The sequence below is a fragment of the Algibacter mikhailovii genome (assembly GCF_014651495.1).
In the GTDB taxonomy this organism is placed as follows: Bacteria; Bacteroidota; Bacteroidia; order Flavobacteriales; family Flavobacteriaceae; genus Algibacter_E; species Algibacter_E mikhailovii.
On the sequence record NZ_BMWZ01000005.1, the window covers coordinates 173,015 to 288,357 of the forward strand.

Genomic DNA, 115,343 nt, shown 5'->3' on the forward strand with positions numbered 1-115,343 from the left:
AAGATGTTCGTTTTTATGAACATGATGGTATTGATAATGTAAGTTTGCTAAGGGTGTTTGTGAAGAGTATCTTATTACAAGACAGATCTTCTGGTGGCGGTAGTACCATTACATTGCAATTAGCGAAGAATTTATTTGGAAGGCAGGACTTTTTGTTATTTAGTACTGTAATAAATAAGTTTAAAGAGTCTATTGTGGCTACCCGAATTGAAGAGATCTATTCTAAAAATGAAATTTTGACCTTGTATTTAAATACAGTTCCTTTTTCAGATAATACCTATGGCATAGAAAGTGCTTCTAGAAAATTTTTTAATAAACCAGCATCTGAATTGTCTATAAGTGAGGCTGCAACCTTAGTTGGTACACTTAAGGCAAATAGTTTTTATAACCCACGAAGAAATCCAAAAAATTGTAAAAAAAGAAGAAACGTGGTGTTTCATCAAATGGTGAAGTATGATTATTTAGATGAGGAGGTACTTGATACCTTAGTGCATCAAGACTTGATTTTAAATTATAGGTCATTTAATCACGATGTAGGTATAGCGCCTTATTTTAGGGAAGCAGTTAAACAGGAATTAGCTGCAATTCTTGATACCATAAAATCTCCTGAAGGGCATTCTTATAATTTGTATAAAGACGGATTGATTGTACATACCACCTTAGATTATAAGATGCAAGAAAGCGCAGAAACCGCTGTCAAAGAACATTTATCCCAGTTGCAGTCAGATTTTGAATTGTCTTATGGCGAGTCTGCACCGTGGTTAAAAAACAAAAGCTTGGTAGAATCAGTTTATAAAAATTTGCCCCAATATAAATCGTTTAAGGCTCAAGGGTTATCTGATGGTCAAATTGAAGATTCGCTTGGTTTAAAACGTGATGTAAGTCTATTCAGTTGGCAAGGAGATACTATTAGAAACATAACTATTAAGGATAGTATTCGGCATTATTTGAAATTCTTGAACACAGGTATGTTGTCTATAGATCCAACCACAGGAGCGGTTCGTACCTATGTTGGAGGTATTGATTATAGATATTTTAAATATGACCACATATCGCAAAGCGAAAGGCAAGTAGGTTCAACGTTTAAACCATTTGTTTATACCGCAGCTATTGAAAATGGAATGAATCCTTGTACGTATTTTTCTTTATCGGAAGTCACGTATTCAAATTATGAAGATTGGACTCCCAGTAACTCAGGGGGTAAACAAGAGGATCAATATGTTAATTATACCTTAGAAAAAGCATTAAGTAATTCGGTAAATACAATCGCGGTTAAGGTTTTAAATGATGTTGGCATACCTAAAGTTCTAAATCAGGTCCAAAAACTAGGGGTTACTAAAGCACTGCCTGAAGAGCCAGCATTAGCCTTAGGGGTAGCTGAAATGAATCTTAAAGAATTAACTGGGGCCTACGCAAGTTATGTAAATCAAGGTAAACCGGTAAAACCTTATTATATCACAAAAATTGAAGATCGAGCTGGAAATCTTATTGTTGATTATAGTCCTGAACATTCACAGGAAAAAGCCTTTAGTTCTTATACCAATCAAGTCCTCCTTGAAATGATGAAATCTACTGTCAATACAGGAACGGCTCAGAGATTACGAACTACGTATAAACTTAAAAACGAGATTGCTGGTAAAACAGGAACCACACAAGATAATAAGGACGGATGGTTTGTTGGAATTACTCCTAAACTAGTTACTGTGACCTGGGTTGGCAATGATAATCATAGTATTGGTTTTAAAACTACAGGTTTAGGGCAAGGGGCTAATTCGGCATTACCTATTTTTGCTAAATTTTATCAAAAGTTGAATGCGGCTCCTGAGTTTGATACCATAACCCGAACGCAATTTGAAAATCCCTCAGAACAGGTTATTGAGGATTTAGATTGTGAGCCGGAAAAGCGTGATACATTTATTAAACGACTATTCAGTAAGAAGAAAAAAACTAAAAAATTTAAGGGAAATAAATAGAATAATGATTCTATTAAAAACAAAAAGTACTTCTTATAAAGAAGTACTTTTTGTTTTTTTAACCTATGATGTTTTGGTTTAGAATTTATAACTAAGACCAAAAGTAGTATAGACTTGTAATTTGTTATCCACGTTTTCAAAAGAAGGCATAGGATCTGTTCCATCAGGGTCCCAATTACCTAAGGCAAAATTAACAGCTTCTTGTTTACTGTCTCTAAAGCCAAAATCAAAACCTAAACCAATACCTTTCCATACATTATAACTAAAGGAGTTAATCCAAGTCCAGTTTGATAAGTTAGAATTTTCATAACTCACAAATGATGATAGGTTAGAGCTTAATTCAAAATTACCGAAAGTACGTGCATAGTTTGCAACGATCTTGGCACCGAAAGATGACTCAAAAATGGCATCGTTATCTGCAAATACAAAGTTGTAGTTTATTGGGTGAACAACTACAACAAGATTTTCAATAGGCGTCCAAGTGATACCGACACCTAGATCTAAATATCCTGGGTCGTTGAAGTTGTTAATTAATGTCGAGCGGTACTCTCCTAAGGTTGAAACCGCAAGTTTATCACTTAATTTATAACCATAAAGCGAGGTAAGGCTAAAAACGTCATTCGCTTCTTTAAAGCTATTATCGTCGGTCGGGTCATCTTTATCATCGAATTTTACCCAACTAAGGTTGATATTTGCTTTACTATACCAAAAATATTTTTCTCGGTCTAATTTAGCATACGGGTTTGCCGTAATATTAATATTTCCTGAAGAGTTGTTTGGGGTTCCTTGGGCATACCAATTGTTAAATTCAGATAAACTGGCTCCAATAGTACCAAAAGCGCCAAATTTCCAGCCTGGGAATTTGTCGATTTGAGATTGGAGATCTTCAGCTTCCTTTGTTAAAGCTTTCGCTTCTGCTTCTTTTTCAGCCTTTAGGGCTTTTAATTCTTCTTTTGTTTGAGCGTTCATTGAAATAATAGTTCCAATAAACAAAGTCATGATTAATAGCGTTTTTTTCATGTTTTTGATTTTAATAAAATGCGCTCAAAGATAAGTTAATTTTAAGTTGATAGAATAATCAGACTTAAAAAAAACGAATAGAATATGTTGAATAAATGTTTTATAATTCGCCTTAAATAGACTGAAAAATCACTTCTTCTTAAATAAAGGCACTGAAGAGCATGCTTCCCCATACATAATTGATTTCGCAATGGGCTTCAGCTTGTTGGCTAGAAAAATATAAGCGTTTTTTGGTATTGGCTTGTTGGCGCAGCCTTTAATGATAATTGGTTTTCCCTGATGTTCAGAAACATCAAGATTTTCAATGATATCTTGGTAAATTGAAGATTCTAATTGGTCTAGATCACCAACAATTACTTTTTTAGCATAGGGTTCTATGTTAATAGCTAACAACATAAATGCCCAACCCGGTACAATTGCATCTGTACTACATGTTAAGGCAACATAGCAGTTTTGGTATTGACTCCAATCGAACTGAGAAACATGTCCTCTAAATTCTTTTTCACGAAGTACAAAGCCTTCAAATAACCAATCTTTAATGTCAAAAAGAACGCGTTCTCCTTTAGGATAGTAATCTTCAAGGTCAATAGTAACTAATTTACTATTCGCTACGCGGTTTATTATTTCATCTGCCATTTTATTTCTTTTTTGCTATTATCAAAATAGAATCATCTTTATCAAATTCGTTATAATAGTCTAAATACAGTATATCAAATTTATCTTGGTAGAATTTTTCAAGGTTTATCTTTTCATGATAATTTACAAAAAGTCCTTTAAAAATTTCGGAATCTTCTCCTCGCCAAAATGAATGACAGATGATACCATTTGTATTTAAAACATCGAATTGCCTATTAATTGATTTATTAAGTTCAACATCGGTTAAGTGATGCATGACTTTGTTCGAATAAATTCCATCAAAAATTTCATCTGTCTTTAGAGTAACGGCGTCCAAATTAATAAATTGACCATTAGAGTTTTGTTCTCTTAAATGCTTTAAAAATTCTTCCGAATTATCTGAACCAACTACCTGATAAAATTTGTTTAGGATGTTCCAATCTGTTCCTGGACCCGATCCAATTTCTAACACACTAGAATTGGAAGGGAGATAATGTTTTAATTTATCAATAAGCAGGGCACCATCAACGTCTTTTGCTAATTCAATATATTCATTAACAGATGCTTCTGTTTTATAATATGCCGCACTCATATTTTAATAAAAAACGAAACTTAAAGCATTCCTAATTCTAGTTTAGCTTCTTCACTCATTAGTTCTTGTGTCCAAGGCGGATCAAAAGTGATTTCAACTTCCGCATCTTTCACCTCATCTAGCGATTTTACTTTTTCTTCAACTTCTAAAGGTAGCGTTTCGGCCACAGGACAATTGGGTGTTGTTAATGTCATTAAGATTTTTACGTCAGAATCTTCATTAACAAAAACGTCATAAATTAAACCTAATTCATAAATGTCGACAGGAATTTCTGGATCGTAAATCGTTTTAAGAACATTTACAATTTTTTCTCCCAAATCTGCAGTATTTATTTCTTCACTCATTTTAACTTAGCTGTGTTTGGTATGCAATGGCATACATTTTTAATTGTTTCACCATACTCACTAATCCATTAGCTCTAGTAGGTGACAAGTGCTCTTTTAAACCAATTTGATCAATAAAATCAGTTTCAGCATTGATGATGTCTTTAGGGTGTTGGTTGGAGAATGACCTTATTAAAATAGCAATGATTCCTTTTGTAATAATCGCGTCGCTGTCTGCAGTGAAAACTATTTTATCATTATCCATTTCTGCATGTACCCATACTTTACTTTGGCAACCTTTAATAATGTTGCTATCTGTTTTGTATTGGTCGTCAATTAGTGGTAAATCTTTACCTAAATCAATCATATATTGGTAACGCTCTTCCCAGTCCTCAAACATGGAAAACTCGTCTATTATTTCGTTTTGTATTTCTTCAATAGTCACAATCACTTATTTTAAACAAAAGTACAACAACAAAAGTTGCTATTCAATATTTTCAGAAATTGATAAGATTTCTTTAACTAAATCGGTAACTTCTTTTGGCGGGTTACCGTGATCAAAACCTTGAGTTTCGTAAATTTTATCTTTTGAAATAATACGTAATCGTGCTAATGAAGCGCCGTCAAATTGAAAATCTTTACTAGGTGGTTCAAACTTATGAAGTTGCTCCAACTCAATAAGTTCTAAAAGGTCCATCAGTTTAGCCCAATCTTCCAATGTACATGGTTGTTTGACAGGATTGCCACCTCTTTTTTTGCTTGTGAGAATCGCTTCCTTTGATATGGTTGTTTTTTGATAATTTCCCCTTAAAGCGGCTGTATATTCAAATGCCTTAATTTGTTCTTGAGCTAATTCATTTGTTACTCGGTTCTCATTAAGAACAGCATTAGAATTTGTTTTATTATAGCGGCCACAAGATGCAAGCAGTAAAATGTTCCAAAATAGTATACGAGCTAATTTCACGATGAATGATTTATTTTGGAACTGCCCAAAGAGATTTAAAAACTAAGATAGCATGATTTTTGCTTTTTTTACGCCAGCAACAAGAGTGTCAATCTCTGCTTTGGTATTATAAAAAGCAAAAGATGCTCTTACCGTTCCTGGAATTTTATAGTAGTCCATAATGGGTTGTGCACAATGGTGACCTGTTCTAACAGCAATGCCCAGTTTGTCTAAAATTGTACCTACATCATAGGGGTGAATGCCTTCTAAATTAAAAGAAATGACAGCAGTTTTATGTTTTGATGTGCCGTAAATTTTTAAACCTTCAATATCAAGAAGTTTATTCGTGGCGTATTCCAAAAGCTCATTTTCAAAATCGGCAATATTGTTAAACCCAATCCCGTTCATATAGTCTATTGCTGCTCCAAATGCAATACCACCAGCAATGTTTGGTGTTCCTGCTTCAAATTTATGAGGTAAATCAGCATAGGTTGTTTTTTCAAAGGTTACTTCAGCAATCATTTCACCACCACCTTGGTATGGTGGTAGTTTTTTTAACCATTCCTCTTTACCATATAACATACCAACGCCCGTTGGTCCGCACATCTTATGTGCCGAAGCTACATAAAAATCCACATCCAGTTTCTGAACATCAGGTTTAACATGAGGCGTTGATTGCGCACCATCAATTAAAACGGCTGCTCCAACGTTATGTGCTTGCGCGATAATATCCTCTATCGGGTTTATTGTTCCTAACGCATTTGAAATATGATTGACAAATACAAGTTTGGTGTTTTTAGAAAGCAAATTAGAATATTCAGCCATCACTAACTCGCCTTCCGCATTCATGGGAATAACTTTTAGATTGGCACCGGTGCGTTCGCATAGCATTTGCCAAGGCACTATATTTGAATGATGCTCTAAGGCTGAAACAATGATATCATCCCCTTTTTTTAAAAGTGATGAGAATCCGTTTGCAACTAAATTTATGCCGTGTGTAGTTCCTGAAGTGTATATGATTTCATGCGAGAATTTTGCATTAAAATGCGCTTGTATTTTATAACGAGCTTGTTCATATAAATCTGTAGCTTCTTGACTTAAGGTATGAACACCGCGATGAATATTAGCATTGTAATTTGAGTAATAGTCTACAATGGTGTCAATAACTTGTTTAGGTGTTTGTGCAGTAGCTGCATTATCAAAATACACTAAGGGCTTGCCATTTACTTCTCTAGAAAGAATGGGAAAGTCTTTTCGAATTTCATCAACATTTAGCATAAATTACTTTTTAGGTTGCAAAGATAAACCTTGCTGTTTTAAACCTTTTATAAAGGCTATATAATTTTCTTATTTTTACATAACTAAACCTTTTTTATATGAAGACTTTCAAATGGTTAGTACTGTTTTTAGTGGTATTAATTACAATAGCCTTATTTTATAACTATCCGAAGTTGAATATGTTGTCGGGCTATTCAGCAAAAAATACGGCATCCTCAGTTTTCGTGGCAAATCGTACTTCGGAATTTACAGACGAAACGGATAATAACTTTTTCCCAGTAAACTTAGCTTCTGATGTGGTAGATATAGAAAAGAGAACAGCCACGGCATCAGCTTTTGGTTTATTAACTCGAAAGGCCATTCATAGAAAAGGATTAGGTACTGTTTTAACGCTGACAGAAGCTGATGAAACGAGTCCTTATTTAAGACCAAAACGATTGAAGCCAGACAACTTAACGCCCTATCCGTATGGTAATGCAGCACATAAGGACACTGTTTTCCCGCATGTCAATTATGAGAAATTAAATAGTGCTGTGAAGACTATTTTTCAGAATTCTAAAACTCGAGCAGTTGTGATACTTCATAAGGATAGAATAATTGCCGAAAAATATGCTGAAGGATTTTCAAAAGATGCAAAAATTTTAGGATGGTCCATGACTAAAAGTATTTTGAGTACAGTTTTTGGCGTAATGCAACATCAAGGAAAATTGAATGTATATGATAAAGCTCCAATTGCTTCATGGCAAAATGACGAGCGGCAACAAATAACAATTCATAATTTACTACAAATGAATTCCGGTTTAGAGTGGGAGGAAGACTATGATAAAATTTCAGATGTAACAAAAATGTTGTTTTTGGAACGTGATATGACTAAACTTCAAGAACATAAGCCATTGGTAGGGAAACCCAATGAATCTTGGAATTATTCTTCAGGCACTACTAATTTATTGTCGGGGATTTTAAGGAAGCAGTTTTCTTCCCATCAGGCGTATTTGGATTTTTGGTATACTGATTTGATTGATAAAATTGGAATGAATTCTATGGTTTTAGAAGCCGATTTAAGTGGGAATTATATCGGCTCATCTTACGCGTGGGCAACAGCGCGAGATTGGGCAAAGTTTGGTCTGTTATATTTACACAATGGGGATTGGAATGGACAAACACTTTTTACCAAATCATGGGTTGATTATGTCTCCATGCCTACAGCGACTTCAAACGGCACTTATGGTGCTCAGTTTTGGTTGAATGCGAATAAAAAATTGAAAGACGTGCCGGCTAACATGTATTTTGCAGACGGTTTTCAAGGGCAACGCGTGTATGTGTTACCAGATCAGGATATGGTAGTTGTACGTTTCGGGTTATCTGCTTTTAATGGGAATAAATTTCTTAAAGATGTTATAGATGCTTTAGAAAAATAAAAGCCACTCAGAATGAATGGCTTTTTGTTTTCTTCTAAAGTATGATGCGTTTTACAAATCAAACCCAATATCTACACCTAGTTTGTTCGCAATAATTTTATTTATACGTTGCTTAATTTCTGGGATTTTTACGGAACTTAATACATTATTACTGAAAGCATACATCAATAGCGCTTTAGCTTCTTTCTTTGGTATACCTCGTGATTGCATATAAAACAATGCACTTTCATCAAGTTGACCTATGGTACAGCCATGCGAACATTTTACATCATCAGCAAAAATTTCTAATTGCGGTTTCGTATTTATTGAGGCCTTGTCACTCACCAATATGTTATTGTTAGACTGAAAAGCATTTGTTTTTTGAGCCTCTTTTTCAACAATAATTTTACCATTAAACACACCTGTTGATTGGTCTCCAAAAATACCTTTGTAGTCTTGATGACTCTCACAGTTCGGTTCAATATGATGCACCAATGTGTTGTGGTCTACATGTTGCTTATCTCCTAAAATAGTAACCCCCTTCAAAATAGAGTCAATGCGCTCACCTTCTTGATAGTAGTTTAAGTTGTTTCTAGTCAACTTGCCACCAAATGCAAAAGTATGCACAGATGCTATACTTTCTCTTTGTTGTTTAATAAAGGTGTTGTCTATTAAAGAGGCGTTTGCCGTGTCATTTTGAATTTTATAGTAATCTACAATGGCACGCTTTCTAGCAAATATTTCCGTAACACTATTGGTTAAAACGGCATTATTGGTTAAACTTTGATGACGTTCTATTATTTGAACATGACTATTCTCTTCTACTACAATTAAATTACGGGGTTGTAGCAATGAAGCAGATTCATTTCCTGTTGAAAAATGAATCACCTGAATAGGTTTGTCGGCTATTTTATTTTTTGGAATATGGATATAGGCCCCTTCACTAGCAAAAGCGGTATTCAATGAAGCTAGGCTTTCTTTTGAAGCTGCCTTATTGAAATAGTTTTCAATGACTAAACGGTATTTTGGTTTATTCAAAGCCGCAGACATAAGGCAAACATCTATACCATCATGCGTTGTTTCAGAGAGGTGGGATGAATATTTTCCGTCAATAAAAATGATTTTATAGGTGTCAATATCATGAATGAAATATTGCTTAACATCTTTATAGTCAAGTGCATTTTCTTGTTTTGGAAAAACGCTATAATCTACTTTTAAGATTTTATTTAAAGAGGTGTATTTCCAGGCTTCTTCTTTCTTAGAAGGGAATCCTTTTTCTTCAAACACTTTTATGGCTTCAGATCTAACATCGTGCACATAGCTATCGATATCAACACTATTTTCAAAGGCTAAAAATGATGATACTAATTTTTCTTTTAAATCCATTGTTTTCATTTGTTAGTCGCTAGCTGGTTGTCTTTTGTTGCCTATGGCAGTTTATGACTAAGCATTGCAAACTAATTTAGGCGTTCACTTCTTCTTTAATCCAATCGTAACCTTTTTCCTCAAGTTCATGAGCTAATTCTTTTCCTCCTGATTTTACAATGCGCCCGTTGTATAATACATGCACAAAATCCGGAACGATATAATCTAGTAAACGCTGGTAGTGCGTAATTACAACAACAGCATTATCATTACTTTTTAATTTGTTCACGCCATTTGCAACAATACGAAGGGCATCAATATCAAGACCTGAATCTGTTTCATCTAAAATAGCCAACTTAGGTTCAAGCATGGCCATTTGGAAGATCTCGTTTCTTTTCTTTTCTCCTCCAGAAAATCCTTCATTCAATGAACGCGATAAAAATTTTCGGTCTATTTCTAGTAACTCTGATTTTTCACGAATTAACTTAAGCATGTCTTTAGCAGGCATATCTTCTAAGCCTTTGGCTTTTCTAGATTCGTTTATAGCGGTTTTCATGAAATTGGTAACAGAAACTCCCGGAATTTCAACAGGATACTGAAACGATAAAAACACCCCTTTGTGAGCGCGCTCTTCCGCAGCCAATTCTTCTATATCTTCACCTTCAAACTCAATATTTCCTTTAGTTACTTCGTACTCTTCTTTTCCGGCAATCACAGAAGCTAATGTACTTTTACCAGAACCATTAGGTCCCATAATAGCATGAACTTCGCCCGGTTTTACTTCAAGGTTAATACCTTTTAAAATACTTTTATCTTCAACACTTGCGTGTAAGTTGTCTATTTTTAACATACTATTCTTTTCCTAATTTTACAACGTTGTTTTCTTCTTTTGGAATTGCTCTAACATTTATTATTTCAACAATGTTAACTTTATTCTTCCAAAGTATTTTATCGTCTTTTTGGTTTGTAATTGTTCCTTTTACTTCAACTTGAACCATATCTGTTGGTTCGGTTTTAAACATTTCAGCTTGTTTGTTTAATTCCTCCATTTTTTCAGTTACTAAAACACCATATATTTCATTTGATGTTTGTAGTACAGCTGCCCCATCATAATAAACAAAACTACCCTTTAATACGGTAAGGTTTTCTGATTGTTCCTTAGCTATAACGGCTTCAATAATTTTAGCGTCTTTTGACTTGCTTTCATTTTTACATGCAAAAACAACAATTAATAACAACGCAATAGATAATACTCTTTTCATTTCTTAGATTTTAACCTACGCTACCTTCTAAACTAATTTCTAATAATTTTTGAGCTTCAACGGCAAATTCCATAGGGAGCTTGTTAAGCACCTCTTTACTAAAACCATTTACAATTAATGCAATAGCTTTTTCAGTGTCTATTCCGCGTTGATTACAATAGAAAATCTGGTCTTCACCAATTTTACTTGTTGTGGCTTCATGCTCAATTTTGGCCGATTTGTTTTTTGCTTCTATATAAGGGAATGTATGCGCTCCACATTCATTACCCATGAGTAAACTATCGCATTGCGAAAAGTTACGAGCATTCTCCGCCCTTGAACTTACTTGCACTAGACCACGGTAGCTGTTTTGAGATTTTCCAGCAGAAATTCCTTTTGAAATAATGGTAGACTTTGTGTTCTTTCCTAAGTGTATCATTTTTGTTCCAGTATCTGCTTGCTGATAATTGTTTGTAACCGCAATAGAATAGAACTCACCTACTGAATTGTCTCCTTTTAACACGCAAGAAGGATACTTCCATGTCACTGCAGATCCAGTCTCCACTTGTGTCCAAGATATTTTAGCGTTTTTCTCGCATATACCACGTTTAGTCACAAAGTTGAAAACCCCTCCTTTACCTTCGGCATTTCCTGGATACCAGTTTTGAACTGTTGAATATTTAATTTCAGCATCATCTAAAGCAATAAGTTCTACAACAGCGGCATGCAATTGGTTTTCATCTCTACTTGGTGCTGTACATCCTTCGAGGTAACTTACGTAACTGCCTTCATCAGCAATGACTAAAGTTCTTTCAAATTGACCTGTTCCTGCTTGGTTAATTCTGAAATAAGTAGATAATTCCATTGGGCACTTTACGCCCTTTGGAATGTAGCAAAAAGAACCATCACTAAAAACTGCCGAATTTAACGCAGCATAAAAATTGTCTTTTTGAGGAACAACAGTACCTAAATATTTTTTCACAAGTTCAGGATGCTCTTTAATAGCTTCTGAGATACTCATGAATATAATACCTTTTTCCCCTAATGTTTTCTTGAATGTTGTTGCTACAGAAACCGAGTCTACAACAACATCCATAGCCACACCGGCTAATTTTTTTTGCTCATCAAGGGAAATTCCTAGTTTTTCAAAAGTGGCCAATAATTCTGGATCTACTTCGTCAATACTATCATATTTTGGTTTGCTATTTGGCGCAGAATAATATGAGATACCTTGAAAATCTGGTTTCTCATAATGCACATTGGCCCATTCAGGTTCAACCATATCTTTCCATACTCGAAACGCTTCAAGTCTCCAGTCGGTCATCCATTGTGGCTCTTCTTTCTTTTGAGAAATAGCACGTACAATATCTTCATTTAACCCATTAGGGAATGTATCTGATTCTATATCTGTATAAAATCCGTATTCGTATTCTTTGGTCTTTAGCTCTTCGCGTAAATCATCCTCGGTATACTTCGACATAATTCGTTATAATTTTTAAAGTGAAAATGATTCGCCACAACCGCAAGTTCGGTTGGCATTAGGATTGTTGAAAACGAATCCCGTTCCGTTTAATCCTCCAGAATATTCTAAAGTAGTTCCAATTAGGTATAGGAAACTCTTTTTATCTACAATGATTTTGACACCATTATCTTCAAATATTTTGTCTTCTTCTTGATGTTCTTTATCAAATTTTAAATCATAAGATAATCCGGAGCATCCGCCACTTTTAACACCCACACGAACATAGTCCGTTGAAGCGTTATAGCCATCATCGGCCATAAGTTCAACTACTTTCTTCTTAGCTGTTTCAGAGACTTTTATCATATTATTTATTTTTTTAAATTTAGTTGTGTATTAATCTTTTTTTTATTAAGACAGTTTCTAAATAGAGCACAAATATACAATATAAGTCCTCGAATTCCATAAAACCTGACATTGTATTACTATATGGTTTTATAGTTTTTTATTATTGATTGTGAAATGCAGAATTATTGATGAATTCAAAATCAGTAAGCGTTAGTAAAAAGGCCTTCAAATCGGCTTTATCCTGAGGTGTTAAGCCAATGCCACCAGAATCCACTTTTTTCATAAGTGGGTCAATAGTTTCTGAGTTTTTTAAACCTTCACTATAATGGTCTATTACAGCTTCAATTGTGGTGAATCTTCCATCATGCATAAAAGGTGCAGTAAAGGCTAAATTGCGCAGGGAAGGGGTCTTAAATTTTCCATTATCAGAGGGGTCACCAGTTATGTTACCTAAGCCTAAATCTATAAATGTTTCGTCTAGGCCATTATTATGAAAAATATTGTCCGTCCAAAGCGGATTTTTATCACTGCCGTGACAATGAAAACAGTCGCCCCGGGCTTCATCCATAAAAATATTAAAGCCGTTTAATTCTTGAGCGGTAAGTTCAATTTTATTTAAAAGGTATTGATCAAATTTTGAGTTTGACGAAATTAGAGTGCGCTCAAACTGGGCAATAGCTTTTGTAACGGCAATAGAGTCTATTTTTGAAGAACCAAAGGCTTGCGTAAAAAGCGTAGGGTATTCTTTATGATTCTGTAATTTTTGTTCCACCACTGTCCAAGTATTTTTCATTTCGGTAGGATCTGATACCGGTATAAAAGCTTGGTGTTCAAGGCTAAATGAACTGCCGTCCCAGAAGAATTTTTCGTCATAATTCCAAGCTAAATTAAAAAGTGGCATGGAATTTCTTTTGCCTAAAGTACCATCAATGCCTTCGCTAAATCTGCGGACGTCTGTAAATGCTTGTTCTGGCGCATGGCAATCTGCACAAGCCTGGCTTTCGTCTCCTGATAAAATAGGGTCGAAAAATAGTTTTTTACCAAGTGCTATACCTTCTGCGGTTTGCGGGTTATTAATAGGGATTACTGGAGCAAGAATGTTTTCTTCAAATAGAATTGGAATATTAAGGGGTTGTGGTGTTTGAACATATATTTCCTGATTATCATTTGAGCATGATAAAATTAAAAATAATAAAACATATAGGTTCCAGTGTTTCAACGCAAATTATGGTTTTATGGATTTTAGACTAAAAACATTTTGACCATTTTCAAACATGTCTATTTGTGCATCAAAATTAGGCATGAGCATATTATTCAGGTCATTTAAATTCCAAATGTTGGGGGTGTCAAACCATTTAGAAATATTCATATTTATATGGAAAGTGGTATCATTTAAAATAGTGACTTCGCCTAAATCAACTTCAAAAAAAGTGTCTTTAAAAACTTGTGGTGTAACCCTGTTATTTACAGCTCTTATGGTGTGGTAGGCATAGCTCGTTTCAGTAGAGCTGTTATCAATAAATTTGCCTTCAAGTTGCATGTAATGATAGCCACCGCCTAACATTTCGGGAACATTCCAAGAGACCGAGTTTAAATCAGGATAGTTTAAATCATAATTATCTTCATTGTTAAAACCGAAAATAAAAGAGACTTTACTATAGGTGCCTTCAGGAATTTTAGGAATTGGTGTGAAGCTAGTATTTGAATTATTAGTAACATCTACTAGGTTATAGCCATCTAATGTTAATGTTTCACCATTAGGTTTTTCAAAGGTTATTCTTGAGATAAGGTATCTCAGTTTCGTAATGCTTAATGATTCGCCATGAGCATTGGTAAATTGAATAGTATTAAAATCAGTATTGGTTACAGTCTTTTCGTCCCAAGAGTGACTAAAATTAAAAGTGAGGTTGAATTGAGAAGATTCATATTCATTGTTTTCATTGCAAGATGTTATGAGTGTAAAACTGCTTAGAATTAATAAAAAAAGTATGGTGTTTTTCATTTTAAGCTAAATATTAGTAAATCTGAAAAACCTTTGTTTGTTTCAATATCGCCGTCAATACTGCTGGATTCTCCTATTGAAATAATGCTTTTGTTCTTAAGTTCTATTGCATCATAAGCGAAATCAATATTAGAACCGCCTATAGTTTTCTGCCAGAGTAAACGCCCTTCAGAATCAATTTTTAAAAGCCATGCATCATTTTGTCCTTTGTTTTCTTCAAGATCACCATCTAAACTTCTTGAGCTTCCTGAGATAATAAATCCGTTATCTTCCGTTCTTGAAATGGACCGGCCAACATCGAAACTAGAGCCTCCATAATTTTGTTCCCATATCAAGTCACCATCGGGAGATATTTTAATCAACCATAGGTCTGCTGACCCGTTATTATTTGTTACGTCAAAATCATTACTTCGTGTATCTCCCACAATAAAATAATTCCCATCATTAGTCTTGCAGATGGCATGGGCTTCATCAATTTGAGAACCACCAAATGATTTTTCCCAGAGTAAGGTGCCAAAAGATGATATTTTGACAACCCAGAAATCATATGATCCTTTATTGTTGTTTACATCCACATCGTCACTATCTGAAGCGCCTATCAATAGGTAGCCATTGTCATTGGTTTGAATGATGTCATTTGGTGTATCTGTAAATGTGCCGCCATAAAATTTGCTCCACTGTTTATTCCCTGTAGCATCAAGTTTTATGGCCCAATAATCACCACCGGCATGTCGCTTTGCACTGGAGACCTTGCTATTGCCTTGTCCATTAGACGCTGAAACATCTAAAACACCAGTAATTAAAAACCCGTTGTCTTCTGTTTGAATGATGGCATTACCAATATCGGCGCCTAAATAACCAAATGATTTTTCCCATAAAATATGACCAGCTTCATCTAGTTTACAAACCCAGAAATCATTGGCGCCATTATTTTCGGTAACGTCTCTGTTATTACTCTTACTATAGCCTATAACAGCATAGCCATTATCATTGGTTTGAATGATATCTATGCCGCGGTCATCTTCACTGCCGCCATAAGAGAATTGCCACTGCAGTGTATGGGTCTCATTATATTTTAGTATCCAATAATCAAATGAGGTGTCAGGCTTATTGCTAACATCCCCGTTTGAGCTTTGTACATGCCCTAAAATAGCATAGCCTCCATCGTTTGTTTTTATTATAGATTTTGCCAATTCGTTTAAAGAACCGCCTAAAGTTTTTACGAAATTAATGTTAGGATTTGAATCGATTGAAGTTTCAATAGGTTCCGTTTTGGAGCAAGCAAAAAATAGCATGCCTAGAGATAAAAAGATCAAGCGAAAGTTCTTCAACATAAAATGAGTGTTCTTAGTTGGAATTTTTCTTCACAATAAATAAGCCTCTATTGATATCGCTAATGATGATATTTCCACTAGGGAAATAAGGATAAACACTCCAAGCGCCATTAAAGTTAGTGCTGTTATTTTCGGGATGTGTATCAAAATATCCAATTTCAGTAATTGCTTTGTTTTCAATATTAGTAATGTCAAGTTCTCTCATGCCAGCCGTATAACTCGCTTGGAAATATGAGTTTTCTTTAACATAGCCATTATGATCTATGGCATTAGTTGGGCCAAAGTATTCCATTTGAATTTTAGGGTTGTCTAAATCTGTTAAATCTAAAATTATGGTACGCGTTCTTGTACCTGTTTGTTGTTCATCTAATTCATCACCTAAAACAAAATAGGTCATATCTTCTGTAAACCAACCTTGGTGTGTGTAGCCAACATTTGCGTAACTTAATGATGATAGCCTAATTGGATTTGATTTGTCTGTAACATCAAGGATAATAACTTCTATTTCATTGCTCCCTATTAAAATTTCTTTTCCATTGTGTTCAGTGTCAGGACCGTTATAGGTTACTACTTGTGCATCATGAGAATAGCCAGGGTATCCACCTGAATCTATTGGTGTTAATGGCTTCTGTAGGTCAATAAATAAGGGGCCTCCGGCAAAAGGTTCTGCTCTGCTCGTACCTACTGCATATGCAAAGCCGGAGTCTTCGTTAATTACGATGTTATGAGCACTTGTGAAACCATTATAAATGGCGTCTGGAGAAAAAGTTTCAGGAGGATTGGAAACATCTCTTAAGCGGGTTAAATCAAAAATTTGCATGCCATGTGATTGGGACCTGTCGGCAACAACAAAAGCAAAATTCTGATACACCTTAATATCTCTCCATGGACTACTTATAGTTGCTGTAGGTAATATTCCAATAACTATTGGGTTTTCTGGGGCTGAAATATCAACAAAGGCCACGCCTGTGGTGGCGCAGAATAAAGCGTATTCTTTTTGGGTAGACGTATCTGTCCAACCCCAACAATCACTACCGCTAGACCCAGCCCCTCCTAATTGGTCAATTGGCACAAACCCCATTAAATCATAATTATTGCATGGATAAATACCAGCAAAACCATTCTTACATGCAGCCTCAGCATTTGGATTAGCGGGTGTTTCATCATTACAACAACTATCCAAAATAAGCATAAAACAGCATAGCGTTGCCGTCTTGAGAATTTTTAACAAGTTCATAGCGGTTTTTATTAAGAACTAAAATGGGTGATGTTTTAGTATAAAGATAGTAAAAACAAAATTAGCTTCTTATTTTTGCAGCATGATAGAAGATAAAAATCAGCAGAGAACGCAATTAAGTGATTTGGGAGAATTTGGATTAATTGACCATCTTACTAAAAACTTTAAAATAAAGCAGTCGTCAACTGTAAAAGGTATAGGTGATGATGCTGCCGTTCTAAATTTTGAGGATCAAAAAGTTGTAGTAACCACAGACCTGTTAGTAGAAGGTGTGCATTTTGATTTAAGTTATGTGCCCCTAAAGCATTTGGGGTATAAAGCGGTTGTTGTGAATCTGTCTGATGTCTATGCTATGAATGCAAAAGCCACTCAGGTAACCGTTTCAATTGCTGTGTCCAATCGTTTTCCGCTTGAGGCTTTAGAGGATTTGTATGCAGGTATTGAAACCGCAGCAAAGATTTATGATATTGATGTTGTTGGTGGAGATACCACCTCCTCAAATACTGGATTATTAATATCCGTAACAGCCTTAGGGGCATTAAGTGAAGACGATGTGGTTTACAGAAATGGTGCAAAACCAAATGACTTATTGGTTGTTACTGGTGATGTTGGCGCGGCATACATGGGGTTACAAGTTTTAGAAAGAGAAAAAGAGGTATATAAAGTAAATCCTAACAATCAACCTGATTTAGAGCCTTATACCTATATTGTTGAAAGGCAATTAAAACCAGAGGCAAGAAAGGATATAAAAGAGTTATTAAAGGGCTTAGATGTTAAACCAACATCAATGATTGATGTGAGTGATGGCTTATCTTCTGAAATCATACATTTGTGTAAGCAGAGCGATGTAGGGTGTGATTTATATGAAAACAAATTACCCTTAGATCCTCAGGTAATCTCCGTTTGCGAGGAGTTTAATATTGATAGTACTACTGTGGCCTTGAATGGCGGGGAGGATTATGAACTTCTATTTACGATTTCTCAAGAGGATTTCATGAAAATAAAAGGTAATCCAAATTTTTCAATTATTGGTTTCATGAAAGAGTCCAAAGAAGGGATGCACTTGGTGACAAGAGCAGATACTCGAATACCTATTAAAGCGCAAGGTTGGAAGAATTTTAATGACTAATAGCTTGCGGGTATAAGTAAATTTAATCTTTAATGAGGTAATTAGTATGCCGGCGATGACATGATTTTTCGCTTCGTGCGTTCTGTCCTAGAAGCATAAATGCGCTCTAAAATAGCATTAATCTCTTTAAATTTTGGTGTTAATTCGATAAGATGACCATTACTATTGGTAGTTAATTGTTTTTTACAGTGGCAACATGTGTACTCCTTAACATGGTATGTTACTTTCTTAGTTACTTGATAATCATGACCAAAAAGATTGCAGTACATTTTTGGTATTAAAGCAGGTTTGTTAGTAGATTTTCTCATGGTTTTAATATTTAGAACGAGGTAAAGCTATAAAAATAAATGAATTAATCGTTAAAAAGCTATAAATTTTCGACGAAATGCACTATATTTTGTAGTAATTCACTTTCATTTTCTATAAAACTCATATGTCCATCGGGGAGTTCTACTAATTTTACCTCAGTATCTTTTGTTTGGGCAATAAGCTTCTTAAAATTTAAAACCGGGTCTTTTTTACTAATAACCATCATTTTTTTGAACGGTGAAAAATGCAGTAAGGCTTCCCTGTCTTGTCGAATTTTCATGCCTTCAAGGGCTGCAATAATACCTTGTAATGGTGTGAGTTGGGCTTGATTAATGAGTTGATTGATTTGTTTCTTAAAGAGAATTCTATTTTTTGGTCTAAATAAATTATTGATTGCAATTCTTATAAAGGTTTTGTGGTTTTGCTTAACGGCCAATATGGCTCTGTCTCTGTTTTGTTGTTTTTCAAAATCGTCAGCATTGGCTGTCGAATTCACTAAGCATAAACCTTTTAGAGCATCCGGGTTTAATTCTGCAAAGGCCAGTGCTACATAACCACCCATGGAATGTCCTATAAAGGTAGACCGTCGTATTCTTAATTTCTTTAGAATGGCTTCAACAACCTCGGCCATGAGTTCCATGGTGTGTATATAACCAAGGCATTCACTTTTACCATGACCCAGCAAGTCTATACAGATTATTCGGTTTTTTTTTGAAAGCGATTTAATAAAAGGAGTCCATATAGAGCTGTTTTCTAAAAAGCCGTGGAGTAAAACAACGGCATGTCCTTTGCCGGAATCGGTATAGAAAATATTAGCGCCTTTGTATTCTAAGTACATAGATGTGATTTATCTGAGGCAAAGATAAAATCATAGCATTAAGCTTGAAAGTAAAGATTGATTTTTATATTTTGACTTTTTTTATTGCGGCAAAAGCTTTGTCTACGTAGTCGTCTTCTACCAAAATGGTAAACTCATTGGTTGTTGAAATTACTTCATAGAGCACTACGCCTTCCCATGCTAAGCGTTTAAAAAAGTGATAATATAATCCTGCTATTTTCGAGTTGTCTTTTGGTAAATTAATGCTTATTGCGGTTAGGCCATCCTGAAAGGCAAGAATAGTTTCGTTTTCTAATTGCGCCTTAATAAAATCATTTAAACTGCTAGAAATAATAATGTTGCTCTCATGTATGCCTCTTGTAAAGGTGTAGAAAAGTTTTGATTCAAGATTAATGCGTTCCAGAATTTTTGCGTGATTATGGATAAGACTGTCTGAATTTCTAACTGTAAAATCGGTAAGGTTTGATCGTACTGTTATATCACCTAAATTCTGAATGGCTCGCTTCATTTTAACAGAATTAGATAAGGTTGTAGGTGGGTTATAACGTCTCAAAGCCATCATAATAGCTCCAGGTTTTACCTCTTTTTTGAGCATTTTACTTATGGGTTCAACAAGTTCAATAGCTAGTGCACTAAAATTTATGATGTTTCTAGACAGGGCTTCTTCAAGATAGGGCTGCGTTATTAATATATCTTCAACACAGTTTGATACGGTTTTCATGCGTCCAATGGATTTTAATGTTAATTATTTAACATCTTGTGTAAAAATAAACTTTTTTTTGAAAAAACATAGGCATTAGATATTTGAGTTATAGTTTTGCATTCAAATTTATAGAAAATGAAAGTATTAAAGTTTGGTGGTACGTCTGTAGGGTCTGTTGAAAATATGAGTCATGTTAAGAATATTATTAATGATGGCCAAAAGAAAATAGTCGTGCTTTCTGCTATGTCTGGTACAACGAATCAACTTGTTTCTATTGCGCAGGATATTGCCGATGAAAAATCAGACGAGGCTCTGAACAAAATTAGTAAGCTAAATGAGTCTTACATTCTAACTGTAGATAGTTTACTCCAAGATTCAACTTTAAACCACAGCGTTAAAGAATATGTATCTAGTGTATTCGACTTTTTAAAGGGGTGTGCTAAAAAGGATTTTTCGCAAGCTTTAGAAAATCAGATCGTTGCTCAAGGTGAATTGCTTTCAACATATATGTTTAATAGCTATTTGAATCAAGAGGGAATAGCTTCGGCATTATTGCCAGCTTTAGACTTTATGCGAATTGATGAAAATAAAGAACCAAACATAGAGTTCATTAAAGAAAATATTGGGGCTGTATTAAAAGAGAATGCGGGCGCAGAGATCTATATTACTCAAGGTTTTATTTGTTTAGATGATAACGATGAGGTTTCTAATCTTCAGCGTGGAGGCAGTGATTTTACTGCTACAATTATAGGGGCGGCGGTTTTGGCTGAAGAAGTGCAAATTTGGACGGATATAAGTGGTATGCATAACAACGATCCGCGCTATGTTGAAAACACAAATCCTATTTCTAATTTATCATTTGATGAAGCTGCTGAGTTGGCTTATTTTGGGGCTAAGATTCTTCATCCGCAAACGGTCACACCTGTAAGAGCTGATAATATTCCAGTAAGGCTTAAAAACACTATGAAGCCCAGTGCTCATGGTACTTTAATTTCTAGTAAGACTTCTGAAGGTGGTATTAAAGCTATTGCGGCGAAAGATGGAATTACGGCAATAAAAATCAAGTCAGCAAGAATGTTACAGGCGCATGGATTTTTAAAAAAGGTTTTTGAAATCTTTGAAACTTATGAGACCTCAATTGATATGATTACAACTTCTGAAGTTGCAGTGTCATTAACTATTGATGATGATAGCAAGCTTAAAAATATTCTTAAGGAGCTAGAGAAAATTGCATTAATTGAAGTAGATTCAAATCAAAGTATCGTTTGCTTGGTTGGTCATTCAGTTGTAAATCATGAAGATACATATAAGTTATTTCAAATTTTACAAGACGTGAAGATCAGAATGATTTCTTACGGCGGTAGTAAAAACAATATTTCTCTTTTAATTGATTCTAAAGATAAAATTAAAACGCTACAAAAACTAAACGATTATTTATTTGAATTAGTCACTCTTTAATAAAAATATATTTAGTGTTGTTAGCAAAAGGGGCGTTAAAAACGCCCCTTTATATTTTAAGCATTCATAATATCCTCAATTTCTTCAATTTCAATCGGGATATTTTTCATTAGGTTTATAGGGGCTCCAGATTCTTGAATGACCACATCGTCTTCTAATCTGATCCCAAAACCTTCGTTTGGAATGTATATGCCAGGCTCAACAGTAAAAACCATATTGGCTTGCATGGGTTCAGTTAAAATGCCATAATCATGCGTGTCTAAACCCATATGATGAGATGTGCCATGCATAAAATATTTTTTATAAGCAGGCCATTCAGGGTCTTCTTTTTGAACATCCGCTTTGTCAATCAAGTTTAAGCCTAATAATTCGCTAGTCATTAATTTACCAACTTCTATATGGTATTCTTCCCAAAGCGTTCCTGGGGTTAACATATTGGTAGCTTTATTTTTAACTCTTAAAACAGCGTTGTAAACCGCTTTCTGTCGTTCAGAATAGGTTCCTGAAACAGGAATGGTCCGGCTTAAATCACTAGAATAATTGGCGTATTCTGCTGCAGTGTCAAATAATATTAAATCACCCGCTTTACATTGTTGGTTATTTTCTATATAATGCAAAACGTTGGCATTGTTTCCTGAGGCTATTATAGGTGTGTAAGCAAATCCTTTTGATCGATTTCTTAAAAATTCATGCATAAACTCAGCTTCAATTTCATATTCCCAAACATTTGGTTTAACAAAATCAAGAACACGTCGGAATCCTTTTTCAGTAATGTTACAAGCTTTTTGGATTAAATCAATTTCAATGTCTTCTTTTATAGATCTCAGTCGTTGCAAGATGGGATTGCTCTTTGCCACCCGATGCGCTGGATAGCGCTCTTTAATCCATTTGGTAAACCGATCTTCTCTAGTTTCAGTCTCTACGTTAGACCTATAATGCTCATTGGTGTTTATATAAACCGTATCACATTGCGTCATGATTTCAAATAACACTTTGTCCATGTCTTGTAACCAGTACACTGTTTTTATACCACTTGTTTCAAAAGCCCTTTCTTTAGTTAGTTTTTCGCCTTCCCAGATCGCTATGTGTTCATTGGTTTCCTTTAAAAACAAAATTTCTCTGTGTTTTTCTTTTGGGCAATCTGGAAATAGAACAAGAACACTTTCTTCTTGATCAACACCGGATAAATAAAATATATCTCTATGTTGTTCAAAAGGCATAGTGCTATCCGCACTTATAGGGTAAATGTCATTTGAATTAAAAACAGCAAGGCTGTTGGGGGCCATTTTAGCGGTAAATTTTTTCCGATTTTTTATAAAGAGCTTATTGTCAATTGCTAAGTATTTCATGTGAATTTATGTATTATCTGCTATAAATGTAATGAATCTGAAGAAATCATTGCATATAAATCATTATATTTGGGGACCTTGCAAAATAATCACAGTGTGAAAAAACAGCTATCCATAAAATTATTGATTACGCTTTTGTGTGTGATTTCATGTACTTCTTTTGCATTTGCTCAAAAATTTGTTAAAAAAATCACCTTAAAACAAAAAATTGAGAAATCAAGTCTTGTTATAGAAGGAAGGGTTGTTGCTAAGCAATCATTTTGGGATGATCATAATAAATTAATTTATACAGCTAATACGGTAGAAGTTTATAGCGTTTTTAAAGGAGAGGTTGCTAAAACCGTTGAAGTAATTACCGTTGGAGGAACGGTAGGGCTTACTGCGCTTATGACTTCAAATGCTGTAAAGCTTAATAAGGGAGATGTTGGGGTGTTTACTTTAAAAAATAGCACGGTAAATTCTAAGGAGAAAGGAGTGTTGACTCATAGTAAATTTGATCTTTACAGTGGTCAACAAGGATTTTATAAATATGATTTGAATAAAGACTTGGTGGTTACTTCTTTTGGTAAAAAGAAAGGAATAAAATCAGATTTTTATGAGGAAATAAGGCAATATACTCAAGCTAAGGTGATTAAAGTGAAAGCCATTAGTTCAAGGAATGAAGTTTCAAAAGGTAATATAGCTAAATCAGCTTTAGTACTAGGTATAGAGAGTTTTTCACCTACTACAGCCATGGGAGGTGTTAAGATGGAGATTACTATTACAGGGACTGATTTTGGAGATGAGAAAGGAAAAGTTGGTTTTGCCAATGCAAATGATGGCGGTGCTACCTTTGTAGATGCTCTAGATACTCAGGTTGTTAGTTGGACTAATACCCAGGTAGTTGTAGAGGTGCCTTCAGGAGCTGGGACAGGCAAAATTAGAATTACAAATGCTGATGGTAGTGGCGTTGTTGAATCGGCAAATATATTGACTATTTCATATTCTGAAGTTAATGTGAATTATGCGCCTGAAACAACACCGGAAACCCCTGAAGTAGCATATCAAGTAAGGCATGCGGACATCGATGGTGATGGTGGCTATACCTGGGAAATGTTTACTGATTTTTTTAATGACAGTGATTTTCCTGGTGCCAAAGCAGCCTATGAACGTGCCTTTAATAATTGGGTTTGTGAAACTGGTGTGAATTGGTCAATAAGTGATTCACCAACAACTGTTGATGAGGTTGCTTTTGAGAGTAAGGATGGAGGAGACCCAGTTAATGTTATTCGCTTTGATAATGGGTCACTGAGTGATGAAACCTTGGGTACTTGTTTTTATTGGTTTAAAGGATGTAGTATAGCAAATACTATTTCATGGTATGTTGCTGAATTGGATATTGTTTTTAATAGTGAGGATATTCTTTGGAATTTAGGACCAGACCCTACATCAGGAGGTGCATTTGATTTTGAATCGGTAGCACTTCATGAATTGGGACACGGTCATATGTTAGCACATGTCATTGATCCGAATAATTCAATGCACTATGCAAATACCCCTAATGCGGATAAGCGCGTTATAGAATCTAACAATAGTAATGCGGCAAAGGGAGTACAAGATAGAAGCACTGGTTCGTCAGTTTGTGGTGTGCCCGCTATGTCTGATGCATCATGTCCCTTAAGTGTGCCTGAGGAAGAATTTGCAAACAATATTAGCATTTATCCAAATCCTACAAATGGCGTTTTTTATATAAAAAATAGGTCATTAATTAATATTGATAGAATTGCCATTTTTGATATTACTGGTAAGCTTGTATTAGATCAAGATTTCTCCACTAGCTCTGATATCACCATTAATTTAGAAGGTTATGCTAAAGGCATGTATTTTATTGATTTACTCTCTGATGAAAATGTTATTACCAGTAAACTCCTACTGGATTAAGACGATTCTCGCTTTTTACTTATAACCATTCTAAATAGTTAAAACATGGTAGTTGTTATTTGCCTATAATCTATTCCTAAGCTACCTTTGTGGGAATCTTAAAAATACTTCAAAATAATGAGCGGATTTTTTAAATCTTCGATAGGAAGAAAAGTAGCTATGGCGCTTTCTGCATTCTTCCTCATGTTTTTCCTAATAATACATTTGGCGGTAAACATTACCTCTCTTTTTAGTGCTGATTTGTTTAATGAATTATCCCATTTTATGGGAACAAATCCTTTAGTGCAATTTGGACTTCAACCTGTATTGATTTTTGGTGTGGTTTTTCATTTTGTGATGGGTTTCATTTTAGAATTGAAAAACAGAAAAGCAATTGGTGTAAAGTATGCACAGAATAATGGTGCTGCTAATTCTTCTTGGGTAAGTAGAAATATGATTTACAGTGGGCTGGTTATTTTAGCTTTTATTGTACTTCACTTTATTGATTTCTGGATTCCTGAACTAAACACTAAATATGTTTTAGGAGATATGTCTGGAATGCATGGTGCAGACTATAGATATTTTCATGAACTAGTAGAAAAATTTGAGAACCCATTACGAGTTGGAGCCTATGTGGTGTCTTTCGTTTTATTAGGACTTCATTTAGCACACGGGTTTACTTCAGCGTTTCAATCTATGGGTGTAACAGCAGGGCGTAAAAAAACATTACAACAAATAGGGAAAGCATATTCAATTATTATTCCTGCATTATTTATTGTAATAGCACTTTATCATCATTTAAATCCTCACCATTAATCTTAGATAATTATGGCTTTAGATTCAAGAGTACCAAAAGGTCCAATTAAAGATAAATGGACAGATTATAAAAATAAAATTAACTTAGTAAATCCTGCAAATAAGCGTCATATAGATGTTATAGTGGTAGGGACAGGTTTAGCAGGAGGTTCAGCCGCTGCTACTTTAGCTGAGTTAGGATATAATGTGAAAGCATTTGCTTATCAAGATTCTCCACGTCGCGCACACTCTATTGCAGCACAAGGAGGAATCAACGCAGCAAAAAACTACCAAGGTGATGGAGATTCAACGTACAGATTGTTTTATGATACGGTAAAAGGAGGTGATTATCGTTCACGCGAGGCTAATGTTTATCGTTTAGCTGAGGTTTCTGCAAATATCATTGACCAATGTGTTGCTCAAGGTGTTCCTTTTGCGCGTGATTATGGTGGACTTCTAGATAACCGTTCATTTGGTGGTGTATTAGTATCAAGAACTTTTTATGCTAAAGGACAAACAGGCCAACAATTATTGTTAGGAGCTTATTCTGCAATGAATCGTCAAATAGCTCGTGGAAAGATTGAAATGTTCAATCGTCACGAAATGCTTGATGTTGTAAAAGTAGACGGCAAAGCAAGAGGTATTATAGCGAGAAATTTAATTACTGGTGAAATTGAGCGTCATTCAGCACATGCTGTGGTTGTTGCTACTGGTGGATATGGTAATGTTTATTTCTTGTCCACAAATGCAATGGGTAGTAATGTGACTGCCGCTTGGAAAATACATAAAAAAGGAGCTTATTTTGCTAACCCTTGTTATACTCAAATTCACCCAACTTGTATTCCGCGTTCAGGTGATTACCAATCTAAATTAACATTGATGTCTGAGTCCCTACGTAATGATGGACGTATATGGGTGCCAAAGAATTTAGAGGATGTAAAAGCAATTCGTGAAGGAAGTAAAAAACCAACAGATTTATCTGAAGACGAAAGAGATTATTACTTAGAGCGTCGTTACCCGGCCTTCGGAAATTTAGTACCTCGTGATGTGGCATCTCGTGCTGCTAAAGAACGTTGTGATGCTGGTTACGGTGTTAATGCAACTGGAGAGGCTGTATATCTAGATTTTGCTGCGGCCATTGAACGTTACGGAAAAGAACAAGCCAAAATTCATAATATATCAAACGCTTCAGATGCTAAGATATATGAATTAGGTCAAGCCATTGTAGAAGCGAAATACGGAAACTTATTTCAAATGTATGAGAAGATTGTAGATCAAGATCCATACAAAACACCAATGATGATTTATCCAGCAGTACACTACACTATGGGAGGTGTTTGGGTTGATTACAATTTAATGACTACGGTTCCTGGATTGTATTGTATTGGGGAAGCAAATTTCTCTGATCACGGAGCGAATAGACTTGGAGCTTCAGCCTTAATGCAAGGTTTAGCTGATGGTTACTTTGTATTGCCATATACTATTGGTGATTACTTAGCTGATGATATTAGAACGGGTAAAATTCCAACAGATTCCAAGGAGTTTGATGAGGTTGAAAAAGAGGTAAAAGACAGAATAGATTTCTTTGTTAACAATAAGGGAAAGAAATCGGTTGATTATTTCCATAAAAAACTCGGAAAAGTGATGTGGGATAAATGTGGGATGTCAAGAAATGAAAAAGGCTTGAAAGAAGCAATGGTTGAGATTAAAGCCATTCGTGAAGAGTTTTGGAAAGACGTTTCGGTTCCAGGTGGTGCCAATGAAATGAACCCTGAACTTGAAAAGGCTGGACGTGTTGCTGATTTCTTAGAGTTAGGCGAGTTGTTTGCTAAAGATGCTTTAACTAGAGAAGAGTCTTGTGGAGGTCACTTTAGAGAAGAATCTGCAGAAGAAGATGGACCACAGAAAGGAGAAGCAAAACGTAATGATAAGGACTTTGCATTTGTTTCTGCTTGGGAATATAAAGGAGAACCTGCTGATGCAGTATTACATAAAGAAGAATTAGAATTTAAAGATATTGAACTAAAACAACGTTCATACAAATAAGATTGACATTATGAATTTAACACTTAAAATTTGGAGACAAAAAGACGCTTCTGCTAAGGGTCAAATGGTCGATTATAAAGTTAATGATATTTCAGAGCATATGTCTTTTCTTGAAATGATGGATGTTTTGAATGAGCAATTAGTTAATGCTGGAGAAGAGCCAGTAGCCTTTGATCATGATTGTAGAGAAGGTATCTGCGGGATGTGTTCATTGTATATTAACGGAGAAGCTCATGGGCCAGATAGAGGTATTACTACCTGTCAATTGCACATGAGAATGTTTAAGGATGGCGATACTATAACAATTGAGCCGTGGAGAGCAGCAGCGTTTCCTGTAATTAAAGATTTAGTTGTAGATAGAATGGCTTTTGAACGTATTCAACAGGCAGGAGGGTATATCTCAGTAAATACATCTGGAAATACACAAGATGCAAATTCGCTTCCAATTTCAAAACATGCTGCTGATGAAGCTATGGATGCAGCTACATGTATTGGTTGTGGGGCTTGCGTTGCTACTTGTAAAAATTCAAGTGCGATGTTATTTGTTGGTGCTAAGGTGTCTCAATATGCTTTGTTACCTCAAGGACAAGTTGAAGCTGCTGATCGTGTGAAAAATATGGTTGCTCAAATGGACTTAGAAGGTTTTGGGAACTGTACGAATACTGGAGCATGTGAAGTTGAATGCCCTAAAGGGATTTCTTTAGATAATATTGCTCGTATGAATAGAGAGCTAATGAAGGCAGCTATTAAATAGTAAACCTTATATTATAATTTTAAAAACCCATATCCTACGATATGGGTTTTTGTATTTATAATAGCTACCTTTTATTTAGTATATTTAACCATCAATGTTCAAAGTTTTTCTTTTTTTACTGTTAGCCATCCCTATAGGAGCCTTTACTCAAGATAAGGCTTGTGATACCGTCTTATTTTCTGAGACCAACCTGTTAAAACATATTAAATCTTTGTCTTCTGATACTTTTGAAGGACGCCGTACTGGCTCTCAGGGTGGCCTAAAAGCGCAAAAGTATATTATTAACCAATTATACTCTTTGGGAGTCGTTCCCTTGGTGACCGACTATAAACAACCATTTCGGTTTATAGAAAAGGGGAAGCATTATAAAGGGATGAATATTTTGGGTTTTATTAAGGGTACAGATTTTCCAGATGATTATATCGTCATTAGCGCACATTATGATCATGAAGGCGTAAAGCAAGGTGAAATTTTTAATGGAGCCGATGATAATGCCTCTGGTGTTAGTGCGTTATTCAGTTTTGCTGAATATTTTAGAAGTCATCCGCCAAAGCACTCTATAATCATTGCAGCTTTTGATGCAGAAGAGTTGGGTCTCCAAGGGTCAAAATATTTTCTTAAGAGCACCATTTTAAATGCTAAGGATGTGATTTTGAATATAAATATGGATATGATTAGTAGGAGTGATGACAATGAATTATATGTTGTTGGGGCTTCCGATAACAAGATGCTGAAAGCCACCATTCAAGGCGGTATGTATTCTTCAAAAATAAAGCTACTTATAGGACATGATGGTTATGACGGTTTAGAAAACTGGATATACTCATCTGATCATGCTGGTTTTTACAAAAAAGGGATTCCGTTTTTATATTTCGGTGTAGAAGATCATGAAGACTATCATGAACCGACTGATACTTTTGAAAATATACATCCCGAGTTTTATATTGAAGCTGTGAAAACAATTATATTAGTCTTTAATAGAATTGATAATCGGAAGATTTAGTGAATTAACATAAAGCCACCTTTCGTTAATATTTGCTTGCCTTCAAGTACATTGGCATTACTTATTTCAGCATAATGCTCTGTTTGGTTGCCAATATCTACACTTACCTTTTCAAATGCATACGTCTTATTTTTCTTTTCTTTTAAAGCCAATACTACAGATTTGTTACCATCTATTAATATAGCTTCCTTGGGTAAAACTTGAGACTCTGCACTATCTATAACAATTTGAGCCTGTATAAACATGCCAACTATAAAATGATTAGTTGATTCATCTGGAATATGTCCGTGAACTTCAACTATTCTGGAGGTTTTATCTATAGTTGTCCCCACTAGATAGACTTCTGCCTCATAATTTTCACCAGAGGATTCTGGTATATTAAAAATAATATTTTGACCTTTTTTTACGTTCATAATGTCTTTTTCAAAGACAGAAAGTTCTAAATGAATATGTGAGGTATCTACAATTTCTAAAATAACATCTGCAGGAGAAACATACATGCCGCCACTAACATTAACTTTACTAACATCACCTGTTATAGGCGAATAGAGCTGAATTGTAGAACTAATTTTGCCTTGTTTTACCAATTCAGGATTAATGTTAAGCATGCCTAGTTTTTTTTCTAATCCATGATAGTGGGCTAGATTACTTTTGTACATGCTTTCGGCTTTTAGATAGTTTTTCTTGGAGGTAATGTTTTCACTGAATAATTGTTTTTGTCTCAAATATTCTGCCTCCAGATAGTTTAATTGTTCAAACACCTCTAAATATTGTTTTTGTAGTTCTATGAAATCCGGGTTTTCAAGAGTCACTAGACTTTGACCTTTTTTTACTTGGTTGCCAACTAAAAGCGGGGATTTAGTAATATATCCTCCCATAAAGGAACTTATAATGGCTTTGTTTTTAGGAGGTACATCAATGGTTCCAGTAGCTGATATTGTAGAATTAAAAGTGTAAGTGTCTAATTCCCCTAATTGCATATTTTGACTTGTAAATTGCGAGGCACTTACAATAATTTCGGTGGTATTAGAATCTTGGATTGTGGTTGTATTAATAACCTTGTTCGATTTTTTGCAGGCTATAAAAGCACACAGATATAAGAGGATATACAAATATTTCATGTTTTAAAGGATTAGATAGTTAATGGCGATGATGGTTTGGTTATAGCTATTAAGATTTTCAAGGTATGTAAGTTCAATGCTTGTTGCCGTTTCAATACTTTGAATGTATTGAAAGAAATCAATATCTCCTTCTTTAAAAGTTCTCTCCGCTGTTTTTAAGATTTCTTTGGCCAGTTGCCGTCCTTGCTCTTCGTAGTAACTTAATGCTTCTTCATGTTGTTTTAGTGTGGAAAGTAAGACTTTGTATTTTGATTGTAGTCTTATTTTGTAATCTGCTTCTTCTGCTTCGGCCGATTCTAAAGCACGCTTTGAAGCTTTAATTTTTGATGTATTTCCAAAAAACAATATGGGGATTTTAAGTCCGAGCTGATATCCTTTTAAAGACGTATTTAAGGTGCTATTTGAACCTTGAAAATATTCTGCAGTAATATCAGGGAGTAAATTTTGCTTTTCTTTTTGATTCAAAGCTTTATAATATAGATTGGTGTTTTCATATAAGGATAATCCAATATGGTCTTCTAATGTAATGGTATTGAGTTCTAGTTTTTCTAAAGGATTGTCTGCTATAGTTATGGAGTCTTTTTGAACAAGTTTACTTAATTGTTCTTGGGCTAAAAGAACTTCCTGCAGGGCTTGCTTATAGGTGGTTTCTAAAAGCTTTTGTTTAGATTTTGCACTTATCATTTCCAAGTAGTTTGTTTCACCCAATTCAAACCTTCGTCGTGATGCTTTCGCAAACTGTTGATATAAACTATCTAAATATTGGTAAGCTTTGGCCTTGTTTTTTGCATAACTCAATTGTGAGCAGGCTAGAAATACATCATGTTTTAGAGCCTCAACCTTGATTTGATAATAGGATTGATTTACATTGTAATTTGCCGTTTTCACTTTCTTATCACTAAAGTATACTGTTGGAAATCTAAAATCTTGAGCAATTCCGAAAACCTTTAATGGCTCATTATTGATGGCTATATTGTTTTCATCAAAATGATAGTATACTGATGTTTTATCAAAATTAAATGCACTACCAACGCGTGTTTTAGATTCTTCAGTTTTTAAAGCCGTGGCTTTAAGTTGCGCATTATTTTCTAAAGCTATGCTGACAATTTCCTCAGCGCTAAGCGCAACGGTTTGACCCTGTGATGAAATGAACCACAATAAGATTATAAATGAAATGATGTTTTTCTTTTTCATTTTTAAAATAGATTTTTCTTCGTACCATGCATATAAAATTGGTAAAACTACTAAGGTTAATATAGTAGATGTAATTAATCCTCCTATAACAACTGTTGCTAGGGGACGTTGTACCTCGGCTCCTGCGCTTGTAGAAATAGCCATAGGGAGGAAGCCTAAGGCAGCAGCTAGTGCAGTTAAAACTACAGGTCTTAGGCGCTCTGATGCACCTTTTTTTATTAGGGATTCAATGTTTGATATATTAGTTTGTTTTAAATCTTTAAAATGTTCAATCAAAACAATGCCATTGAGAACAGCAATTCCAAAAAGAGCAATAAAGCCAACACCTGCCGAAATACTAAAGGGCATGTCTCTTAGCCATAGTAGAAAAATACCTCCAACAGCAGCAAAAGGTATGGCGGAGTAGACCATCAAAGCCTCTTTTAATGAGTCAAATGCGAAATATAGGAGTGTAAAAATGAGGATTAGAGCAATAGGAACGGCTATGAGAAGTCTCGATTTAGCACTTTGTAAGTTTTCAAATTGTCCGCCATAATTTATTGTATAGCCTATGGGTAATTTTACTTGATTTTTTATGATGGTTTGTACATCATTTACCACCGATTGTAAATCTCTATTTCTTACATTAATACCAACTACAACACGACGTTTGGTGTCATCTCTAGAAATTTTTGCAGGTCCAGTTGAATATTCAACTTGGGCTAATTCTTGTAAAGGTATTTTCATGCCATTGGGTGTGTCTATAAAAAGGCCTTTTAGATTTGCAATATTTTTTCGATGTTCGGCTTCTAACCGAACCACCAAATCAAAGCGTTTTTCACCTTCAAAAACTTGACCTACGGTTTTGCCAGCAAAGCCCATGGCAATGATGTCATTAATATCGGCAATATTCAAACCATAGCGTGCAATTTTGCTTCGGTCATAGGTAACATTCATTTGAGGTAAGCCTTCTATTTTATCAACAATAATATCTGAAGCGCCTTCAACATGCTGTATTAAGGTTTTAATTTCATCTGCTTTACTAGCTAAAACTTTTAAGTCTTCACCAAAAATTTTAATTGCAATATCTGCTCTTACTCCAGTAATAAGCTCATTAAAACGCATTTCTATGGGCTGGGTAAATTCTATTTCCATACCCGGAATTATGGAAAGTGCCTGCTTAAATTTATCCGCTAGCTCGTCTTTAGTTTCAGCTGATACCCATTCATTTTTGGGTTTTAGTTTGATAATAACATCACTTTCTTCCATACTCATTGGATCTGTGGGGACTTCGGCAGCACCAATCCTACTAACTACTTGGTCAACTTCAGGGAAGGATTCGAGGAGTATATTTTCAATTTTTGTGGTGATTTCAATTGTTCGTTCTAATGATGTTCCCGTTTTTAAAACAGGCTGAATCACAAAATCACCCTCGTCTAAGGTTGGTACAAATTCACCGCCCATCCTCATGAAAGTCCAAAAGCTTGTCACTAATAAAAAGGTAGCTATGGCAAGTACTATTTTTCTATTGGCCAATGCCCAATTAATAGTAGGTTTGTATACATAGTTTAAGAGATGCATTATTCTTACCGAGATATTTTTATCACTGTAGACTTTAGGTTTTAGGAATAATGAGGACATCACAGGGACATAGGTTAGGCAAAAAATCATAGCGCCTATTAAAGCAAAACTAAAAGTTAATGCCATTGGTTGAAACATTTTTCCTTCTACGCCGCTTAAGGATAAAATGGGTATGAATACAATAAGGATAATGAGTTGTCCAAAAATGGCTGAGTTCATCATTTTTGAAGCACTTTTTAAAGTTATTTCATCAATTTTTAATTTTTGATTGGTTTTAGAAAGTGCGCCTATTTTTGTTGTTTCCTTGTTAATGGTAATGGCAATAAATTCAACAATAATAACTGCTCCATCAATAATAATTCCAAAATCAATAGCCCCAAGGCTCATTAAATTGGCGTCTATTCCAAAAATATTCATAAGTGATATAGCAAACAATAAACACATTGGAATAACAGAAGCAACTACCAAGCCAGATCGCCAATTACCTAAAAGTAGAACCACCACAAATATGACAATGAGTCCTCCTAAAATTAAATTTTCAGCTACGGTAAATGTGGTTTTGTCAATAAGCTCACTGCGTTCAAGAAAACCATTAATATAGACCCCTTCAGGTAAAACATCTTGAATAGCGGCAACGCGATCTTTTACGGCATTTATGACTTCTTTAGAGTTGCCATCTTTTAACATCATTATTTGGCCGAGTACCTTTTCACCTTCCCCATTTCCGGTAATGGCTCCAAAACGGGTAGCACGTCCTAGGTTAACTTTTGCAACATCTTTAATATATATAGGGATTCCCGCGTTTTTAACGACAATTTGATTAATGTCATTTATTGAATGTACTAAACCTTCACCTCTTATAAAAAACGCTTTATTGGTCTTTTCAATGTATCCACCCCCAGCGACACTATTGTTTTTTTCTAAAGCTTTAAAAATATCTATATACGATATGTTCATGGCTTTTAGTTTTGAGGGATTTATTGCCACTTCATACTGTTTTAAATAGCCACCCCAAGTGTTGACCTCTACCACACCAGGAATGCCAGAGAGTTGCCTTTTTACTATCCAATCTTGAATGGTACGGAGCTCTGTTGCAGAATATTTAGTTTTATAACCAGGTTTTACATCTAATATATATTGGTAAATTTCACCTAATCCCGTAGTAATTGGTCCCATTTCAGGAACACCAAAATTTTCAGGAATTTTCTCAGACGCCGATTTGATTTTTTCAGCAATTAACTGCCTTGGTAGGTAGGTACCCATGTTGTCTTTAAATACTATGGTAACCACCGATAAGCCGAATTTTGAAATAGACCGTATTTCTTCAACCCCCGGAAGATTTGCCATCTCAAGTTCTATAGGGTAGGTAATAAATTGCTCAATATCTTGGGTGGATAAATTTCTTGAAGTGGTAATGACCTGAACTTGATTATTGGTAATATCGGGAACAGCACCAATAGAGATTTGCGTTAGGGAGAAAATTCCGTAACCAACAATAAAAAGCGAAAAGAGTATTATAACAAGCTTATTCTTTAAGCTGAATTTTATGATGTGACTAAGCATAATTCAGTAATGAAAGATTAATAGTTCTATTCAAGGGATTTGAATAGATTAAAAATATGTTCAGGAGAATTATACGGTCTTTGGTGGTTGAAAAACAGAAGGTTTCTCAAAAATGGATGAGGATTCTTTATAGTGAAAATTTAACGGCACCTCTTGGAATCCAAAAGCATGACATTGATAAAGGGGATAAGCATTAAGAATAAAGGCTACGTTGATGCTACACTGCATGTGCTGATGATTTTTAAATGGTAAATCATCATGTTCTTCATGTTCGTTATAATCTGTAGTTACCTGCTCGCTATAATGTTCAATAAGAAACTCTAAAAACGAGTCACCATAAACTTCCTTATGAAATTTGGCATGTTCAATTAACACATCAAGTTTTGAAAAATCTTCTGTGTTAATATTGAAACTTTGTACAAGAATCAATACCGAATATAATATGGCTAAGGCTTTACTCATACCCTAACAAAGCTACGAAAAAATAGGTTAAATAATTAGAAATAAGCTTTTAGCTGTACAGAGCCCGAGTGAATGGTTTTACTTGTTTCCGTTTTTCTTCCAAAGTAACTTAAGTTTAAATCTAAAAATTTGGTAAGTTTTCTTTGCGCTAAAACACTCCAAGTAAAGTTTTTTCCGGGCTGCAGTCCTTCTAATATCTGATAGGCGACAGGCGTATTTGGATTGCCTTCAAACGCATTAGAGTAATAATTAAAAACACCGTTTATAGCACTTTTAGCACCACTTCCCAAAGTGAAAGATGCGCCGTAATTTTGTTGTTTTAATGACTCTTCTTCTCCAATGGTGTTCTGTTTTGAGGTTAACTGATAAAAAACATCAAAACTGGAATTGTCATTAAACAAATACGATAGCTTTGGATTTAAACGGGTTTCGTTTAAGTTGAAATTTTTACTAGTAAAATTCTCACTAACACTTTCATTGGTGTTTAAAGAACCTAGAACATTGATAAGCCAATTGTGTGTGACCTTATGATTGAAATTAAGTTGATGACTACTTAAACCATTTTCTATAAAACCTATTGACAAGACATTTCTTGTTGTGTTTTTTAAGTAGGTGTACGATGTGGTATAACGCTGTTTTCCACGATTGAAAAACAATACATTTCTAAAATTTAATTGTAAACCAAGCAAATCATCTTCATCGCCATTAAATGGATTTAAATTAAACCCATTTCCATCACGTTTTAACTTTCTGTCTACCAAATAACTGGTTTGATTGTAAAAATGTGACCAAAAGCGTTGTTGTTTATTGCTGGAAACAGACCATTGTGCCGGATTAATGGTTATAGTTTGACTCAACCTGTTTTGATGCGTTTTCACGAAAATTCTATTAGGTAAAAGTACCCTAATGAAAGTCCCTTGGTCTTGAAACTGAGCCAATTCAAATTCTTCAAGTTCTTGAATACCATTCCCATTATAGTCAATCCAAGTATAAGCACCTTGCCCTGGTTCTACTTCAACATACGTGAAATCTTGAAGGGGAAGCGTGCCCGAATTGGTTTCAAATACAGTGTTCCATAATACTATTTGTTTAAATAACTTTTGGTTGAATTGAAATCTAGAGTTTAGTGAGTTTTCATCTTGCACATCGGGTTCCTCATTTTTCAAGGTACGGTAATTGGCAAATAGCATTAAATTAGTGTTCTTGTTTCTAATGAGCTGTGATTTTAAATAGATTTGGTTTGAGGAATTTACTTTTTGTAATACATTGTTTCTTAGACTATCATTTATACGGTTTTTATAGCCTACTTCGGCAAATATTTTAGTGCTATCACCAACCCCAACGAAAGCTTCATAGGCAATGAATTTTTGACTTAAATGCGTAAGTGTTTGCGTGGCTAACTCACGTTCTTCATTGTTCTCAAAGGAAATCTTTCCACCTAGCCAGCTTTTATTCATGCCGTAAGTCAGTCGGTTATGCGACCTTGAAAACGCAGAAGTTTTAGTGTTAGATTCAGTGTCTAAAAAACTGGATTTTGAAGAAATAATAAATCGGTTTAGTTTCAATTCACCATTTACTAAATGTCTTTGACCATTAAAGCCCTCGGAGAACTTTAGAAATTGGTACTGATAGTTTATAATGCCTTTGTTTTTATGAGCTAAAGTTAAACCCGAATTCACTAAGATTTGGTCGCCTAATTCACTAGATATTTGGCGACCAGGTGGTTGGTCTAAATTCCAATCTCTACTGAATTCTACATTGTAAAGACCTTCTATATTTCTGTAGTCTGCGCTAACAACATCACCATCTGCAAAGGCGTCTAAATTCCAAGAGTTTTCTTTTTTAATGATATTTTGATTAATAGTTACTTTCCCCGCAAATCCATCATTGTTATCATTATCTATTGATGAGAATTGATTTTGATCATATTTACTGCCAGAAGCTTCAAAAAAGATATTGGTTTTTTCAGTAGGCTTGTATCTTCCATTTACTATGGCTACCTGTAATTTTTTTGGAGCCACTAATTGGATTACAGGAGCAAAGTTTCCTTGATTAGCGCCAACATATTCGTAAATATTATTAATGGCATTAATGCTGCTTAACCTGTAATCGCCCTGATTTTCGCCTAGCAAAGAAAACGTAACGCTGTATAGTTCATCCTCTGGATTATTTGAGAATACAAATACTTCTTCGCCATTTACAAACTCTTTTTTATAGAGTATCCTATTTTGATTGTATTCTTCTCTAATTTCTGAGGGGGCTAACATTTTGCTCGTATCATCGCCTGCATTGGTTAAAATTTCTACCTGTTCATCAGATAAATTTTGTTGTAAAGGTTGGTTTTTAGCATCATTTTCAGAATAAATGGAAACTCCAATATCCAATTTTTTACTTTCATATTGACCACCGCCAAAACCTACAAATCGCGTATAATTTCGTTCTGTAAATTGGTAATCGACAGAAATTCTCATCTCAGATGTAATGGGAAACGTCGCATTAAAAATAATCTCTCCCGCATTATAGTCAATAATGTAATCTTGATCTTCACCACGCCTTGCAACCACGCCGTTCACATAGACAACCTCACTTCCAGAGACGATAAGCACAAATAATTCTCCGTTAGGTCCCTTAAGCTTGTAGGGTCCTTGATTGCCCTCTTGTGCAGTGAATTGATCGGTAGTAAATTGGCCTCGTACAATGGCACCAGCGGCAAACAAACTAGTTTGGGCCTCAGGTTCTCCTAGTTTAATATTGAAATTCAATCCTTGTACACGTTTGGAAAAATTGGAAAAATAAGAATTTGTATTTACCAAATCTATATCTCCGGCTCTTACATTCCAACGGTCACTGAAAAGCTCTATAAATACCTGGTCAAATTCGTCCAAACGTTGCGAATAACCACTTTCTTGTAAAGGAATGTTTGCATCTTGAATAGAGGCGCGTAAAGAAACTTTATTGTCTAGTTTACCTGTAATCTGTAAATCTAATTCACTATTTAAAACTGAGTTTTGATTATTGCCAACCGTAACGCCTCTGGAAATACTCCCAGAAGTGGTTAAGCCATCAAAAGGAATGAATTTTTTTTCTGAGTTTGGCTGTTTTAACTTGTATAAGGTTTGCATATTATCATTGCTCTCAACAATAATATCTTCATCAAGTTGTTGATAAGTTTTAGTTAAAAAATACGGATATTTTAAGTAATAAATTATTAATGAATCGGTTTGAACCGGTTTTTTTAAGGTAAGTATGGCTTTTGAAAAATCTACATGATAATAAGTAGAATCAATAATGGAATTGTCTTTACGCCTTAAAACAAATGCACTCGAATTTATACTAACATTATCAATTTGTATGCTGTCCTTTACCGCAACTTTTTTAGTTCTGTAATTAGATGTCTGACGCTGTGAAAAGCCATAATAGCTAATTAAGAACAAAAAGATATAGGTAAAACGCTTCATCAAGTACTTAAACTGAAAATAGTTTAAAATATTTTATTTAGAATAGGCGATAAATCGGCCTTAAATTAATAGCGTAAAAGTAACGTATTATTTATTTTAGCTAAAATTAGATATGCTATCCTTGCAAACAATCTACGTGATGCAAATAAAGCACCTATTAAATTTAATTGAATATGAAAATTATATCCTATAACGTCAATGGTATTCGTGCAGCTTTAAACAAAGGTTTTCTTGATTGGCTTGTAGCAGCAGATCCTGATGTTATTTGTCTTCAAGAAATAAAGGCTATGAAGGAGCAGTTGGATGTAAGTCTTTTTGAGGATGCTGGATACAAATATCATTATTGGTTTAGTGCTCAAAAAAAAGGCTATAGTGGTGTTGCTATTTTGAGCAAAACAGAACCTAAACATATAGCGTATGGCACGGGGATTGAATCCATGGATTTTGAAGGGCGTAACATTCGAGCAGATTTTGATGGTGTTTCAGTGATGAGCCTGTATTTACCCTCGGGAACTAATGGTGCTCGATTAAATCATAAACTGGAATACATGGATATGTTTCAGGAGTATATTAATGGGCTCAAAAAAGATATCCCAAACCTTGTTATTTGCGGCGATTATAATATCTGTCATGAAGAAATGGATATACATAACCCTAAAATGAAAGGGGTTTCAGGTTTTTTACCTGTTGAACGGACTTGGATAGGACGTTTTATTGAGAATGGTTTTATAGATTCTTTTAGGTATTTAAACCCAGAATTGCAGCAATATAGTTGGTGGAGTTATAGGGCTAACTCCAGGGCTAATAATAAAGGTTGGCGTTTGGATTATGCTATGGTTTCTAAACCTTTACAAGAAAATATTAAAAGAGCCGTTATATTAACTGAAGCTGTACATAGTGATCATTGTCCAATATTAGTAGAAATTGATTAACAACATCATATAAACCCAAATAACATGATTAAAAGAATAGTATTTTCAATAATAACATTGATGTTTTTAACATCTTGTGTTTCTCCTAAAATCTATAAAGATTTAGAAGCAAAATATGCCGATTTAAAAGAAGAAAACAGAAAGCTTGCTGCGGAAAACGAAAACCTTTTAAATACAAAAAATACTGCAGAGAATGAGTTAAAGCAACTTAATGCAGCATATGATGAGGCTGTTGCAGAACGTGATAAATTGCAAGCTGATTATAACGCTACTAAAGCTAATCTCGATAATTTAAAATCATCTTATAATGCCTTAGAAAAAAATAGTTCAGCTGCTATAGCTGCAAATTCACAGAAAAACAGGGAGTTGTTAGCACAACTTGAGGCAAAAGAACAGGCTTTGTCTGCTGAGATAACTAGGCTAGTACAACTTAAAAAAGAACTGGAGGATCGTTCAAATCGTGTAGCAGAATTAGAGGAAGTAATTAGAGCAAAGGATGCTGCTATGACTAAACTTAAAAATGCCATATCAAGCGCCTTAACTGATTTTGAAGGTAAGGGGTTAACCGTTGAACAGCGCAATGGAAAAGTATATGTATCTATGGAAAATAAACTTTTATTCAGCTCTGGGAGTTGGGCTGTGGGTACAGAGGGACGAAGAGCGGTGCAGCAATTGGGTACGGTTCTTGGTGAAAATCCAGACATAGCTGTTTTAATTGAAGGTCATACTGATAATGTACCCTATTCTGGCAATGGTACCTTAACCAGTAACTGGGATTTGTCAACTAAGCGCGCAACGTCAATAGTTAATATTTTAAGAGAAAATAATAATATTATTCCAGGAAATTTAACAGCTGCTGGTCGCGGGGAGTTCGCACCCATCGCCTCAAATGATAATAACCAAGGCAAGGCAAAAAACAGGCGTATAGAGGTGATATTAACACCGAAACTGGATGAGCTATCTAGGTTACTAAATGAAGAACAATAGTATTTAAGATGTTGCACAACTAGAGGTGTTTTGGCATTTTTATATTTGACACTCTGGAGCTTATAAATCTTAATATTTGAATGGATTTCCCTGTTTGTTAGCTTCATGAAATTATTACGATATTTTGTATTACGAGTAATATGATGCTGATGCCATCCAAGAGGTGTAAAAAAACCTTTCAAAGTTTAACAGCTATGAAAGGTTTTTTATCTTTAGCGACTTAGCTTTAGGCAGTCTAATGTTTACTTAAGACCGCGTCTGAATATGTAATAAATTGATAGTTCAATAAAAGAAATATGAAATATACAACCCTACCAAGTACAAATACAAGAGTTAGTAAAATATGCTTAGGTTCTATGACCTGGGGAAATCAAAATACAGAATTAGAGGGGCATGCCCAATTGGATTACGCATTTGATCAAGGTGTGAATTTTATTGATACTGCAGAATTGTACCCAGTGCCGGCAACGGCAGAAACAAGTGGGCGTACTAGTAAGATAATTGGGACTTGGATTAAGAAATCTGGAAAAAGAGATAAAGTCGTTATTGCTTCAAAAATTGCCGGTAGTGGTGACTATACGGCCCATATTAGAACTACAGGTTTCCGTGGGAATTCAATCAAAGGGGCAATAGATGTAGAACTTGAAAGATTACAAACGGACTATATTGATTTATATCAATTGCATTGGCCAGAGCGAGATACGAACCGTTTTGGAGTGCGAGATTATAAATTTGACTCCAAATGGGAAGATAATTTTAATGAAATTTTACATAGTTTGGATAGGGAGATTCAAGCAGGTAGAATTAGAAATGTTGGTATTTCAAATGAAAACTCCTGGGGAACTATGCGCTATTTGGAAGAATCTAAAAAAGATAATTTACCTAGGGTTTCAACCATTCAAAATGCTTATTCTATGTTAAGTAGAACTTTTGAGACTGATCTTGCTGAGGTGTCCTTAAGAGAAAATGTTGGTTTGCTTGCATATTCTCCAATGGCCTTTGGAGTTTTATCAGGAAAATATATTACAGGAAAGGCTGGTGAAAGTACGCGTCTTAAATTGTTTCCAAGATTTTCTCGATATAGCGGAGAACAGTCTACTGAAGCAGCAAAACGTTATTTAAAAATTGCAGAAGCTAATGATCTCAGTTTGGCACAAATGAGTTTAGCTTTTGTGAATCAACAACCATTTGTAACAAGCAATATTATTGGTGCAACTAATTTAGAACAGCTTAAAGAGAATATTGCAAGTATTGATTTGACTTTAAGTGATGACGTTTTAGCGCAGATCAATGAAGTTCATCAAGTTATTCCTAATCCAGCTATTTAATTAGAAAAGGATTGCAAAAACATAAGGGCTGTTTAAAATGACTAGATTTATTTAGGACACTTATTCTTTAATAAACTTTGCAGTATATTTTTCCTGTTTGTTTGATACTTTAATGAAATACGTGCCTGGGGCATAGTCTACAACATTAATTTTATTGTCGTTTTTTAAAGTTTTTTCGTTTATGAGCTGTCCCGTAGAGTTGTAAATTTTTAATAAGCCACTATCGAAGCCATTTATTGTAATTGTATCGTTAACAGGGTTTGGGATTAACCTTGTTGTTTGGTTGAAATTGTTTTTTTTATTATTTAAATCCTTGCTACCTGTTGGATAACCGTTGGTGTCAAATTGAAGGTCGTAATTTATATTTAAATCAAAACGATGTAAAAAATTAGAAGCCCCCTTAACGGTACCCCAATTGTATTTATGTGCTAAGCCCCAATTTATTCCAGTACCAGGATGATTCCCGTTTGGGCCATGAATAGCTGCAATGCCAAGTGCTTCACCAACATTGCTCGTTTTGCCTTTTATTTCAAAATTAACACCATCTTCAGCAAACTGGATGGTATTTTTTTCTGGTCCGTCTAAATGTTGAATAATAGCGATTCCATTTTTATATGGCCACACACTCACCTCGTGTCCTGTATTTGTGATTGGATTGTATTCCGATTTGATGTAAGGACCTTCTGGGTTGTCTGCAATGGCAACTCCCCATTTTATTTCTCTTTGACCACAAAATTTTTCTTCTCCCATGCGCTCGCCTTTGTAATATAAATAGAATTTACCTTTAAAAGGGATTAAACATGGATCGTGAACCTTATGACTATCAAAATCGCCTTTTACTAAAGCTGTATTGTCGGTTTTGTTGGGGTCCCAAACACCATTATTTGTTGGGCTTAAAATTGGAGAATCTAATTTAATAAAGGGCCCAGAAGGAGAATCTGCTATCGCCATGCCCACATTATTTTTAACTCTAAAGACATAAGGGTCTTGAACAACCTGATAGACTAAATAAAATTTGTTATTCCATTCAAATACTTCGGGAGTAAATACAGATCTATCGTCATAAGTACCAGAAGCTCCTCTTTTAACCGCATACCCTTGTTCAGTCCAATTATAACCATCTGTAGATGTTGCATAATACACATCGCAATAATCCCAGGTGAATGCCTTCGCAGATGTTGGGGTTATTCCAGGCTGGTATTTGCCCCAGTCCATATTAAACCAATGGGAAGGGGCTATGGCGCCTTTTGTATAGTATACATAATAGGTGTTCTCTACTTTTATCACTTTGCTAGGATCTCTTCTAATAGCATTGTTCGGATTTCCTAAAGGGCCTAGAATTGTAGACTCTTTGAAGTTTAAATTCCAGTGTTCATCATTTGGGATTTTAGGAGAATTATAGTGATTGCAATCTTCTGCCGTGCCATTATTGCCTATATAATTTTCCCATCGTAATGTTGCAGTACTCTTCACTTTTGGTCTTAATGAAATGGTCATTCCTGATTGTGGTTTGACTTCATGTGCTTCAAAAAACATATGGTTAATGCTATTGTTTAATTCAGCGGTTATTGTTTTGGAATGCGAATTTTGAACTGTAATTGAGAAATGCCCCGAACCATCAGTCGTGTCCAACAAATTATTTTCTAATACACGTACCACAACTCCAGATAAGGGGGTGTTAGTCTTTGCATCGTATACATTGCCACTATAAGTAATTTGTGCAAACAGGCAGAAACTAGGAAAGAATAGTCCTATGTATAATAATTTTAGTTTCATAATTCAATAGTTTGGCAGGTTTGTCGAAGTCAGTTTTTTGAAGACTAACTCCTGCACAAAGTTTGAAATAAATGTGTTTTTTATTGAGGTCAAATACTTGATAATAACTTGACAATTGAATGAAATGAAGGCTTAACTAGCTAAAAAAACTAGACTATTTATTGCTCAACTCAACTTGGTTGTAAAACCATCATTTTTGGTTTTCGTAGAAAATGAGCACCAGTTCATGATGTTTTTAATGCTTTAGTCTTAAGAAGTAGTTAATTTTATGAGATTATCTTACCCTTTTAGTTAGGCTTTTTTATCAAAGGTCGCAGGGGAGCTAGTTTTTCCTAATGAAAGAGGTGTTAATTATTGAGAGGATTATAGCCTAAATAAGGTGTTTTTTTTTCATGAAATATAATACCATGGTTTTGCAATTCTTTTAATATGGGATTATAAATCTCACTAGTAATTGGTATTTGCACACCCGGTGTGGTTATTTTTTTATTTAATATAGCAAGCGTTGCAATAGCTACGGGTAAACCAACGGTTTTCGCCATTGCAGTATAAGTTTGATCTTCACCAATAACAACCATGTTGGCGTCAATTTGATGTTTTTTACCGCCCAGTTCATAGCCGATTTTGTGATACATGACTATCATGTCTTTATCTTTTTCAGAAAGTGTCCAGCTATCCATTAGAATTTTTTGAAGAATTTGAGCTGGGGTGGCTTTTTTTAATTCCACGCGCTTATTGGCATTAAAAAGGTCTAGTTCTATGAGTTTGCTCCAAACAATATCATCTTGATCTATTTTAAGTTGGTGTCTCAATTTTAATTCTACCGAATCAGAATGGCTATAAGGTAAAAAGGCATTTACGAAGTCACGGTAGCTCATGTTTTCACTATCGTCAATAGTATAACTGTCATCCGTCATGCCTAACATGACAAAAATATTCCATGCTCTACTAAATCCTACACGGCGAATGGTGCCGCGGTATAAGGTTTTAACATCGTCTAGGCCATAAATGTTTTGATATTTCAAAGAATCTCTATTGGCATATACTTCAAACCTACCATAGGCGTCAATTTCCAAAAACTCGGTACGTCTAAAAAGTCTGTGGTAGGGGATGTATTTATAAGTGCCTTCCTGTAAAAACTTGGCAGTGCCACCTTGACCAGCTGTAACAACATTCCTTGGGTTCCAAGTGAATTTATAATTCCACAAATTATTATCACTTTCTGGAGCTACCAATCCACCAGTGAAGGACTCAAATAGAATGATTTTACCGCCCTGAGCTCTTATTGAATTAAGAACTTTCATAGCACTCATGTGATCTATGCCGGGATCAACACCTATTTCATTCATTAAGATTAATCCATTTGCCTTAGCTTCCTCATTTAAATCTTGCATTTCCTTACTGATGTAAGACGCTGTAACCATATGTTTTTTTAGTGATACACAAATTTTTGCAACGCCTATATGAAGTCTTGCTGGAAGCATGGAAACTACAATATCTGCATTGTTTATGGCTTCCGTTGTAGCTAATTCATCAAAAACATCTAGTTTTAAAACTTTTGCATTTTTGTGATTGTTAATCATACTTTGGGTATACTGGACGTTTAGATCTCCTACGGTGATGAATAAATTTTCAGAATCCGATTTATCTAATAAATATTTTAGAAGATATGAAGCAGATTTACCAAATCCAATGATTAAAATTTTTCGCATATTTCGTTTAGTTGAGTAGCTTTGTTAGTTCAAGTTCCAAATTGAAACTAATCGTGGTTCACTAAATTACTGAATATTTCAAATGGACCTAAAAAATAATTTAAGTAAATATGAATAGAACTATTTTAATAACGGCGTCCATATTGGGTTGTCTGAGTATTGGGTTTGGTGCTTTTGGAGCTCATGGTTTAAAAGAATTAATTAGTGGACAGGGGCTAAACACTTTTGAGACAGGGGTTAGGTATCAAATGTATCATGCCCTTTTATTACTTTTTGTAGGTAGTACAGATTTTATTAAGACAAGGACTAAAAGGAATATGTATTATTTAATAGTCCTTGGTGTTTTGTTTTTTTCGGGATCTATTTATGGGTTAGCTACAAATAAACTAACAAGTTTCGATTTTAAGACTTTAGGTTTTATTACTCCAATTGGGGGTGTTTTCCTGATTTCTGCATGGGTCCTTATGATTGTTGATTTCGTAAAAAACACCTTTAAAAATAGAGTATAATTACATATTATTTAAAATAAATATTATAATTTTGCATCATTAATAATTGTTATTCGAATTTATGGAAGGTTTTGATCAATTAACTAAAACGATTTCGTTGGAAAATTATGGTATTAAGAATGCTAAAATTAACTATCAATTATCGGCAGAAAAACTTCACGATATCTCTATTGCAAAAGGTCTAGGCAAGGAGGCCTCATCTGGTGCTTTAGCAGTTAATACCGGAGAGTTTACTGGTCGTTCTCCTAAAGACAGGTTTATTGTTAAGGACGAAATTACACAAGATCGTATTTGGTGGGGAGATATTAATATTCCATTTGAAGTACCTGCGTTTAATAAGTTATATGATAAAGTAGTTGATTATTTGTCGAACAAAGAAATATTTGTTAGAGATAGCTATGCTTGTGCCGATCCTAATTATAAGTTAAATATTCGTGTTATAAATGAGTATCCTTGGAGTAACCAGTTTGCTTATAATATGTTTTTAAGACCAACTAAAGATGAGCTTAAAAATTTTAGTCCTGAATGGACTGTGATTAATGCGCCTGGTTTTATGGCTAATCCAGAAGTAGACGGAACCCGTCAGCATAATTTTGCGGTTTTAAATTTCTCAAAAAAAATAGCCCTTATTGGTGGTACAGGGTATACAGGTGAAATTAAGAAAGGGATATTTTCAGCTTTAAATTTTATACTTCCGGTATATAGGAACACCTTGCCTATGCATTGCAGTGCCAACATTGGGAAGGATGGAGATACTGCAATATTTTTCGGGCTTTCGGGAACAGGAAAAACAACACTCTCTACAGATCCCAATAGAAGTTTAATAGGAGATGATGAACATGGTTGGACCAATGAAAATAACGTTTTTAATTTTGAAGGTGGTTGTTATGCAAAGGTCATTAACCTTTCAAGAGATAATGAACCTGAAATCTATGATGCGATAAAAAAAGGAGCCATCTTGGAAAATGTTATTTTGGATGAACATGGTCATGTAGATTTTTCAGATACGTCAATTACACAAAATACTAGGGTTAGTTACCCCTTGAATCATATTGAGAATATTCAAGTACCATCTATTGGAAAGAATCCAAAAAACATTTTTTTTCTAACAGCAGATGCCTTTGGCGTATTGCCTCCAATTTCTAAATTAACACCAAGCCAGGCAGCTTATCATTTTATATCTGGTTATACAGCAAAAGTTGCTGGTACTGAAGCTGGGGTGGTAGAGCCGGTGCCTAGTTTTTCGGCTTGTTTTGGAGCGCCATTTATGCCGTTACACCCTTCAAAGTATGCCGAAATGTTAAGTAAAAAAATGACTGATGCCGGAGTAAATGTATGGTTAATTAATACGGGCTGGACTGGAGGTGCCTATGGTGTAGGTACTCGAATGAAACTGAAATATACTCGCGCCATGATTAATGCGGTTTTAAATGGAGATTTGGGCTTGTATAATTATGATGATTACCACATACATTCTGTTTTTGGTGTAGCGCAACCAAGAACTTGTCCGGGTGTCCCAACCAGTGTATTGAGCCCACGAGCCACATGGAAGAATGATAAGGCTTACTATACTACGGCGTTCAAATTAACCAATGCGTTTAGAGAGAATTTTAAAAAATTTGAAGCCCATTGTACTGAAGAAATTAGACGAGGCGGGCCACAACGTTATGCGTTTTAAAAAAAAACAAAAGGGTGATTCTATAGAATCACCCTTTTGTTTTTTGATTATAATTTTATAATTATTTTCCTTTATTTACCTTTTCAATGTATTTTTCTAGAGCCATTGTCATAGAAGGTGTTTCTGGTGTAGGCGCAGAAATATCCACTCTTAATCCTTTATCTTGTACAGCCTTAATGGTTGTGTTTCCAAAAACAGCAATGCGGGTTTCTTTTTGTTCAAAATCAGGAAAGTTTTGAAATAAAGATTCTATTCCTGAAGGGCTAAAAAACACTAAAACATCGTAAGATACATCGGCTAAATCAGACAAGTCACTTACCACTGTTTTGTAAAAAGTGGCTTGTTTCCAATCAACACCTAATCCATTTAAAATCTCAGGAACTGCAGGTTTTACTTTATCTGTATTTGGAAGTAAGAATTTTTCGTCTTTATATTTTTTAATTAAAGGCGAAAGTTCAGCAAACGTTCGTTTCCCAACATAAATTTTACGTTTTCTATATACAACGTATTTTTGTAGGTAGTAAGCAACAGCTTCAGACTGACAAAAATACTTCATAGAGTCAGGAACTTTGAAACGCATTTCCTCTGCTATTCTAAAAAAATGATCAACTGCATTCCTACTGGTCAGTATAATGGCAGTGTAATTATTCAAATCAATTTTTTGATGCCTAATTTCTTTAGCCGCCACACCTTCAACATGAATAAAAGGTCTGAAGTCTATTTTTACGCGTTGTTTTTCTATTAAATCGAAATAAGGCGAGTTTTCTATTTTAGGTTCTGGTTGAGAGACTAAAATCGTTTTCACTTTCATAGGCGCTAGTAGTTTGTTGTTATTTGGTAACAAACACCTTATATAAAATGATATAGGGTGCAATTTCAAGAGCGCAAAGATACAAAATAAAATAAAATAAGTTGTTTTTTATTAAACTTTGATGTGTTTTTAGAGAGCTTATTAATCCTATCACATTTATCATTATCAAAATAGCGGTAATTGCATAAATAATATTAAGTGTAGGTTGAAAAGTGAAAATCAATAAAGCATTTATAGGTAGTAATAAGATACCAAGATAATTTTTATAAGTTGTTTTCTGAAATAAGTATAAATCTGTTAATGCATCAATTTCAAAAAGACTACCAATTAGTCTTTCTACCAATACTTTTATTAGAAAGAACACAGCAATACCTACTGCTAGCTTAAACATGTTATTTATGGGTAACTTATTTGTTTCTTCTGTGAAGCGATAGGTTATCATGCAGAAAACAGAAATAGACAGAATTAAATTACTGAATAATAAAGCGTCAAAATTGTCGAAAAACCTTTGCTCTCTCGAATAAATCTTGATATACTTATCATTACCTATTATAAGAATAAAGTCATTAAAGCGTTTTGGGGAGACTAATTTGGCAATGGCCACCACAATTAGACTAACAACCAATAAAACGGTAAATAACTCGTTTGAAACTATGTTACGAAGCATGGCCTAAAATTATTATAATTTTTAAGATTGTTGCTTATTATTAAGAAATATTTAAAAAAAATAATGGTGTAATACTGTACATTTGCTAAAAATAAAAAGGTTTCAATTAAAATTAAATATGACGGATACCGTTGTTATTATTCCTACATATAATGAGATAGAAAATATTGAAGCTATTATAAGAGCTGTGTTTTCTCAGTCTGATAATTTGCATATCCTTATTGTGGATGATAATTCACCAGATTTAACCTATTTAAAAGTAGAAGCGCTTCAGGGAGAATTTAAAGATAGGTTGTTTTTGGAAGTGCGCCATGAGAAATCAGGATTAGGAACAGCCTATATTCATGGGTTCAAATGGTGTTTGAATCATGGCTATGAGTATATTTTTGAAATGGATGCAGATTTTTCACACGACCCTAAAGACATTTTGAGATTGTACGATGCCTGTCATAAAGAAGGGGCGGATTTGGCTATTGGGTCTAGGTATGTAACTGGAGTTAATGTTGTAAATTGGCCAATGAATAGAGTTCTTATGTCATATTTAGCCTCAAAATATGTTCGGCTAATTACTGGCATGAAAATTCATGATACTACCGCGGGGTTTATTTGCTATAGGAGAAAAGTTTTGCTTGCTATAGATTTAGATAATATAAAGTTTATTGGGTATGCTTTCCAAATAGAAATGAAATTTAAAGCCTACTTGAAAGGGTTTAAAATAACTGAAGTCCCTGTTATTTTTACAGATAGAGTTAAAGGGGAATCTAAATTAAGCTCTGGAATTATTTCAGAGGCTATATTTGGAGTGTTATCCATGAAATTAAAAAGTTTGTTTAAGAGGACTTAAGAAAAACGATATGAAACAAAAAAATACGCTTATAAAAAATGCTAAAATAGTAAATGAAGGCGCTATTGTTAGTGGAGATATTTTGATAGAAGGTGAATATATTAAGCAAATAGGAGCGTCCATAAGTCCTAAGTCAAGCGATGTTCTAGTTATTGATGCTGAAGGCAAATATGTTTTACCTGGAGTGATTGATGATCAAGTGCATTTTAGAGAGCCCGGCTTAACACAGAAAGCAGATATAGGTACAGAGTCTAAAGCTGCAATTGCTGGTGGAATTACTTCTTTTATTGAGATGCCTAATACCAGCCCACAAACAACAACCATAGAGAAATTAGAAGAAAAATTTAGTATTGCTGCTAAAACATCATCTGCTAATTACTCTTTTATGTTTGGAGGAACCAATGATAATTTGGATGAAATACTGAAACTTGATGTTAATCAAGTTGCGGGATTAAAGTTGTTTTTAGGTTCTTCAACAGGGAATATGCTCGTTGACGACCCTAAAGTTTTAGAGAAGATTTTTAAAAGTACAGATATGGTGATTTCTGTACATTGTGAGGACGAAGGCACGATAAAAAGAAATTATAAGGAATATCATGATAGATTTGGCGATGATATTCCCATAAAGTACCATCCTATAATTAGAAGTGAGGAAGCGTGTTATTTGTCATCTTCCAAAGCCATAGAGTTAGCAAAGAAAACGGGAGCAAGATTGCATGTGTTTCATCTCTCTACAGGTAAAGAGACGGACTTATTTTCTAATAAAATACCTTTAAAGGATAAGAAAATCACAGCAGAAGTTTGTGTGCATCACCTATGGTTTTCTGACGAGGATTATGATAAAAAAGGGACGTTTATCAAATGGAATCCCGCAGTAAAAACAAAGGCTGATAGAGAAGAATTGTGGGAGGCATTACTCGATGATAGAATTGATGTTATTGCAACAGATCATGCACCGCATACTTTAGACGAGAAAAACAATCCGTATGCCAGTGCGCCCTCTGGAGGGCCTCTTGTGCAACATGCTCTGCCTGCAATATTAGAAATGTATCACAAAGAAAAAATTTCTTTGGAAAAAATAGTTGAAAAAATGTGTCATAACCCAGCTATTTTGTTTGACATAGAACGACGAGGCTATATTAAGGAAGGCTACTATGCCGATTTAGTATTGGTAGATTTGAATAACCCTTGGACCGTAAAAAAAGATAATATTTTATATAAATGTGGCTGGTCACCATTTGAGGGAGCTACTTTTAAGTCCAGAATAACGGATACCTTTTTAAATGGTACTTTAGTATATAAAAACGGTAAATTTAAGGATGTTAAGGCTGCAAAGCGATTAACTTTTAATAGATGATTTTAAGACAAACCATATTATTCTTTTTCATACTCATAACGATTTCGTCTTGCAATCGATTTAGAGGTCCAGATAAACCTGAAAATTTAATTTCTAAGGAAAAAATGGCTGCCATTTTAATAGATTCTAAATTTTTAACTTCTGGAAATAATACAACTAGAAAGGCTATAAGGGATAGTAATGTGAATGTGAAAACTTATGTGTATTTAAAACATAATATTGATAGTTTACAATTTGCTATGAGCAATAGTTATTATGCTTTTCATCTTGATGAGTATGAAGAAATATATAATTTGGCAATTGATAGTTTAGAACGGTTGAATATAAAATTGAAGGAGGTTCAAGCTGAGGAGTGGAAGGAGCAGACGAAAAGAGAAGAAGATTCATTGAAATTGGTGAATAAAAAGAAAGATTCTCTAAACCTTATAAGTTCTAAGGATTCTCTAGGACTAATTTCTAATGTGGATTCTATGGGCGTTAAGCAGCTCGATTTGAATTACGAAAAAAAGAATTCTTTAATTAATCCTATTTCTGATACGCTTGACCTACAGCAGTAATAGTTTCCTCTATGCTTTTAAATTTGTAAGCCAAAGCAGTTTTTATTTTGTTATTACTATAACAGCTTTCTGTGGATAACGATTTAGCGAGATGTTTTGTTAGTTGTCTCCTTTTTCCAGTAACTTTATGATTCACCCAATCTAGCCTCCATGCAATATTAAGCAATAATTGCGAGGCGGTTTTTGTTGGCACTTTTCTATTTATTGATTTGGCTACCGCTTGTAAAAATTTCTTGAATGACCAGTTTTCCGCAATTAAGATGTAACGTTCGTTAATTATTTTACTATCCATTAAAGCAATCATGATATTCACCACATCTTCCACAGCAATAAGACCAACAGTGCCTTTGGTATAAAACTTTAGTCCTTGGGCTGCTTTTTTAAAAATACTACCCGATCCATATTTCCATATTCCAGCACCCAGAATGACACCGGGATTAACAATTACAGCATTTAGTCCTTCTTGGGTTCCCCGCCAAACTTCAATTTCAGCACCGTATTTTGTTATGGCATATACGTTATTATCAGCTTCAGGTTCCCATATTGTGTCTTCAGTAATTAGGCTATTATCTAAAGTTGTTCCTAATGTTGCAATAGAGCTTACGTAACAAAGTTTGTCTATGTTATTTGAAATAGAAAGATTTACAATATTAGCGGTTCCTTCAATGTTTGTTTTTCTTAAAAGGGGGTATTTGTCAGGTTCAAAAGACACAAAAGCAGCGCAATGATATAACCTAGTAATGCCTTTAAAAGCATTTGACAGAGCTGGAATGTCTAAGAGATCGGCTTTTACCCATTCTATGGATTCGAAAGCAGTTTCATAGTCTTTTGTATAGTATGAAAAAACATTTTTAGTATTCTCAAGCTTTTTGTCATTCCTATAAATGGCTCTTATTTTTTCTTCTCCACTGGTAAGCTTATATAGCAAATGTGCTCCCACTAAACCCGTGCCTCCTGTTACTAAAATCATGCATCTAAATTAAAGAATTATTAAGAATCCATAAGGAATTATGCCTGTATTTTTATCTTTGCATAGTTTTGTAAAAAAAGAAGGAATAATGAATAAGAATTTTGTTGAAGAATTAACTTGGAGAGGTATGATACATACGGTTATGCCTGGTGCCGAAGAGCATTTGTTAGAAAGTATGCGCAGTGCTTATGTTGGGTTTGATCCTACTGCAGATTCCTTACATATTGGGAATCTAGTTCCTATTATGCTTTTAGCACATTATCAGCGTTGTGGGCATAAACCAGTTGCTTTAGTTGGTGGTGCTACAGGAATGATTGGCGATCCTTCGGGGAAATCTAATGAGCGTAACTTGTTAGATGAGATAACGTTACGTCATAATCAAGAAGCCATAAAGGCGCAGTTAGCACATTTTTTGGATTTTGAAAGTGATAAAACCAATGCGGCTGAATTAGTTAATAATTATGATTGGATGAAAGAGTTTTCTTTTCTTGAGTTTATTCGTGATGTTGGCAAGCATATTACCGTTAATTACATGATGGCCAAAGATTCTGTGAAAAATAGAATTTCATCGGATTCATCCGAAGGAATGAGTTTTACAGAATTCACTTATCAGTTGGTGCAAGGCTATGATTTTCTACATTTATATAAAGCCAATGATTGTTCAATACAAATGGGTGGTAGTGATCAATGGGGTAACATCACCACCGGTACAGAATTAATAAGAAGAATTTCCGGAGGAAAAGGATATGCCATTACTTGTCCTTTAATTACTAAATCAGACGGGTCTAAGTTTGGTAAGTCAGAAGGAGGAAATGTATGGTTAGATGCCAACAGGACATCACCTTATAAGTTTTATCAATATTGGCTAAATTCTAGCGATGAAGATGCCGAAAAGTATATTAAGATTTTTACCTTCTTAAATAAAGCGGAAATAGATGCTTTAATTGAAGAGCATAAGGAGGGGCCGCATATGCGTTTATTGCAAAAGCGACTAGCAGTTGAAATTACCACAATGGTACATTCTAAAGAAGATTTAGAAAATGCGATTACAGCCAGTAATATATTGTTTGGTAAGTCAACAAGTGAAGATTTAATGGCATTAGATGAAAACACCTTTTTAGATGTTTTTGATGGGGTTCCAAAAACACAAATAGCCAAGGCTGAAATAGATCAAGGTTTAGATATTATTGGGGCTTTAGCTGAAAAAGGCGGCTTTTTAAAATCTAATGGAGAAGCAAGACGTGCACTGAAAGAAAATTCAATTTCTGTTAATAAGGAAAAAGTAAAGGATGACTATCGAATTACGCTTAAAGATTTAATTAATGATAAATTTGTCTTGTTACAGCGCGGTAAGAAGAATTATTTTGTTCTACAAGTAGTCTAAAAAAAATAAAGCCTGATGATAAACATCAGGCTTTTAATTTAGCTAACCAACCAAATAAACTAAATTTTTCTTTTTCAAAGCTAAAGTTTTTGTCGGTGACCTTTTTGATAACTTACAGAAATACTTTTATTTTTTTAGTTTTATTTTTTCCCAATTAGCATTAGCCAATTCAATTAGGGTGGCTTCGTTATTTTTCTGCCAAAGTTTTAATGTATTCGTACCCCAAGAGTTGTAAAATAAATAGAGATTTCCGTCATCAATTAAAAACGTTTCTGGATCAATAGAAACCTTTTCGCTTTTTTTTGCGATTGCATAAGCGCAATACCCGCCATATTTTGGAACGTATTTGCTCGGGTTCTTATTGAATTTTTCTTGATTTTTTTCTGAAGAAAATTTATAGTTAGCACCATCAAAAGAGACTGTATATTTCCCAAGACCTTCTGCAGGCTTATTGTCAAAATAGGCTACAACGTCAAAGCCGTTAGCAATAAAACCTTTTTTAAGATTGTAATCTATATCTTGGGCGGTTGCGGATAAGCATGTTAGGGCAAATAGAAGGAAAATGTTTTTCATGACAAATGGTTTTTTTAATAAGTCTCCAATTAATCAAGAACTTACAACCATTAAAGCATCATAAGATTACATCCCCTAATATCAGAATTATCAAATCTCCCAATAACCTCAAAGGAATTATCCGGATTTACTTTACCTAAATCTTGAGTCGCAATAAAGGAACATGAATTTATGTTGGCTAAGTCAATAATATTAATACCCCCCGTTTTTCCTGTAGTTTGAATATGCAAGGCGTCTTCGGTGTCACGAGTTAAAATTTTCATCCATGGAGGGCAATTAAATGCACCATAACCCTTGGAGTACCCTTGGCTTAAAAGTTCAGTCATACCATATTCACTATGAATACAAGAAACTCCAAAGCCGGTTTTTAAAATGTCATGTAATTCATGTCTAATTAGTTCTTTTCTTCGTCCTTTCATGCCCCCTGTTTCCATTATTATGGTGTTTTTTAATTGAAATTGATAATGTTCAACTACATCTAATAATGCAAAAGAGACCCCTATTAATAATATTTTTTTTCCTTGCGCATCTAATTGCTCTAAAGTATCCCTTAATTCTGAAATATTATTCAAATAGAATCCGCTTTCAGGGTGTTTAGAAGTCTTTATCATGGCGTCAACCATGTAAATTAGTGAAGAACCCGTGCGTTCCAAATAAGAGGGTAGTAAGCCTAGAATCACATAATCATCAATATTGCCATAAAAGTATTCAAAACCTTTAGTGAAACTAGCTGTGTAAATGTCCAAATTAGTAACATGATGTTTACTAGTCACGGAGCCCGTGGTTCCTGAACTTGTGAATGTCATTTCTATGTCATCCGTGGAGCTTAAAATGGATTTCGTTTTAAAAAACTGAATTGGCAAAAAGGGAATAGCCTCAATACGATTTATTTCACTTGGATGAACGTATAATAAATCACAAAAAGACCGGTACACGCGATTGTTTTCAAATTGGAACTTGAAGACCTCTAGAGCACGTTCTTTAAATTCTGTTTGGGTTTTTATTTTAAATATATTTTCTACCTTCATCTTAGTAATCCTAATAGTTACAAAAGTATATAAAATAGAAAAGCATTGTCTTAGACAATGCTTTCATTTTTTTGTTTGTTAACACCGTTATCTTATCACGAGTTTTCTAGTCTCACTTTTTGTGTTTTCAGTAACTTTTATAATATAAACACCTTTTTTTAAATTGGAAATATCTAATTCCCGACCTGTAATTTTAGTGTTAAAAATCCTTTTTCCTAAAACATCATAAAACTCAATATGCTTCAAGGCATTGCGTTCTGATGTTATGTAAATTAATTTTCCCGAGCTATATGCAGGATTAGGATATATAGTTAAACCCTGGATATTTTGATCAAAACCTTCTTGTAGACCTCTATTCTGTGCACCATTAATTTGTACTGAAAAAAAGGCTATGACCGTAATTAAAAATAAAAAGAATTTTCTTAGCATACCATCTTTTTTGATTCATTAAGATAATATGCTAGTGCAAAAGTAGTGCCAAAATATTGTTAAAGATGTTTTTTGATGTCTTAAGTTTAAGCCCATGTAACAGGTTTGTTATTTTAATGTTATTAATTATATTATTTGGTTTAAATTATGGTTTTAGTCCTATCTTTACTACAGTAAAAGAAGATCAGTAAGAATGAAAAAGAAAAATATAAAGATATTACTTGTTGACGATGAGCCAGATATCTTAGAAATAGTTGGTTATAATTTGTCTAATGAGGGGTATCAAGTTATTACTGCTGAGAATGGACAGGAGGGTGTTAAAAAGGCAAAAAAAGAACTTCCACATTTGATTATTCTTGATGTTATGATGCCTGAAATGGATGGTATTGAAGCCTGTGAAATTATTAGGCAGAATAAAGACCTGAGCAATACCATAGTAACCTTTTTAACTGCTAGAGGGGAAGATTATTCTCAAGTTGCTGGATTTGATGCTGGAGCAGATGATTATATAACAAAGCCTATAAAACCAAAAGTTCTAGTGAGTAAGGTAAAAGCACTTTTGAGACGTTTTAAAGAAGATAATGCTCCAGATACTTTAAAGGTAGGGAGTTTGGTTATTAATAGAGATGAATACAAAATCACGTCTAAAGGAAAAGAAATCATTCTTCCTAAAAAAGAATTTGAATTATTATCTTTGTTAGCGTCCAAGCCAGGCAAAGTATTTAAAAGAGATGAAATACTAGATACGGTTTGGGGTAATGAAGTGGTAGTTGGAGGTAGAACTATAGATGTTCATATCAGAAAACTGCGTGAAAAACTTGGTGATGAAAGCTTTAAAACTATAAAAGGCGTAGGTTACAAGTTTGTAGATTAATCTGCTATGCAAACAAAATTCAAGAAATCATATCGTTTCGCGGTAAGAACATCGGTTTATATCACCCTATATACAACACTCTTAATGGGTGTTTTTTTTTATTATTTTACTGAATTGAAATGGTTTGCTTTGCTTTGGTATGCCATATGTGTTTTCTGTTTTACTTTTGTTATTATTCAATTTAGTGTAGAACGCTTTATATATAAGCGGGTAAAAAAGATTTATGATGACTTAACCCTTTTGGAATCTGCAAATATGAGTAATGGACCTATTACCACCAACATGCAGACCCTTACCGAGGAGATTGATAAGTTTGCAAGAGATAAAAAGTTAGAGATAGAGACCTTAAAGGTTAGAGAGGAGTATAGACGCGAGTTTTTAGGAAATGTATCTCATGAACTAAAAACACCATTATTTACGGTTCAAGGTTATGTGTTGACTTTGCTTGATGGAGGCATTAATGACGTAAATATAAGAGAAAAATATCTAGAAAGAGCCAGTAAGGGCATTGAAAGGCTGGGTTATATAATTAATGATTTAGACATGATAACCAAACTAGAAGTTGGTGATTTGAGTTTAAATATTGAAGTTTTCGACATCGTGGAATTGGCTAAACATACGTTTGAAATGTTTGAAATGAAGGCGAATAAGAAGAAAATCACATTCACCTTTGACAGGGATTATTCAGAACCCATCATGGTAAGAGCTGATAAAGAGCGAATACAGCAAGTTCTGGCTAACTTAATAGTAAACTCTATTAAGTATGGAAGGTTAAAAGGAACTACTGAGATTAGTATTGAGAACCTAATCAAAAACAAGGTGATTGTTAGGGTAACAGACAATGGTGAAGGGATTTCTAAAATACATATGCCTAGGTTATTTGAACGTTTTTATCGAGTGGACAAAAGTGGTTCAAGAAAAGAAGGTGGTTCAGGTTTAGGTCTTTCTATTGTGAAACATATTATTGAAGCCCATAGAGAACGTATATACGTAGAAAGCGAGTTTGGCGTTGGGAGCGAGTTTTCCTTTACTTTAGAAAAGGTTCAATAATGTTTTAAAATCAATGGTAGTATCAATAGATTTAAGGCCGTAATACGAATTAACATCATTCAATTTTTTTAAAGTAAATTCTTTTTGCTTAGCGCTGGGTACGAGGCGCATTTCCGTGAGTCTTTTTGCTAAATATTCCTGTTCAAATTGACCTGGTGTGGGAATAAAGAATGCTTTTTTATTAAGTTTTGCCAGATCCATAATGGTTGTGTATCCAGATCTTGCAATTATGAGTTCGCTTTCTTGTATAGTTTTCTCAAGTAATTCAGAAGTCATATAGTTATAAACACTAATATTATTTCCGCTACTAATAGTTTGTTGATCCTCTATAACCCCTTTAACAAAAATTACGTTTCCTGAGTAGGCATTTAATTCAGATAATAGTTTTTCTTCTAGAAGCGTTCGCTGCGGTTCAGGGCCCGAGAGAAGGACCATAATGTCGTTTTTAATAGCTACGGTTTTTGGCGTAAATCTGCTTAAAGGGCCAATGTATTTTATTGGAATATCTATAGAAGAATCATGGCCTAATTGCCCACTTAAATTAGGGGCCTCTTGAACATCTGGCACCCAGCAAGTGTCAAATTTTTTGATAAAATTTTGATGAATCTTTGTGCTTAACCATGAGGTGTTTCCGCTTAAAACATTTAATTGATGCGTTATAAATACGGAAGGGACTTTCTTGTTTCGCACGCCAAATCTATTGTCTGAAATAATCCCAACAATATTGGTGTCTTCTAGCGTTCTTGATATTATTTTATTTTCTTCTTTTATAGCTTTTAGAATTGAAGGTGAATCTTTAAGTAACTTCAATTTAAAGAGTTTGCCGTTTTGTGCATAAGTAATATTATAGGACGGTAATTCTATAAAAGGTAAATGAGGAAACTCTTTACGAAGTAGACGTAAGGGAGACCCGTCACTTGCAATTATAGGTGTGAAATTATGATTTATTAAAGCCTCAATAATTGGGATGCACCTGGTGGCATGTCCAAGGCCCCAATTTAATGGGGCTACTATTATTTTTTTCTTCATTTTAGATCATTTATAGGGAACTTAAATCCATATATGTCAAGCCTTATTTTGTTAGAAACTTGCTTTATTGATAGGTGCTTTTTTCAGGTTTTAGATAAAATCAAAGATAAGGATATAAGCGCTCTCATATAATTCCTTAATTTTACCAAAATTTAATGAATATTAAGAAATAGTTACGAGGTTTTGGGAAGTAAAAACAAATTGAGAAGATTTAGGGAAAATGAAACTTTTGCAAATGTCATTCAACCGAGTAGAGAAGAATTGGTTGAGTCAAATTTTCCTTTTAAAGGCGTTTGGAGAGAAAAGTTTTTTAAAAACAACAACCCATTAGTTCTCGAATTAGGTTGTGGCAAAGGTGAATATTCAGTGGCCTTGGCTAAAAAGTATCCAAATAAAAATTTCGTTGGTATTGATATAAAGGGCGCTAGATTTTGGCGTGGCGCAAAAACAGCCCTTGAAGAGAATATTCCTAATGTTGCTTTTTTACGCACTCAAATAGAGCTTATTGATCATTCTTTTGGCACTCAAGAGGTTGATGAAATTTGGATAACTTTCCCGGATCCACAAATAAAATATAAGCGCACAAAACATAGGATGACCAATGCTCAGTTTTTACAACGATATAAACAAATTTTAAAACCTGATGGCGTAGTTAATTTAAAAACAGATAGTGAGTTTATGCATGGTTACACTCTTGGTTTGTTGCATGGTGCTGGTCATGAGGTGTTATATGCCAATCATAACGTTTATAAACAAGAAGGTAGTCCAGAAGAGGTTACAAGTATTCAAACCTTTTATGAGTCTCAATATCTGGAGCAAGACAAACCAATTACGTATATTCGTTTTAAAATTAACTAAACTTGGACCTTACCATTGTTTTTTTTCTAGCCTTTATTTTAACATTTATTGGGGCCATGCCTCCTGGAATGTTAAATATGACCGCTGCTAAAATAAGCCTTAAGGAAGGACATGTACGGGGGATAGTGTTTTCTCTAGGCGTATGTGTGATTAATCTTTTTCAAATATATTTGGCGGCTATTTTTTCAAGGTATTTAAGCAAGCATCCTGAAGTTATTAATGTGTTGAGGTTTATTGGGCTTATAATATTTATTTTAATTACCATTTATTTTTTTTTCATAGCCAAATCAAATCCCAAACAACAAATTGATCCAAAAATAAAAAGTAAGCATAGTAGGTTTTTTCAAGGGGCATTTTTAGCGTCTATCAATGTATTCCCAGTACCTTATCATGCCTATATTACGATTACGATGGCTTCGGTTGGATTAATGACATTTGAAAATGCTAACATTATTACCTATTTATCTGGTGGCATCATTGGTACTTTTGTGCCGCTCTATTTATATATATACTTTTTTGACAAAATCAAAGATAGAACCTTTACCTCTCCGAAGAATATGAATCGTATCATAGGGGGTGTTACAGGTATTATTTCCGTGTTAACGCTTATCAATATTTTAAACGATATTTAAGTTTTGAAGCCAGAGACCCTTAATTTTTTTGATAAAGTATATGAAGTAGCTCGGCGTATTCCTTACGGTAGAGTAACAAGTTATGGTGCAATTGCCAAATATTTAGGGGCACCCCGAAGTGCAAGAATGGTTGGTTATGCAATGAATAATTCTCATGACAAGGACGTGCCAGCGCACCGGGTAGTAAATCGTAAGGGGTTGTTAACCGGTAAGCATCATTTTGATGGAACAAACCTTATGCAGCAACTACTAGAGAGTGAAGGTGTTACAGTTGTTGAAAATCAGATTCAAGATTTAGAAAAGATTTTTTGGAACCCCACATTTTAAACTAGTTTAAGTAGTTTTTAGCTCGATATTAAATTGTGTTTAATAGTTAGTGAATTTTTCCTTTGTTCAGATAACCCTTTTATTTTTTCCAACAAGTTAATTTCATTGTTAAACAGCGTTTTTTTAAGGGCCTGCATTTCTTTTTCCATGTGTTCTTTTACCTGTTTCTTGAGGTCTTCAGTAAAGGATAAGTTAAATGATTTCTTATATAAATAGACGTGGTTAGAAAGTATGACTTCGTTGTCACTAATACATATGGATACTTGATTTTCTTCATCCAACAAATAGTACTCATCAGAAATTGGAGATATTAATTTTTTTATAGAACTGTCTTCCGAATAGTTGTTTATTATTTCAACTATACATTGAGAATCTTCTCCGGTTGGTTTTTTTCCAAAATTGAACATAGCGTATTCTTTAAATAAAGTAGCTAGGTAGGTAGATATATTAAAACAGCTAAAATTTCTTAGTAATAAATGTTTTCAACTGCTTTTTGCGGACAAAGCGATTTTTAATTGGAATCTTATTTTCTTTTCACCTAAGTTACAAAATTTTGAAAACAAGAGAGTTATAAAATTTAGAATTTTTTTTAAGACCATAGATTTTAGTTTATTCGAACCCTTTCTGTGCGTTGTTTTACGTTTAATTATGAGCGGGATTATACGCTAATTTCTCTTTAGTCTCGATTTTAAAATACTATAATAATTATAGATATCAGCATAATTAAAACTTCTTACAAGGGGTTTCGGTCTTCAGTCTTTATTGTCTATCTTTGCCTTTAGAATGATTCTTAATAAAAGAAATGAAGCTTAATAAACAAGATATATTAAAAGCACTTGAAAGTATAACTGTGCCAGGAGAAGGACAGAATATGATTGAGAGCGGTGCAGTGAAAAACGTAATTACGTTTGGAGACGAGGTAATTGTGGATATTACTATTAATAACCCAAGTCTACAGGCTAAAAAACGTACGGAGGTTGATATTTTAAAGACCATACATGAGCAGGTTTATGCCAAAGCAAAAATCACGGTTAATGTAAAAGTTGACGCTCCAGTCAAACCTAAAGGAAATGTTATCAAAGGAAAACCAATTCATGGTATTCAAAATATTGTAGCAGTAGCTTCAGGCAAGGGCGGAGTAGGTAAATCTACTGTAACCGCTAATTTGGCAGTATCACTGGCAAAAATGGGTTTTAAAGTTGGCGTTTTGGATGCCGATATTTATGGGCCATCTATTCCAATTATGTTTGATGTTGAAGCCGAAAAGCCACTAGCAGTTAATATAGACGGCAAATCAAAAATGAAGCCTATTGAGAATTATGGGGTTAAAGTATTATCTATTGGTTTCTTTACGCAGCCAAATCAAGCTGTTGTATGGCGAGGACCTATGGCGGCAAAAGCTTTGAATCAAATGATTTTTGATGCGCATTGGGGCGAGCTCGACTTTTTACTGTTAGATTTGCCTCCAGGAACGGGAGATATACATTTGAGTATCATGCAGTCTCTACCAATTACAGGGGCAGTGGTTGTTAGTACCCCTCAAAATGTGGCCTTGGCAGATGCAAAAAAAGGCGTGGCCATGTTTCAGCAAGAGAGTATCAATGTGCCTGTTTTAGGGATAATTGAAAATATGGCGTATTTTACACCCGCTGAATTACCAGATAATAAGTATTTTATTTTTGGTCAAGAAGGGGCGAAAAATTTAGCTGAAGATTTAAATGTACCATTTTTGGGAGAGTTGCCTTTGGTTCAAAGTATAAGAGAAGCTGGAGATGTAGGACGTCCTGCAGCTCTACAAACTGCAACGGCATTAGAGCAGGCTTTTGAAAAGTTAACTCAAAATGTAGTTCAAGAAGTGGTGAGACGAAATGATGATTTACCTCCAACCGAAGCTATTAAAATTACAACTATGGCAGGTTGTGCAGCTGTAAAAAAATAAGTTATGACATCAGAAGAAGTAAAAAGTAATGTGCTAAAAGCTCTTGAAGAAATACGTCCGTTCTTACAAAGTGATGGTGGTGATATTTCATTACTAGGTATAGAAGATAATGATACTTTGGTAAAAGTTCAGTTGAAAGGGGCTTGTGTAGGTTGTAGTGTGAATCAAATGACCTTGAAGTCTGGTGTAGAAATGACCATTAAAAAATATGCCCCTCAAGTAGAGCAGGTGGTTAATATAGATGTCTAATTTAGATTATTTTAAATTCCTACTAAAATAATAGACAAACCTGTTTCAAAATACTTTTTAAAGTTTAAATTTGTGGCACAAAAAAATGAAGTGCTTTACTGTGCAGTACAAAAATTGAATAATGGAAGATATTAATATCAAAATAACAGATAGAGATGGTGTTACACATGAGATTGTTGCACCAACAGATATGGCTATGAACCTTATGGAGGTTGTAAGATCTTATGAGCTTGCTCCAGAAGGAACTATTGGTGTTTGTGGCGGTATGGCAATGTGTGCATCTTGCCAATGTTATGTGCATAGTGATACAGAGTTACCAGAAATGAGTGATGATGAAGAGGCCATGTTATCTGAAGCTTTTGATGTTAAGGATAATAGTCGTTTGGGTTGTCAAATTCAAATGACTCCTGATATGGAAGGTCTTGAGGTTGAATTAGCACCAGAGAGCTAAGTTCTCTTTTCATTAGATTGAAATTCGAAAAACAGTTGTGAGTATCGCAAAACGGCTAACTTCAATAGCCGTTAATTCCTGATCTTGCGTGTTAAACTAGTATTTTAACCACGAGCATAAATTATGCTATCAGTTTCAAATCAAATTGTTACTTTTACATGCAAAATGATAACTCATGAAGAAAAGTACTATTGTTACTATAGATGGAATTGATAAAAAAATATTGCGTGTTTTAACGGAAGACGCTAGAACACCTATTCTTGAAATAGCTAGGAATGTTGGTATTTCTGGGGCTGCTATTCATCAGCGCCTTCGAAAATTAGAAAAGTCTAAATTACTTAGTGGTTCAAAATTTATATTGAATGCTAAAGTTCTGGGCTATTCAACCACCGCTTTTGTTGGTATTTACTTAGATAAAGCTGCCAATACTGATGATGTTTTAAGGGCACTTAAGCGTTTTCCCGAAGTATTAGAGTGTCATTATACCACCGGTAATTACAATCTTTTCATAAAATTATTAGCCATTGATAATGAGCACTTGATGCATTTACTTAATAAAAACATTCAATCTATTGATGGTGTACTAAGAACAGAGTCTCTTATTTCTCTGGATCAACAGATTGATAGACAGATAAAAGTTTAATTGACTCTGGGAATCCTTTTGTTTTGCGAGGGTATGCCCTAAATAATTGCGCTTCCCTTTATAAAACTAGGATTACAAAGGACGGTTTAACTGTTTTAAATAAAAAAAGCTCAAACATTTTTATTTGAGCTTAGTTTTTTCAGTAATTAGATGGTTCTATTTCATCTTCATTAACCAATGTCTTACATCCACATCGTTTTTTATAATATTTCTTAGATCCTCTATTTTCACACGTTCTTGCTTCATGGAGTCTCTATGTCTAATAGTTACAGTGTTATCTTCTTTGGTGTCATGATCAACAGTAATACAAAATGGCGTGCCATTAGCATCTTGCCTTCTATAACGTCTTCCTACGGCATCTTTTTCATCGTAAATTACATTAAAATCCCATTTCAAATCTTCTATAATTTGTCGTGCAATTTCAGGTAATCCATCTTTTTTAACCAAAGGTAATATTGCTGCTTTAATTGGCGCTAATACGCTTGGTAGTCTTAAAACAGTTCTACTCGTACCATTTTCCAAGGCTTCTTCTTGAAGTGCATTTGAGAATACCGCCAAAAACATTCTATCTAAACCTATAGACGTTTCCAATACGTAAGGTACATAGCTCTTATTGTCTTCATGATCAAAATACTGCAATTTCTTACCAGAGAATTTCTCATGTGCTTTTAAGTCAAAATCAGTTCTTGAATGAATCCCTTCCAATTCTTTAAACCCAAATGGAAACTTGAATTCAATATCAGCGGCAGCATCAGCATAATGCGCTAGCTTATCATGATCATGAAAACGATAATTATCAGCGCCCATACCTAATGATAAATGCCATTTCATTCTGGTCTCTTTCCAATGGTCGTACCATTCTTTTTGAGTTCCTGGCTTTATAAAAAATTGCATTTCCATTTGTTCAAACTCACGCATTCTAAAAATGAATTGCCTAGCAACAATCTCATTTCTAAAGGCTTTTCCGGTTTGGGCAATACCAAATGGAATTTTCATACGTCCAGTTTTTTGGACATTCAAAAAGTTTACAAATATGCCTTGAGCAGTTTCAGGTCTTAAATACAAGTCCATAGCACTTTCAGCAGAAGCGCCAAGCTTCGTCCCAAACATGAGGTTAAATTGCTTAACATCCGTCCAGTTTTTACTCCCTGTTAGTGGGTCTGCGATTCCAAGTTCTTCAATAAGTGCTTTTACATCTGGCAAGTCTTCCTTTTCTAAAGATGAACCCATTCTGGAAAGAATACTATTTATTTTCTCCTGATAACCTAGTACACGGCCATTTGTTGAAACAAACTCTTCTTTATTAAAAGCATCACCAAAACGTTTTGCCGCCTTTTTTACTTCTTTTTCAATTTTAGCTTCAATTTTAGCACAGTAATCCTCAATTAAAACATCGGCTCGGTAACGTTTTTTTGAGTCTTTATTATCAATTAAAGGATCGTTAAATGCATCAACGTGCCCTGAAGCTTTCCAAGTAGTTGGGTGCATGAAAATTGCCGCGTCAATTCCAACTATATTTTCATTCATTTGCACCATGGCTTTCCACCAGTAGTCCCGAATGTTTTTTTTAAGTTCTGCGCCATTCTGTGCATAATCATAAACAGCACTTAAACCATCATATATTTCACTGCTCTGAAATACATAACCGTACTCCTTAGCATGAGATATTACCTTCTTAAATTTGTCGTCTTGATTTGTCATAAGTGCAAAAATAAAAAACCGCCATAAACTAATGGCTTGTTTATAGAAAAATAACCCCTGAGTGCGTTTATTTTTTAGCTAAGTTTACATGTAGCTATTTTATGCCAATGCTTAATTCATTAGTTAATTTGTTTTTCCCTAAAGTCTGTTATGCTTGCCAAAATGGTTTAACAGATTATGAAGACACTATTTGCGTAGATTGCAGACATAATTTACCAATAACTAATTTTCATTTTGAACAGGATAGTACCGTTAAAAAAGTGCTTTATGGTCGTGCTCAAATTGAATCAGGCACTGCGCTCTTTAGGTTTGAAAAAAAAGGAAAAGTGCAGCAACTCATTCATAATCTAAAATATAGAGGTCATGAAAATATTGGTTTTGTTTTAGGTAATTGGCTAGGTAGTGAATTAAAAACAGTTCCGGCCTATCAAAATATCGATATGGTTATTCCAGTGCCTTTGCATAAAAAGAAATTGAAAAAAAGGGGGTATAATCAGGTTTCAACTTTTGGAGTGCAGATAGCAAAGGCTTTAAATGCTGAATATGCTGAAGGTCTATTAATAAAAATCACTGATACGAAGTCTCAAGTAAATAAAAAGCGATTTGCGCGTTGGAATAGTAATACGGAATTATTTTCTCTAACAAACATACCATCTATTGAAAACAAACATGTTTTAATTGTCGATGACCTCATTACAACTGGAGCAACACTAGAAGCTTGTATTGCAGTTCTTAATGATGCTAAAAATGTTAAAATAAGTATTGCAACTATGGCAATAGCTTTATAAGTTGTCCGTTATGTTTCTAAAATTATGTAGGTTTGTAGAAATTTAAAATTGTTGATGAATAAGACCCTTTCAAATTTTATTTTGTCCATTTTTATCGGTGTAATTTTTATAAACTGTGCCAACCGCGGAAATCCAGAAGGCGGGCCAAAGGATGAAGATCCACCTGTAATATTATCCTCTTCTCCCGAGAATTATACCACTAATTTTGAAGGGGATGAGATAAAAGTATATTTTGACGAATATATAAAAATTAAGGATTTACAAAAGCAGCTTATTATTTCGCCACCAATGAAAACTCAACCGGAGGTTACACCTCTTGGAGGTGCAAGTAAATACATTACTATAAAAATAAGCGACACCTTATTACCCAATACAACTTATGCTTTCAATTTTGGGAATAGTATAGTAGACAATAACGAGGGAAATCCTTATCCGTATTACCGCTATGTGTTTTCTACAGGAGATTATATAGATTCTCTTACCGTTAATGGACAAATTGTTGATGCACTTTTTAAAAAGCCTGAAACCTTTGTCAATGTGGCTCTTTATGATGTCGACTCCACGTTTTCTGACTCTATTGTTTATAAAGAAGTGCCAAAATATATTACCAATACTCTAGATAGTGCGACAACATTTTCAATTGAAAATGTAAAACCCGGGAAGTACATGTTAATGGCTTTAAAAGATGGCAATGGGGATAATATGTTTCAGCAAAAAACAGATCAAATAGGTTTCCATAAGAACTTTATTGAATTACCTACAGATTCACTTTATACGCTAAGATTATTTAATGAAGAATTAGATTTTAAAGCCTCAAGACCAAGACTATTAACTGGGGAGAAAATAGCTTTTGGTTATGAAGGGGACTATGAAGGCATGGCTATTAATGTGATTTCTGATACACCAGAAGATTTTGATTATAGAATAACAAAGGATAAGGAAACAGATTCTTTAATGTATTGGTATAAGCCAAGATTGGAGGTGGATTCTCTAGTTTTTAACGTAAAACATCCTACTCTGGAAAAAGACTTTACTGTAAGAATTAGTGAGCAAAAAAGAGATTCACTTACTATTTCTAGTGCGCCTGATGGCTCCATTGGCCTTAATGAACCTTTTGAAATATCGGGAAGCACACCATTTGTTAGTTTTGATTCTTCTAAAGTTTTTATCATGGATAAAGACTCACTAGAAGTGAAATTCACAGCTAATTTTGATAGCATTAAGAATACCTATGCGTTTAATTTTGATAAAACCGAGGCAAACAAATATAAGATCCAAATACTTCCAGAGGCTTTTATTGGCTTTTTTGATGGTAAGAATGACACTTTATCGTATTCCTTAAACACTCGAAAGTCATCTGATTTTGGTTATGTAAGATTTAGATTAATAAATGCTAAGCTTCCAATAATTATTCAATTAACAAATTCTTCTGGAGAAGTTAAACTGGAACAGGCTGTTTCTCAAGAGGGAGATGTTGATTTCTTAAATATATCACCAGGTATATATTCTTTAAGAGTAATTCATGACACCAACGGGAATAAAAAATACGACACTGGTAACTACTTAAAGAAAATCCAACCAGAGCGTGTTAGCCATTTTAAAGATATTGAAGTTAGAGCTGATTGGGGAGACCAACACAGACTAGAATTTAATGCACAATAAAAGAATCTCTATCATTTAAAAACTTGAGCTTATTTCTGTAAGCTTCAATATGTCTTTTTTCTAGAGTCACGCTTTCTACTTGTTCTTCAAATGGGGTTATGGCCGTTATTTCATTCCCTAAAACATCATAAACTGCTGAATGGCCGGAGTATTCACTTTGCACGCCATCTAAACCAACCCGATTCACGCCAATACAGTAGCACATATTTTCAATAGCGCGAGCTTTTAATAGAGCATCCCACGCCGAAACTCTGGGTTTAGGCCAGTTAGCCACGTAAATTAATACATCATAATCTTCAGTATTTCTGGCCCAAACAGGAAATCTCAAATCATAACATATTAATGGGCATATTTTCCAACCCTTATAGTTTAGAATTATTTTTTTATTTCCAGCGGTATAAATTTTGTCTTCCCCCACCAAAGTAAAGGTGTGCCGCTTGTCATAGTAAGAAATTTTCCCTGAAGGTTCTACAAAAAGCAATCGGTTATAGAATTGATTGTCTTCAGTAATAACAATACTGCCCATAATAGCAGTATCCCTTTTTAAAGCCATTGCCTGCATCCATAATACGGTTGGACCGCTCATAGTTTCGCTAACAGCTGAGGCATTCATAGTAAAACCGCTTGAAAACATTTCCGGCAGTATAATCAAATCTACCCCCTCATCTAGGCCTTCTATTTTCTTAGTGAAGTTTAAACGATTCTGTTTAGGGTTTTCCCAAACCAAATCAGCTTGAATCAAAACAATATTTAATTTCGTTTTCATGCTTTAAAATTACACAAATTATCAAGGGTTTAAAATTATTTACTAATTTCAAAACCAATAAAATCCAAAGTAATGTCTATGAAAAATTTTATTACCCTGTCCATTTCTATTTGTATGCTATTTTTTTTGTGTCCAACAGAGGCTCAAAACACTTATTTTCCTGAACCTCATGCCTTGTGGGAAGAGAAGAGCCCTTCGAGTTTTAACATAGATAAAGTTGCTTTACAGGAAGTGGTCGATTATGCTAAAGCCAATGAGTATTCTGGATCTCGAGATTTAAGAATTGCCATATTAAAAGGTTTTGCTCGAGAACCTTTTCATGAGATACTTGGCCCAACAAAAAAAAGGGGAGGACCTGCAGGTCTTATTTTAAAAGACGGCTATATCATTGCGAAATGGGGAGATACCAAGCGTGTCGATATGACGTTTAGCGTTACAAAAAGCTTTTTGTCAACGGTTGCAGGTCTTGCAATTGACAACGGCCTAATTACCGATGAAACCGACCTTGTTAAAGATTATGTCTGGGATGGCACTTTTGACGGTGATCATAATTCAAAAATTACCTGGCAGCATTTATTACAACAAAATTCAGACTGGTCTGGGGAGTTATGGGGCGGTAAAGATTGGGCTGATAGACCTCCAAAAGAAGGGCATTTGGACGACTGGAAGAATAGAACACTAAATGACCCGGGAACGGTAATGGAATATAATGATGTGCGTGTAAATGTTCTGGCCTATTCCCTGCTGCAAGTTTGGAGAAAGCCATTGCCTCAAATTCTTAAAGATCATCTTATGGATAAAATAGGGGCTTCAACAACATGGCGATGGTTTGGCTATGACAAGGCTTGGACTACCGTAGATGGCATCCAAATGCAATCGGTTACTGGAGGAGGGCACTCGGGTGGTGGTATATTTATTTCCGCTGAAGATATGGCTAGGTTTGGCTTGTTGTTTTTGAATGATGGCACATGGCAAGGTCAACCAATTATCAGTTCTGATTGGATAGAAAAGGCTATAACACCGTCCAAACCTAATCCTAATTACGGATATATGTGGTGGCTGAATCAAAAGGGGACAAGACATTGGGAAAACCTCTCTGAAACGATCTACTATGCCGCAGGTTTTGGGGGTAATTTTATTGTCATTGACAAAGCGCATAATATAGTGGTGGTGACCCGATGGTTAGAACCCCAAAAAATTGAATCATTTATGGAAAAACTAGCTAAAGCCGCATTTTAAATACGATTTAAAATATCTGCAGCACGTTTTAAGGTGTCATCCTTTTTAGCAAAGCAAAACCTAAGCACCTTATTGTCTAAATTATTCTCGTTGAATACAGATAAGGGAATGGATGCCAACCCAGATTCGACCGTTAGTCGTTTCGCATAATCTAAGTCATATTCTGAAGTGATATTAGAATAATCAAGAACTTGGAAATACGTGCCGCTTGATGGTTTAAAAGTAAACCTAGAATGTTTTATTAAGTTTAAAAATAAATCCCTTTTATTTTGATAAAACTCGGCTAAACCTAAATAGTGTTTAGGTTCTTGCATATAATCAGCAATTCCTTTTTGAGTGGGGTGGTGTACACAAAACACACTAAATTGGTGCACTTGCATAAATAGTGCCATGAGTGCTTTAGGGGCGCAACAATAGCCAATACGCCATCCTGTATTGTGAAAGGTTTTGCAGAATGAAGCTACAACAAAACTTCTCGATTTCAAATCAGGGAACAAACAAGCGCTTTGATGTTTTAAACCATCATAAATCATATGCTCATAGACCTCGTCACTGAGGACTATAATGTTAGTATCTCGAGTAATATCCTGTAATTGTAACATGTCATTTTCTGAAAACACCATGCCTGAAGGATTATGCGGCGTATTAATGATAATCATTTTAGTTAGATCATTCACCTTTTGTTTCACCGTCTTCCAATTCACACTAAAATCTGGTGCTTGAAGTTGAATAGCAACGGGCTTTCCACCATTCAATCTTACCCCAGGTTCGTAGCTGTCATAGGCAGGTTTAAAGATGATTACCTCGTCATCCTGTTCAATAAAGGTGCTTAGTATCGTTGAAATAGCTTGAGTAGCACCAGCAGTGACCGTGATTTCATCTTCAGGATGATAACTTGAATTATATAAGGTTTCCATTTTTTTTGAAATAGCCTTACGCAATTCAATATTTCCATGCATAGGAGCGTATTGATTATAGCCAGAATTCATGGCCTTACTAACCAGATTAATTAGGTTTTGATCGCTACCAAAATCTGGAAACCCTTGGGATAAATTTATAGCATTATGTTGTTTTGCTAACCTGCTCATTATTGAGAAAATGGTGGTTCCTACGTTGGGAAGCTTAGACTTATGATACATAAAGTGCTTTTTAGAATGGTTTAAAGTACTAAAAAATTAAATTAATTCGTTCCCTTTTTTATCTTTGATGAGATCAAAATAGTCTACTATGAAACGTTTTAAATTTCTTTTACTCTTTTTAGTTATACAAGTAAGTGCACAGCAAGGTGGTATGTGGATTCCTTCCCTTTTAGAAGGTATGAATGAAGAGGAAATGAAGACTTTAGGAAGTAAACTAAGCGCTAAAGATATTTATGATGTTAACGAGTCTAGTTTAAAAGATGCTATTGGTCATTTTGGCGGTGGATGCACGAGTGAAATAATTTCACCCAAAGGGCTTGTTCTTACTAATCACCATTGTGGATTTAGTCAGATTCAATCGCATTCTTCTTTAGAAAACGATTATTTAAAAAACGGGTTTTGGGCTGAAAACATGAAGGATGAATTGCCTAATAAAGGCTTATATATTGAGTTTATAGTGCGGATAGAAGATGTGACCAACCACGTGCTATCTGGGGTTTTAGATACTATGACCGAAAAAGAAAAGCAATCATTAATTGATAAAAACGGTAATGCCTACCAGAAAGAAGTTGTTAAAGAGAAATGGCAGGACACCAAGATAAAATCCTTTTACAAGGGCAATCAATACTTCTTATTTGTCACAGAGCGGTTTGAAGATATCCGTTTGGTTGGAGCTCCGCCAACTAGCATTGGTAAATTTGGTAGTGATACAGATAATTGGGTGTTCCCAAGGCATACTGGTGATTTTTCATTATTCAGAATTTATGCCAATAAAAATAATCAGCCAGCTGAATATAGCGAAGATAATGTGCCGTATACGCCAAAACATTATTTACCAATTTCTTTGGATGGTGTTTCAGAAGGCGATTTTACTTTAGTTTTTGGCTTTCCTGGCACTACAGATGAGTACTTGCCCGCGGTGGCCATAGAACATTTAACTAAAAATTTTAATCCTAGTAATATTGCTATTAGAGAAGCGGCATTAAAAGTGATTGATGCTCATATGAAGGCTAGTGATGATATTCGTATTAAATATGCTTCAAAGCAAGCTAGAATAGCTAATGCCTGGAAAAAATGGATAGGCCAAGATTTAGGTATTGAAAAAAGTGAGGCTATTGTTAAACGAAAAGCTTTTGAAGCTAAGTTTCTTCAGGTTTTAAAAGAAGAAGGCCAGGAAAGTAAATACGGCAATATTCTTCCTGAATTTGAACGTTTATACAAGGATTTTGCTGAGGTTGACGTTAAGCGCAGAAATTTTATTGAGGTATTTTTAGTGACCAATGAATTAATGATGATGGCGTTTAGAACCTATCAATTTGAACAAAACGTTAAAAACGATCCTGAGGCTTTAGATAAGGCAAAAGTATCAATTACGAATTACTTGAAAAAAATTCATAAAAATTATGATAGCACTGTTGATAAGGGTGTTTTTGAAAATGTAATGCCATTTCATTCGAGCTATGTAGACGCTTCTATTTATGATAAAACGGCATATACATCTTTAGATACCGCTCTAAAACTTTTTGAAGGCTCCTCAGAAGAAATTCTAAAAAGAATTAATGAAGATTCAGCCTATGTATTCGCTAAACCAATGATTGAAGAATTTTATACATCTACGCTATTAGAATACGATCAGAAAAAATCACCTATCACAGCCTTGCAAAAAGAATATATGAAAGCGCTTTTAGAGGTGCTGCCTAATGAGCGTTATTTTCCAGATGCCAATAATACGCTCAGAGTTACTTATGGGCAGGTTAGAGGCTATTCGCCTAGGGACGCTGTAAGCTATAATGCTGTAAGCTATTTAGATGGGGTAATTGAAAAATATATTCCTGGGGACTATGAGTTTGATGTGCCACAAAGATTACGTGACTTGTATAAAAGTAAGGATTATGGGCCTTATGCCGATGTTAATGGCAAAATTCCGGTATGTTTCTTGGGCACTAATCATACTTCAGGTGGGAATTCTGGAAGCCCTACTATTGATGCCCATGGCAATCTAATAGGGTTGAACTTTGACCGTGTTTGGGAAGGTACTATGAGTGACGTTTATTATGATCCCGAAATATGTAGAAACATTATGGTAGATTTACGGTACGTCCTTTTTATTATCGATAAATATGCTGGTGCAACACATTTGATTGATGAGATGAGCTTGGTTCATCCCAAAAAATAGAGCTTAAATAATGAGTTTTATTCTAAGTTATTCATAAAAACACCTTGTTTTAGACAATTTCCATCTTCTTAAGCAGGAAGGAGGCATTCATGTTTTGACAAACACCTTGTTTCAACTTATAGTCAAAATGAAGCTCGTCTTTAATAATTTCAGCATCAAAATAATAGTTTTTCACCGCAGGTAATTTCTGTTCAATTTCACACAAACTTAAGTCGTGAGTTGCTATGATTCCTGTAGCCTGTGAGGCTACCAGTTTTTCTACAAATTTTCTTGAACCTATGGCTTTGTCGGTACTATTGGTTCCTTTCAAAATTTCATCGAGTACTATAAAATAGGAATCCTCTTGAATAGCATCCACAATATATTTTAGTCTTGTTAATTCTGAAAAGAAATAAGAACTGTCATCCGTCAATGAGTCTGAGGTGCGCATACTTGTTATTAATTTAATAGGATTATATTGACTAGACTTAGCGCATATTGGTAAGCCCATATTGGCCATAACAATATGCAATGATACCGTTCTTAAAAAAGTACTTTTACCGGCCATATTTGCACCAGTGACGATAAAAAACGCTTTATTATCAATATATAAATCACTATCAACCCTTTTCTTATTATCCAATAACGGATGACCTAAGCTTTGCGCTTTTATTGTTGGGCCATTTTCAACCAATTCTGGATAAACAAAATCAGGATGGTTATAAGCATAATTTCCTAAGGCGTTATAGGCATCAAAAAAAGACACCACTTCAAACCAATCGGCTACCTTGTCGCCGTATTGACTGATCCATTGTTCTATTTGGTAGCTGTTTTTTAAATCGATTAAGAATAACCCGTTTCCAAAAACAGCGCCTATTAAATTGTTTCTATTATCTAAAGCATCTAAATACTTTGAAAAGGTTTTAAAAATTGCTGATGCTTTTTTATCACCAGCCTGAATTTCTTTTTGTTTACGTACTAATAATTCAGAAGTGAATGTTTCATTTTCAATTAAATCTAACAATTGGGCATACTGACGGAATGTGTCTCTAACCTTATCAGTGTTAGAAGCTAAAACATTGATTTTCTTTAAATATATTCCTGAAATGCCTAAGCCTATTAGCAACCAATAGCCAATAAAAGCTTGATGAGTAATAACCCCAAAGTAGGTGAGAACTACTATTAAGATTGACGTAATACTAAATACTTGCGGTAGCCAAGCCATTCCTTTTGGTAAAAAGCTATTATGAGTTTTAAGCCAATGTATTATTTGTTTGGCGGGAGTTTCAACCGCAACCAAATTAGAAGTAGCTGAATAATATTGGCGCCATTGCGGTTTTTTATTTAATTCTTTAATAGCCTCTTGTCTAGATGTAATATCAAGAATATCGTTTGCTTTTAACGCATGGGCTAACTTTGCAGTACCTTCTTTAATAGTTGTTCTATTAACGAATTGAAAAAAGGACCCTCTACCAAAGAGGTCAATATCTAAGCTGTAAAAATGCTTTGGATCTTGAAATTGTAGCCCTGAATCTCTATCGTGAAAGTTGCCATTCGCAATGTCTATTTCATCTGTGTTTATCTGAATGAGCTTTTTATGAAATGAGCGTTGTCGTTTTAAATCGGTGTATTTTGATAGCAGGTATAAAAAGAGGATGACCCCTACAATAAGAAGAGGGACCATTATTTGTAAGGCATTAAAAAATAAATAAACACCAAAGCCAGAAACTATAAAAACTAGCAAGCGTAGGATACTTAAGGTAGCAATTTGTCGCCCTAAACGTTTAACTTCATTTTGGTATTTATCTGCATGTTCATGATAATATGTAACCGGATTCATTTCTAAATTTATTGAGAGGTAAAGAAACGAAAAAAGCCCTGAATACATTCAGGGCTTTCATCATATATTTTTGTTAAAGCGATTAATCTCTCGATAGAAAAATGCTTAATACATACCAAAATAATAACATTAATGAGGCAAATAATCCTAGCGCAGCAGGAATATACTCATCATTGGTATATTTATTTACCAAATTTGAAGTTTGATATATAATAGAACCAGCGGCCAGTAAACACATACCTACAGAAAACCACAATCCTAAATTAAATCCGAATAAACTGCCAGCAATGATTAAACCCATAGCTATAAAAAAGCCAACGGTTAAACCCGTTCTTAAAAACGAAAAATCCTTTTTTGTAACAAAAACTACAGCTGATAAGCCCGTAAACAGCGCCAAGGTGACAATAGCTGCTTGATTTAAAATTTCTGGGCCAGATTCCATGTAAAATGCGGCAATATAAATTAGCGGAACAAAAATTAAGGCTTCGGCCAGAATGTAAATGCCAAAGGCTAAATACTGCATGTTTTTGTCTGGTGTTTTTAAGGTCATTTTTTCGGCATAGTTAGTAATAAACATAAAGCCTCCAAGCATAATCAACCAACGCCAACCTTCAGTCATAGACAGCATAAAATCAATAATGGTATCACTTTGAAGTAATAAGTATTCAAATAGAATAAATACTAATACGCCGCCAGCGACATGGGAATATGTCTTTTTGTAAAAAGCTACTTTTTCAGCGTCGTCTAAATGCGCTACTAATAATTTATTTCCAATATTGTTTTCCATAATTGTTTAGATGTGTTTTATTTTCTCACGACAATATATAAAAAAAAGCTCCGAAACCAATCGAAGCTTTATCCTTATTTTATGTTCTTTATATCTAATCTCGACCTCCAAAAACTTGAAGCGCCCAATATAGCAAGTTGGCTAAGGCACCAATGGCGGCCACCAAATATGTTCTTGCTGCCCATTTTAGAGCATCTTCAGAACCTTTATATTCTTCTGGAGTTACCATGTTTTTATTTTTCAGCCAAGCCAAAGCTCTATTACTCGCGTCATACTCTACAGGCAATGTAATAAAACTAAAGAGTGTTGCAAATCCCATAAAGACCACACCTAATACAGCTACCCACCAGCCTAAACCTATGCCTGCAGCGCCACCAAGCACTAACCCTCCAATAATTAACCATTGAGACATGCCCGAAGTTACACTTACCATAGGTACCAAGGTAGATCGCATTTGCAACCAACTGTAGGCTTGAGCATGCTGAACTGCATGACCGCACTCGTGTGCTGCTACTGCAGCCGCCGCGGCATTACGTTGATTATACACAGCTTCACTAAGATTAACCGTTTTGTTTTTTGGATTATAATGATCTGTTAAACGCCCAGGTGTTGAAATAACTTCAACATCATAAATACCATTATCTGCTAACATTTTTTTAGCAATTTCAGCACCACTCATTCCGTTGCGTAAATGTACTTTAGAGTATTTTGCGAACTTACGTTTTAGCGTATTGCTTACTGCCCAACTCACTAAGGCAACGGCTCCAATTAATATATAATATCCGATCATTTTTTCTTTTTTAAATTGTGATTACTCCACTAAATATAACAAAAATAACGCCAAGGTTTTTTAGTGAAATTTTGTCAGGACATTATCTGTATGATACATTAAAGCCGTTTAAATCTTAATTTAAGATTCAAACGGCTTTAATCAACGCTCTATCATTAGATGCTACACGCTTAACTCTAAATTGAAAGCTTCAGCAATTTCTTTATATACAATTTTGCCTTTTACAACATTCAGTCCCTTTGATAAAGGTAAACTGTTTCTGCAAGCTGTTTCCCAGCCTTCATTGGCTAACTTTATCACATAAGGCAACGTTACATTGGTTAAAGCTACTGTAGAGGTGTGCGGTACAGCGCCTGGCATATTTGCAACACAATAGTGCACCACGTCATTTATAATATACGTTGGGTTTTCATGCGTTGTTGCCTTAGTGGTCTCAAAACAACCACCTTGATCTACCGCTACATCAACAATTACTGCGCCTGGGTGCATGTCTTTAAGCATGTCCTTGGTGATTAATTTTGGTGCTTTTGCACCTTTAATTAATACGCCTCCAATAATTAAATCAGTTTCTTTAATGCGTTTCCTGATATTATACTCACTAGAAAACTCGGTTACCACATGATTGGGCATGACATCATTTACATAACGCAATTGCTTCATATTAATATCCATAATTGTAACGTGCGCTCCTAAGCCAGCGGCCATTTTAGCAGCCTGAATCCCTACAATTCCTGCACCTAAAACCAAAACCTTACCAGGAGGAACTCCCGGAACACCACCTAATAAGACACCGCGTCCTTTAATGGGTTTTTCTAAATATTTAGCACCTTGTTGTATGGACATTCTACCTGCTACTTCAGACATAGGAATTAATAATGGTAGTGAACCATCAGCGTCTTCAACCGTTTCGTATGCAATGCAAATGGCCTTGCTATCAATCATGGCTTTTGTTAACACTTCGCTAGAGGCAAAATGAAAATAGGTAAAAACCACTTGATCCGGTTTTATTAATCCGTATTCAGATTCAATAGGCTCTTTTACTTTTACAATCATATCGCTTGAAGCATAGACATCTTCAATGGTTAATAAAATAATGGCGCCTACTTCTAAATAGTCCTCATCAAAGAAACCGCTACCAAAACCAGCTTGAGTTTGAACAAAAACAGTATGATTTCTTTTAGTAAGCTCAAAAACACCGGCTGGCGTGATGCCAACTCTACTTTCATTATTCTTAATTTCTTTAGGAACGCCAATTTTCATAAATATATTTTTAGGTTAATTTCTGCGTGCAAATTACAACGAAATGAGGAAAAAAATGAACTGTAAATGAAGTCCAATAGATTTTTGTGAAATCAAAAAAAATGAAATTACTATTTTGTCAAAAAGGGAATTTGAGCAATAAAATATGCGGGGGAATTACTAATTTGATTTAATTTTTGCCGTATTTAATTTTGAAATACATCAATAAAAATGACGATATTACGGTAATACTATTAGCAAAAATCATAGATGGGCTATTTTTTAAGACGCCATAGATTAACCAAGATACAATACCTATAAAAAAAAGAATGAGCATGGGTAATGACAAACTTGACACATCCTTTGTCTTCCATGTTTTATATACTTGTGGTAAGAATGCAGCCGTTGTTAATACGGCGGCTAAAAAACCAATAATCTCAATACTATCCATTTACGTTTCTCAATTATGTAGATGCAATATTGTCAAGTCCTTAATTAACGGTTTGCCTTCTTGTAAAGAATCCTTAATACTAACAAGGCGCTATTCGAATAATTTGGATTCCTAATTTATAGGAATCCAAATAAAAACAACTTGTCTTAGGTATTTATTACTTAAATCGCTTTAATTGCATTATCCAACAATATTTACAATTTTACCAGGAACCACAATCACTTTTTTAGGTGTTCTTCCTGCTAATTGTTCTTGTGTTTTTTCGTTTGCCAAGACTGCTTCTTCAATAGCATCTTTACTCATATCCAATGGTAATTCCATGGTGAAACGCATTTTACCATTAAATGAGATTGGATAATTCTTACTACTTTCTACCAAATGACTGGCATCAAATTCTGGAAAAGCTGCCGTAGAAATAGAGGTGGTATTTCCTAATTGACTCCAAAGTTCTTCGGCAATATGCGGCGCATATGGTGATATTAAAATCAATAATGGCTCTAGGATATCCTTGCTAGTACATTTCTGAGCCGTTAACTCATTAGTGGCAATCATAAACGTCGACACCGATGTATTAAAAGAAAAGTTCTCAATATCTTCTTGAACCTTCTTAATGGTTTTATGAAGCGTTTTTAAATTATCTTTTGTTGGGGCGGCATCTGTAACTTTTAGTCCGTTATCATCCGCATATAATTTCCAAAGTTTTTTAAGGAATGAATGCACACCGGTAATACCAGCCGTATTCCAAGGTTTATATTGTTCTAATGGGCCTAAAAACATTTCATAAAGGCGTAAACTATCTGCACCATAATCTGCTACAATATCATCTGGATTGACCACATTGTATTTGGATTTGGACATTTTTTCAACGTCACGACCCACTTTGTAAACATCGTTGCCTTCTTCAATTATTTCGCCTTTTTCTCCAATAAAAATAGCTGCTTTATACTCTTCTCTCCAATTTCTAAAAGCTTTAACATCTAATTCATTTGAACTATTAACAAAGGATACATCGGCATGAATAGCATGAACTCTTTTTAAGTCAATATTCACATTAACTAATCTTCCCTTATCCAAATTAATCGATGCTAATTTGGTTCTAACCTTATTTGTGAATTCAACCTTTTCCTCGACAGAATCCTTTAGTCTATTTAATAATTCTGATGAAACAAAAACATTGAATTTATACATTTGATCTTTGATGTCTTCTCCTTTTCCATCAAATCCAAAACTACCTAAGTCAAGTCTATAAGCAAAAGCACTCGTCCCCAAAATCATACCTTGGTTAATCAGCTTTTTAGCATACTCATCATAGGGCACAACCCCTTTATCAAACAAGAATTTTTGCCAAAAACGTGAATACAATAAATGTCCTGTAGCATGCTCGCTTCCGCCTATATACAAATCAACATCTTGCCAATAATCCATAGCTTCTTTTGAAGCGATTTCATTTTGGTTATCCGGATCCATATAACGCATAAAATAGTATGAACTTCCTGCCCAACCTGGCATGGTATTCAATTCTAAAGGATGAATAGTTTCATTATCAATCAAATCATTTGAAACAACTTCATTTTTTGCAGTGTCCCAAGCCCAAACAGTTGCGTTTCCTAAAGGAGGTTCACCAGTTTCGGTTGGTAAGTATTTTTCAACTTCAGGTAATTTTATTGGTAAATGCTCCGCTTCTATCATTTGTGGCAAGCCATTCATGTAGTAAACGGGAAACGGTTCACCCCAATAGCGTTGACGTGAAAATACGGCATCTCGCAATCTGTAGTTCGTTTTTCCTTCACCTTGACCAATTTGCTCTAATTCGTAAATAGCCCGTTTTGTCGCTTTTTTATAATTCAATCCATTAAGGAAATCACTATTTGCAATAATTGTTTTTTCTTTATCTGAAAAGGCTTCTTCAGAAATATCAACACCTTCAAAAATATTAGGAATAGGAATATTAAAATGGTTTGCAAAAGCGTAATCGCGTTCATCGCCACAAGGTACAGACATGACAGCCCCTGTGCCGTAACCTGCTAAAACATAATCGCCAATCCAAATAGGAATAGGTTCTTTTGAAAACGGATGTTCGGCATAAGCTCCTGTAAATGCTCCAGAAATGGTTTTTACATCTGCCATTCTATCGCGCTCACTACGTTTTGCAGTCGCTTTAATATAAGTATCAACCTCTTCTTTTTGCTCAGGAGTTGTTATTTTGGACACCAACTCATGCTCCGGTGCTAGGGTCATGAACGACACGCCAAAAATAGTATCTGGACGCGTTGTAAACACGTCAATTACGGCATCATGATTATTTACATTAAAAGATACTGATGCACCAACCGATTTCCCGATCCAGTTACGCTGACTTTCTTTTAAAGAATCGGTCCAATCAATTTTATTTAAGCCTTGAAGTAAACGTTCAGCATAAGCCGAAATACGCATACTCCATTGCGTCATTTTTTTTCTAATAACAGGGTGGCCACCACGTTCAGAAACGCCGTTCACAATTTCGTCATTAGCCAAAACAGTTCCTAAAGCAGGACACCAGTTTACCTCTGTTTCCGCTAAATAAGTTAATCTGTATTGTAATAGTATTTTTTGTTGCTTTTCTGAAGAAAAGTCATTCCAGTCTTCAGCTGAAAACGACTCAATATTATCATCACAAACGGCATTAACATTTGAATTGCCTTCAGTAGAAAATAGTTTTTCTAAAGTACTAATGTCTTCAGCCTTGTCTGTGTCATTGTTATACCAAGAATTAAACAGTTGAATAAAAATCCACTGCGTCCATTTGTAATAAGAGGGATCAGATGTTCTTACTTCTCTAGACCAATCAAAAGAAAAACCAATTTGGTCTAATTGGCGTCTATAGGTACTAATATTATCTTTTGTTGTAATGGCTGGGTGTTGTCCGGTTTGTATGGCGTACTGCTCGGCTGGTAAACCAAAAGAATCATACCCTTGCGGATGCAATACATTAAACCCTTGATGACGTTTGTAACGCGCATAAATATCTGAGGCTATATAACCTAGCGGATGACCAACATGCAATCCTGCACCACTTGGATAAGGAAACATATCCAAAACATAATATTTTGGTTTTTCACTTTGGTTTTCTGCTTTAAATGTTTGGTTTTCTGCCCAATACTTTTGCCATTTGGCTTCAATTTCGTTGAAATTGTACTTCATTGTCATCCTTATTTAAGAAGTTGCAAATTTACGTTTTAATTGGAAACCGAGTAGCCATATGCACAAAAAATGAGTTTCGTAAATATTTATAAAATATTACGTTTACTTTTGGTGAAATAAAAAGGGGAATTCATTAAAATCTAATACTAATCTTGAGTAAAAGCAATATAATAAAAGCGCATTTTGCCTTGTTTGCAACACATGTCATTTATGCAGCAAATCATTTTATTGCTAAAGGAATTATGCCCGAAAAAATTAACCCAACCCCCTTTGTTTTCTTCAGGGTTTTAGGTGCGGGATTGATATTTTGGTTCATTAAGTTGTTTGTTAAAGAAAAAATAGAAAAGAAAGATATTTTTAGACTGATGCTCTGTGGACTCTTTGGTGCGTCTTGTAATCAGTTATTCTTTTTTCATGGATTGAGTTTAACTTCACCTATAGATACCTCCATTATAATGACATCTGCACCAGCAGTAGTTTTTATTTTAAGTATGATTGTATTAAAAGAAAAAGCAAATAAATATAAAATATTAGGCCTTGCTATTGGGGCTTCAGGAGCTATTGGATTAGTGTGGTATGGTCAAGTAGCTGAGGGAACTAGTAGTTTTTTAGGTAATCTTTTTGTGTTTATGAATGTATTGTTTTATTCATTATATCAAGTTACTGTTAAACCGTTAATGAAGAAATATCATTTTATTAGCATTATCAGTTGGGTGTTTTTATTTGGATTGCTATTTGTAATTCCCTTTGGGATGAATGATGTATTGTATAATACAGATTATGACTTATTTGATTTTAGCACCTATATGGTCATAGCCTATGTTATTGTGTTTACAACATTCCTAACCTTTCTATTCAATATTTATGCACTCAGACAAGTTTCTCCATCAGTTGCAGGGAGTTATACTTATGTACAACCTGCGGTGAGTTTTGTAATTGTGTTTATCTTATCCATGTTGCTCAATGATAATACCTATAATGAGGATGTAAATTGGATAAAGATTACGTCATGTCTTTTAGTAATTATAGGGGTGTACCTAATCAGTATGAAGCCAAAGACTTTTTCTTAGTCCATGGTCTTTTACAACAAATTGCTGATGTTTTAGTTTATATAAATTATAGATTGCGTTTACTTTATTATTTTTACGCTATTAATCCAATTATTTTATGAGTTCATCATTTGAAAAACACCAAAAGCGGAAGCTTATTTCTTCATACTTTTCTGTAGTTTTAAGTATTGCCTTAGTGCTTTTTTTATTAGGATTATTGGGAATGCTTATACTGAATGCCCAAAAAGTATCTGATCACTTTAAGGAACAAGTTGTTGTTACTATTTATTTAAAGGATTCTGCCAAGGAAGTTGAAACAAAGCAGCTTGAAAAAAGTTTAGCTATGGCTGAATATGTTAAGTCTACAGAATACGTTTCAAGAGAACAAGCCGCAGAAATCATGAAAGTTGAAAATGGCGAGGATTTTATGGATTTTGTGGGCTATAACCCGTTGCAGAATTCTATTGATGTCCATTTGAAAGCGAATTTTGTCACCTCTGAACATCTGGAAAAGATATCAGCGGAAGCCTTAAATAAAGATTTTGTTGAAGAAGTTACTTATGATAATGACTTGGTGAAGCTCATGAATGACAACGTTAAGAAAATTAGTTTCTGGGTATTACTTGTAAGTGGCATTTTTACATTAATTGCTGTGCTTTTAATTAATAGTTCTATTCGCTTGGCAGTTTACTCAAAACGATTTACCATAAAAACGATGCAAATGGTTGGAGCAACAAAACGTTTTATTAGACGCCCTTTTATTTGGAAAAGCATAAAACTGGGTATTATAGGTGCTTTATTAGCCTTAATTGGCATGGCTATAGTCCTGTACTATTTAAATAAAACTTTTGTAGAATTAGAATTATTAAGTAATCCAATATTGGTGGGTCTATTATTTGTGGTTGTTTTTGGCTTAGGAATTATCATTACTTGGATTAGTACACATTTTGCTACCCAGCGTTTCTTAAATTTAAAGACCGATGAATTGTACTACTAGAGGTATAAATTAGAAATAGATTAACATAATAATTTCAAATAATTCTATTACTTTGCACTAAATTTTGCGATAGAAGCTAATTATGGGAGAGAAAAAACGTAAAGCAGAAGTAAAGCCAATCTTTGTATTTGGTAAGAAAAACTATAAATTTATGTTTATTGGTTTGGCAGTAATTGCTTTAGGTTTTATCCTAATGGCTGGCGGCGGTAGTGACGATCCTCATGTTTTTAACCCGGACATTTTTAGCTGGAGACGTATTCGTTTAGCACCAGCTTTAGTACTTATTGGCTTTGGTATTCAAATTTATGCCATTCTTTTAAATCCTGATAAGAAATAAACATACTTAGGTTTGACTTTACCTTAGTTTTGGCAGAAGTTCCACATTGCTATTAGCGTATTTATTTAATAAAAGTTTCTGCAAATTTTTTTGAAAGGATAGTTAAGTACTTTTTCCCATTATTTATGGCATCTTCTTTATGCAATGCATAATGATCTATAAGATCTAAATAATCAATGCCAAAATCTTTAATGGATTTATTTTGAAAATCAAGAGTACCGCAAAACGCTGCCACTTTTATGTTTTTTGTTTTTGCTGAATTGATAACGCCTTTAATCGTTTTTCCTGATAGCGTTTGTGTGTCCAATTTACCTTCCCCTGTAATAATCCAATCGGCTCCTTCTATGTCATTATCAAAGTTGGCGAGGTTCTTAATAAGTTGAATGCCGGGATCTAATTTACCATTTAGAAAAACCTTTGATGCGATACCCATGCCGCCAGCTGCCCCTGCTCCTTTAGTGGATTGAAATTGAACTCCAAAAGTCGCCTCTAGGATTGCAGAAAAATCTCGAAGCCCTTGGTCTAGCATCACAATATCTTTTTTTGAGGCGCCTTTTTGAGCGGCATAGATATGGGCGGCCCCATTCTTACCATATAAGGGATTAGAAACATCACAAGCGATGCTAAATTTTACCTTGTTTAGTCTAGGATCAACCTGTGTAAGGTCAATGGCTGTAATGTTAGATAAATTAGCACCAATAGGTTTAATTTCCGCATTGTTTTTGTCTAAAAAACGATAACCTAATGCTGTGGCCATACCAATGCCACAATCGTTTGTTGCACTTCCTCCTATACCTAAAATTATTTTGGTGGCTCCTTTATTAATGGCATCAAGTATCATCTCTCCTGTGCCTAGTGTTGTGGCATTTTTACAATTTAATTGTTCTGATTTCAAAAGTTTGACGCCGGAAGCCTCAGCCATTTCAATAAATGCTGTTTCCGTATGATTAGAATATAGGTAAGACGCTAGGATAGGGGAGAAAAGGGGATTAGAAACTTTTACCTTAATAGTATCTGCTTTAAGATAGAAGTTCACCACTTCAATAGTGCCATCTCCACCATCAGCTAATGGTAGTTTTATAATCTCTATATTAGGATTTACTGAACGAAGTCCTTTTTCAACAGTTTTACAAAATTCCAATGCCGATAGCGAATTTTTGAATTTATCTGGTGCTAATACTATTTTCATGACTTCAATTATAACCTATCTAAAATAATATTTTATTATTAAGAGAGCGATGTTAATTGTGTGAGTATTTTAATATTTTTGCCCCATGGAAATATTAGATGCAATCATTTTAGGAATTATTCAAGGACTTACGGAATTTTTACCAGTATCTTCAAGTGGACATTTAGAACTGGGTAAAGCCATTCTTGGTGATCAATCAGTGCCAGAAGAAAGTTTGCTTTTCACTGTTGTACTTCATTTTGCCACAGCACTTAGTACTATTGTCGTGTTTAGAAAAGATATCTTAGATCTTATTAAAGGCGCTTTAAAATTTGAATGGAATGAAGATTTGCAATTTATTGCTAAAATTGCCGTTTCCATGATTCCAGCGGTGCTGATTGGTTTGTTTTTTGAGGAACAGCTAGAAGCGCTTTTTGGAGGTAATATTCTTTTAGTAGGTTTTATGCTTTTAATTACGGCTGTCCTACTATTCATGGCAGATAAAGCTAAAGATACTGACAAAAAAGTATCCTTTAAAAATGCTTTTGTTATTGGTGTTTCGCAAGCTATTGCCATGCTTCCGGGTATTTCTCGTTCAGGAGCTACTATTTCTACCTCAGTTTTACTGGGCAATGATAAAACTAAAGCAGCTCGCTTTTCGTTTTTGATGGTGGTACCATTAATATTTGGAAAAATAGCAAAAGACATTTTAAGTGGAGATTTATCATATGATAGTGGCAATATAACGGCTCTATCGATTGGTTTTATTGCCGCTTTTGTTGCCGGCTTATTTGCCTGCACATGGATGATCTCATTGGTGAAGAAAAGCAAACTTACATACTTTGCTGTTTACTGCGCTATTGTTGGCGTCATTGCCATTGCTTTTTCATTATTCTATTAATATGAAGACCGTTGATGATTACCTTTCGGGACAGGTGCTTTTAATTGATAAACCGTTGCATTGGACCTCTTTTCAAGTGGTGAATAAAATGCGTTGGGAAATACGTCAGGCTTTTAATATTAAAAAAATAAAAGTAGGACATGCAGGGACTTTAGACCCTTTAGCTACGGGCTTATTGGTTATTTGTACGGGTAAAATGACAAAACAGATTGATACTTTTCAAGGTCAAATAAAGGAATATACAGGTACCATGGTTTTAGGAAGTACCACGCCATCATTTGATTTAGAAACCGAAATCAATGCATCATTTCCAACACATCATATTACTGAAGATTTAATACATAAAACCACACAGCAGTTTGTTGGAGAGATTCAACAATTTCCTCCAGTGTTTTCTGCACTAAAAAAGGATGGTAAACGTTTGTATGAATTTGCTAGAGCCGGAGAACAAGTTGAGGTTAAAGCAAGAACGGTTCAGGTGACGGAGTTTGAAATCACGGCTATTAATAACTTAAATATAGATTTTAGAGTTGTATGTAGTAAAGGGACCTATATAAGGTCTTTAGCTAATGATTTTGGAAAAGCCTTAAATTCAGGGGGGCATTTATCTGCTCTTAAAAGAACTAAAATTGGTGATTTCAACGTAGAAAATGCCTTGTCTCTTGAAAGCTTTATAAGTAGCTTAACCAACTAATTATCTTATTTTACGTATATTTCAAATACCTTTGCGATTAATTAGTAAGATTTGCACCTAACAGATCAACATAAAGCCCTACTTATTACATTCCTTATTTCAGGAACTGTAATTCTATTTGTTTTTAATTTAAGTTTAAAACAAAAGGATGATATTAGCTCTGAGAGCTATTATGAAATGGAGCCTGAAAAAGAACTTACAGAAGAAGAAATAAAGGCTTTAGAACATTTAGAAAAATTAGCGAATAGCAAGGCAGAAACAAACAAAGCATTTAACGAAGGCCAGGAAAACAAACATTTTGCGCAAGCTTTTGAAAAGATTGCGCCACCTGAAGATTATGTTCCTAAACCAAGTACAGATGGTTCTGAAAGTGCCAGTATCCCTGATAAAAAGTTTGAATCTACGGAGTCAAAAATAAATGAAGATGAACTTTCAAAATTCAATAAATTAAATAATTTGTTGAAAGAAAAACGTTCAGAAAATAACAATGCCAAAAGTTCGATAAGTTTTTCCTTAAAAGACAGGAACAAGGTAAATATCCCTATCCCAGTATATTTATGTGAAGTAGATGGTAAAATTGTTGTGAATATTCAAGTGAATTCAGCGGGAGATGTAACCAATACTTATGTGAATACGGCATCGTCAACATCTGATAATGAATGCCTAATTGAACATGCTCTAGAATATGCTAAGCAATCTAGTTTTAGCCCGGACTATTCTAGAGAGTCGCAGCCGGGAACTATAACATTTTATTTTATTGGTAAGCGATAGGTTCTAACTGGCTAAGCAGTTGTGTTATATCTTGAATTACATTTTGCCCTTTGTCATTATTATACCAATGTTGTAAATCTTCTTTAAAATGAGGCGTTAAAGTACCATGTTTTGATTTAAAGCGTCTTACATAATTTGCTGCTTCTGTTGGTCTTGGACCATAGGTTTGTATAACTGCTCCAGATTCATTATCAATAATAATAACTTTCGGTACAGATTTATTTCCAAAGGTTAAAAAGCGATCCATTAATTCAGGATTTTCATCTCTTAAAACGAGTCTTAAGCTAAGGTTTGAATTTAATTCAGCTATTTTGTTTAATACAGGAATTACATGAGCTGCATCACCACACCAACTCTCTGTAATCACTAATAAAGTGATCCTATGATTAAATTCAGAAATTATATCCTGCGCTATTTTGGGCACTTTAATTGTTTTGTCCCAACGTGCCATTCGCTTGTCATTCAGCTTGGTGTAATTTGCGAAAGCTTTTGTTTTTTCTAATCCAGTAGAGGAGCTATCTTTGGCCAATTGTTTAACCAATGCTCTATAGGATTTATAAGATATACTGCGTTCTAGGGCTGATTTTATAACGGTATTCATAATCTTAAATTTTACGAATGGAAGAACATCCAACAAGGCAAATTTAATTCGCCTGTCTAGTATTTAAGATGATTTTTATCATATTTTCAATGTTTGGAACGAAAATCCTAATTTTTATCACAGAACTGATAAATTACTCTTGTTTTTTTCAGTAATTCAAGCTCAAAAAAAGAGGCCAAGCTTTAGCTTGACCTTTTTTTTAAACACACATACTAGGTTCCAATTCACATAGTTTCTGCGTGATATCTTCGATAATATTTTGTCCTTTATTCTTATTATACCAAAACTGAAGTTTTTCTTTGAATTCAGGCGTAAGCGTGCCATTCTTTTGCTTATAGTCATTGACCATGTTTGTAGCTTCGCTAGGTCTAGGACCAAAGGTGTCTACCACATCACCTGTTTCATCATCTATCATTAAAAGCTTAGGAATTGCTCTGCCGCCGTTGGTAAGATATTGATCCATTAAGGCTAAATTTTCATCGCGCAGCACAACGTGTAACTTTATATTATCATTTAGTTCTGCCAACTTATTAATAACAGGAACAACATGGGCAGCATCACCACACCAACTTTCTGTGATTACTAACCAAGTCATTTGATGTTGTAAACCTGAAACAAAAGTTTTGGCTTCTTCAGAAATTTTTACTGTTTTATCCCATCGTTTCATACGACGTTGATTTAACTTGGTATAGCCAATTAAAGCTTCTGTTTGTTCTGCACCTGTGGTGCCTTCGGTTTCTGTTAATTTATTTACCAAGTTTGAATATTCTTGATAAGACATACTTTTTTCTAAACTATCTTCTATAACTTGATGTGACATTATTTATTTGTTTTATTAGAGCCTTAGCTCAAAAATTAAATCTTTTGTCCATAAGAATGCTTTATCCTTACTTATTTACTACAAAATAATGACAATACAGGGATATAGTAGGTAACATTTGTTTCATAATAAACAGTAAATTTTCAATTAGAAATAGTAACTTTAAATGCTAATTAAGACGGCTACCAACGTATGACCAAATATAGATGTGCATGGTGCAAAGGCGATGCCTTATATGAAGCCTATCATGATGAAGAATGGGGTGTTCCTGTGTTTAATGATGATACTTTATTTGAATTCTTAACTTTAGAAACATTTCAGGCAGGATTAAGTTGGATTACCGTACTAAGAAAACGTGAAAATTTTAGAAGGGCCTTTGATAATTTTGACTATAATTTAATAGCCCTATACAAGCAGCCTAAAATTGACTCTCTATTGCAAGATGCCGGAATTATCAGGAATAAATTAAAGGTAAACGCTACCGTTACTAATGCCCAGGCTTTTATTAAAATCCAAGAAGAATTTGGTAGTTTTAGTACATATATTTGGCAGTTTACTCAGGGCAAGCCAATAAAAAACGTTTATAAAAAAGCAAGTGAAATTCCCGCAAACACGCCTTTAAGTGATGCAATAAGTAAAGATTTGAAAAAAAGAGGATTTAAATTTGTTGGGTCCACAGTAGTGTATGCACATATGCAAGCTACTGGTATGGTAAATGATCATGAAGTAAACTGCTTTAGATATGAAGAAGTTTAAGGTTTTTCTTTTTTTATTATGCACTTCTATTTCTTTTGCCCAATCTAAGCATGAAAAAGAAACCCGTATTTCTTCTTCAGAATTTCCAGAAGTATCTCATCGTTATTTTAATGGCATTGCTAATCAGGTTAATTACTTGAAGTATTTTAGAGAAGAAAAAGGTGACAGGGTTAGTTTTGAAGCTAAATTTAAACTTAATAAATTGCACTATAGTGTGGCATTTAATAGTGAAGGTATTCTAGAAGATATTGAGATTTATATTAAGAAGAAACATATACCAGAAAACGTCTTAAGTAATATAAATGACTATTTAGATAAGAATTATGATAAAACGAGGCATATAGAAATTCAAAAAAAATATATTAATAATACTTCAAAAAATGACAAGCAATTCATTGATCATATTTTAGAGAATTCAGAGGGAAATAATACGCACTATAAAATTATAACCGAAACTAAAACGGATGGACAACATGAATTAAGAGAAATTACTTTTTCTAGTAAAGGCGTCTTTGAGAAATCAAGAATTGTTACATCCTCTTCTTATGAACATGCGCTATATTAGAACCTTATTTTTTTTAGTTTGTCTTATGTTCTCATGCAGTGTACATGCACAAATTGAGTTTGTCAGCACTGGAGAAACGGGACTTGCCCTAAAACATCGCGTTTCAAAAAAATATAGTATGGCCTTCTTATTAAGAAGTCGATATACAATATATAAAGATGAAAACTTAGCTTATTCACAAAATCAAATACATCTTATTCATTTTTCAACCTTTAACTTCAATTACAGTCATAGTTTAAGTTTGGGTCTTGAGTATAGAAATCAAGAAATGTTTGATGCAGGTCTGAATGAAATACGGGTTTCTGAACAGTTTAATTACATAAAACAAAAAAGAGGTGTTCGTTATGGGCATAGGGTAAGAGCTGAACAACGGTTTATTGAAACACAAACCATTTTTAGACAACGGTACCGGTTTGCAGTTGATTTTCCGGTAAATGGGGAGAAATTAGATGTTGGAGAAGCGTATTTAATATTTTCAACTGAGTTTTTATGGAGTTTTACCAAGAACATAAAACCTTTTTATGAACAAAGGCTAACCCCTCAAATTGGATGGCAAGTTTCTAATGATTTAAAGCTGCAAGGTGGATTAGATTACAGGGCAATAGAAATGTTAAGTAGAAAACCAGAGCATAATCTTTTTTTGTTAACAACGGCTATTTTTAAAATTTGAAATAGAACGACCATGCAGTAGTTCGTTGCAATTTTTGTAAACGTTTTTTAATGGCATTCAAATGAAAGTTTAAAAAACTTAAAAAAAGCAATACATCCTCATTGTTTTAAAGATTAATTGTAATTTTAAGAAGAATGCCAGAGCCAACTATAATCTAAGCGAGAAACCAGTATTTTATTATTATTTTAGTCTGCTTTGGCTAAGGAGAATTTTGCCAACGGGGCCATTCTTGCTTTGTTTAAATTCATGGTTTCTTCTACCACTGTATAATTATCTGCTTTTTGAAGTACCTGCATAAATTGCGAGGCCTGATCCATATTTTCACAAGCCATCATGGTATTCATCATTTGGCCGATTTCAATTCTATTTCCGGATTTAATGCTATAACTTCCTGAAAACAAATTACAACTGTTATTACCTGACATTCGTGCTTCTTTAGATGAAAACGTTACAAATGCAGGTTTCCCATCTTTTGGGGTTTGTATTGGTTTCCCCATAAGTTCTGTTAATACCCATTTTTTGTTTTCTAGATTAGAATCGCTGTAATTTTTCATAAGTCTATACTTTGATGCGAGGTCTCCTTTAATTTGATTTCCTGTCTTATCTAAATGAAATAATATGTTTTCACCAACTTTATAACTTTGACTAGTTTCTCCATCACCTATTGTTATTATTGAACCGGAATCATCCCAGGTAAATGAACCAGTATCTCTTAACATACTATCAGGTTTACCTATATAAGAAATAGTTCGGTCATATTTATTTTCTTTGTTTAGGGTTATGCTCGTTTTAATGCCTTCGCAATCGGCACAGGGAATAGTTCCATTATAAACCCCTTCCCAATCAAGAGCGTTTTCGCTAGTATGCCCGTCGGCCTCTTGCCCTAATCCATTTGAACTATCTATCTGTGGGTTGTTGGCATTGGCGTCATCCGTGTTTACTTTAGTACTATTACAACTGAATATTACCAAAGCAAATACTACAGTCCAAAAATTTAAATACATTACTTTTTTCATTTCTCCGAATTATTTTTATTCCACTTATCAAATTTCCCTAAAGGGATATTAGTTTTAAATGACACGTTCCATTAATCATACCATAAACGCTAAAGATATAATTTTTTGCTCTTTGCTTGCTTCTTCTATAATTGAAAATACGCAACCACAATCTCCAAATCCTTCAAAGGGAACCTCTTAAAATAGATGTCTTATTAGATTGATTATTAGTGTTGTTTTCATCTTAACATGAACACAGAATTAATATGTTTAATGGAAAATGCAATATTTCAGGTAGTTCAATCTGTCTTTTTGAAAGTTAATAAAACATTTGAATCTTTCAGTAAAGTCAGCATCCCTTTTTCAACCATATATTCATTTGAATTCCTCAAGTTTTCTAGAAACTTCAATGACAAGTCTTGATTAGGGCACGCCATTTTTGTTGATACCAGGCTCCCAAATGTAACCAGCTTGTCTTCAATAGCTTCTAATTTTCCATTGAAATTATTACAGCCATCATTCCCCAAATACGAATTGGAACTCAATTGCACTTCCAAATAGGGTAATTTTTCAAAAATTTCAATTACGGGCTGACCATCAATCGTTTCTAAAACCCAGATATCATTAATAGTTAATCTTTTATCCTGCTTTTTTGCTATCACTGTTTTCAAAATATATTTTATGGATGAGCCGTCAGCAACAATTTGATCTTCTGGAATGTCTTCAATGCGAACTTCGATGGTGTATAGGTATCCTGGTTCATAATCAAACCCTTCAATCTGAGAATAAAAATTAGACCAATTCTTGTCATCTGGAGACTCCTTGACCTGTAAACAAGACATAGGAGCAACACCCGTGCATGGTACTTTAAAGCTGTTTATCAATAAGGTTTTAGTTGTATTCCCGGTATTGGTACTACATGATAAAACAAAGGAAAGTAAGAGCATTATACCTGTTTTCATATTAAAGTAATTTATCATTGCAAACTAACTTAAGAAATATTCTTTCAAGATTCATTATAAATATTTAAGAAATTTTATTCTAGAAATATCTTCAGCTCCCAAACTTTCCAGATGTTTTGTATAGACTTGACAGTCAATTAACGCGTAATTTGTGTTTCTAACAAACCAGATAAATCCAAGCTTGCTAGCGTTGCTTTTTTTTGAAAACATACTCTCACCGCAAAACACACCATTACCCAAATCAACACCGTATAAGCCACCAACCAAGGCATTATCATACCAAACCTCAATCGATTTGGCATAACCTAATTCATAAAGCTTTGTGTAAGCGCTGATCATTTTTTGCGTAATCCATGTGCCTTCTTGACCTGTTCTTTTCATGTTTGCACATTGTTCTATAATAGTTCCAAAATCTTGATTAATTGTAACTTTAAAGCGTTTGTTTCTTAAAACCTGTACCATGCTTTTGGAAACCTTGAGGTTTTCTGGAAATAACACAAAGCGTGGATCTGGAGACCACCACAATATAGGCGTATCATTTTCAAACCAAGGAAAAACACCCTTCTTATATGCCAGTAATAAGCGTTCTGCTGAAAGATCACCACCCATAGCCAGCAATCCATCTTCAAAGGCTTCATTAGCATCTGGAAACCATAATTCTTGGGTTAAGTAGTGCATAAGTCTAAAAATAAAAAAACCTCATTGTTAAAAGAAACAATGAGGCTAAAATTTAAGAGTTCTGTTTTCACAGAATTAAATCTATTTAATTAAAAAGGTAAATCGTCATGATCTTCTTCCTTTAAATCACCTGCAGGAGCAAAAGCATCAGCAGGTGGCACTGGTGGCATGTTCTCTACACCAGATTCAGCTTGAACAGCTTCAATTCTCCATCCTTGAATAGAGTTAAAATATTTGGTTTCGCCTTGTGGGTTTACCCATTCTCTACCGCGTAAATTAATGTTAATCTTTACTTGTTGTCCAACTTGATAACTATTCAATAAATCTGTCTTATCTTGTACAAACTCCACCATTATGTGTTGAGGATATTGCTCTTCTGTTGTAATTACAATTTCTCTTTTTCTAAACCCATTACTTCCAAAGGTTTGAGTTTCTCCAACCATTTTAATTCTTCCTTGAATTTCCATTTACTAGTATTTATAATTGTTTATTGTTTTTAGCTTAATAAAATTTTCCACGCACTTTCTACGTCTCCAAAACTTAAATAGTTTTGGGCCAATTTATGTTTTTCGCTATGCGTAGCTGTTTTTATATTTGAATACCGTTCTTCTAAATTATCAATAAAATTAATAACGTCTTTTTCAGAGGGTAAACTATCTACATTCCCTAACATGCCTAAATCATTTCCTGTTAAAACCATGCTGTTTTTAACGTGTTTGGGAAATTGGTCAACTCCAATTCCTAGAGTCCCTATGGGTTTAGGAATTTCAAAAAATCCTTTTTTGGCCCTACTGTATAAACTTCCTCCAGCTCTAGCTACTAAATCTAATTTATTTTGATTAACCGCGTCATTTTCATCTAGTATGCCCTGATCAATATGAAATTTAACCACTTCACAAATTATTAAATTTCCTGCCCCACCGTCATTACCTAAATGTATGATATCATTAACTTTGCATTCAAACTGCACTGGCGATTCTGCAACCCTATGCGGCTTAACATTTTCTGACTTTAACATGGTTAACCCTGCCTTTTCAAATTCATTAATCCCTTGGGCATAATCAGTACTGCTTAAGGACATTTGATAAGTCATATCATAATTTACCATATTAATGACAACCTCTTTAGTCGCTTCAATATTTTGCAAAGTATGTTTTGTTGTATTGTCTCTTACCCTCCTAGCTGGTGAAAATATCAAAATAGGAGGATTAGCACTAAACACATTAAAAAAACTAAATGGCGCCAAATTAGGATTTCCTTGCGCATCAATCGTACTAGCCAAAGCTATGGGTCTTGGCGCAACCGTACTCAATAAATAACTGTGTAATTTATTGGTTGATAGGGTTTTTGGATCAAACGAAGGCATTTAACTCTTTAATTTGAACAAAACTAATCAAAAAAAACATTAAAATTTAAACTAGTTTTCAACATTAATATGGCACTATCAACATTTTAGTATTATTTGTGAACAAAAGAAAATCAACTCGAATTGAATATATCAAAAATCTGATTTACTCAACACTTGAACAATATTATTAACAGATTTGCATTATATTACAAATCAAACTAATTTGTTCATGATATTTACCAAGCACAGCAATGCATTTCGTTGGGTTATAATCATTGCATCCTTCACCATCGTTTCTCTTATTTTATGGAAAACTTATGAGTTTTTTCAGCATTTTAAAGAAGAGGAGCGTGCAAAAATGGAAATTTGGTCCTTTGCTCAAACCGAATTAATAGATTCAGATGTCAATACTAATTTGGATCTCACGCTAAAAGTATTAAACACAAATACAAGTACCCCTGTTTTAGAGATAAATAATGATGGCAGCATTGGTAGTCATTTGAATATTGATGAAGCCAAAATAGAAAACAAACAATTTGTAGAAAAACTCATTTTACGGTTTAAGGATGAAAATACACCTATTGAAGTGATCTATGATGGCAAATTGAATAGTATTATTTATTATGGGAATTCCCCGTTATTGAATAAACTAAAATATTACCCGCTTGCTTTATTGCTGATTGTCTTTCTTTTTGGAGCTGTCATTTTCTTCTTTTATAGTAGTAATAAAAATGCTACTCAGAATAAGTTGTGGTCTGGGATGGCAAAAGAAACGGCCCATCAAATAGGTACCCCTTTATCATCACTAATTGGATGGACAGAAATATTAAAAACAGAAGAAGTAAATCCTGATTATATTGTAGAAATTGAAAAAGATGTTGAACGTTTAAAGACAATTACCGAACGTTTTAGTAAGATAGGTTCTTTGCCAACTCTAGAGACGGCTGATATCATTAAAGAGACCGTGGAATCTTATGATTATTTAAAGGCAAGGTCTTCAAAACTTATTGAATTTGAAATAATTACGCCAAATGGGGAAATACCTGTAGAACTAAATAAGCAATTGTATAGTTGGACTATTGAAAATTTAGTAAAAAATGCAATTGATGCCATGAAGGGGCGGGGGAAGCTAACCATTGAAATATCGCAACTTGAAAATAACGTCAAAGTATCTGTTAAAGATACAGGTAAGGGGCTTTCTAAAAAGCATTTTTCTAAAATATTTGAGCCAGGATTCACCACTAAAAAGCGCGGTTGGGGATTGGGTTTATCTTTAACGAGGCGTATTATTGAAGATTTTCATAATGGCAAGATTAAAGTTTTAGAATCGGAAAAAGATAAAGGAACCACAATTCAAATAAATTTAAAACGATCGGTTTAAATTAAAACCTATTTAGAGTAGCTTATAAGGCAGGTCGATTTAGAGCCCTTCACTGCATTAGATGCATGCTATATCTATAAAAATATTCTAGATGATGTTGGAAGGAGTTTCATGCGAAATCATAATTGAGCATATTGAAACCTTATAGCTTCGGCTAAGTCTTCAAATTCCGCGGAAGTCATTTTTGTTTTTTGAATAAAACGGGCATCCTCCATGGAGTTCAGTGGGATCAGATGCACATGAGTGTGCGGAACTTCCAAACCAATGACACTCATGCCAATTCGGTCGCAAGCCACTACTTTTTTTAGGGCTATCGCTACTTTTCTGGAAAAAGACATTAAACCGTTATAAGTCGCTTCATCCAGATCAAAAATTTTATCGACCTCTTTTTTTGGAATACAAAGGGTATGTCCTTTTGTATTGGGGCTAATATCAAGGAATGCAAAAAAGTCATCGTTTTCAGCAACCTTATAACAAGGAATTTCGCCAAGTATTATTTTTGTGAAAATGGAGGACATAAATTGTTTAATTAGGATGCTATTTTAGCTGATATAGGCAACACGGGATTTTTATCTGGATATTTCAATAACGTCAAATTTCATTACGCCATTTGGTACTTGAATTTCGGCAACTTCTCCAACAGATTTTCCAAGTAAACCCTTGCCAATTGGAGAGTTTACTGATATTTTTCCTGAAGCCAAATCTGCCTCACCATCAGCTACTAAAGTATAATTCATTTCCATACCATTGGTTTGGTTTTTTATTTTCACTTTAGACAGTACCAAGACTTTTGAATTATCTAGTTGCGATTCATCAATAACACGAGCTCCAGCTAAAGCATCTTCAAGTTTTGAAATGCGCATTTCTAACATGCCTTGTGCTTCTTTTGCAGCATCATATTCAGCATTTTCACTTAAATCTCCTTTATCTCTTGCTTCAGCAATTGCTTTTGAAGCTTTTACACGCTCAATATCCTTAAGCTGTTTTAACTCGTCTCTAAGTTTTTTTAACCCCTCCGGTGTATAGTAAGATACTTTACTCATAACGTCATCGTTTTATTTAATAAAAGATGCTGAAATAAATTCAGCATATAAAAAAATCTCGTTAACACGAGATCGAATAACAAATATACAAAATATTTAAGTCAGTTTACTTTTTGTTGTAAATTGCGCCATTAATTTTTCATCTTATGAAGTCTTTTTTTATACTCTTATCTACCTTGCTATTAATGGCTTGTAGCAGTAATTCTAATGATAATCCACAGTGTAATTATCTGTTGGATATTGGAGTGAATTTTGAAATAGATTTAAGTTTACCAGAGTATAGTCAATTAAATTTTGCAGGAAATTCATTATATATTCCTAATCAAGGGAATGCAGGTCTTATTGTGGCTACTACCGGTAGTGCTTTTTATGCTTGGGATGCGGCAGATCCAAATCATGCTTTATCTGCATGCTCGGTCATTGAGCCCAAAGGTCTTTTTGGTGGGTGTGGTTGTGATGATGACAATACATATGATTTTATAACAGGCAGACCTCAACAAAATGATGGTTTAAGATGTGCATTAAGAAATTACCGAATAGAAAGAGCGGGTAATATCCTTATTATATTCAACTAAGAATGTGGTGTAACGGCTATTTTTGGTAATAATTTCTTTTTCCACTGGAAATACCCAACAAAAGAGAATACCAGATATATTAAAGTTAGAATGGTATATAAATTAAGATCTCTTTTTGCATACAGAAATATTGTAACGGCGTTAATGACAATCCAAAATTTCCATGAGGCCAGCTTTTTTTGTGCCTCTAAATAACTGGCAATAAAACTAAAAATGGTAGTATGTGCATCTAAATATGGCATACTGGCGTTGGTGTAAACATCAAAAAAGTACGCCAATAGTAATGACAATATTTCTCCTAAAATAATGAGGTAAGCATATGTTTGAAGTGAAAAGTCACTGATTGGTAATTGTTTGTTAGCACTCAAAGATTTTTTCCAATGAAAAAATCCATAAATACCAATTAATACATAATAAATATATAAAATAGACTCTGAGTATAACCCGGTTCTATAGAATAGAAAAATACTCACCAGTGATCCCAAGATTCCAAACGCCCAACAAATTATTTTTTCTTTGATTAGAAAGAATAAATAACCTAAACCCAACACCACTGCTATTATTTCTAAATATAAGTCCATCAAAATAAGGATAAATAGTTTTTGAAATAGGCTTCACTTGTAAAGGTTCTATCCATAAATTTCAAAGTCAGATTTGGTTTAGGCAATGAGAAAAAGGCAAAAGAATAACGTTCCCTGTGGGGATTTAAAAAATCTACCTGATGTTCAAGGGCTTTATATTTGCCATTAGTTAGAAACTCTAGTAAGTACCCTGGAAAAATGATAATATTATCTGTTAAAGCTAAAACTTGTGTCTCATTTTTTAAATTTTGAAAAGCAAAGCCTTCCGAAGCTCCAAATACAAATACTGTAAATAAAGAAACATCTACATGTTTTGAAAGCCTTAGGTTTATCGATTGGCTTTTATCTACTTTAGGATAGAAGTTACAGGATATCATATGCCCGATGGCACCGTGATAAAAGGCTTCAAGTCCCGGGATGGGTAAATTTTTTATGATGTTGAGCTCAATAGATCTAACTTGTTCAATAAGTAGTTGCCATTCATTTTTTAAAAAAGGATGAAACTCATTAGGGAACTTTTTGGGTGCTGAAAACTCCGATAGTACAAATGAATGTAGCAAATCTGTCTCATATTGATTACTACTATCTTTTTGCCCCATATAGGAGTAGCCATCAAAACCACAGTTGTAATACTGCTGAAGAAAATTTTTTCTATACTCAAAAGGTATCGCTAAAAAATCTTCAAATGATGATCTCAATAGAACATCGGAAGATTTAGGAATTGTAGTATTAACAATTCCTAAATCTTGACCAATGCTATGTTCCTGCTCTAAAATATGCTTAAAATTTTAAGGTAAGTCCCACTAAAAAGTTAGCTGTAGCTTGAGGGTAATAGCCAGCATAGTATCCTGTTGTTATTCCTGATGGACTTGATGAGTCTTCATAATCATAAGATCCAAAATAACCGTTTGATACATATTTTACATTAAAAATATTATTGGCTAAAGCAGTTAACACAATTGACTTGAAAATTTTATTAGGCTTAATTTCGTAGGTGATATTAAAATCATTCACAAAATAGCTGTCAAGTTTTGAAGCCTCATTATCAGTATTACCCATATATTGTTCGCCAACAAATTTACTTAAAAGAGAAAGTTGCAAGTTCCCAATAGGCGCGTAGTTAAATGCATTACCTAAAACAACATCAGGAGAAAATGAAATATTAGTATCGCCTAAATTAACTAATTCGCCATCGATATTCGATTTGAAATCTTGGTTTTTGTTGTTGCTTAGGGCAACATTTAAACTCATATTAAAATTTTGCGTAAACTGAATATTCCCATCAACTTCAAGACCTAGCCTATAGCTCTTTCCGCTAGTTGCTCTAATTGGGCTGCCTACATCATCAAGTTCTCCAGTTAAAACCAGTTGGTTTTGGTAGAACATATAGTATAAATTAGTATTCACACTAATTCTATTTTTATTAAATCTCCATCCTAATTCAATATCGTTAAGTGTTTCATGCTCGGTAACACCCGCTTTAAAATCATCTCGATTTGGTTCTCTGTTGGCACGTGCATATGACGCATACAGACTATTAAAATCATTAGTCTTATACGTTAATCCTCCTTTAGGGTTAAAGAAACTAAAACTAGCGTCAGTTATAAATGGCGCTCCATTTGATTCGATACCATTGGTTTTATAATCTACAAAACGCCCTTGTAAATCAACAAATCCAGTTAACTTTTCGGTCAACTTAAATGTAGCCTTTGAAAATATGCTCAAATCATTTTTTGTTGCATCTCCTTGGTAATATCTATCTCTGATATTCGCATCAGGAGAAAATTCTCTAGCCCATATTACTTCACCAAAATGGTCTCCTGAATAGGTGTTGTAAGACACTCCTGAAATAACCTCAAAGGCATTCTTCTTATAGGTTACATTCGCGTTAATTACATAAAAATCGTTATCTAACCAACGTCGTCTTATAAGATCTGTAATCGGGTTGTTATCATCATCTACATCAGTGGCAACAACAATTCCATTATACAAATCAATTTCATCTGTACCCTCTTCAAATTGCTCAAAATATCCTTTCCCTTTTGTATAGTTTAATCCAAGAGTCGTAGACCAATTATTGTTTAAGCGTTCATTCCAATGCAATTGATAATGGTCTTGCCAGTAATTATCCGTTTCGTTATCGTAGGTATATGGATTTTGCCTTCTATTCTCCTCTAGTTGTTCCGCTGTTAAGCCAAACCATGCTTGGTAAGTCTGCTCTGATGCTCCAAACGTAATCGCCTTAATTAAAGTATTATCATCTTTGTAGATACCTTGTAAAAAGTATGATTTTAAATCGGTAAACGCTCTATCAACATAGCCATCAGAATAAATTTTTGAAAGACGTCCTGATATTTCAAAGTGATCATTTAATAAGCCGGTACTCATTTTAACGGTATGTTTTCTCGTATTATAACTACCAAAGCTATTGGAAATTTCTCCTGAGGCCTCGTCTGAGTATGCATCTGTTAAGAGGTTTAAACTTGCTCCAAATGCACCAGAACCATTTGTAGAAGTACCAACCCCACGTTGCAACTGTAAACTTTCTGTAGAAGAGGCAAAATCACCCAGGTTCACCCAGAACGTTCCTTGACTTTCAGGATCGTTATATGGGATTCCATTAATGGTTACATTTACTCGTGTAGCATCCGTTCCACGAACTCTAATACCTGTGTAGCCAACACCAGCACCGGCATCACTCGTAGTTACCACAGATGGCAAGTAATTAAGCAGAATAGGGATGTCCTGCCCTAAATTTCGCTTAGCAAGTTCTTCCTTAGAAACATTACTATGTGTAATTGGAGAATCTGCATCAACACGTACTGCTTTTACTAAAACTTCGTCAAGTTTTTCTGTTTTAGTTGAATCTTGTACTACTTGATTTTGTTGTGCATAAGCACTGACTGATAACACTAGGAGTGTTAAAAAAAGAAATAAATTTTTCATTACGATTGTTTAAAATCGAATAAAAAGAGGTCATTATTCTTTATTGTTATTAATTAGTTTTTAACCTTAACAAGGACAAACACATGATATGATACAACCATGCAAAAAGCCTACTTGTTAAAATTCACAATCCCTAAACAGCATTACCTGTTCTAGGTTCATTGGGTATGATCTCAGCCGATAATAGGCACCCCTTTTTTGAGAACGCTGCAAAAGTAATAACCATTTATGGATTTTTAATTATGAATTTATAATTATTTTTAATCTACATCAGGTTTTCTTCTGTTCGTCTTTTTATCGGAAAGGAACTTTTTGTTTTTAAGTCGTTTACGAATAACAGCCTTTGGCGTTTTTGTGGGAATTCTTTTCTTAGGCACCATTAGTGATGTTTTCATCAAATCTAAAAACCGTTTCGACACTAATATTTTGTTTTTATGTTGACTTCTGCTCTCATCACATTGTAAAATTAATATGCCTTCTTTTGACAATTTATTTTGAAGCTTTTTAAACAGGCGTTCTTTTTGATTTAAGTTAAATGTTACAGATTTACTTAAATCAAATATTAATTCAACTTTTGAAGACACTTTGTTTACATGCTGTCCGCCACTACCAGAACTTCTAACCGCTTTAAAATTTAATTCCTGTAATAGCGCTTCTTCATTAAACATTTTAAGATGATTGATGAGCAGGTTTTAATAAATCATTCACTGTTTTTACTGGGTTAAACGTTTCTAATGGCACTTCAACAAAAATAGAATTCCAATAGGCCATACTGCCATTCCATAATCCAGGAAGTTCTAATGCTTGTATATCTGTTCCATTTTGAGTTTTCATGGTTATAAAAGCAGCCTCTGGATCTACATATTCTTTTAAATCAAACTTTTCACCTTTGTAATTTCTTACGCCACAAACTAAGTCTGTTGGGTTAAAATGTGTTGCTTTATATACTATTTCTTGTTGATTTCTTCGACTAAAATCAATTTGAGCAAATTCAACAATTTGTAGCGAAACTTGATCATCTTTATCTTTTACCCAGAAAGGACCGCCTCCAGGCTCTCCTTGATTCTTAACCATACCGCATACTCGAATAGGTCTGTTTAATTTGTCTTTTAAATAGCTTATTTTCTCTTGTGTAGTAAAACTTTCAAAATCAACAGTTACGGGAACATTTAGGCGATACCTTAAAAATAAAACGATAAGTTTTAAATCAGCATCTGACACAACACCCTCATCTAATTTCTTCAAATAGGAGAAAACATTTTGTTGCGCTTCTAGCAAAACGCCGGCTAATAACTTTTTGTAATTTGACACCTTTTTGTTCATTTCTGAAACAACAATATTGTCAATGTTTTTTATAAAAATGAAGTCATTATCTAACTTGTTTAAGTTTTCTAAGAGGGCTCCATGTCCTGCAGGTCTGAACAATATAGAATTGTCATCATTTCTAACTACCGAACCTTGATCGGTCAAAGCCACAGTTTCTGTAGCTTCATTTTGGTATGAAAAAGAAGCGTCAAATACTAAGTCTGTTTTGGCCTCGATGGTGCCTTTTAGGGAATCAAATTCTTGGTTAAATAAATGATGATGATTTTTTGAAACCGTAAAATGAAGATTGGCTTTGCCATTTGATGATGCATATAGGCTGGATTCAAATAAATGCTCGTTAAAAGCTGTTATAACCTCTTCATTATATTTATGGAAGGGTAGAAGTCCTTTAGGAAGAAAGCTATAATTAAGTTGATTTTCATCTAGCATTGTCTTTACAAGAAGAAAGGTCTTTTCATTTTCAGATAATGATTCAAAATTAGCATGAACAGTATTGGCTTTAGATAGAATTTCATTATAGAATGGGAACTGTTCAAGGTTAGAAATAAAAAATTCTAAAAGCGTATCACTTTTTCTCTCTAAATAGTTTTTTATGGACTCTTTTTCCAGGTTGTAATCTTTTAAAAATTGAAATAAGAATTTAAACATTCTTGTTGCAGCACCGGATGCCGGAACAAATTTTAAAATAGATAATGATTCTTTATTATCCTCATAAAGTTTTATGAATTCTTGAGTCTCTTTTTCATCATAGCTCTCAATTCCTTTGCCAATGGTGGCTGCAGAAACCAAATTTGAATAAGACATTCCATCTTTTAAACGTTTAATTTGTGCATGAACTTCGTTAATACTTATTCCTTTATTTTGAATTTGTTTAATATCCTTATCTGAAAACATTGGTCTTTTTCTTTAAGTAATTTATTAATATAATGTATAGCTTTATCTATTTGTACGTTCTTATTGCCTTTTAACAAAATATCTATTCTGCTTATGCTATGTCACATAATTTATAGGTACCCCAAGAGGTGCTCAAAACGTATTGTAATGTTTTAGTAATTGTTTTATAGGTGCTATTTTTCCAGGATACTCTGAATCAAATAATAGGTACTTTAAGCAATTTGTGTATTCCTTCTTATATTTCTTTCCCATGCTAAATAACCAAAAATGGCAATAATTGTAAATCCTAAATATTGAACACTTGTAAATGTAAATCCCTTATAATAATACAACGGAACTGATATAATATCTCCAACAATCCATAAAATCCAATTTTCTATTTTTCGCCTTGCCATAAGCCACATACCAACAAAAAAGATAGCTGTTGTAATGGTGTCAACATAGGCTACCCAACTTGTCCATTTGTTAAAGGCTCTGTAAACTATGTAAACAAAAATTAAAGTACCTAAAAATATAGCTAAACTTGCTTTTTTTTCGCTAAACGTTGTTTTTGATATTGGAGTAACATGGGTGTCGTCCACTTTTCTTGTCCAAATGAGCCAGCCATAAACACTCATAATGAAATAATAGGCGTTTATCATCATATCACCTAATAGTTCCCATTTCATTAAGAGATAAACAAAGATAATGGTGCTTATCATCCCTGTAGGAAAAACTAGAATACTATTCTGTTTAGAAAACCAAACGGATAAAAAACCAAAAATAACAGCTGTTATTTCTAATACGACATCAATGGTTTCATAATTGGCATATTGCCCAAAGAAAAACTCAAAAATGAAGTTCATAATGCTGTCTATCAGGTTTTACGGGTTTCATTAGTTTTTTATTTCAACCTTGGCGATCATTCTTATTACAAGACCTACATGTTTTTACTGTCGTAGTTCATTAAAAAATAATTCATCTTCTTCAAAAGCTGTACCAATAACAACCAAATCTGCTCCGGCATCAAAAACAACATTCAATTGTTTTTTACTTTTAATACCCCCTCCAACAATCAACGGCACATCAAGCTCTTTTTTTACACCAGAAATGATTTCTGCTGTTAAATGCTCTTTTGCTCCGCTACCGGCCTCCAAATATATCAGCTTCAAACCTAATAACTGTCCTGCACTTGCGGTATCAATTATATCTTGAGGTAGATGTCTAGGTAAAGGTCTGGTGTTAGTAACCCTTTGAACAGCAGTTGTTTTTCCGCTTTCAATTAAAATATATCCAGTAGGAATAACTTCAATATTAGAATTTTTAAGTTTCGAAATGCTCAAAACATGCTTACCTATTAGATATTCGGGATTTCTACCTGAAATTAAAGAAAGAAACAAAAGAGCGTTTGCTTCTTTGGTGATTTGAGTTACATCTCCAGGAAATAAAACAATAGGAAGTTTTGTGTATTTCTTGATTTCTTGAACCGTTTTTTCAGTCATTAAAACTTCCACAGTACTGCCCCCTACAAAAATATGAGTTGCAACAGATGTATTGACCTTTTGAATAAAACTGGAGGTATTCTCTAGTGAAAACTTATCAGGATCAATTAAAACAGCTAAAAGCTTTCGTCCTTTGTTAATGGATTGTAATATGTCTTTATAAATAGTCATTAAGCTATCGCATAGGCACATGTAAAGCCTTCAAATTCTAAAAAGTGAATGGTATATCTGTGCTTTTTTTCTTCATAATCAATCCATGCTACGGTTTCTTCATCATTCAGGGCAAAAGGAATGACCATTAAACATTTCTTGAAACTCAAACCTGGCGTTGCAAAAAGTTTGTATAATGACTCTTTTACACACCAAATGGCAGTTAGCTTTTTTATAAAATCAGCATCTAATTTATTTAAATAATTGAACTCATAGCCAATAAATTTATGAGCAATAACGGCAATTTTATCACGCTGTTTTTCAATGTCAATACCAACCGTTAGGTCGCTTATAATAACGGCTGAAAAGTTGAAAGAATGGGTGATTGAAATTTCTTTGCCATCCTTTAAATGTGGCTTTCCATTATCATCATAAAATAAATCTAAATCTGTGTATCCAAATGCTATTAATAGGTGTCTAACGCTTAAAAACCCTCGTTGATGCAATACACTCTTCATGCCTAAAACACGCTCTAAAGAATTAGGTTTTAAGGAAAGAGGCTGCATCAAATCTTCATATGACTCCGTAATCTTCCATATTTTAACAGTAGTTTGTGAATTTGCAACAATGGTTTTAAATAGTGGCATGTACTTTTATGAAAGTTATTGGTTATCTTTGCATCGCTTAATACGCATGTGAAAATTGGGTTAGCGAATTTAAGTATTTTAAGCGCTAATTACAATCAAGTTTAGGTTTAAAAACAAAAAGAAAAATTGATATGAGTACAAAAACAATGCCTTATGTAGCGAGCAAAGTTAAAGATATTACTCTTGCTGATTGGGGACGAAAAGAAATTGAGTTAGCTGAGGCGGAAATGCCTGGTTTAATGAGTTTGCGTGAAGAATATAGAAATGAACAACCCTTAAAAGGTGCTCGTATTGCTGGATGCTTACATATGACCATTCAAACAGCTGTCTTAATTGAAACTTTACAAGCATTGGGTGCTGAAGTTACGTGGAGTTCTTGTAATATTTTCTCAACACAAGATCAAGCAGCGGCGGCTATTGCGGCTGCGGGTACTGCAGTTTATGCTTGGAAGGATATGACTGAAGAAGAATTTGATTGGTGTATTGAACAAACCTTGTTTTTTGGTGAAGATAGACAACCTTTAAATATGATTCTAGATGATGGCGGTGATTTAACTAACATGGTTTTAGATAAATATCCGGAATTAGCTTCAGGAATTAAAGGTTTATCTGAAGAAACAACAACCGGTGTTCATAGGCTTTATGAGCGTGTTAAAAACGGTACATTACCAATGCCAGCGATTAATGTTAATGATTCTGTCACAAAATCTAAATTCGATAATAAGTACGGATGTAAGGAATCTGCTGTTGATGCCATACGTAGGGCTACTGATATTATGTTAGCCGGAAAACGTGTAACTGTATGTGGGTATGGCGATGTTGGAAAAGGTACTGCTGCTTCTTTTAAAGGCGCTGGTAGTATTGTAACTGTGACTGAAATAGACCCAATTTGTGCACTTCAAGCTGCAATGGATGGTTTTGAAGTTAAAAAACTGGAAACTGTAATTGGCAATACAGACATTGTTATTACAACTACAGGTAACAAAGATATCGTACAAGGTCATCATTTCGAAGCGTTAAAGGACAAAGCAATTGTTTGTAATATTGGGCATTTTGATAATGAAATTGACATGGCATGGCTAAATGAGAACCACGGTCATACTAAAAATACTATAAAACCTCAAGTTGATAAGTATACCGTAAATGGTAATGATATTATCATTCTTGCAGAAGGCCGTTTAGTAAACCTAGGTTGCGCTACAGGTCATCCAAGTTTTGTAATGAGTAATTCATTTACCAACCAAACTTTGGCACAGATTGAACTATGGAACAATGCAGACGCATATAAAAATGATGTGTATATGTTACCTAAGGCCTTAGATGAAAAAGTAGCTAAATTACACCTGGCAAAAATAGGTGTAGAGCTTACGGAGCTTCGCGAAGAACAGGCTAGTTATATTGGTGTTACAGTTGAAGGTCCTTACAAGCCGGAACACTACAGATACTAGAGGAGAAATTTATTTTTAAGACGTACTTAAAAATTAAGTACATTGATATAGCGCATAAAAAAACCAAACAGCAATGTTTGGTTTTTTTATAAATTTTAACCTAAGTGAATTTTTTAACCTAGTAGCGGAGTAAGGTTTGTGTCTCTTTTTTGTAATGGTCTAAGTGCTCTATCCTCATAGAAGCTTTCAAGGCATTATTCATCAACCATATCTTCTTCAAAATACCACCACAAACTTGAATCAATGGAGGACTTAATTTTATTAATATCCACATGGTCTTTTAAAAAGATAGTAATGTTTTCTCCAACTCTGTTTTGTCCGTGAGTTTCTCTTATTTCAATCATTTCAATTTCCTTAAAATGTTCTAGATGTTTCTTTATTCTTTCATCTAATGATTCATCACTTAAATAAATTTTAATTGTTGGGTGCGATGGCGAATTTCTAATTTCAGATCTAAACGGCAGCATAATCATATAGTTTTTAAGTCAAACAATCTGTGATTGCAAATGCAATACACTAAAGTTAAGAATTTAATTAATATCTTTTGGAATAATTTTTATTGATGACAAAAAAAATAGATTCACTTTTTGATCAAATTGAGAAGTCCATACCGTTTTATAAACGAAGTAACAAGTCCATATCTAAATCTAGCATAGGCTGGCAATTGGACCATGCCCTCAAGGTTGTAAATCGCGTGACAGCAATTTTAATTAAAACCAAGCCAGAACGATATAAGAAAGAATTAAATATTGCTAGGGTAATTTCATTTGCTTTGTGTTATATCCCGCGGGGTAGAGCTAAGGCACCAAGAGTGGTTATACCACCAGATGTTATAACCAGAGAAGACTTAATTAGTCAATTAAATGAAGCTAGAGCTCAGATAAAAATAGCCGAGCAACTTCCTGAAAAATCTCATTTTATACATCATGTATTTGGCATGTTGTCAAAAAAACAAACTTTGCGGTTTTTAGAAATTCATACCAAACATCATCTAAAAATTGTCAATGACATATTGAATAAATAGAAAGTTAAATGCAAAAAAAAGCCCATTCAAAGAGAAAGGGCTTTAATACTATTTAAGAAAATATTTTCCTAAACCTCAAAAGGTTCAATAGAAACATAAGATTTGTTATCTTTTTTCTTAGTGAATTTTACAACACCATCAACATAGGCGTGTAATGTATGGTCTTTTCCTTGGTATACATTTTCACCTGGGTGATGCGTGTTACCTCGTTGTCTTAAAATAATGTTTCCAGCAATAGCAGCTTGTCCACCAAAAATCTTAACACCTAAGCGTTTCGATTCTGATTCTCTACCATTTTTCGAACTTCCGACTCCTTTTTTATGTGCCATTTTATTTCGATTTTAGTTTTTATAATTAACTTAAAGCAGCTATTAAATCGGCTTTCTTCATGGAAGAAATTCCTTCAACACCTTTTTCTTTTGCTAAAGTTTTCAATTCAGCAACTGTTAATTTGCTTAAATCTTGCGTGTCATCAGCTTTTGGAGCTGCAACCTCTGCTTTAGCTTTAGGTTCTGCTTTTTTCTCTGCTTTTGCTGGGGCAGCTTTCTTAGCTCCAGAAGCAGCAATGCTTTCAATTACAATTTCAGTTAAAGATTGACGGTGACCATTCTTTACACGGTAACCTTTACGTCTTTTCTTTTTGAAAACTATAACTTTATCACCTTTAAGGTGCTTTAAGACTTTTGCTCCTACTTGAGCTCCGTCTATAGCCGGGGCGCCTACAGTTACATTGTCACCGTCACCAACTAAAAGAACATTATCGAAAGAAACTTTCTTACCTTCTTCAGTTTGTAAGCGATTAACAAAAACTCTTTGGTCTTTTTCAACTTTAAATTGATGCCCTGCTATCTCTACAATTGCGTACATAGCGAATTATTTATTAATTAATTTTGTTAAAAAATGAGTGCAAATATACGGCTAATTAATTAAACTGCAAACGTTTTAAGTGTTATTGCGGTATATTTCTAGTGTTTTTAAAAAGTTGCATAACGGTGAGAGCAGAAACAACACTTGTTGCTAAGCCCATAATGGCTACAACGAAAGCTATAATGCCTATATCAGCATTAAACCCACCATTGATGGTTTGCAATAACTCTGGTAGAAATTCCAAATTAATTTCCGTGGCATAAAACAAAAAAAAGATGGTGAATATTAAGGTGGCAACAAAGCCCGTAATAATTCCCGTTTTAAAACCCATGCTATATGAGAATTCCGTTGGGTTTTCAAGTTTGCTTAAACGTATCGCCTCATAAACACCCAAACCAGTAATAATGGCGTTTACAAAACTAAACGCTGGATTTGTGTGCTTTCCAAACATCGCTAATACTAGAAAATAAGCTACTAATATTGCACTAGTAACTAGGCCGAAACGGATGGGAAGAGATAGTTTTTTCATAATGGTTTTAGAATTAATGCTCTTAAATTTCGTGAAAATTCTCGAAAAAAAATAATTTCAATCCATTAATCTTTCTACGTAAGTGTCTTATTATAGTTGTTTTAAGCCTGTTTTGGGAATTTTTTTATGAGACATATATACCCCAAATAAAATAATAATACTAGCCGCGCCTTGAACGACACTAAATCTTTCTCCATCCATATATCCCCAAAGTAAGGCTACTATAGGCATTATAAAAGTGACCGATGACGCGAAAACCGGTGTGGACGTATGTACGAGTTTATTAAATAATATTTTAGCTAAGGCTGTGCCAAAAAAAGCTAAAATGGTAATGTAAATCATAGCCATTTTAAAATTAGGATTCTCTAATGTTCTTAAGCTAAAAAAGTCTGATGAAACCAAAATAACTAATGCTGGAATAAAAATGACAACAAAATTGCCTGTAGCTATGGTTAGTGGTTTTACATGCTGTAAATGTTTTTTGATAATATTTACATTAGCTGCATACATAAGTGTAGATAAAATTACAAAAATGGCATAAAAATAATTTTGATGTGGATTTAGATTAGCACCTTTTAGAATCAAAATGGTGGTGCCTATAAAGCCTATAATAACGCCCAAGATCTGCCTTTTAGTTGAAGTTATTTTAAAGATTGTAAACCCCAATAAAATTGTATTTAGCGGCACTAAAGAATTTAAAACGGAAACCACTGCACTGTCAATTTGAGTTTCAGCGATAGCGAAGAAAAAAGCGGGTATAAACGACCCTAAAATACCTGAAATAATTAGCCATTTCCAGTCTGAGCTCTTTATAGTTTTTAGGGTTTTGTACCCCATGGCAAATAAAAAAAGTCCTGTGATAATTACTCTTAAAGCACCAAGCTGATATGGGGTTAAGCCTAATAAGGCCTTTTTAATCAAGATAAATGAACTTCCCCAAATTAAGGATAAAACTAAGAGATATATCCATTTAGGGTTTATGCTGCTCATATTGTTGATTTTAAAATCACAAAATTCAGCTTTTTAGACTTAAGAACCGCATTATTTAGTAAATTTGTGGTCCTAATTTAAATTAAGAATCATGAAGGCTTTAAAATATATATTAGCATTAACACTTGTAGTAGGAATTACTTTTAGTTGTAAAAACAATGCGAATCCAGAAGTTAAAACTGTTGAGGTTGAAACTGAAACAGTTAAAGAATTAGATCCCAACGCAACATATGCTAAAGCAGAATTTACTATAGAGGGTATGACCTGTGCTATTGGTTGCGCTGCAACTATTCAAAAGAAGATAGCTAAAATGGATGGTGTTAAATCTGCAACTGTAGATTTTGATAGAAAGCTAGCTATGGTAGAGTATAATGAAGCTAAAGTGACGCCTATGACTTTAGAAGAAGCTGTTGGTAAAGTTTCGGATACGTACAAAGTCAGTGAGATGAAAACTGTAGAAGATTTTTCTACCAAAAAGTCATGTTCTGCAGATTGTAAAAAAGCCTGTTGTGCGAATAAGGAGAAAAAAGCTTGCGAGCCTGGTTGTGAAAAAGATTGTTGTAAAGTAGCAGTTAAGGCTGGAGAAAAAATGGCTTGTAAAGCGGATTGCAAAGAAGCATGTTGCGTGAAAAAAGAAGCTTAATAAAAATAAATTCAATACAATAACTAAAAGGTTTCTCCATGAGAAGCCTTTTTTATTTCCAAGTTACCGTTTCCATAATATGCCTAATATCCTTTTGTAAATAGTGGGCTGCTGGAAGAATAGAATCGTAGTTGGGTTTTGCATAAAAGTACAGAGAGCCAGTAAGGAAGTGATTTAAACTATCAGTTACATAAAATTGCGCCGGTGATGCTACGTTTCCCTTAACTTCAGCAAATGAACCATATACCTTACGTTCATCATTTTGATATGCTGTAACCGGAATTTCATCTGCTTTTACGGTATGCTTTTGGGTGAAATTTTGGGCATCTCTTAAAAAATCCCTCAGGTTTTTTTCTTTCTTATCAATGGCTTTATAAGTTAAAAAAATGGTTCCTTTTAGTTCTGGGTATTCTAAATTAATACCATAACTATTTGTAGCAGCAATAACTTTTTTCGCTTTAACTTTTTTTGCTAGTTCGTTTATTTCAAAAGAAAAAGGAATATCCAAATCAGTTTTAATATAGGTGGCCTCTGGGTATTCTAGTCGCAAAAGTGCCTTAGGTTTTGGAATATAGTCTTCCCCGCATGATGTCATTACAAAAAAGCTAAGGGCTATAAAGCTTTTAATTATATTGGAATACATTGGTTTCACAATCATAAAGTTTCAGTTATTAATCCAACTAATTAGTTATTTATAATATGGTAAATTTAACTAGCTTAATGCGCTTCTTATCAAGGGCTTCAATAGTAAAAACGTAATTTTCAAAATTTATTTTACTATTTAGTTTAGGGAAACTACCTGATATTTCTAATACAAAACCTGCAATTGTTTCGGCTTCACCCTTATTTGCTTCAAATATAGCGTCGTCTTCGGCTCTAATTATTTTATAAAAGTCCTTTAATGCTGTTTTTCCTTCAAAGACATAGTTGTGATCGTCTAACTTAGAATAGGTTAAATCTTCATCATCAAACTCATCACTAATATCGCCTACAATCTCCTCAATAATATCCTCTAATGAAATAAGTCCTGAAGTTCCACCGTACTCATCTACCACTACAGCTAAATGTACTTTCTTTTCTTGAAACTCAGCCATTAAATCATCTAGTTTCTTATTCTCCGGTATAAAGAATGGTTCTCTCAGAAGTGTGGTCCAATCAAACTCTTTCCTGTCAATGTATGGTAAGAGGTCTTTGGCGTAAAGAATACCCACAATAGTATCAACATTGTCTTTGTATATAGGAATTCTTGAGTATCCGTTGGCAATAATTTTCGGCATAACCTCTGCGTAAGTCTGTTCAATATTTAAAGCAAAAATGTCAATACGAGGTCGCATGACCTGTTTTGTGTCTGTGTTTCCAAAGGACACAATACCTTGTAATATCTTTTGTTCCTCGGTTGTTGTGTCTTCCTCACTAGTTAACTCCAAAGCCTGAGATAATTGATCAACACTGATATTAGATTTTTGTCTTCCTAATTTACTGTGAATGGTTAAAGTAACCCCGCGCATTGGCATGCTGATGGGTGTAAGGATTACATCCAATACACGAAGCGGATAAGCCATAAAGGTCGCGAACTTCACATTATTTCTACTGGCATATATTTTAGGAAGAATCTCTCCGAAAAGCAAAATTAAAAATGTAACAACTACAACTTTTAGAAAAAACACTAAATTGACTTTAAAAAAGAAGAAATTAACTTCCGAGTTTATATTTGCAAATAGTACATCACTAATTGCAGCAAATAAGATAACCACAGCTATATTGATAAAATTATTAGCTACCAATATCGTGGCAAGTAGTTTTTTTGGTCGATCTAATAATTTAGAAATTATCTCTATACGCTTCGATTTTTGCTCTAAACCTTCTTCAATATCGGAAATGTTTAGTGAGAAAAATGCCACTTCGGCACCAGATATAAGGGCAGAACAGACTAAAAGTAAAAACAATAACGCAAAACTGAGAACAATTGAAGGTTCAATTGTTAGTAAGGGTAGCATTAAACTCGTGGGGTCAGGATCCAAAAACTATTGCTTTAGTTAAACATAGGTTATAGGGCATTGCATTAAAATGGTAAATCATCATCAGCTTCATCGGTCGGTTTTGCCTGTGGCCTCGCAACGGGTTGTTCTTTCACAGGTTGGTTTTGAATATTGTTATTTCCACTTTCTTTTTTGGTGGAAAGAAATGTGAAATCATTGCAATTAATTTCAGTAGAATAGCGCTCATTTCCTTTGTCATCAGTCCATTTTCTGGTTTTTAAACGACCTTCAATATAAACCTTGTCACCTTTGCTTAAATATTTTTCGCAAATTTCTGCAGCCTTATTTCTAACTACTATATTATGCCATTCTGTATTAGTAATACGCTCATTAGTTTGTTTACTAGTATACGTCTCATTGGTTGCTAAAGGAAAACGACCAATACATCCACCGCCTTCAAAATAGTGCATTTTGATTTCATCTCCTAAATGCCCAATTAGCATTACTTTGTTTAAGGTTCCAGACATATTTAATAGTAAAATTAGAAAAGCAAAATTAGTTAATTACTTCACATGTCTTTAAAATTAATAAAAAAATATGATTGTAATTACTAAACTATTCGAAATTAAAGGATTCAATAAAATTTCCTATTAAAATGGGAACAGGGAAATTTTTAATTTCACCCAAGGAAATGCCTTTTAAGGCCAGTGTTTTGGTCTGTACAATCCAAAATCTAGTGTGTAAATGTTGATGAGATAATTTATGTACAATGGTGTCCTTATTATATAGCCACAATTCAAAAGTTTCGTCTTTTAGTAATTCAAGGCTATTTATTCTTTCTTTAATGTACTTGGTTTTAGCCTCATCGGTGGTTTCGATTAAAGGAAATTGATATAAATTTTGCCAAATGCCTTTATCCTTTCGTTTTTCTATGACTGTTCTTCCATCTTCAGAAACAAATACTAAAAAATTAAAAAATCTCTTTTTTGCCTTTGAGTTTTTAATTTTAACTGGCAACTGGTTTATTCTGTTTTTATTAAAGGCAATACAACTATCCTTAAAAGGACAAATGTTACATTGAGGATTTTTGGGTCTACATTGTACAGCTCCAAATTCCATTATGGCCTGGTTAAAAGCGGCAGGTTCTTTTTTGTCTATTAATTCCTGTGCTAAAGCTTTAAATTCCTTCTGGCCTTTTGTGGAGTTAATAGGTGTGTCTATTCCGAAATAACGTGATAATACGCGATATACATTGCCATCAACCACAGCTGTGTTTTCGTTAAAACAGATAGAGGCGATAGCGCTTGCTGTATAATCCCCAACACCTTTTAGCCTTAATAAGTCTTTATATGTATTTGGGAATACACCGTTAAGGTCTGTAGCAACATATTTAGCAGAAGCGTGTAAGTTCCTTGCTCTAGAATAATA

General features: G+C 34.2%; 115 protein-coding genes (2 of these 115 running past the window's edge). 45 read left to right on the forward strand and 70 right to left on the reverse strand.

What is annotated here, in order from left to right:
- A protein-coding gene (locus IE051_RS11815; RefSeq protein ID WP_189361006.1) for a penicillin-binding protein 1A crosses the window boundary here: on the forward strand, nucleotides 1-1,973 show its 3' portion. The gene continues 286 nt to the left of window position 1, outside the view; 1,973 of the gene's 2,259 nt are visible here — the last part of the coding sequence; its start codon lies off the left edge, out of view; its stop codon occupies nucleotides 1,971-1,973.
- A 78-nt stretch (nucleotides 1,974-2,051) separates the two neighbouring features.
- Here the strand turns inward: IE051_RS11815 and IE051_RS11820 are convergent, their stop codons facing one another.
- From IE051_RS11820 to IE051_RS11850, 7 genes are all read right to left on the reverse strand, one after another.
- Nucleotides 2,052-2,993, reverse strand: a complete 942-nt coding sequence (locus IE051_RS11820) for a DUF3078 domain-containing protein (protein WP_189361007.1) — start codon at nucleotides 2,991-2,993, stop codon at nucleotides 2,052-2,054.
- A 129-nt stretch (nucleotides 2,994-3,122) separates the two neighbouring features.
- Nucleotides 3,123-3,629, reverse strand: a complete 507-nt coding sequence (locus IE051_RS11825) for a DUF2480 family protein (protein WP_189361008.1) — start codon at nucleotides 3,627-3,629, stop codon at nucleotides 3,123-3,125.
- Nucleotide 3,630: 1 nt separating this feature from the next.
- Entirely contained in the window at nucleotides 3,631-4,200 is a 570-nt protein-coding gene (locus IE051_RS11830) for a class I SAM-dependent methyltransferase (protein WP_189361009.1), read from the reverse strand.
- A 20-nt stretch (nucleotides 4,201-4,220) separates the two neighbouring features.
- Complete coding sequence (locus IE051_RS11835) at nucleotides 4,221-4,544, reverse strand: SUF system Fe-S cluster assembly protein (protein WP_189361010.1); 324 nt, start codon at nucleotides 4,542-4,544, stop codon at nucleotides 4,221-4,223.
- 1 nt (nucleotide 4,545) lies between these two features.
- A complete protein-coding gene (locus IE051_RS11840; protein WP_189361011.1) occupies nucleotides 4,546-4,968 on the reverse strand; it encodes a SufE family protein in 423 nt (140 codons plus the stop codon).
- Between the two features lie 39 nt (nucleotides 4,969-5,007).
- Nucleotides 5,008-5,487, reverse strand: coding sequence for a hypothetical protein (locus IE051_RS11845; RefSeq protein ID WP_189361012.1), 480 nt, complete (start codon nucleotides 5,485-5,487; stop codon nucleotides 5,008-5,010).
- A 42-nt stretch (nucleotides 5,488-5,529) separates the two neighbouring features.
- Nucleotides 5,530-6,744 (reverse strand): aminotransferase class V-fold PLP-dependent enzyme, encoded by a 1,215-nt coding sequence (locus IE051_RS11850; RefSeq protein ID WP_189361013.1) that lies wholly within the window; start codon nucleotides 6,742-6,744, stop codon nucleotides 5,530-5,532.
- Nucleotides 6,745-6,842: 98 nt separating this feature from the next.
- Here IE051_RS11850 and IE051_RS11855 point away from each other — a divergent pair, with 98 nt between their 5' ends.
- A complete protein-coding gene (locus IE051_RS11855) occupies nucleotides 6,843-8,162 on the forward strand; it encodes a serine hydrolase domain-containing protein (protein WP_189361014.1) in 1,320 nt (439 codons plus the stop codon).
- 51 nt (nucleotides 8,163-8,213) lie between these two features.
- Here IE051_RS11855 and sufD read toward each other — a convergent pair whose 3' ends face one another.
- From sufD to IE051_RS11900, 9 genes are all read right to left on the reverse strand, one after another.
- On the reverse strand, nucleotides 8,214-9,527 hold the full coding sequence (gene sufD, locus IE051_RS11860; RefSeq protein ID WP_189361015.1) for a Fe-S cluster assembly protein SufD: 1,314 nt from the start codon (nucleotides 9,525-9,527) through the stop codon (nucleotides 8,214-8,216).
- Between the two features lie 76 nt (nucleotides 9,528-9,603).
- Nucleotides 9,604-10,356, reverse strand: a complete 753-nt coding sequence (gene sufC / locus IE051_RS11865) for a Fe-S cluster assembly ATPase SufC (protein WP_189361016.1) — start codon at nucleotides 10,354-10,356, stop codon at nucleotides 9,604-9,606.
- 1 nt (nucleotide 10,357) lies between these two features.
- A complete protein-coding gene (locus IE051_RS11870; protein ID WP_189361017.1) occupies nucleotides 10,358-10,768 on the reverse strand; it encodes a hypothetical protein in 411 nt (136 codons plus the stop codon).
- Nucleotides 10,769-10,778: 10 nt separating this feature from the next.
- Nucleotides 10,779-12,227 carry a Fe-S cluster assembly protein SufB gene (gene sufB, locus IE051_RS11875; RefSeq protein WP_189361018.1) on the reverse strand — a complete coding sequence of 483 codons (1,449 nt, stop codon included), beginning with the start codon at nucleotides 12,225-12,227 and terminating at the stop codon, nucleotides 10,779-10,781.
- 15 nt (nucleotides 12,228-12,242) lie between these two features.
- A complete protein-coding gene (locus tag IE051_RS11880; protein ID WP_189361019.1) occupies nucleotides 12,243-12,572 on the reverse strand; it encodes a HesB/IscA family protein in 330 nt (109 codons plus the stop codon).
- A gap of 142 nt (nucleotides 12,573-12,714) precedes the next feature.
- A complete protein-coding gene (locus IE051_RS11885; RefSeq protein WP_189361020.1) occupies nucleotides 12,715-13,773 on the reverse strand; it encodes a cytochrome-c peroxidase in 1,059 nt (352 codons plus the stop codon).
- A gap of 6 nt (nucleotides 13,774-13,779) precedes the next feature.
- Nucleotides 13,780-14,556 carry an MbnP family protein gene (locus IE051_RS11890; protein ID WP_189361021.1) on the reverse strand — a complete coding sequence of 259 codons (777 nt, stop codon included), beginning with the start codon at nucleotides 14,554-14,556 and terminating at the stop codon, nucleotides 13,780-13,782.
- Complete coding sequence (locus tag IE051_RS11895) at nucleotides 14,553-15,890, reverse strand: hypothetical protein (protein ID WP_229796796.1); 1,338 nt, start codon at nucleotides 15,888-15,890, stop codon at nucleotides 14,553-14,555. Before IE051_RS11895 ends, IE051_RS11890 begins: the two co-directional genes overlap by 4 nt.
- 13 nt (nucleotides 15,891-15,903) lie before the next feature.
- Nucleotides 15,904-17,127, reverse strand: a complete 1,224-nt coding sequence (locus IE051_RS11900; protein ID WP_189361022.1) for a choice-of-anchor B family protein — start codon at nucleotides 17,125-17,127, stop codon at nucleotides 15,904-15,906.
- Between the two features lie 82 nt (nucleotides 17,128-17,209).
- Between IE051_RS11900 and thiL the strand changes: the two genes are divergently transcribed.
- On the forward strand, nucleotides 17,210-18,256 hold the full coding sequence (gene thiL / locus IE051_RS11905) for a thiamine-phosphate kinase (RefSeq protein ID WP_189361023.1): 1,047 nt from the start codon (nucleotides 17,210-17,212) through the stop codon (nucleotides 18,254-18,256).
- A gap of 41 nt (nucleotides 18,257-18,297) precedes the next feature.
- Here thiL and IE051_RS11910 read toward each other — a convergent pair whose 3' ends face one another.
- From IE051_RS11910 to IE051_RS11920, 3 genes are all read right to left on the reverse strand, one after another.
- Nucleotides 18,298-18,564 (reverse strand): DUF1660 family phage protein, encoded by a 267-nt coding sequence (locus IE051_RS11910; protein ID WP_189361024.1) that lies wholly within the window; start codon nucleotides 18,562-18,564, stop codon nucleotides 18,298-18,300.
- Between the two features lie 59 nt (nucleotides 18,565-18,623).
- On the reverse strand, nucleotides 18,624-19,403 hold the full coding sequence (locus tag IE051_RS11915; RefSeq protein WP_189361025.1) for an alpha/beta hydrolase: 780 nt from the start codon (nucleotides 19,401-19,403) through the stop codon (nucleotides 18,624-18,626).
- Nucleotides 19,404-19,467: 64 nt separating this feature from the next.
- Nucleotides 19,468-20,124, reverse strand: a complete 657-nt coding sequence (locus IE051_RS11920) for a hypothetical protein (protein ID WP_189361026.1) — start codon at nucleotides 20,122-20,124, stop codon at nucleotides 19,468-19,470.
- A 117-nt stretch (nucleotides 20,125-20,241) separates the two neighbouring features.
- Here IE051_RS11920 and IE051_RS11925 point away from each other — a divergent pair, with 117 nt between their 5' ends.
- Nucleotides 20,242-21,564 (forward strand): aspartate kinase, encoded by a 1,323-nt coding sequence (locus tag IE051_RS11925; protein ID WP_189361027.1) that lies wholly within the window; start codon nucleotides 20,242-20,244, stop codon nucleotides 21,562-21,564.
- A 56-nt stretch (nucleotides 21,565-21,620) separates the two neighbouring features.
- On the opposite strand, the gene IE051_RS11930 is transcribed toward IE051_RS11925, so the two are convergent.
- Nucleotides 21,621-22,913 carry an aminopeptidase P family protein gene (locus IE051_RS11930; protein WP_189361028.1) on the reverse strand — a complete coding sequence of 431 codons (1,293 nt, stop codon included), beginning with the start codon at nucleotides 22,911-22,913 and terminating at the stop codon, nucleotides 21,621-21,623.
- A gap of 96 nt (nucleotides 22,914-23,009) precedes the next feature.
- Between IE051_RS11930 and IE051_RS11935 the strand changes: the two genes are divergently transcribed.
- The 5 genes from IE051_RS11935 (at nucleotide 23,010) to IE051_RS11955 (ending at nucleotide 29,410) form a co-directional block, all read left to right on the forward strand.
- Entirely contained in the window at nucleotides 23,010-24,833 is a 1,824-nt protein-coding gene (locus tag IE051_RS11935) for a T9SS type A sorting domain-containing protein (protein ID WP_189361029.1), read from the forward strand.
- Nucleotides 24,834-24,950: 117 nt separating this feature from the next.
- Nucleotides 24,951-25,628, forward strand: a complete 678-nt coding sequence (locus tag IE051_RS11940) for a succinate dehydrogenase cytochrome b subunit (protein ID WP_189361030.1) — start codon at nucleotides 24,951-24,953, stop codon at nucleotides 25,626-25,628.
- Between the two features lie 12 nt (nucleotides 25,629-25,640).
- Nucleotides 25,641-27,653: a fumarate reductase/succinate dehydrogenase flavoprotein subunit gene (locus IE051_RS11945; RefSeq protein ID WP_189361031.1), complete on the forward strand. Its 2,013-nt coding sequence runs from the start codon at nucleotides 25,641-25,643 to the stop codon at nucleotides 27,651-27,653.
- 10 nt (nucleotides 27,654-27,663) lie between these two features.
- Nucleotides 27,664-28,407: a succinate dehydrogenase/fumarate reductase iron-sulfur subunit gene (locus IE051_RS11950; RefSeq protein ID WP_189361032.1), complete on the forward strand. Its 744-nt coding sequence runs from the start codon at nucleotides 27,664-27,666 to the stop codon at nucleotides 28,405-28,407.
- A 94-nt stretch (nucleotides 28,408-28,501) separates the two neighbouring features.
- Nucleotides 28,502-29,410, forward strand: a complete 909-nt coding sequence (locus IE051_RS11955; RefSeq protein ID WP_189361033.1) for a M28 family peptidase — start codon at nucleotides 28,502-28,504, stop codon at nucleotides 29,408-29,410.
- Here IE051_RS11955 and IE051_RS11960 read toward each other — a convergent pair.
- The 4 genes from IE051_RS11960 to IE051_RS11975 all read right to left on the reverse strand — a co-directional run bounded on the left by IE051_RS11960 (nucleotide 29,407) and on the right by IE051_RS11975 (nucleotide 38,768).
- Nucleotides 29,407-30,531 carry an efflux RND transporter periplasmic adaptor subunit gene (locus IE051_RS11960; RefSeq protein WP_189361034.1) on the reverse strand — a complete coding sequence of 375 codons (1,125 nt, stop codon included), beginning with the start codon at nucleotides 30,529-30,531 and terminating at the stop codon, nucleotides 29,407-29,409. The two genes, IE051_RS11955 and IE051_RS11960, sit on opposite strands and share 4 nt — an antisense overlap.
- A gap of 3 nt (nucleotides 30,532-30,534) precedes the next feature.
- Nucleotides 30,535-34,848: a CusA/CzcA family heavy metal efflux RND transporter gene (locus IE051_RS11965; RefSeq protein ID WP_189361035.1), complete on the reverse strand. Its 4,314-nt coding sequence runs from the start codon at nucleotides 34,846-34,848 to the stop codon at nucleotides 30,535-30,537.
- A gap of 69 nt (nucleotides 34,849-34,917) precedes the next feature.
- Entirely contained in the window at nucleotides 34,918-35,310 is a 393-nt protein-coding gene (locus tag IE051_RS11970) for a hypothetical protein (RefSeq protein WP_189361036.1), read from the reverse strand.
- Nucleotides 35,311-35,345: 35 nt separating this feature from the next.
- On the reverse strand, nucleotides 35,346-38,768 hold the full coding sequence (locus tag IE051_RS11975; RefSeq protein ID WP_189361037.1) for a DUF8818 domain-containing protein: 3,423 nt from the start codon (nucleotides 38,766-38,768) through the stop codon (nucleotides 35,346-35,348).
- A gap of 173 nt (nucleotides 38,769-38,941) precedes the next feature.
- On the opposite strand from IE051_RS11975, the gene IE051_RS11980 reads away from it, so the two are divergent.
- The 3 genes from IE051_RS11980 to IE051_RS11990 all read left to right on the forward strand — a co-directional run bounded on the left by IE051_RS11980 (nucleotide 38,942) and on the right by IE051_RS11990 (nucleotide 42,015).
- Nucleotides 38,942-39,700, forward strand: coding sequence for an exodeoxyribonuclease III (locus IE051_RS11980; RefSeq protein ID WP_189361038.1), 759 nt, complete (start codon nucleotides 38,942-38,944; stop codon nucleotides 39,698-39,700).
- 24 nt (nucleotides 39,701-39,724) lie between these two features.
- Nucleotides 39,725-40,687: an OmpA family protein gene (locus tag IE051_RS11985; RefSeq protein WP_189361039.1), complete on the forward strand. Its 963-nt coding sequence runs from the start codon at nucleotides 39,725-39,727 to the stop codon at nucleotides 40,685-40,687.
- A 296-nt stretch (nucleotides 40,688-40,983) separates the two neighbouring features.
- A complete protein-coding gene (locus IE051_RS11990; RefSeq protein WP_189361040.1) occupies nucleotides 40,984-42,015 on the forward strand; it encodes an aldo/keto reductase in 1,032 nt (343 codons plus the stop codon).
- 60 nt (nucleotides 42,016-42,075) lie between these two features.
- Here the strand turns inward: IE051_RS11990 and IE051_RS11995 are convergent, their stop codons facing one another.
- Together IE051_RS11995 and IE051_RS12000 are read right to left on the reverse strand one after the other, a co-directional pair.
- Nucleotides 42,076-43,791: a T9SS type A sorting domain-containing protein gene (locus IE051_RS11995; protein WP_189361041.1), complete on the reverse strand. Its 1,716-nt coding sequence runs from the start codon at nucleotides 43,789-43,791 to the stop codon at nucleotides 42,076-42,078.
- A gap of 347 nt (nucleotides 43,792-44,138) precedes the next feature.
- Entirely contained in the window at nucleotides 44,139-45,503 is a 1,365-nt protein-coding gene (locus IE051_RS12000) for a saccharopine dehydrogenase family protein (protein ID WP_189361042.1), read from the reverse strand.
- A gap of 110 nt (nucleotides 45,504-45,613) precedes the next feature.
- On the opposite strand from IE051_RS12000, the gene IE051_RS12005 reads away from it, so the two are divergent.
- Complete coding sequence (locus IE051_RS12005; protein ID WP_189361043.1) at nucleotides 45,614-46,012, forward strand: DUF423 domain-containing protein; 399 nt, start codon at nucleotides 45,614-45,616, stop codon at nucleotides 46,010-46,012.
- 61 nt (nucleotides 46,013-46,073) lie between these two features.
- The gene (gene pckA / locus IE051_RS12010; protein ID WP_189361044.1) at nucleotides 46,074-47,690 is read left to right on the forward strand and encodes a phosphoenolpyruvate carboxykinase (ATP); all 1,617 of its coding nucleotides are present in this window, start codon (nucleotides 46,074-46,076) and stop codon (nucleotides 47,688-47,690) included.
- 61 nt (nucleotides 47,691-47,751) lie between these two features.
- Here pckA and IE051_RS12015 read toward each other — a convergent pair whose 3' ends face one another.
- Together IE051_RS12015 and IE051_RS12020 are read right to left on the reverse strand one after the other, a co-directional pair.
- Entirely contained in the window at nucleotides 47,752-48,501 is a 750-nt protein-coding gene (locus IE051_RS12015; RefSeq protein ID WP_189361045.1) for a uroporphyrinogen-III synthase, read from the reverse strand.
- 19 nt (nucleotides 48,502-48,520) lie between these two features.
- Nucleotides 48,521-49,168, reverse strand: a complete 648-nt coding sequence (locus tag IE051_RS12020; protein WP_189361046.1) for a DUF4271 domain-containing protein — start codon at nucleotides 49,166-49,168, stop codon at nucleotides 48,521-48,523.
- A 118-nt stretch (nucleotides 49,169-49,286) separates the two neighbouring features.
- Between IE051_RS12020 and IE051_RS12025 the strand changes: the two genes are divergently transcribed.
- The 3 genes from IE051_RS12025 to IE051_RS12035 are packed head-to-tail and all read left to right on the forward strand — an operon-like array spanning nucleotide 49,287 to nucleotide 51,926.
- Nucleotides 49,287-50,012: a polyprenol monophosphomannose synthase gene (locus IE051_RS12025; RefSeq protein ID WP_189361047.1), complete on the forward strand. Its 726-nt coding sequence runs from the start codon at nucleotides 49,287-49,289 to the stop codon at nucleotides 50,010-50,012.
- A 10-nt stretch (nucleotides 50,013-50,022) separates the two neighbouring features.
- A complete protein-coding gene (locus IE051_RS12030) occupies nucleotides 50,023-51,369 on the forward strand; it encodes a dihydroorotase (RefSeq protein WP_189361048.1) in 1,347 nt (448 codons plus the stop codon).
- A complete protein-coding gene (locus IE051_RS12035) occupies nucleotides 51,366-51,926 on the forward strand; it encodes a DUF4296 domain-containing protein (protein WP_189361049.1) in 561 nt (186 codons plus the stop codon). The genes IE051_RS12030 and IE051_RS12035 overlap by 4 nt, the downstream gene beginning before the upstream one ends.
- On the opposite strand, the gene IE051_RS12040 is transcribed toward IE051_RS12035, so the two are convergent.
- Nucleotides 51,895-52,896: an NAD-dependent epimerase/dehydratase family protein gene (locus IE051_RS12040; RefSeq protein ID WP_189361050.1), complete on the reverse strand. Its 1,002-nt coding sequence runs from the start codon at nucleotides 52,894-52,896 to the stop codon at nucleotides 51,895-51,897. The genes IE051_RS12035 and IE051_RS12040 overlap by 32 nt on opposite strands.
- 88 nt (nucleotides 52,897-52,984) lie before the next feature.
- Here IE051_RS12040 and tyrS point away from each other — a divergent pair, with 88 nt between their 5' ends.
- Nucleotides 52,985-54,280 (forward strand): tyrosine--tRNA ligase, encoded by a 1,296-nt coding sequence (gene tyrS, locus IE051_RS12045; protein ID WP_189361051.1) that lies wholly within the window; start codon nucleotides 52,985-52,987, stop codon nucleotides 54,278-54,280.
- Nucleotides 54,281-54,406: 126 nt separating this feature from the next.
- Here tyrS and IE051_RS12050 read toward each other — a convergent pair whose 3' ends face one another.
- The 3 genes from IE051_RS12050 to IE051_RS12060 form a co-directional block, all read right to left on the reverse strand.
- Nucleotides 54,407-54,853 (reverse strand): YHS domain-containing (seleno)protein, encoded by a 447-nt coding sequence (locus IE051_RS12050; RefSeq protein ID WP_189361052.1) that lies wholly within the window; start codon nucleotides 54,851-54,853, stop codon nucleotides 54,407-54,409.
- 50 nt (nucleotides 54,854-54,903) lie between these two features.
- Nucleotides 54,904-55,881 (reverse strand): LuxE/PaaK family acyltransferase, encoded by a 978-nt coding sequence (locus IE051_RS12055; protein ID WP_189361053.1) that lies wholly within the window; start codon nucleotides 55,879-55,881, stop codon nucleotides 54,904-54,906.
- A gap of 87 nt (nucleotides 55,882-55,968) precedes the next feature.
- Nucleotides 55,969-56,310, reverse strand: coding sequence for a T9SS type A sorting domain-containing protein (locus tag IE051_RS12060; RefSeq protein ID WP_189361054.1), 342 nt, complete (start codon nucleotides 56,308-56,310; stop codon nucleotides 55,969-55,971).
- Nucleotides 56,311-56,503: 193 nt separating this feature from the next.
- Here IE051_RS12060 and IE051_RS12065 point away from each other — a divergent pair, with 193 nt between their 5' ends.
- Together IE051_RS12065 and IE051_RS12070 are read left to right on the forward strand one after the other, a co-directional pair.
- Nucleotides 56,504-57,184 (forward strand): response regulator transcription factor, encoded by a 681-nt coding sequence (locus tag IE051_RS12065; RefSeq protein ID WP_189361055.1) that lies wholly within the window; start codon nucleotides 56,504-56,506, stop codon nucleotides 57,182-57,184.
- A 6-nt stretch (nucleotides 57,185-57,190) separates the two neighbouring features.
- Nucleotides 57,191-58,234 carry a sensor histidine kinase gene (locus IE051_RS12070; RefSeq protein WP_189361056.1) on the forward strand — a complete coding sequence of 348 codons (1,044 nt, stop codon included), beginning with the start codon at nucleotides 57,191-57,193 and terminating at the stop codon, nucleotides 58,232-58,234.
- Here IE051_RS12070 and IE051_RS12075 read toward each other — a convergent pair.
- Nucleotides 58,217-59,263 carry a glycosyltransferase gene (locus tag IE051_RS12075; RefSeq protein ID WP_189361057.1) on the reverse strand — a complete coding sequence of 349 codons (1,047 nt, stop codon included), beginning with the start codon at nucleotides 59,261-59,263 and terminating at the stop codon, nucleotides 58,217-58,219. The genes IE051_RS12070 and IE051_RS12075 overlap by 18 nt on opposite strands.
- 183 nt (nucleotides 59,264-59,446) lie before the next feature.
- On the opposite strand from IE051_RS12075, the gene trmB reads away from it, so the two are divergent.
- From trmB to IE051_RS12090, 3 genes are read left to right on the forward strand one after another with little or no spacing between them, the layout of a single operon-like run.
- Nucleotides 59,447-60,121 (forward strand): tRNA (guanosine(46)-N7)-methyltransferase TrmB, encoded by a 675-nt coding sequence (gene trmB / locus IE051_RS12080; protein ID WP_189361058.1) that lies wholly within the window; start codon nucleotides 59,447-59,449, stop codon nucleotides 60,119-60,121.
- Nucleotides 60,122-60,123: 2 nt separating this feature from the next.
- Nucleotides 60,124-60,753 (forward strand): LysE family transporter, encoded by a 630-nt coding sequence (locus IE051_RS12085; protein WP_229796797.1) that lies wholly within the window; start codon nucleotides 60,124-60,126, stop codon nucleotides 60,751-60,753.
- A 3-nt stretch (nucleotides 60,754-60,756) separates the two neighbouring features.
- Nucleotides 60,757-61,080 (forward strand): MGMT family protein, encoded by a 324-nt coding sequence (locus IE051_RS12090; RefSeq protein WP_189361059.1) that lies wholly within the window; start codon nucleotides 60,757-60,759, stop codon nucleotides 61,078-61,080.
- 17 nt (nucleotides 61,081-61,097) lie between these two features.
- Here the strand turns inward: IE051_RS12090 and IE051_RS12095 are convergent, their stop codons facing one another.
- A complete protein-coding gene (locus IE051_RS12095; protein ID WP_189361060.1) occupies nucleotides 61,098-61,487 on the reverse strand; it encodes a hypothetical protein in 390 nt (129 codons plus the stop codon).
- Between the two features lie 395 nt (nucleotides 61,488-61,882).
- Here IE051_RS12095 and IE051_RS12100 point away from each other — a divergent pair, with 395 nt between their 5' ends.
- The 4 genes from IE051_RS12100 (at nucleotide 61,883) to IE051_RS12115 (ending at nucleotide 64,362) form a co-directional block, all read left to right on the forward strand.
- Nucleotides 61,883-63,019 carry an Mrp/NBP35 family ATP-binding protein gene (locus IE051_RS12100; protein WP_189361061.1) on the forward strand — a complete coding sequence of 379 codons (1,137 nt, stop codon included), beginning with the start codon at nucleotides 61,883-61,885 and terminating at the stop codon, nucleotides 63,017-63,019.
- A 3-nt stretch (nucleotides 63,020-63,022) separates the two neighbouring features.
- Entirely contained in the window at nucleotides 63,023-63,268 is a 246-nt protein-coding gene (locus IE051_RS12105) for a NifU family protein (RefSeq protein WP_189361062.1), read from the forward strand.
- 121 nt (nucleotides 63,269-63,389) lie between these two features.
- Nucleotides 63,390-63,719, forward strand: a complete 330-nt coding sequence (locus IE051_RS12110; RefSeq protein ID WP_189361063.1) for a 2Fe-2S iron-sulfur cluster-binding family protein — start codon at nucleotides 63,390-63,392, stop codon at nucleotides 63,717-63,719.
- Between the two features lie 175 nt (nucleotides 63,720-63,894).
- Nucleotides 63,895-64,362 carry an Lrp/AsnC family transcriptional regulator gene (locus IE051_RS12115; RefSeq protein ID WP_189361064.1) on the forward strand — a complete coding sequence of 156 codons (468 nt, stop codon included), beginning with the start codon at nucleotides 63,895-63,897 and terminating at the stop codon, nucleotides 64,360-64,362.
- A 156-nt stretch (nucleotides 64,363-64,518) separates the two neighbouring features.
- On the opposite strand, the gene IE051_RS12120 is transcribed toward IE051_RS12115, so the two are convergent.
- A complete protein-coding gene (locus IE051_RS12120) occupies nucleotides 64,519-66,063 on the reverse strand; it encodes a glycine--tRNA ligase (protein WP_189361065.1) in 1,545 nt (514 codons plus the stop codon).
- A 107-nt stretch (nucleotides 66,064-66,170) separates the two neighbouring features.
- Between IE051_RS12120 and IE051_RS12125 the strand changes: the two genes are divergently transcribed.
- Together IE051_RS12125 and IE051_RS12130 are read left to right on the forward strand one after the other, a co-directional pair.
- Nucleotides 66,171-66,851: a ComF family protein gene (locus IE051_RS12125; RefSeq protein WP_189361066.1), complete on the forward strand. Its 681-nt coding sequence runs from the start codon at nucleotides 66,171-66,173 to the stop codon at nucleotides 66,849-66,851.
- 54 nt (nucleotides 66,852-66,905) lie between these two features.
- Entirely contained in the window at nucleotides 66,906-68,513 is a 1,608-nt protein-coding gene (locus IE051_RS12130) for an Ig-like domain-containing protein (RefSeq protein WP_189361067.1), read from the forward strand.
- Here IE051_RS12130 and IE051_RS12135 read toward each other — a convergent pair.
- A complete protein-coding gene (locus IE051_RS12135; protein ID WP_189361068.1) occupies nucleotides 68,500-69,279 on the reverse strand; it encodes an amidohydrolase in 780 nt (259 codons plus the stop codon). The genes IE051_RS12130 and IE051_RS12135 overlap by 14 nt on opposite strands.
- Nucleotides 69,280-69,393: 114 nt before the next feature.
- Here IE051_RS12135 and IE051_RS12140 point away from each other — a divergent pair, with 114 nt between their 5' ends.
- Nucleotides 69,394-70,518 carry a serine hydrolase domain-containing protein gene (locus IE051_RS12140; protein ID WP_373294364.1) on the forward strand — a complete coding sequence of 375 codons (1,125 nt, stop codon included), beginning with the start codon at nucleotides 69,394-69,396 and terminating at the stop codon, nucleotides 70,516-70,518.
- Here the strand turns inward: IE051_RS12140 and IE051_RS12145 are convergent.
- Entirely contained in the window at nucleotides 70,515-71,657 is a 1,143-nt protein-coding gene (locus IE051_RS12145) for a methionine aminotransferase (RefSeq protein WP_189361070.1), read from the reverse strand. The genes IE051_RS12140 and IE051_RS12145 overlap by 4 nt on opposite strands.
- An 88-nt stretch (nucleotides 71,658-71,745) precedes the next feature.
- On the opposite strand from IE051_RS12145, the gene IE051_RS12150 reads away from it, so the two are divergent.
- Nucleotides 71,746-73,833 (forward strand): S46 family peptidase, encoded by a 2,088-nt coding sequence (locus IE051_RS12150; RefSeq protein WP_189361071.1) that lies wholly within the window; start codon nucleotides 71,746-71,748, stop codon nucleotides 73,831-73,833.
- 49 nt (nucleotides 73,834-73,882) lie between these two features.
- On the opposite strand, the gene IE051_RS12155 is transcribed toward IE051_RS12150, so the two are convergent.
- The 6 genes from IE051_RS12155 to IE051_RS12180 form a co-directional block, all read right to left on the reverse strand.
- Nucleotides 73,883-75,652 carry a MutS-related protein gene (locus IE051_RS12155; RefSeq protein WP_189361072.1) on the reverse strand — a complete coding sequence of 590 codons (1,770 nt, stop codon included), beginning with the start codon at nucleotides 75,650-75,652 and terminating at the stop codon, nucleotides 73,883-73,885.
- Nucleotides 75,653-75,734: 82 nt separating this feature from the next.
- On the reverse strand, nucleotides 75,735-76,439 hold the full coding sequence (locus IE051_RS12160; protein WP_189361073.1) for a Bax inhibitor-1/YccA family protein: 705 nt from the start codon (nucleotides 76,437-76,439) through the stop codon (nucleotides 75,735-75,737).
- Nucleotides 76,440-76,533: 94 nt separating this feature from the next.
- Nucleotides 76,534-77,229, reverse strand: coding sequence for a zinc metallopeptidase (locus IE051_RS12165; RefSeq protein WP_189361074.1), 696 nt, complete (start codon nucleotides 77,227-77,229; stop codon nucleotides 76,534-76,536).
- A gap of 162 nt (nucleotides 77,230-77,391) precedes the next feature.
- On the reverse strand, nucleotides 77,392-78,489 hold the full coding sequence (gene ald, locus IE051_RS12170; protein ID WP_189361075.1) for an alanine dehydrogenase: 1,098 nt from the start codon (nucleotides 78,487-78,489) through the stop codon (nucleotides 77,392-77,394).
- A 169-nt stretch (nucleotides 78,490-78,658) separates the two neighbouring features.
- Nucleotides 78,659-78,919, reverse strand: a complete 261-nt coding sequence (locus tag IE051_RS12175; RefSeq protein WP_189361076.1) for a SemiSWEET family sugar transporter — start codon at nucleotides 78,917-78,919, stop codon at nucleotides 78,659-78,661.
- A 180-nt stretch (nucleotides 78,920-79,099) separates the two neighbouring features.
- The gene (locus tag IE051_RS12180; protein WP_189361077.1) at nucleotides 79,100-82,099 is read right to left on the reverse strand and encodes a leucine--tRNA ligase; all 3,000 of its coding nucleotides are present in this window, start codon (nucleotides 82,097-82,099) and stop codon (nucleotides 79,100-79,102) included.
- A gap of 152 nt (nucleotides 82,100-82,251) precedes the next feature.
- Here IE051_RS12180 and IE051_RS12185 point away from each other — a divergent pair, with 152 nt between their 5' ends.
- From IE051_RS12185 to IE051_RS12195, 3 genes are all read left to right on the forward strand, one after another.
- Nucleotides 82,252-83,169 (forward strand): DMT family transporter, encoded by a 918-nt coding sequence (locus tag IE051_RS12185; protein ID WP_189361078.1) that lies wholly within the window; start codon nucleotides 82,252-82,254, stop codon nucleotides 83,167-83,169.
- A gap of 97 nt (nucleotides 83,170-83,266) precedes the next feature.
- On the forward strand, nucleotides 83,267-84,145 hold the full coding sequence (locus tag IE051_RS12190; RefSeq protein WP_189361079.1) for a cell division protein FtsX: 879 nt from the start codon (nucleotides 83,267-83,269) through the stop codon (nucleotides 84,143-84,145).
- Nucleotides 84,146-84,227: 82 nt separating this feature from the next.
- Complete coding sequence (locus tag IE051_RS12195) at nucleotides 84,228-84,482, forward strand: DUF3098 domain-containing protein (protein ID WP_189361080.1); 255 nt, start codon at nucleotides 84,228-84,230, stop codon at nucleotides 84,480-84,482.
- A 61-nt stretch (nucleotides 84,483-84,543) separates the two neighbouring features.
- Here IE051_RS12195 and IE051_RS12200 read toward each other — a convergent pair whose 3' ends face one another.
- Complete coding sequence (locus IE051_RS12200; RefSeq protein ID WP_189361081.1) at nucleotides 84,544-85,671, reverse strand: glycerate kinase; 1,128 nt, start codon at nucleotides 85,669-85,671, stop codon at nucleotides 84,544-84,546.
- An 85-nt stretch (nucleotides 85,672-85,756) separates the two neighbouring features.
- On the opposite strand from IE051_RS12200, the gene IE051_RS12205 reads away from it, so the two are divergent.
- The 3 genes from IE051_RS12205 to IE051_RS12215 are packed head-to-tail and all read left to right on the forward strand — an operon-like array spanning nucleotide 85,757 to nucleotide 88,016.
- Complete coding sequence (locus tag IE051_RS12205) at nucleotides 85,757-86,551, forward strand: undecaprenyl-diphosphate phosphatase (RefSeq protein WP_189361082.1); 795 nt, start codon at nucleotides 85,757-85,759, stop codon at nucleotides 86,549-86,551.
- Nucleotide 86,552: 1 nt separating this feature from the next.
- Nucleotides 86,553-87,245: a tRNA pseudouridine(55) synthase TruB gene (truB, locus tag IE051_RS12210; protein WP_189361083.1), complete on the forward strand. Its 693-nt coding sequence runs from the start codon at nucleotides 86,553-86,555 to the stop codon at nucleotides 87,243-87,245.
- Between the two features lie 51 nt (nucleotides 87,246-87,296).
- Nucleotides 87,297-88,016: an energy transducer TonB gene (locus tag IE051_RS12215; protein ID WP_189361084.1), complete on the forward strand. Its 720-nt coding sequence runs from the start codon at nucleotides 87,297-87,299 to the stop codon at nucleotides 88,014-88,016.
- On the opposite strand, the gene IE051_RS12220 is transcribed toward IE051_RS12215, so the two are convergent.
- Entirely contained in the window at nucleotides 88,000-88,617 is a 618-nt protein-coding gene (locus tag IE051_RS12220; RefSeq protein ID WP_189361085.1) for a thioredoxin family protein, read from the reverse strand. The two genes, IE051_RS12215 and IE051_RS12220, sit on opposite strands and share 17 nt — an antisense overlap.
- 199 nt (nucleotides 88,618-88,816) lie before the next feature.
- Entirely contained in the window at nucleotides 88,817-89,437 is a 621-nt protein-coding gene (locus IE051_RS12225) for a thioredoxin family protein (protein WP_189361086.1), read from the reverse strand.
- 192 nt (nucleotides 89,438-89,629) lie between these two features.
- On the opposite strand from IE051_RS12225, the gene IE051_RS12230 reads away from it, so the two are divergent.
- From IE051_RS12230 to IE051_RS12240, 3 genes are read left to right on the forward strand one after another with little or no spacing between them, the layout of a single operon-like run.
- Complete coding sequence (locus IE051_RS12230; protein ID WP_189361087.1) at nucleotides 89,630-90,193, forward strand: DNA-3-methyladenine glycosylase I; 564 nt, start codon at nucleotides 89,630-89,632, stop codon at nucleotides 90,191-90,193.
- A complete protein-coding gene (locus IE051_RS12235) occupies nucleotides 90,180-90,758 on the forward strand; it encodes a hypothetical protein (protein WP_189361088.1) in 579 nt (192 codons plus the stop codon). Before IE051_RS12230 ends, IE051_RS12235 begins: the two co-directional genes overlap by 14 nt.
- Nucleotides 90,759-90,783: 25 nt before the next feature.
- A complete protein-coding gene (locus IE051_RS12240) occupies nucleotides 90,784-91,428 on the forward strand; it encodes a DUF2490 domain-containing protein (protein WP_189361089.1) in 645 nt (214 codons plus the stop codon).
- Between the two features lie 185 nt (nucleotides 91,429-91,613).
- On the opposite strand, the gene IE051_RS12245 is transcribed toward IE051_RS12240, so the two are convergent.
- The 5 genes from IE051_RS12245 to IE051_RS12265 form a co-directional block, all read right to left on the reverse strand.
- On the reverse strand, nucleotides 91,614-92,444 hold the full coding sequence (locus tag IE051_RS12245) for a copper resistance protein NlpE N-terminal domain-containing protein (protein ID WP_189361090.1): 831 nt from the start codon (nucleotides 92,442-92,444) through the stop codon (nucleotides 91,614-91,616).
- A gap of 278 nt (nucleotides 92,445-92,722) precedes the next feature.
- Nucleotides 92,723-93,385 carry a DUF4377 domain-containing protein gene (locus tag IE051_RS12250; protein WP_229796798.1) on the reverse strand — a complete coding sequence of 221 codons (663 nt, stop codon included), beginning with the start codon at nucleotides 93,383-93,385 and terminating at the stop codon, nucleotides 92,723-92,725.
- A gap of 54 nt (nucleotides 93,386-93,439) precedes the next feature.
- A complete protein-coding gene (aat, locus tag IE051_RS12255; RefSeq protein ID WP_189361092.1) occupies nucleotides 93,440-94,063 on the reverse strand; it encodes a leucyl/phenylalanyl-tRNA--protein transferase in 624 nt (207 codons plus the stop codon).
- An 89-nt stretch (nucleotides 94,064-94,152) separates the two neighbouring features.
- The gene (locus IE051_RS12260; protein ID WP_189361093.1) at nucleotides 94,153-94,530 is read right to left on the reverse strand and encodes a DUF3127 domain-containing protein; all 378 of its coding nucleotides are present in this window, start codon (nucleotides 94,528-94,530) and stop codon (nucleotides 94,153-94,155) included.
- A 29-nt stretch (nucleotides 94,531-94,559) separates the two neighbouring features.
- Nucleotides 94,560-95,429, reverse strand: coding sequence for a flavin reductase family protein (locus IE051_RS12265; protein ID WP_189361094.1), 870 nt, complete (start codon nucleotides 95,427-95,429; stop codon nucleotides 94,560-94,562).
- Nucleotides 95,430-95,640: 211 nt separating this feature from the next.
- Here IE051_RS12265 and IE051_RS12270 point away from each other — a divergent pair, with 211 nt between their 5' ends.
- Nucleotides 95,641-96,792, forward strand: a complete 1,152-nt coding sequence (locus IE051_RS12270; protein WP_189361095.1) for a sensor histidine kinase — start codon at nucleotides 95,641-95,643, stop codon at nucleotides 96,790-96,792.
- A gap of 119 nt (nucleotides 96,793-96,911) precedes the next feature.
- Here the strand turns inward: IE051_RS12270 and IE051_RS12275 are convergent, their stop codons facing one another.
- Nucleotides 96,912-97,310: an HIT family protein gene (locus tag IE051_RS12275; RefSeq protein WP_189361096.1), complete on the reverse strand. Its 399-nt coding sequence runs from the start codon at nucleotides 97,308-97,310 to the stop codon at nucleotides 96,912-96,914.
- Nucleotides 97,311-97,361: 51 nt separating this feature from the next.
- Complete coding sequence (greA, locus tag IE051_RS12280; RefSeq protein WP_189361097.1) at nucleotides 97,362-97,835, reverse strand: transcription elongation factor GreA; 474 nt, start codon at nucleotides 97,833-97,835, stop codon at nucleotides 97,362-97,364.
- Nucleotides 97,836-97,981: 146 nt separating this feature from the next.
- On the opposite strand from greA, the gene IE051_RS12285 reads away from it, so the two are divergent.
- Nucleotides 97,982-98,410: a hypothetical protein gene (locus tag IE051_RS12285; protein WP_189361098.1), complete on the forward strand. Its 429-nt coding sequence runs from the start codon at nucleotides 97,982-97,984 to the stop codon at nucleotides 98,408-98,410.
- Here IE051_RS12285 and pnuC (IE051_RS12290) read toward each other — a convergent pair.
- The 8 genes from pnuC (IE051_RS12290) to IE051_RS12325 form a co-directional block, all read right to left on the reverse strand.
- Nucleotides 98,407-98,991 carry a nicotinamide riboside transporter PnuC gene (gene pnuC, locus IE051_RS12290; protein ID WP_189361099.1) on the reverse strand — a complete coding sequence of 195 codons (585 nt, stop codon included), beginning with the start codon at nucleotides 98,989-98,991 and terminating at the stop codon, nucleotides 98,407-98,409. The genes IE051_RS12285 and pnuC (IE051_RS12290) overlap by 4 nt on opposite strands.
- A complete protein-coding gene (locus IE051_RS12295) occupies nucleotides 98,991-99,689 on the reverse strand; it encodes a 2OG-Fe(II) oxygenase family protein (RefSeq protein ID WP_189361100.1) in 699 nt (232 codons plus the stop codon). The genes pnuC (IE051_RS12290) and IE051_RS12295 overlap by 1 nt, the downstream gene beginning before the upstream one ends.
- Nucleotides 99,690-99,771: 82 nt before the next feature.
- The gene (locus tag IE051_RS12300) at nucleotides 99,772-101,937 is read right to left on the reverse strand and encodes a TonB-dependent receptor (protein WP_189361101.1); all 2,166 of its coding nucleotides are present in this window, start codon (nucleotides 101,935-101,937) and stop codon (nucleotides 99,772-99,774) included.
- A 260-nt stretch (nucleotides 101,938-102,197) separates the two neighbouring features.
- The gene (arfB, locus tag IE051_RS12305) at nucleotides 102,198-102,605 is read right to left on the reverse strand and encodes an alternative ribosome rescue aminoacyl-tRNA hydrolase ArfB (protein WP_189361102.1); all 408 of its coding nucleotides are present in this window, start codon (nucleotides 102,603-102,605) and stop codon (nucleotides 102,198-102,200) included.
- Nucleotide 102,606: 1 nt separating this feature from the next.
- Nucleotides 102,607-104,157 carry a DUF4301 family protein gene (locus IE051_RS12310; protein ID WP_189361103.1) on the reverse strand — a complete coding sequence of 517 codons (1,551 nt, stop codon included), beginning with the start codon at nucleotides 104,155-104,157 and terminating at the stop codon, nucleotides 102,607-102,609.
- A gap of 212 nt (nucleotides 104,158-104,369) precedes the next feature.
- Nucleotides 104,370-105,002: a nicotinamide riboside transporter PnuC gene (pnuC, locus tag IE051_RS12315; RefSeq protein WP_189361104.1), complete on the reverse strand. Its 633-nt coding sequence runs from the start codon at nucleotides 105,000-105,002 to the stop codon at nucleotides 104,370-104,372.
- A gap of 84 nt (nucleotides 105,003-105,086) precedes the next feature.
- Nucleotides 105,087-105,809, reverse strand: coding sequence for a phosphoglycerol geranylgeranyltransferase (locus IE051_RS12320; RefSeq protein ID WP_229796799.1), 723 nt, complete (start codon nucleotides 105,807-105,809; stop codon nucleotides 105,087-105,089).
- Complete coding sequence (locus IE051_RS12325) at nucleotides 105,809-106,435, reverse strand: 4'-phosphopantetheinyl transferase family protein (RefSeq protein ID WP_189361106.1); 627 nt, start codon at nucleotides 106,433-106,435, stop codon at nucleotides 105,809-105,811. Before IE051_RS12325 ends, IE051_RS12320 begins: the two co-directional genes overlap by 1 nt.
- A gap of 131 nt (nucleotides 106,436-106,566) precedes the next feature.
- On the opposite strand from IE051_RS12325, the gene ahcY reads away from it, so the two are divergent.
- Entirely contained in the window at nucleotides 106,567-107,883 is a 1,317-nt protein-coding gene (ahcY, locus tag IE051_RS12330; protein ID WP_189361107.1) for an adenosylhomocysteinase, read from the forward strand.
- 194 nt (nucleotides 107,884-108,077) lie between these two features.
- Here the strand turns inward: ahcY and IE051_RS12335 are convergent, their stop codons facing one another.
- Entirely contained in the window at nucleotides 108,078-108,350 is a 273-nt protein-coding gene (locus tag IE051_RS12335; protein ID WP_189361108.1) for a hypothetical protein, read from the reverse strand.
- Nucleotides 108,351-108,445: 95 nt separating this feature from the next.
- On the opposite strand from IE051_RS12335, the gene IE051_RS12340 reads away from it, so the two are divergent.
- Entirely contained in the window at nucleotides 108,446-108,907 is a 462-nt protein-coding gene (locus IE051_RS12340; RefSeq protein WP_189361109.1) for a DUF1569 domain-containing protein, read from the forward strand.
- Nucleotides 108,908-108,975: 68 nt separating this feature from the next.
- Here IE051_RS12340 and rpmA read toward each other — a convergent pair whose 3' ends face one another.
- From rpmA to IE051_RS12360, 4 genes are all read right to left on the reverse strand, one after another.
- The gene (gene rpmA, locus IE051_RS12345; RefSeq protein WP_189361110.1) at nucleotides 108,976-109,236 is read right to left on the reverse strand and encodes a 50S ribosomal protein L27; all 261 of its coding nucleotides are present in this window, start codon (nucleotides 109,234-109,236) and stop codon (nucleotides 108,976-108,978) included.
- A gap of 25 nt (nucleotides 109,237-109,261) precedes the next feature.
- On the reverse strand, nucleotides 109,262-109,774 hold the full coding sequence (gene rplU, locus IE051_RS12350; RefSeq protein WP_189361111.1) for a 50S ribosomal protein L21: 513 nt from the start codon (nucleotides 109,772-109,774) through the stop codon (nucleotides 109,262-109,264).
- An 82-nt stretch (nucleotides 109,775-109,856) separates the two neighbouring features.
- Nucleotides 109,857-110,303 (reverse strand): DUF4199 domain-containing protein, encoded by a 447-nt coding sequence (locus tag IE051_RS12355; protein WP_189361112.1) that lies wholly within the window; start codon nucleotides 110,301-110,303, stop codon nucleotides 109,857-109,859.
- Nucleotides 110,304-110,393: 90 nt separating this feature from the next.
- Nucleotides 110,394-111,293, reverse strand: coding sequence for a DMT family transporter (locus tag IE051_RS12360; protein WP_189361113.1), 900 nt, complete (start codon nucleotides 111,291-111,293; stop codon nucleotides 110,394-110,396).
- A 91-nt stretch (nucleotides 111,294-111,384) separates the two neighbouring features.
- On the opposite strand from IE051_RS12360, the gene IE051_RS12365 reads away from it, so the two are divergent.
- Nucleotides 111,385-111,936, forward strand: coding sequence for a heavy-metal-associated domain-containing protein (locus IE051_RS12365; protein ID WP_189361114.1), 552 nt, complete (start codon nucleotides 111,385-111,387; stop codon nucleotides 111,934-111,936).
- A 52-nt stretch (nucleotides 111,937-111,988) separates the two neighbouring features.
- On the opposite strand, the gene gldD is transcribed toward IE051_RS12365, so the two are convergent.
- From gldD to mutY, 4 genes are all read right to left on the reverse strand, one after another.
- Nucleotides 111,989-112,579: a gliding motility lipoprotein GldD gene (gene gldD, locus IE051_RS12370; protein ID WP_189361320.1), complete on the reverse strand. Its 591-nt coding sequence runs from the start codon at nucleotides 112,577-112,579 to the stop codon at nucleotides 111,989-111,991.
- A gap of 49 nt (nucleotides 112,580-112,628) precedes the next feature.
- Nucleotides 112,629-113,957, reverse strand: a complete 1,329-nt coding sequence (locus tag IE051_RS12375) for a gliding motility-associated protein GldE (RefSeq protein WP_189361115.1) — start codon at nucleotides 113,955-113,957, stop codon at nucleotides 112,629-112,631.
- A 41-nt stretch (nucleotides 113,958-113,998) separates the two neighbouring features.
- Entirely contained in the window at nucleotides 113,999-114,442 is a 444-nt protein-coding gene (locus IE051_RS12380) for a single-stranded DNA-binding protein (protein WP_189361116.1), read from the reverse strand.
- An 88-nt stretch (nucleotides 114,443-114,530) separates the two neighbouring features.
- Nucleotides 114,531-115,343: the 3' portion of an A/G-specific adenine glycosylase gene (mutY, locus tag IE051_RS12385; protein ID WP_189361117.1), read on the reverse strand. Its footprint extends 231 nt past the window's final position; the window shows 813 of its 1,044 coding nt (coding positions 232-1,044); the start codon falls outside the window, past its right edge; the stop codon is at nucleotides 114,531-114,533.

Excerpts from the sequence above, each read along its gene's own strand:
- IE051_RS11820 (WP_189361007.1), bottom strand. The coding sequence starts at position 2,993 with ATGAAAAAAACGCTATTAATCATGACTTTGTTTATTGGAACTATTATT.
- IE051_RS11825 (WP_189361008.1), bottom strand. The coding sequence starts at position 3,629 with ATGGCAGATGAAATAATAAACCGCGTAGCGAATAGTAAATTAGTTACT.
- IE051_RS11830 (WP_189361009.1), bottom strand. The coding sequence starts at position 4,200 with ATGAGTGCGGCATATTATAAAACAGAAGCATCTGTTAATGAATATATT.
- IE051_RS11835 (WP_189361010.1), bottom strand. The coding sequence starts at position 4,544 with ATGAGTGAAGAAATAAATACTGCAGATTTGGGAGAAAAAATTGTAAAT.
- IE051_RS11850 (WP_189361013.1), bottom strand. The coding sequence starts at position 6,744 with ATGCTAAATGTTGATGAAATTCGAAAAGACTTTCCCATTCTTTCTAGA.
- IE051_RS11855 (WP_189361014.1), top strand. The coding sequence starts at position 6,843 with ATGAAGACTTTCAAATGGTTAGTACTGTTTTTAGTGGTATTAATTACA.
- sufD (WP_189361015.1), bottom strand. The coding sequence starts at position 9,527 with ATGGATTTAAAAGAAAAATTAGTATCATCATTTTTAGCCTTTGAAAAT.
- sufC (WP_189361016.1), bottom strand. The coding sequence starts at position 10,356 with ATGTTAAAAATAGACAACTTACACGCAAGTGTTGAAGATAAAAGTATT.
- IE051_RS11870 (WP_189361017.1), bottom strand. The coding sequence starts at position 10,768 with ATGAAAAGAGTATTATCTATTGCGTTGTTATTAATTGTTGTTTTTGCA.
- sufB (WP_189361018.1), bottom strand. The coding sequence starts at position 12,227 with ATGTCGAAGTATACCGAGGATGATTTACGCGAAGAGCTAAAGACCAAA.
- IE051_RS11880 (WP_189361019.1), bottom strand. The coding sequence starts at position 12,572 with ATGATAAAAGTCTCTGAAACAGCTAAGAAGAAAGTAGTTGAACTTATG.
- IE051_RS11890 (WP_189361021.1), bottom strand. The coding sequence starts at position 14,556 with ATGAAAAACACCATACTTTTTTTATTAATTCTAAGCAGTTTTACACTC.
- IE051_RS11895 (WP_229796796.1), bottom strand. The coding sequence starts at position 15,890 with ATGTTGAAGAACTTTCGCTTGATCTTTTTATCTCTAGGCATGCTATTT.
- IE051_RS11900 (WP_189361022.1), bottom strand. The coding sequence starts at position 17,127 with ATGAACTTGTTAAAAATTCTCAAGACGGCAACGCTATGCTGTTTTATG.
- thiL (WP_189361023.1), top strand. The coding sequence starts at position 17,210 with ATGATAGAAGATAAAAATCAGCAGAGAACGCAATTAAGTGATTTGGGA.
- IE051_RS11910 (WP_189361024.1), bottom strand. The coding sequence starts at position 18,564 with ATGAGAAAATCTACTAACAAACCTGCTTTAATACCAAAAATGTACTGC.
- IE051_RS11915 (WP_189361025.1), bottom strand. The coding sequence starts at position 19,403 with ATGTACTTAGAATACAAAGGCGCTAATATTTTCTATACCGATTCCGGC.
- IE051_RS11920 (WP_189361026.1), bottom strand. The coding sequence starts at position 20,124 with ATGAAAACCGTATCAAACTGTGTTGAAGATATATTAATAACGCAGCCC.
- IE051_RS11925 (WP_189361027.1), top strand. The coding sequence starts at position 20,242 with ATGAAAGTATTAAAGTTTGGTGGTACGTCTGTAGGGTCTGTTGAAAAT.
- IE051_RS11930 (WP_189361028.1), bottom strand. The coding sequence starts at position 22,913 with ATGAAATACTTAGCAATTGACAATAAGCTCTTTATAAAAAATCGGAAA.
- IE051_RS11940 (WP_189361030.1), top strand. The coding sequence starts at position 24,951 with ATGAGCGGATTTTTTAAATCTTCGATAGGAAGAAAAGTAGCTATGGCG.
- IE051_RS11945 (WP_189361031.1), top strand. The coding sequence starts at position 25,641 with ATGGCTTTAGATTCAAGAGTACCAAAAGGTCCAATTAAAGATAAATGG.
- IE051_RS11950 (WP_189361032.1), top strand. The coding sequence starts at position 27,664 with ATGAATTTAACACTTAAAATTTGGAGACAAAAAGACGCTTCTGCTAAG.
- IE051_RS11955 (WP_189361033.1), top strand. The coding sequence starts at position 28,502 with ATGTTCAAAGTTTTTCTTTTTTTACTGTTAGCCATCCCTATAGGAGCC.
- IE051_RS11960 (WP_189361034.1), bottom strand. The coding sequence starts at position 30,531 with ATGAAATATTTGTATATCCTCTTATATCTGTGTGCTTTTATAGCCTGC.
- IE051_RS11965 (WP_189361035.1), bottom strand. The coding sequence starts at position 34,848 with ATGCTTAGTCACATCATAAAATTCAGCTTAAAGAATAAGCTTGTTATA.
- IE051_RS11970 (WP_189361036.1), bottom strand. The coding sequence starts at position 35,310 with ATGAGTAAAGCCTTAGCCATATTATATTCGGTATTGATTCTTGTACAA.
- IE051_RS11975 (WP_189361037.1), bottom strand. The coding sequence starts at position 38,768 with ATGAAGCGTTTTACCTATATCTTTTTGTTCTTAATTAGCTATTATGGC.
- IE051_RS11980 (WP_189361038.1), top strand. The coding sequence starts at position 38,942 with ATGAAAATTATATCCTATAACGTCAATGGTATTCGTGCAGCTTTAAAC.
- IE051_RS11985 (WP_189361039.1), top strand. The coding sequence starts at position 39,725 with ATGATTAAAAGAATAGTATTTTCAATAATAACATTGATGTTTTTAACA.
- IE051_RS11990 (WP_189361040.1), top strand. The coding sequence starts at position 40,984 with ATGAAATATACAACCCTACCAAGTACAAATACAAGAGTTAGTAAAATA.
- IE051_RS11995 (WP_189361041.1), bottom strand. The coding sequence starts at position 43,791 with ATGAAACTAAAATTATTATACATAGGACTATTCTTTCCTAGTTTCTGC.
- IE051_RS12000 (WP_189361042.1), bottom strand. The coding sequence starts at position 45,503 with ATGCGAAAAATTTTAATCATTGGATTTGGTAAATCTGCTTCATATCTT.
- IE051_RS12005 (WP_189361043.1), top strand. The coding sequence starts at position 45,614 with ATGAATAGAACTATTTTAATAACGGCGTCCATATTGGGTTGTCTGAGT.
- pckA (WP_189361044.1), top strand. The coding sequence starts at position 46,074 with ATGGAAGGTTTTGATCAATTAACTAAAACGATTTCGTTGGAAAATTAT.
- IE051_RS12015 (WP_189361045.1), bottom strand. The coding sequence starts at position 48,501 with ATGAAAGTGAAAACGATTTTAGTCTCTCAACCAGAACCTAAAATAGAA.
- IE051_RS12020 (WP_189361046.1), bottom strand. The coding sequence starts at position 49,168 with ATGCTTCGTAACATAGTTTCAAACGAGTTATTTACCGTTTTATTGGTT.
- IE051_RS12025 (WP_189361047.1), top strand. The coding sequence starts at position 49,287 with ATGACGGATACCGTTGTTATTATTCCTACATATAATGAGATAGAAAAT.
- IE051_RS12030 (WP_189361048.1), top strand. The coding sequence starts at position 50,023 with ATGAAACAAAAAAATACGCTTATAAAAAATGCTAAAATAGTAAATGAA.
- IE051_RS12035 (WP_189361049.1), top strand. The coding sequence starts at position 51,366 with ATGATTTTAAGACAAACCATATTATTCTTTTTCATACTCATAACGATT.
- IE051_RS12040 (WP_189361050.1), bottom strand. The coding sequence starts at position 52,896 with ATGATTTTAGTAACAGGAGGCACGGGTTTAGTGGGAGCACATTTGCTA.
- tyrS (WP_189361051.1), top strand. The coding sequence starts at position 52,985 with ATGAATAAGAATTTTGTTGAAGAATTAACTTGGAGAGGTATGATACAT.
- IE051_RS12050 (WP_189361052.1), bottom strand. The coding sequence starts at position 54,853 with ATGAAAAACATTTTCCTTCTATTTGCCCTAACATGCTTATCCGCAACC.
- IE051_RS12055 (WP_189361053.1), bottom strand. The coding sequence starts at position 55,881 with ATGAAGGTAGAAAATATATTTAAAATAAAAACCCAAACAGAATTTAAA.
- IE051_RS12060 (WP_189361054.1), bottom strand. The coding sequence starts at position 56,310 with ATGCTAAGAAAATTCTTTTTATTTTTAATTACGGTCATAGCCTTTTTT.
- IE051_RS12065 (WP_189361055.1), top strand. The coding sequence starts at position 56,504 with ATGAAAAAGAAAAATATAAAGATATTACTTGTTGACGATGAGCCAGAT.
- IE051_RS12070 (WP_189361056.1), top strand. The coding sequence starts at position 57,191 with ATGCAAACAAAATTCAAGAAATCATATCGTTTCGCGGTAAGAACATCG.
- IE051_RS12075 (WP_189361057.1), bottom strand. The coding sequence starts at position 59,263 with ATGAAGAAAAAAATAATAGTAGCCCCATTAAATTGGGGCCTTGGACAT.
- IE051_RS12095 (WP_189361060.1), bottom strand. The coding sequence starts at position 61,487 with ATGTTCAATTTTGGAAAAAAACCAACCGGAGAAGATTCTCAATGTATA.
- IE051_RS12100 (WP_189361061.1), top strand. The coding sequence starts at position 61,883 with ATGAAGCTTAATAAACAAGATATATTAAAAGCACTTGAAAGTATAACT.
- IE051_RS12105 (WP_189361062.1), top strand. The coding sequence starts at position 63,023 with ATGACATCAGAAGAAGTAAAAAGTAATGTGCTAAAAGCTCTTGAAGAA.
- IE051_RS12110 (WP_189361063.1), top strand. The coding sequence starts at position 63,390 with ATGGAAGATATTAATATCAAAATAACAGATAGAGATGGTGTTACACAT.
- IE051_RS12115 (WP_189361064.1), top strand. The coding sequence starts at position 63,895 with ATGAAGAAAAGTACTATTGTTACTATAGATGGAATTGATAAAAAAATA.
- IE051_RS12120 (WP_189361065.1), bottom strand. The coding sequence starts at position 66,063 with ATGACAAATCAAGACGACAAATTTAAGAAGGTAATATCTCATGCTAAG.
- IE051_RS12125 (WP_189361066.1), top strand. The coding sequence starts at position 66,171 with ATGCTTAATTCATTAGTTAATTTGTTTTTCCCTAAAGTCTGTTATGCT.
- IE051_RS12130 (WP_189361067.1), top strand. The coding sequence starts at position 66,906 with ATGAATAAGACCCTTTCAAATTTTATTTTGTCCATTTTTATCGGTGTA.
- IE051_RS12135 (WP_189361068.1), bottom strand. The coding sequence starts at position 69,279 with ATGAAAACGAAATTAAATATTGTTTTGATTCAAGCTGATTTGGTTTGG.
- IE051_RS12140 (WP_373294364.1), top strand. The coding sequence starts at position 69,394 with ATGCTATTTTTTTTGTGTCCAACAGAGGCTCAAAACACTTATTTTCCT.
- IE051_RS12145 (WP_189361070.1), bottom strand. The coding sequence starts at position 71,657 with ATGTATCATAAGTCTAAGCTTCCCAACGTAGGAACCACCATTTTCTCA.
- IE051_RS12150 (WP_189361071.1), top strand. The coding sequence starts at position 71,746 with ATGAAACGTTTTAAATTTCTTTTACTCTTTTTAGTTATACAAGTAAGT.
- IE051_RS12155 (WP_189361072.1), bottom strand. The coding sequence starts at position 75,652 with ATGAATCCGGTTACATATTATCATGAACATGCAGATAAATACCAAAAT.
- IE051_RS12160 (WP_189361073.1), bottom strand. The coding sequence starts at position 76,439 with ATGGAAAACAATATTGGAAATAAATTATTAGTAGCGCATTTAGACGAC.
- IE051_RS12165 (WP_189361074.1), bottom strand. The coding sequence starts at position 77,229 with ATGATCGGATATTATATATTAATTGGAGCCGTTGCCTTAGTGAGTTGG.
- ald (WP_189361075.1), bottom strand. The coding sequence starts at position 78,489 with ATGAAAATTGGCGTTCCTAAAGAAATTAAGAATAATGAAAGTAGAGTT.
- IE051_RS12175 (WP_189361076.1), bottom strand. The coding sequence starts at position 78,919 with ATGGATAGTATTGAGATTATTGGTTTTTTAGCCGCCGTATTAACAACG.
- IE051_RS12180 (WP_189361077.1), bottom strand. The coding sequence starts at position 82,099 with ATGAAGTACAATTTCAACGAAATTGAAGCCAAATGGCAAAAGTATTGG.
- IE051_RS12190 (WP_189361079.1), top strand. The coding sequence starts at position 83,267 with ATGAGTTCATCATTTGAAAAACACCAAAAGCGGAAGCTTATTTCTTCA.
- IE051_RS12195 (WP_189361080.1), top strand. The coding sequence starts at position 84,228 with ATGGGAGAGAAAAAACGTAAAGCAGAAGTAAAGCCAATCTTTGTATTT.
- IE051_RS12200 (WP_189361081.1), bottom strand. The coding sequence starts at position 85,671 with ATGAAAATAGTATTAGCACCAGATAAATTCAAAAATTCGCTATCGGCA.
- IE051_RS12205 (WP_189361082.1), top strand. The coding sequence starts at position 85,757 with ATGGAAATATTAGATGCAATCATTTTAGGAATTATTCAAGGACTTACG.
- truB (WP_189361083.1), top strand. The coding sequence starts at position 86,553 with ATGAAGACCGTTGATGATTACCTTTCGGGACAGGTGCTTTTAATTGAT.
- IE051_RS12220 (WP_189361085.1), bottom strand. The coding sequence starts at position 88,617 with ATGAATACCGTTATAAAATCAGCCCTAGAACGCAGTATATCTTATAAA.
- IE051_RS12225 (WP_189361086.1), bottom strand. The coding sequence starts at position 89,437 with ATGTCACATCAAGTTATAGAAGATAGTTTAGAAAAAAGTATGTCTTAT.
- IE051_RS12230 (WP_189361087.1), top strand. The coding sequence starts at position 89,630 with ATGACCAAATATAGATGTGCATGGTGCAAAGGCGATGCCTTATATGAA.
- IE051_RS12235 (WP_189361088.1), top strand. The coding sequence starts at position 90,180 with ATGAAGAAGTTTAAGGTTTTTCTTTTTTTATTATGCACTTCTATTTCT.
- IE051_RS12240 (WP_189361089.1), top strand. The coding sequence starts at position 90,784 with ATGTTCTCATGCAGTGTACATGCACAAATTGAGTTTGTCAGCACTGGA.
- IE051_RS12245 (WP_189361090.1), bottom strand. The coding sequence starts at position 92,444 with ATGAAAAAAGTAATGTATTTAAATTTTTGGACTGTAGTATTTGCTTTG.
- IE051_RS12250 (WP_229796798.1), bottom strand. The coding sequence starts at position 93,385 with ATGAAAACAGGTATAATGCTCTTACTTTCCTTTGTTTTATCATGTAGT.
- aat (WP_189361092.1), bottom strand. The coding sequence starts at position 94,063 with ATGCACTACTTAACCCAAGAATTATGGTTTCCAGATGCTAATGAAGCC.
- IE051_RS12260 (WP_189361093.1), bottom strand. The coding sequence starts at position 94,530 with ATGGAAATTCAAGGAAGAATTAAAATGGTTGGAGAAACTCAAACCTTT.
- IE051_RS12265 (WP_189361094.1), bottom strand. The coding sequence starts at position 95,429 with ATGCCTTCGTTTGATCCAAAAACCCTATCAACCAATAAATTACACAGT.
- IE051_RS12270 (WP_189361095.1), top strand. The coding sequence starts at position 95,641 with ATGATATTTACCAAGCACAGCAATGCATTTCGTTGGGTTATAATCATT.
- IE051_RS12275 (WP_189361096.1), bottom strand. The coding sequence starts at position 97,310 with ATGTCCTCCATTTTCACAAAAATAATACTTGGCGAAATTCCTTGTTAT.
- greA (WP_189361097.1), bottom strand. The coding sequence starts at position 97,835 with ATGAGTAAAGTATCTTACTATACACCGGAGGGGTTAAAAAAACTTAGA.
- IE051_RS12285 (WP_189361098.1), top strand. The coding sequence starts at position 97,982 with ATGAAGTCTTTTTTTATACTCTTATCTACCTTGCTATTAATGGCTTGT.
- pnuC (WP_189361099.1), bottom strand. The coding sequence starts at position 98,991 with ATGGACTTATATTTAGAAATAATAGCAGTGGTGTTGGGTTTAGGTTAT.
- IE051_RS12300 (WP_189361101.1), bottom strand. The coding sequence starts at position 101,937 with ATGAAAAATTTATTTCTTTTTTTAACACTCCTAGTGTTATCAGTCAGT.
- arfB (WP_189361102.1), bottom strand. The coding sequence starts at position 102,605 with ATGTTTAATGAAGAAGCGCTATTACAGGAATTAAATTTTAAAGCGGTT.
- IE051_RS12310 (WP_189361103.1), bottom strand. The coding sequence starts at position 104,157 with ATGTTTTCAGATAAGGATATTAAACAAATTCAAAATAAAGGAATAAGT.
- pnuC (WP_189361104.1), bottom strand. The coding sequence starts at position 105,002 with ATGAACTTCATTTTTGAGTTTTTCTTTGGGCAATATGCCAATTATGAA.
- IE051_RS12320 (WP_229796799.1), bottom strand. The coding sequence starts at position 105,809 with ATGACTATTTATAAAGACATATTACAATCCATTAACAAAGGACGAAAG.
- IE051_RS12325 (WP_189361106.1), bottom strand. The coding sequence starts at position 106,435 with ATGCCACTATTTAAAACCATTGTTGCAAATTCACAAACTACTGTTAAA.
- ahcY (WP_189361107.1), top strand. The coding sequence starts at position 106,567 with ATGAGTACAAAAACAATGCCTTATGTAGCGAGCAAAGTTAAAGATATT.
- IE051_RS12335 (WP_189361108.1), bottom strand. The coding sequence starts at position 108,350 with ATGCTGCCGTTTAGATCTGAAATTAGAAATTCGCCATCGCACCCAACA.
- IE051_RS12340 (WP_189361109.1), top strand. The coding sequence starts at position 108,446 with ATGACAAAAAAAATAGATTCACTTTTTGATCAAATTGAGAAGTCCATA.
- rpmA (WP_189361110.1), bottom strand. The coding sequence starts at position 109,236 with ATGGCACATAAAAAAGGAGTCGGAAGTTCGAAAAATGGTAGAGAATCA.
- rplU (WP_189361111.1), bottom strand. The coding sequence starts at position 109,774 with ATGTACGCAATTGTAGAGATAGCAGGGCATCAATTTAAAGTTGAAAAA.
- IE051_RS12355 (WP_189361112.1), bottom strand. The coding sequence starts at position 110,303 with ATGAAAAAACTATCTCTTCCCATCCGTTTCGGCCTAGTTACTAGTGCA.
- IE051_RS12360 (WP_189361113.1), bottom strand. The coding sequence starts at position 111,293 with ATGAGCAGCATAAACCCTAAATGGATATATCTCTTAGTTTTATCCTTA.
- IE051_RS12365 (WP_189361114.1), top strand. The coding sequence starts at position 111,385 with ATGAAGGCTTTAAAATATATATTAGCATTAACACTTGTAGTAGGAATT.
- gldD (WP_189361320.1), bottom strand. The coding sequence starts at position 112,579 with ATGTATTCCAATATAATTAAAAGCTTTATAGCCCTTAGCTTTTTTGTA.
- IE051_RS12380 (WP_189361116.1), bottom strand. The coding sequence starts at position 114,442 with ATGTCTGGAACCTTAAACAAAGTAATGCTAATTGGGCATTTAGGAGAT.